Origin of the sequence: Exiguobacterium sp. s80, from assembly GCF_018618725.1 — a bacterium.
In the GTDB taxonomy this organism is placed as follows: domain Bacteria; phylum Bacillota; class Bacilli; order Exiguobacteriales; family Exiguobacteriaceae; genus Exiguobacterium_A; species Exiguobacterium_A oxidotolerans.
The window spans coordinates 115,343-230,685 of record NZ_JACSMP010000003.1; the positions used below are offsets into that span (position 1 = coordinate 115,343).

The window sequence follows — 115,343 nt, forward strand, 5'->3', positions numbered from 1 at the left end:
GTTCTATTATATCTATTTTTTGGGCCTCTGTTAAAACAATTACTCCATCAATATTATCAGCATTTTCAATAATATAGTTCTCTTGTTTCTTCACCGAACCATTCTCATCAAAATTTTTAAAATGGTTAACGTGTATAACAGCAAATTTTTTTACCTTATCAAATGAAGTATTTAACATTTTAGGGAAACTTCCAGGACCATCACATATTAAAACATTTTTTTCTGAATCTTTTACAATACTTTCTATAAAAAAACTTGAAAGTTCAATATTGTTTTTGAACTGTTTATTTTCGTTTAATAAATATATAGATCCAATCGCTCCACTTACAGGACTTAAATTTCTAGACAGATATGGAAAACTATTTTTATCAAAAAAAACTTCGCAGATTACTTTGTTTTCATTATTAAAAACATCTTTCTTAACAACTTTATCATCAAAAAAGTAAAAGCGTTCTTTTCTAGAATTATTATTAAAAGTATCAATTATATACGAATTCTTATTTTTACTCTCTTTTTTAAATGCTATATACTGACCAGTAAAACTATTGAAATATCTTGAAATATTCTTAGTCTCCTGTACTTCAATAGTATCTTTAAAAAGCAATTTAAATACTTTGTAAATTTTTTTATTCGTTTTATTTCTTATAGAAGAAGATTTTTCTTCGAAAAAATTAAACATATTAATCATTTTTGTTCTACTATCCATCTTACCCTGTTTTATTAATTGATCAATAATTACATTATAATTTGTTTTAAAATCAAATGTAATAACATCTGCATTAATGCCGCTATTGTAAAACTCTTTACTTCTTTCTAACATTGCAGTCGTCATTCCACCCTTATTTACATCTAATTCATGAACAATCATAAACACATTTTTCAAAAGTAAATCCCCAATCTAAAAATAGTTATAAAAAACGTAATTAAAACAACAAAAAATTAAATCTACAATACAAAAATTAGACGGTATTTAACAACAACACCGTCTAATTCTTATGTTAATTAGAAATTTAAAACTAAACGTACAGATTATCCGATTGAACCTTCCATCTCGAACTTGATGAGACGGTTCATTTCGACCGCATATTCCATCGGCAATTCTTTTGTGAATGGCTCGATGAAGCCCATGACGATCATTTCTGTTGCTTCTTCTTGTGAAATCCCACGGCTCATGAGGTAGAACAATTGTTCTTCCGAGACTTTCGATACTTTCGCTTCGTGTTCAAGCGAGATGTTATCGTTGAGGATTTCGTTGTACGGAATCGTATCCGACGTCGATTGGTTATCCATGATGAGTGTGTCACATTCGATGTTCGAACGCGCTCCGGTCGCTTTACGGCCGAAGTGGACGATTCCGCGATACGTAACTTTCCCACCGTGTTTCGAAATCGATTTCGAGACGATCGTTGACGACGTGTTTGGCGCAAGGTGGATCATTTTCGCACCCGCGTCCTGGTGTTGCCCTTTACCCGCGATGGCAATTGATAATGTCATCCCACGTGATCCTTCACCTTTTAAGATGACGGCTGGGTATTTCATCGTCAATTTCGAACCGATGTTACCATCGACCCATTCCATCGTCGCGCCGGCTTCACAGATCGCACGTTTCGTCACGAGGTTGTAGACGTTGTTTGCCCAGTTTTGGATCGTCGTGTAACGGCAATACGCGTTTTTGTTGATGAAGATCTCAACGACCGCCGAGTGAAGCGAGTTCGTTGTGTAGACCGGTGCCGTACATCCTTCGACGTAGTGCACAGATGCTTCTTCGTCAACGATGATGAGCGTCCGCTCGAATTGACCCATGTTTTCCGAGTTGATGCGGAAGTAGGCTTGAAGCGGCGTATCCATCTTGACGCCTTTTGGTACGTAGATGAACGATCCACCCGACCAAACCGCTGTGTTAAGGGCAGCGAATTTGTTATCTGTCGGCGGAATCAATTTACCGAAGTACTCACGGAACAAGTCTTCGTTCTCTTTGAGTGCTGTATCGGTATCTTTGAAGACGATCCCTTGATCTTCAAGTTCACTCTTCATGTTGTGGTAAACGACTTCTGATTCGTACTGTGCCGAAACACCTGCCAAGTACTTTTGTTCTGCTTCCGGGATACCGAGTTTGTCAAACGTACGTTTGATTTCTTCCGGTACTTCATCCCATGATTTTTCAGCACGTTCCGACGGTTTCACGTAATACGTGATGTCGTCAAAACGAAGATCTGATAAATCGCCACCCCAGGCTGGCATCGCTTGTTCGTTGAAAATCTTAAGCGATTTCAAACGGAAGTCGAGCATCCATTGTGGTTCTTCTTTCATTTTCGAGATCGTTTCGACGACTTCTGTCGTCAAGCCACGTCCAGAACGGAAGATCGAGATATCGCGATCGTGGAAACCATATTTATAATCGCCAATTTCAGGCATGTTCTTAGCCATGTTCATTTCCTCCTCTTACTTACTGACCGAAGTTACTTGCCTTCTTCCACGCCACGTTCGAGCGCTTTCCAAGCAAGTGTCGCACACTTGATACGTGCTGGGAATTTTGTCACACCGGAAAGTGCTTCTGCGTCCCCAAGATCAAACTTCTCATCATCATAGTCTTTCCCTTGAACCATCTCCGAAAAGATTTCTGCGAGTTGTAATGCTTCTTCGACCGTTTTTCCTTTGACGATCTGTGTCATCATCGACGCGGACGCCATACTGATAGAACACCCTTCGCCGTCAAACTTCGCATCTTGGACGATATCGTCTTCGATCGCGAGCTGTAAACGAATCGTGTCTCCACACGTCGGGTTGTTCATATCGATCGTCACGCCTCCCTCGATCGCACCGCGATTACGAGGAGTTTTATAATGATCCATGATCACTTGACGGTACAAGTGATCGAGATTGTTAAAATCCATGACTGAAATACTCCTTCGTTTGACGAAGTCCTGTCACTAAGGCATCGACTTCTTCTTGCGTGTTATACAAGTAGAAGCTTGCTCGTGCCGTTGAACTGGCACCGAGCCAACGCATCAGTGGTTGTGCACAGTGATGACCGGCGCGGACTGCGACGCCTTGCATGTCGAGTACCGTCGCGACATCATGTGCATGGACATCGCCGAGATTGAATGTGACGAGACCGACACGTTCTTCTGGACCATAAATCGTTAATCCATCGATTTCACGCATCTGTGCCATCGCATACCGGGCGAGTTCGCGTTCATGGGCTTCGATGTTCTCTAGACCGATTTCTTCTAGAAAATCAATCGCTGCCGACAGACCGACTGCCCCCGTAATGATGGGTGTACCGGCTTCAAAACGGTACGGTGATGGTTTGAACGTCGATTCTTCAAGTCCGACGTAATCAATCATCTCGCCTCCGAATTCGACCGGTTCCATCGCATTCAGTAATGCTTTTTTACCATATAAGACGCCGATTCCTGTTGGTCCACACATTTTATGGGCAGAGAACGCCAGGAAATCACAGTCGAGATCGACGACGTCAATTTTTTGATGCGGTGCACTTTGCGCTGCATCGACGACCATGACGGCACCGACGGCATGCGCGAGTTGCGCCACTTCTTTGATTGGATTGATCGTACCGAGGACGTTCGAGACATGTGCCATCGCAACGACTTTCGTCCGATCGGAAATTTGTGCTTTGACGGCTTCAATCGTCACCCGACCATCAGCTGTCAAATCAACATATTTCAATTTCGCTTTTTTCTTTTTCGCGACTTGTTGCCACGGAATAAGATTCGCATGGTGCTCAAGATAGGTGACGACGATCTCGTCGCCTTCTTGCACATGCTCCATTCCGTAACTGGACGCGACGATATTAATCGCCGTCGTCGTCCCACGGGTAAAGATAATTTCTTCATGGTGTTGCGCCTTGATGAAACGACGTACGTTCTCACGCGCACCTTCGTACGCATCCGTCGCTCGTGTTCCGAGCGTATGGACGCCACGGTGCACATTCGAATGAACCGTCTTGTAGTAGTTGTCGATCGCTTCGATGACGACGAGCGGCTTTTGTGACGAAGCCGCACTATCTAAATAGACGAGTTTCCGGTCATTAACCTGTTGGTCAAGAATCGGAAACTGATTGCGGATGGATGCATCGATTCCCATATTAGTTTACTTTCCCTTCAATCACTTGAACGAGACGTTCCTTGACGGAGTCAATCGCAAGCTCAGAGACGACAGGTTGTAAGAAACCGTGAACGACAAGGCGTTCTGCTTCTTTACGTGACAACCCACGGCTCATCAAGTAGTAGAGTTGGAGTTCGTCGACACGGCCGACAGATGCCGCGTGTCCTGCCATGACATCATCTTCATCGATCAAGAGGATCGGGTTTGCATCACCACGTGCCTTTTCAGACAACATGAGCACACGTTCCGTTTGGACTCCGTTTGATTTCGACGCACCATGGTGAATCATTGACGTTCCGTTGAAGATCGACGTCGCCGAATCTTTTTGAACACCGTGAATCAAGATGAATCCTTCCGATCCTTTACCGAAATGATCTGTCCGGACGTTGAAGTTTTGTTTTTGATCGCCACGACCGACAGTAACGGCTTTCGTATCTGAGAACGAATCGTTCCCGACGAGATGCGTTTTCGTTTCTGTGATCGTATGTCCGTCATTCATGTGACCGAGTGCCCATTCGAGCTTCGCGCCTTGTTTGACGACACCACGGCGGTTCATATACGTGACAGCACCTTTCGCAAGCGTATCAACGCCTCCGAAAAGAACTTTTGCGTTCGCTTCGACGAACACTTCCGTCACGACGTTGACGTTATGTGCTTCTTCACTGTAAGAGACGAAGCTTTCGATATACGTCAATTCGCTGTCTTGATCGGCAACGATGATTGCGTGGTGGTAAAGTGCGCCGCCTGCTTGTTCGAGCGTATAAATCGCTTGCATCGGTACCGTCAGCTTAACGCCTTTAGGTACGTACAAGAATGTTCCGCCGTTCATGAGCGCTGCGTTGAGTGCTGCGAGACGGTCTTCATTGACGTTGACGCCTTCTGTCATGAAATACTTCTCAACGAGTTCCGGATGATGCTTCATCGCATCCTCAAGCGTTGTGAAGATGACACCGTTCGTTGCTTCACTGTTTTGCGCATGGACAAGTTGTCCGTTACGCGTGATCAACATATGGTCACGGTTTTCACCGATTAATGTTTCGATATCCGGCGTGAGACCTGTTGCTGTCTCAAGATCTGCTGTGCCTTCTGTGAAGTTCCAGCCACCGATTTTAATTTTTTCTACTTTTGGCAATGCGAGCGTTGGGGCAAGATCAAGTGCATCTTGGCGCTTAGAAATCATCCAAGCGGGCTCCCCTAAGCGAGTCGCACGTTCTGCCACTGCCTCGCGATTTACGGCAAGATTCAGTTCTACAGTCATCATGCTTCCTCCCTCGTCTTACGCTTTTGTTTCGATTTCGACTTCTTCGATGCCGAGTTCTTTTTTAACCCAGTCATATCCTTCTGCTTCAAGACGGTGTGCAAGTTCTTTTCCGCCAGACATGACGATTTTTCCACCCATCATGATGTGGATGAAATCAGGCTCGATGTAGTTCAAGAGACGCTGATAGTGCGTGATGATGAGGCAACCGAACTCAGGTGAACGCATTTCGTTAACACCTTTTGCAACGACTTTAAGTGCATCGATATCAAGACCTGAATCGATTTCGTCGAGGATTGCGATTGCTGGTTTCAGCATCGTCATTTGAAGAATTTCGTTCCGTTTTTTCTCTCCGCCTGAGAAACCTTCGTTGAGGTAACGGTGTGCCATTTCGCCTGGCATTTCAAGAAGTCCCATTTGCGCGTCAAGTTGACGGATGAACTTCATGAGTGAAATTTCATCGCCTTCTTCGCGACGTGAGTTGATTGCTGAACGAAGGAAGTCAGAGTTTGTAACACCGCTGATTTCGCTTGGGTATTGCATGGCGAGGAACATTCCTGCTTGCGCACGTTCGTTAACTTCCATCTCAAGAACATCTTCTCCGTCGAGTGTGACTGATCCAGATGTTACTTCATACGTTGGGTGACCCATCAATGCAGATGCGAGTGTTGATTTACCTGTCCCGTTTGGTCCCATGACCGCGTGGATTTCGCCGCCTTTGATTTCTAAGTTAACGCCTTTCAAGATTTCTTTGCCGTCGATTGCGACGTGTAGATCTTCAATCTTCAAGTGTGAAGCCTTCATGTAGAATCCCTCCATCTATTCATTTCGTGTCTGACGATTCAGTTCACGAGAGTTACTAATTTAGTATCATTCTAATCTTAATGAATCATACCACATTATTCAAGCGTCATCGCTCATGGTTTTTTCTCAAAATGAAGCCTTTTAGTGAGAATGACTTTAAAGTGATACGACTTCTTTCTCTTCTTCCACCTTCGTTCGTCTGTGAACCCGCTGTGACAGTAAGAGCAGTGGTATTCCGAGTAATGTCAAGAGGGCTAAGCAACCAAAAATCGGCAACGGACGATCGGCGCCAAAATAAAAAAGTAATTGTCCGCCGATGACCGGTCCGATTGACTGACCAATCGATGTTAAGCCCATCGCTCCGAAATAACTGCCCCGTAATTCCGGTTTCGCAAAACTATCGGTCAAGATATCCGTCATCGTGAACATCATCACTTCCCCGCACGTGAAGATGAACATCGCACCGATCATCAACCAGACCGTTCCGGCATTCCCCATGACGAATAAACCGAACGCGACGGTCGCAATCCCGACCGTAATCGAGACGAGCGGCGACGTCTTCATCCCGAACTTCATGATCGGGTACTGGACGATTAATACGGTCACGGCATTAATCGTGATCAATAAAGCAAACAAACTAGTCCCACCGGACAGTAACGTCGTCGTCGTCAAAAATTGCGGCAACGTCGAGTTGAACTGACTGTAGCCGAGAATCCCGAAAATGATACCGGCGAGGGCAAACGTGAAAGCGACGTCCGTTTTCAACAGTTGAACCGTTGCGCCGAACGAAACTTTTTTCCCGCCGTGACTCTCTGTGATCGGATACCGCTGAAACAGGATAAAAATCGCAATCCCGTACGCGAGATAAACAAAGGCTGTTATATAGAAGGTAATCGCTGTATTGCCGGCACTGAGCAATAACGCAATCCCCGGCCCGATCGCAGCCGCGACATTGATCATCGCATAACGGATGTTGAAGACGAACAGTCGATTTTTTTCATCCGTCGTGTCACTGATCAGGGCACGGGCGGATGGTTCAAAGATGGAACGAAACACGCCGTTCAAGGCACTCAAGGTAAAGAACGCCCAAAACGTCTCGACCTGCGCCAAGGCGATGAAGACGAAAACGAAGCCGAGTGTTCCGGTCAGCATCATCGTCCGACGGCCGTAACGGTCAGACAAGGTCCCGCCGATGAAACTCATGACAAGACTCGAGACGGCTGAAATACTGAGGACCCAGCCGACATCGACCGGGCTGAACTCCAGCACCGTCGATAAATAAATCGCAAAGAATGGCATCGTGATGAACGTCCCGAGCCGTGAGAAAAATGTTCCGAGCAGGACGCCGATCGTCAGCGGATGTAACTGTCGTAAACGGTGCACCTAGAATCCCCCTTCAACTAAAAAAATAATGCATCCTTCCATTATATAGGAAGAATGCATCATTCGAGTGAATTATTTGCTGACCGGGACGACGGCCCCTTTATATTCTTTCGTAATCCAATCCTGTGTCTTTTTCTCGTGTAAGATATCGAGCAATGCCGTCACACGCTCGTCTTTTTCATCACCTTCACGCGTGACGATGATGTTGACGTATGGTGAAGACTCATCTTCAAGGGCAATTGTGTCTTCTAACGGGTTCAAACCGTTATCAATCGCGTAGTTCGTGTTGATGAGGACAGCATCGCCTTCATTGTTTTTGTACGCTTGCGGCAAGAGTGACGCTTCGATATTCGTTTTGAACTCAATGTTCTTCGGGTTTTCCGCGATATCGCTAAGCTGAGCATCTGTCGTCTTACCGTCTTTCAACTTAATTAAGCCTTCGTTTTGGAGGAACGTCAAGACACGTCCACGCTCCGCGACGTTTGAGCTCGTCAAGATCGTTGCACCTTTCGGTAACTCGTCGAGCGACTTATATTTTTTTGAGTAAACGCCGAGCGGTTCAACGTGGACGCCGCCTGCATTTTCAAATTTATAAGATTTGTTCTCTTTTTCCTGTTGCTCAAGGTACGGAACGTGTTGGAAATAGTTCGCATCGATTTCTTTTTCAGCGAGTGCCTTGTTCGGCAACACATAATCTTGGAACTTTTTGATTTCGAGTTTGTAGCCTTTTGCTTCATACTCTTTTTGAACGTGCTCTAGGATTTCAGCATGGGGAACGTTTGAAGCACCGATGACAAGTGTCTTCGCGTCGTCTCCTGACGACTCTTCCCCACATGCTGCAAGACTGACTGCTAAGACGGATACTGCTGCTGTACCGACGAATTTTTTCCAAAGTTTCATGAATAATTCCTCCCAAGTTAACTAAAAATAGTATTATCGTTTATCGATTGCTTTTACGAGCAGGTCACCAATAATTTGAATGATGAAGACGATGACGAGAATCAACAATGTCGCGATGGCGATGACATCGTTTTGAGAACGCTGGAAACCTTCGATATATGCCATGTCCCCGAGTCCTCCTCCTCCGACTACTCCGGCCATTGCCGTGTAACCGACGAGCGCGACGAGCGTGACGGTGATACCGGAGACGATTGCTGGTAGTGCTTCCGGAATCAACACTTTATAAATGATTTGGAACTTCGTTGCCCCCATCGATTCCGCTGCTTCGATGACACCTTTGTCGACTTCACGCAGTGCCAGTTCGACCATCCGCCCGTAAAACGGTGCCGCCCCAAGAATCAGTGCCGGAAGTGCCGCTGTTGGTCCTAAGAACGATCCGACGATGATGAGCGTCACTGGAATCAATAAAATCAACAATATAATAAACGGAATCGAACGGAAGATGTTGACTAAAAAGCTGAGCACGGAATACAGTGCCCGGTTCTTAAACAATAAGTCTTCATTCGTCGCGTATAACAACAGACCGATGACCAGTCCGAGAACAAATGTCGCGATTCCGGCAACAACTGTCATATAGACGGTACTGCCGGTCGCCGTCCAGACCATTTCCCAATCGAGGTCGTTAAAGAATGTCGTCATCGGTGATCCACCTCCACTTCCACGTCACTCGCTTGAAGTTTCGCGATGACCGCTTGTGTTTCATGTGCCGCACCAATCAGTTGGATGAACAACGTTCCGAGTGCACCGTCTTGCGTCTGTCCGACGTTCCCGCCGATGATATTAAATAATAAGGTCGAATCTTTCATGACTTCTGCCAGGATCGGACTTTCTGCTGTCGAACCGACGAATGTCAGCTGGACGATTTTCCCTGTCGGATAGCGCTCACGGAGTTTCGCGAACGTCAACTCGTTTTCTGTAGACGACGTCAGTTGTTTGACGAATTCTTTTGTCATCGCTTGTTTCGGATGCCGGAAGACTTCTGAAACAGGACCCTGTTCGACGATTTTCCCGGCCTCCATGACGGCGACCCGGTTACAGATTTTTTGAATGACGTGCATCTCGTGTGTGATCAAGACGATCGTCAGTTTTAGTTTTTTATTGATGTCGACGAGTAACTCTAAGATCGAGTCCGTCGTTTTCGGATCAAGGGCGCTTGTCGCCTCGTCACATAATAAGACGTCCGGGTTTGATGCCAGTGCGCGGGCAATCCCGACGCGTTGTTTTTGTCCACCGGATAGTTGTGACGGATAAGCGCCTTCGCGACCGTCGAGTCCAACGAGTTGAATCAGCTCGGCGACCCGTTCTTTCCGGCGTGCTTTCGGATATCCGCCGAGTTCGAGCGGGAACATAATGTTTTCTTCGACCGTTCGTGACCAAAGCAAGTTGAAGTGCTGAAAGACCATCGAGACATTTTTCCGGACGCCGCGTAATTCTTTCGGTCGTAACGTCGTCATCTCGACACCGTCAATTTGAATCGAACCGCTTGTCGGTGCTTCTAACATGTTCAGCAGGCGAATCAAGGTTGACTTCCCTGCACCGGAATAACCAATTATTCCGAAAATTTCGCCGCGCTCAATCGTGAGATCGACGTTTGCGACAGCTTCGACTTCGCCGCGCTTCGAGCGATAAATCTTTCCTACATCCTGTAAACGAATCACTACTGTCCCTCCTAAACATAAAAAAAGTGCGCACGTTTTAGAGCAAACGCGCGCACTTTCAGTACACAAAACCATTTGCTCTCATCTTGCAGACGTTCGTCTGCTGGAATTAGCACCACTTCGGAAATAAATTCCGCGGTTGCCGGGTTTCATCGGGCCAGTCCCTCCACCACTCTTGATAAGAGTTATCGGTATTTAGTTGTTTTTAATATATTTTGAATATTAGCAGGGGTTATTTTGCTTGTCAAACAGTTTTTTCAGAAACTTTTTCGAGCAAACTGAAAGCATGCGTTAAATCTTCTTTCAAATCCTCTGCATCTTCAAGTCCGACCGAGATTCGGACGAGACCATCCGTGATGCCGAGTTCTGCCCGACGTTCTGCCGGAATCGACGCATGTGTCATCCGTGCCGGAACGGAAATCAAACTTTCGACCGCCCCTAAGCTTTCAGCAAGCGTGAAGAAGTGTGACGCTTCCACAAGTTTCTCTGCATTTGCAGCTGAACCGACATCAAAGCTGATCATCCCGCCGAAACCAGTCGCTTGTTTTTGTTGAATCGCATGACCGGGATGCGATGCGAGCCCCGGGTAGAAGATGTTCGAGACGACGTCTTGTGCTTGCAGGAAGCTGACAAGTTCATGTGCTGTCTCTTCGATCGCTTCCATCCGGATACCGAGCGTCCGCAGACCACGGACAAGCAGGAAGCTGTCTTGCGGTCCGAGAATTCCACCCGTCGAATTTTGGATAAAGTGAAGTTCTTCGCCGAGCGTATCATCGTTGACGACGACAAGCCCTGCGACGACGTCCGAATGGCCGCCGATGTATTTCGTTGCACTATGCAGCACGATATCTGCCCCAAGCGCGATTGGTTGTTGCAAGTATGGTGTCGCGAACGTGTTGTCGACGACGAGCTTCAAGTCGTGACGACGCGTGATGGCTGCGATCGCTTCGATGTCCGTCACTTTTAATAACGGGTTCGTCGGTGTCTCGACGTAGAGCATCTTCGTGTTGTCCTGAATCGCCGCTTCCGTCGCGCTGAGATCCGTCGTATCGACGAATGTCACTTCGATGTTGAACTTCGGTAGGACACGTTGCATCAAGCGGAACGTTCCGCCGTAGACGTCGTCCGTCATGACGATGTGGTCGCCAGACTGAAGCAGATTGAAGACAGCATGGATCGCCGCCATTCCTGATCCGAACGCGAATCCACGGACGCCTCCTTCAAGATCAGCAATCAATCGTTCGATGCTCGTCCGCGTCGGGTTTGCTGTGCGCGAGTACTCATACCCGTCTTTTAATTGACCGATTTTTTCTTGCTTATATGTGCTCGTTTGATAGATTGGCGGTGTAACGGCACCCGTTGCCTTGTCTACACCCGTTCCTCCGTGAATCAACGCTGTTTTTTTACGCATGTGTCTCGTCCACCTTTTCAAAGATTTGTTGGCTCAAATACCGTTCTGCACTGTCTGCGAAGACGGTGACAATCGTACTTCCCGGATGGCGCTGGGCGATATCGAGCGCCGCGGCGAGTGCCGCTCCTGCCGAACTGCCGACGAGTAACCCTTCACGTGCCGCCAGTTCATGGACCTTCGTAAAAGCATCCGAATCAGAAATCGTATGAATTTCATCAACTAAATCACGAGAAACGAGACTTGGCCATTTGGCTGTCCCGATTCCTTCTGTTTTATGCGGTCCGGCTGACCCTCCGTTGAGGACGGAGCCTTCCGGTTCGACGATTGCCCCTTTTGTCCCGAAGCGTTCTTTTAAGAAAGCCGTCGTTCCGGCAAACGTTCCACCTGATCCGCATCCGGCGACGAACCAGTCGATGTGACCGAGTTCCGCCACAAGCTCCGGACCAAGTGTCCGCTGATAAGTGACCGAGTTTTCTTCGTTTTCGAATTGGAGTGGCACATAACTGTTCGGAATCGTTTGTCCGAGTTCTTTTGCCTTATCGATTGCGCCTTGCATATCGAGTTCAGTCGGCGTGTTGACGACAGTCGCGCCGAGTGCCCGCATCAAAGTCTGTTTCTCTTGACTGAACTTTTCTGGGACGACACAAATGACTTGTAAGTCATATTTTTTAGCGGCGAGCGCCAAACCGATGCCGGTGTTGCCGGCAGTCGGTTCGATGATCGTTCCGCCTGGTGTCACGTACCCCTGTTCGATTGCGGCATCAACGAGTTGGATACCGAGGCGGTCTTTGACGCTGCCACCAGGGTTCATCCATTCGAGCTTCGCCAAAATCCGCGTACCAGCAGGCAAATCGAACGAAGTAATCTCGTACAGTGGCGTATTTCCGACGAGGTCTCGGACTGACTTCGCGATCATCCGAAGACGATGTCCCATTCGTCGCGACCGGCAAGCATTTTCTCGGCATAGTGCTTCGCTCCTTTAAGGTCGTGTGCGCTCGCAAACCCACATTGCGTTTCGTTTTGTGCCGGAATCACTTCAGCCGCTAAGACGTCGTTCAATGTCTTCTCGACGAGTTCACTCATTTTTTCGACTGAGTCAAAGTTCATCATCGCCATGTAGAAACCAGTCTGGCAGCCCATTGGCGAAACATCGATGACGTCGTCCGAATAGTTGCGGATGTTTTCAGCAAGTAAATGTTCGAGTGTGTGCATCGCACGCATCGGCATTTGCTCGACGTTCGGTTGTGTGAAACGAATATCATATTTGACGACTTGGTCGACTTTACCTTCTTTATAGCCTGCTACACGAATATATGGTGCTTTGACTTTCGTATGGTCCAAGTTAAAGCTTTCTACGTTCATTTTTTTGATTGTCATGATTTATTCCCCCATTTTCTCGGCTTCTATGAGCCAGACGAAGTGATTGTATTGTGTGAATGTCACGTTAAATCCGCGTGACGTAAAAATCTGTTCCATCACTGGAATCAGTGGATAAAATTCGCGTTCTAAATCTTCTGCAAGGTTGTCAAACCCTTGAGTTTTTGCTTCTGCAATCGTTTCTAGACGTGCTGCCTCAGAAACGAACATCGTATCGGCATAGACGATCTTTCCGTCTGCCGGTAAAATCGCTGCCATCAAATCGACGGCCTGTCCTTTTTCTTCATCCGTCAAATGATGAAACGCATAAGTCGAGACAAAACTTTTTGCCTCTGCTGCTTCAAACGATAAGAAATGACCATCTTGAACAGCCAGTGCCGGAATTTTATTGATTAAGATGTCGCGCATTTCCGGACTTGGTTCAATCGCCAGTACCTGCTCATGACGCGCAAGCAAACGTTGCGTCAAGTTGCCTGTTCCTGCGCCAAATTCGGCAACGGGTGACATCGCTTTTTCAGCGACCGCCTCTAATATTTCGTCATAACGGCGAAAGACTTCTTTGTACTCCGGATCTTGCCCCGTTACTGTGTCGTCGTAAGATGACGCCCACTCTGTAAATACATCCATGAAACGTACTGTCATGCCTTTTCGTCCTCCGCATCCCGCTTTTAATTCCGACTAATCGGATATGAATTAAAGTATTTTTCCTTAATCGCATTGTAGCAGGGACAATTCTGATTAGCAAGGCGACAGCTTCAAAATCTTTCGGAAACAAAAAAAAGGCGTTGCCGGAGAACCGACAACACGAATAATGTGGTTAGAAATGCAACGAAGGAAAACCCAGCTCTGATGCGAACTTCTTCGTTCGTCACATCAGAGGACGGCGCCCTTTCGAACTATAAAAGCAAGATGTCACAGTAGTCAGATCGACCATTCGAATCCACCACCTCTTTTTTGAACCGCTTCGTCTTTGGGGGACGACTTAAGGGGAAACAGAAAAAAAGATTTAGGATGTCATTGAATGGTTCTAAATACGAGAAACATCAAGTTCTATACCTCTGCCAGACTTCCTATAAAAGCATTTCTAGAAGTTGATATGAATATACCATTCATAAATTGTCATTGTCAATGAATTATTGTAAATATTCCGACAATTTAACATAAAGAAAAATCATCCAATGATTTTTCTTGTTATTCTGCACAAAACGCAAAGACATTTTGGACGTTTTGGAACGCATATAACCGCTCTACGACTTGATGATCCTTTACTTTGAGTAATGCCGGCACACTCATGACTTGCGCCTGCTCTAAAAATTCAGGAATGAAATTGCCATTCGCTTTTTGGATCCATTCCTCGTCTTTCGTCGCTTCGACGATGTCGAGCATCCGACTGGCGATGGCACATGTGCCGCACATCGGTGCATAGACATACAACAACCCGTTTGCTGGTACTTCTGTTACTTCCTTCATCTTGACCCCTCCTGTTATCCCGTGCTTCTGAAGCCAGTATACAAAAAAAAGGACAGCGATGAAACGAAATCGTTTCACCCCTGTCCGTCTTACTTTAAGTATTACTCGTTAATCATTGATTTGTATGCCGCAGCATCCATCAATGCTTCAACTTGCGACTCATCTTCTAGCTCGATATCAACCATCCATGCACCTTCAAATGGTGATTCGTTAACGAGTTCTGGGGAATCGGAGAGTGATTCATTGATTGCAACGACTTTCCCTGAAATCGGTGCGTACAACTCTGAAACCGTCTTGACCGATTCAACCGAACCGAATGGCTCGTTGATTGAGATCGTATCTCCGACTTCTGGAAGCTCAACGAACACGATATCACCGAGTTCGTGCTGTGCGAAATCCGTGATTCCGATTCGTGCTTTGTTGCCTGTTACTTCGACCCATTCATGCTCTTCCGAATACCGTAGATTGTCTTTGACTTGACTCATTTGCGATTCCCCCTGTGTTCTATAGTGGACTAACGGTTTTAGTATACCAAATTCAATCGGCTTCTTAATACCATTTTCCTTGATACATCTCTTCTTTAAATCCAAGTGTGACATCTGTCCCGTCCGTGACGATTGGACGTTTCAACAGCATCCCGTCACTTGCGAGCAAAGCATACTGCTCTTCTTCCGACAAGTCGGGTAAGCGATCTTTCAGCCCGGCGGCACGATAGGATTGACCACTCGTGTTAAAGAATTTTTTCAGCGGTTCGCCACTTTTTTGATGGAGTTCACGAATCGTCGCGGCACTTGGTGTCTCATCGACGATGTGTTTGTAATCGACTTCGACACCGTTGTTTTCAAGCGCCTTCTTCGCTTTGACACATGTACTGCACTTTGGATACCCATACATCGTTACCATATTTCATCACCTCACCTTTAAGACTAGCAGATAAATCAGTGTTCCTTCAAGCGCGCGAGTGCCGCATCAATTTGATCTTGATGATGGTGATCGTGAGCGATGAACGACGCGACGAACTCACGGGGACAAAAGCGCCCTTCATACGTCTGTTCATACTGCGCGTCCGTCAACCGTCCGAGTTGCGTCACGAGATCGCTTCGAACCGCGATTGCTTTTTTCAGTAACGTCAATGCGTCGACATGATGCGCATACTCGACCGCTAACCGGTTGAACTCATCAAAGTCCGTCTCGACTAACGTCAGTCGATCGTCAGGGAGCTTCGCGACGGCATGATCGAGGTAATACCGGTCCCATAAGAACAAATGGCCGACACACTCCTGTACCGTCCATTTATCGATCGCGAGCGGCGACTGCCACTCTTCATCCGATAAACGCTCGAGCGATTTGTAGTAGTCGACTGCAAACTGAAGTTCTTTTACATCTTCACGCATCGCTATTCCCTCCTCGAAAAAAATTCGCCTTTACAGAGATTTTCCCTGCAAAGGCGAACTCGTAAACCTGACTTAGACGAGATATTTGTTAGCTTCAATCAAACGTTTCGCAATCGCACGTTTCGTGCCGATCGAGTTGATTGGTTGGTAACGGCTGAATTTCTTCAGTGCCGACAGTAACATCCGTAACTCGTCTCCACTTGCTGCTGCGTAGAGTGTTTCTTTCGCGTCACGTTCAACACCTTCGAATGCCTGTTGTGCGAAGACTTCCGTATAACGGATTTTGAGTTCGCTCTTCTCGGCGCCTTTTGAAGCGATCGCTTTTTCTGTCCGGACGATGGCTGACTCGAGCGCATAGATTGCACTCATGATATCGGCCGTGTTCGCGAGAATTTCCTGTTCGCCTTGTAACTTATCTTGATATTTCTGAACAGCCGTTCCAGCCGTCAATAAGAAGATCTTTTTCATCATCGCGAGCAGGTGACGTTCCCGGTCGAGCGGTTCTGTTCCGACTTCTGTCGGCATGAAGCTCATGACTTCTTGTTGGAGGCGCTGCGCTTCCGCTAAGAGTGGTAACTCGCCTTTCATCGCTTTCTTCAAGAGCGTACCTGGTACAAGCAGACGGTTGATTTCGTTTGTTCCTTCGAAGATCCGGTTGATCCGCGAGTCACGGTACATGTTCTCGACTTCATATTCCGCCATGAAACCGTATCCGCCGTGGATTTGAACCGCCTCATCGATGACATAATCAAATGTCTCTGACGCAAAGACTTTGTTCATCGAACATTCAATCGCGTACTCGGCAATCGAATCAGCGACGCGTTTGCCATCTTTACTTTCTTCTTCCGACAGCTGATCGAGACTATCTTGGAAGAGACCGCCTGTCCGGTAAACTGAGCTTTCCATCGCATACGTTTGGGCTGACATCGTCGCCAGTTTCTCTTGAATCAATGGGAATGAGCTGATCGGTGTTTTGAATTGTTTCCGTTCGTTCGCATACTGAACGGCGAGATCAATCGCGCGTTTAGATGAACCGACGGCACCGACAGCGAGTTTGTAACGCCCGACGTTCAAGATGTTAAAGGCGATGACGTGCCCGCGACCGATTTCACCGAGGACGTTTTCGACCGGTACTTCCGCATCTTCTAAAATCAATGTCCGTGTCGATGACCCTTTGATGCCCATTTTTTGCTCTTCCAGACCTGTCGAGACGCCCGGGTACTCACCCTCGACGAGGAATGCCGTGAATTTATCGCCATCGATTTTCGCATAGACGACGAACAGACTGGCGAAACCGGCGTTCGTGATCCATTGTTTTTCACCGTTCAAGATATAGTGTGTCCCGGCTTCGTTCAAGACAGCTGTCGTCTTCGCACCGAGTGCATCTGACCCCGAGCCCGGTTCTGTCAATGCGTATGACGCAATCCATTCACCTGACGAGAGTTTCGGCAAGTACTTTTGTTTTTGCTCTTCGTTTCCGAAGAAGACGATTGGGAGTGAACCGATTCCGACGTGTGCGCCGTAGCTGAGGGCGAATGAACGACCACGTGCGAATTTTTCTGTGATGATCGACGACGAGATTTTGTCCATTTGGTAACCGCCGTATTCTTCCGGAACGTCTGCCCCGAGAAGACCGAGCTCGCCTGCTTCACGCAAGAGACCGACTGAAAGTTCGAACTCATGTTTTTCGATTCGGTCAAGCACCGGAACGACACGATCTTCGACGAATTTCGCCGTCATGTCACCGACCATTTTATGTTCTTCTGAAAAATCCTCCGGTGTAAAGAGACGCTCCGCTTTTAATTCATCCAGTACAAAACTTCCACCTTTAATCAATTCGTTCGTCGTTTGGCTCATTGTCCTGTTCCTCCTTCAACTAATTCGAATACACCAGCAGCACCCATGCCGCCACCAATACACATCGAGACGACACCATACTTCGCGTTCCGGCGTTTCATTTCATGTAAGAGTGATAATGTCAGTTTTGTTCCCGTACAGCCGAGTGGATGACCGAGTGCGATTGCTCCCCCGTTGACGTTGACGATGTCTTCGTTGAGACCGAGCTCACGGATGACACCAAGGGATTGTGAGGCGAACGCTTCATTCAATTCAATCAAGCCGACCTCTTCGAGTGTGATTCCTGCGAGTTCAAGGGCTTTCGGAATCGCGACGACCGGTCCGATTCCCATGACTTCCGGACGGACACCGCCGACGGCAAACGACTTGAACTTCCCGAGAATCGGCAGTCCTTGACGCTCTGCTTCCTCACGCTCCATCACGAGTACGGCTGCTGCCCCGTCTGATGTTTGTGACGAGTTCCCGGCTGTGACACTGCCACCAAGCCGGAAGACCGGGCGGAGTTTTGCCAAGCCTTCTTTTGAAGAGTCTGCCCGGACGCCTTCGTCATGCTGAACGACCCAGGATTTTTCTTCGACCTTCATGTCATCGTTGACGACGTATTCCGTCACCGTGACGGGGACGATTTCATCCGTGAACTTACCGGCTGCGATCGCGGCTGCTGCTTTTTGATGACTGCGTAAGGCAAAGGCATCTTGATCTTCACGTGAGACGTTATACGTCGCTGCGACTTGCTCTGCCGTATGCCCCATGCTCATATAATATTCAGGTTCCGATTCGACGATTGACGGGTTCGGACGAACGACGTGTCCCGGCATCGGGATTTGACTCATCGACTCGAGACCGCCGGCGATGACGGCCGTCGCTTGACCGGTCATGATTTTCATCGACGCATCAGCAATCGATTGCAGACCGGACGAGCAATACCGGTTGATCGTGATGGCCGGTACTTCGTGTGACAAGCCGCCAAGAACGGACGCGTAGCGGGCGATGTTCATCCCTTGCTCTGCTTCCGGAAGAGCACAACCGAGAATGACATCATCGATTGTTCCCTCGTATTTCGAACGCTTCAACGTTTCCTTAATCGCGATTCCTGCGAGTTCATCAGAACGCATCGCTTTAAATGACCCTTTTTTTGCTTTACCGACTGGTGTCCGCGCACCAGCGACGATTACTGCTTCTTTCATTCGAATCCCCCCAGTCAGTTACGAAGCGGCTTGCCTTTGACAAGCATATGCTGCATCCGTTGTTGTGTTTTCATCTCACCGATCAAGCTCAAGAACGCTTCCCGTTCAAGGTCGAGCATGTATTGCTCATCGACGTGTGTACCGAAGGCAACGTTCCCACCCGCGATGACATGCGCTAACTTGTTCGCGATCTTCAAGTCATGCTCCGAGACATAACCGCCATAGAACATTTCCCGTGTTGCCAGCTCAAGCGTCGCTTTCCCTGTCCGTCCGACGACTGGAATCAAGGATTTAGCAGGTGGCGTATAGCCTGTCCGGTCGAGTTCGAGGACAAGTTGTTTCGCATCATACGTCAAGTGATCCCGGTTCATCGAAATCTGGTCGACAGAGCGGACATAGCCGAGTTCGCGTGCTTCGAACGCTGATTTCGAGACTTTTGCCATCGCGACGTTTTCAAATGTCTTTTGCGCTGCTTTTTCGATATTCACTAAACCATCCGGCGTATTTTCAAGTAAACGACGATACGTGTTGACGTTTCCGCCACCACCTGGAATCAGGCCGACACCGACTTCGACGAGCCCCATGTAAGTTTCGAGTCCTGCTTGCAGGCGGGCTGCCGGAAGTGAAATTTCCGTTCCGCCACCGAGCGTCATCCCTTGTGGTGCTGCGACGACCGGGCGTGACGAATAACGAATTTTTTGAATCGATTGCTGGAATTTATTGATGATCCAGTCCAGCTCGAACCAGTTTTCATCTTCTGCTTCCATCAGCATCATTGCGAGGTTCGCACCGACACAGAAGTTTTTGCCGTCGTTTGCGATGACGAGTCCGCGGTGATTTTTTTCGACGAGGTCAATCGATTGTTCAATCATCTGCATGATGTCGACGCCGATTGCATTACTTTTCGACGTAAACTCAAGCACCGCCACGTCATCTCCGACATCGAGTAAACGGGCTCCGTTGTTCTCAAGCAAGACGCCGCTTGACTTGCGGACGTCACGTAAACGGATTTCTTTCGGGTTCTGTTCGCTGCCGACATACGTTTTGCTCGTCGCATCATAATGCTGACCATTTTCGTTGTAGAAACTTGTGTTGCCTGACGCAAGCATCTCGTCGACCCATGCCGGGACGTCGTAACCATCCTGCTTCATTTTTGCGACGGTCTTTTCAACACCGAGTGCGTCCCATGTCTCGAACGGTCCCATCTTCCAACCGAAGCCCCATTTCATCGCTTCATCGATTGCTTTGATGTCATCCGCGATTTCATGTGTCAGTTGTGCCGAGTAGAGCAGTGTCTTCGCATGGATCGGCCAGAGGAGTGCACCGACACGGTCGTTCGCAAAAACAACGGCTTTCAATTTATTTTTGGCACCGGGAAGAGCTTTCGCCTGACCGATTGACGGTTCGGTAAGCGCTTTCTTTTCGACGTATTCAAAAGAGTTTACATCGAGTTCAAGGATTTGTTTCCCGACTTTCTTATAGAAACCTTGTCCTGATTTAGCACCGAGCGAACCTTCTGCGACGAGTCGCTTCATTTCTGCAGGAACTTCAAACGTATCTTTTTCAGGACCTTCCGGTAACAGGTCATAGACGTTGTTCGCTACATGGACGAACGTATCGATTCCGACGACGTCAAGCGTCCGGAATGTCGCTGAGCTCGGACGACCGAGTAACGGTCCCGTCACGGAGTCGACTTCTCCGATCGTATAGCCGCCTTTTTTCATCTCTTCCATCGTCACGAGCAGACCATATGTCCCGATCCGGTTGCCGATGAAGTTCGGTGTGTCCTTCGCGATGACGACACCTTTTCCAAGACGCTCTTCCGCGAACTGTTTCATGAAGCGGACGACTTCCGGATGCGTGTCCGTCGTCGGAATCAATTCGAGTAGCTTGAGGTAACGTGGTGGGTTAAAGAAGTGTGTGCCAAGGAACCGTGAATTAAATGATGCCGAGCGTCCTTCACGCATCGCTTCGATCGAAATCCCTGACGTATTCGAGCTGACGATCGCATCTTCACGGAGGAATGGTTCAATCGTCGCAAACAGTTGTTGTTTGACATCCAAACGTTCAACGATGACTTCGACGATCCAGTCCGCTTCCTTCAAGCGTTCGAGGTCGTCTTCGAGATTACCGACTTCGATTAAGTCAATCAACTTTTTTGATGCGAGCGGTGCCGGATTTTGTTTCAGCAACTTTTGACGGTTTTCCCGTGCGATCCGGTTTCGGACGGCTCTGTCCGCTAGCGTAAGTCCTTGTTTTTCTTCCTGTGCCGTAAGTTCTTTTGGTACGATATCAAGCATCAATGTCCGAATTCCCGCATTCGCGAGGTGTGCCGCGATTCCTGCACCCATGACCCCTGAACCGATGATGACGGCGAATTGAATATGTTTCGTCAATTTAAGTGTGGTCGGCTGACCGATCTGACTCGCCATGATATACCCCCTGATTCGTAATTGAATGAACAACCATTCATTATTCTGACAAAAAAAGAAGCCCATCAATCTTTCCCCTGCTTCTTCTACATCTCCATCATAAATGAATAATGATTCAGTAGCAATAAAAAATCACGTTTTGGTCAAATTTTCCTGTTAGACTAAAAGAAACAAGGGGGAGATGTCATGAAACAGACAGAACAACTGTGGGACCAGAAGGCAACGGACTGGGCGGAACGCTCGGAAATGATGTGGACACAAGGAAGTCGTAAAACAATCATTCCTTTCCTAAAGTCGGTCATCACCGCTGGCAAGATGCTTGATTTAGGATGTGGTGACGGGGAGGCCTGCCGCTTGCTGGCAGATTCTTTTCAGATGACAGGACTTGATTTATCGGAAGAAATGATTCGGATTGCCCGCGACAAATCACCGACCCTCGACTTCGTCGTCGGCACCGGTGAAGCGTTACCGTTTGCAGATGATGCGTTTGATGCTGTCCTCGCCGTCAATTCGCTCGAGTGGTCGACACGTCCGCTCACAGTTCTTAAGGAAATCGAACGGGTTGCACCAATTGTCGTCATCAGTCTGCTCGGACCGACGGCGGCACCACGGGCTTTAGCCTATCGTCGGCTGTACGGGGAAGATGCACCGATGGGCAATACGATGATGCCGTGGGAACTGACGCAACTGGCAGAAGAACGTGGTTGGACATTGCTCGACGAAGCGGTCATTCAAAAAGAAGGGGCTGTGTTGACCGGTCACCGGCTACTTGATCAAGCACATGCTTTCTCGTGTTTGTTTGCGTTTCGGACACGGGATTAAAAAATTACCTATTTGCAACAGACGTAGGTCCACCCGCTTTTCTCGGGCGGGACGCAAGCCGCGCCCATCTATCCGATGATCGGGTCTTGCCTGTCCCTGACGGAAGCAAGCTTCCTTTCCCCGTAGAAGTCGAGTGGACACGTCTGTTTATTTTTACTGATACCGTTGATGGATTTGAAACAGCAAGTGTTCGATCTGTTCAGGGAGCGTAGATGTCTTGTCTTGCCATTTCACCCGAAAGTACAGTGTCCGTAGTAATTGTTTTGTATTCCGGAGAACATTGAATTGAGCATCACCCCACGTCACCGGCAAATCAAGCCATCCTTCGATTGGTCTCTCAAGCATTGTCAGCAACACGTCATCTTCAACACCTCGTTCTCTTGCTGCCAACCAAGCCGTGATGACACGTTCCTGTTCTTCATCAACGAAGACATAATCCGGCGTCATCAAAATCTCGATGAATCGGGCTATTGCTGCTTGCTCCTGATGGATTTGACAACGCGGATGCTTAAACCAAGCATCATAGACGTCGGCAATATGTGCCACACTATGTGCCCATCCATAAGTCGGGACAAATCCTCGGAAATCATCCTCCATGTTGAGATATCTGAGCAACTGACTCGAGATGTCATCGTAAACACTTTCAGCTAATACATGGACTGTTGCATCCTTCTCTAAAAGCACGGCAAGAATAAGCGCTGAAAAAGAACGTCTGAAAACCGCCGTTTCATCTGTCTGCGCTAGATGATAAAACAATCCATCCTGACTAAAAACAAACGACGCGATCCGTTCAGCCGACGATCCGGTGAACTTTTCCGACATGATCCATTCGGCTAATCGCGAATAGATCAGTTCATCCCGAAGGACCGGATCGAGACTTCCGATGTGATGGAGCATCTGTTCGAGTAGTACTTCCGAGATTTCAAGGTCTACTTGTTGCAAGTGGTCTTTCAGTTGGTCTTCTGTTAGATACATGAAGGATTCCCCCTATTTTTTAGGATTATACACAACAAAAGGGATGAAGCCATGACAGCTCCATCCCTATTTTTCGATTACCCTTTGACCATTCCTTTAAGGACGAACGCGACGTTTGCCGGACGTTCTGCTAAACGGCGCATGAAGTAACCGTACCAGTCACGGCCATACGGGACGTAGACACGGACTTTATAACCGAGCTTCACGAGCTCAAGCTGACGTTCGACGCGGATGCCGTACAGCATCTGGAATTCGAACTTATCATTTCCGATTCCATTTTCCTTCGCGTAGCGAATGATTTGTTCAATCATCGCGTCGTCATGCGTCGCGACCGCAGCATAATTTCCGAGTGACAATTGAAGTTTTACGAGTTTGATGTAGTTGTGGTCGACATCTTCTTTTTCCGGGAAGGCGACCGTCGCCGGCTCCTTGTATGCCCCTTTGACGATGCGGAGGTTCGTTTCAAACCGTCCGACCCGTTTGATGTCGTCTTCTGAACGATACAGGTAAGACTGAATGACGGTACCAATGTTATCAAACGATTGACGCAACTCTTCAAACAATTGAATCGTTTTTTCACAACGTGGTTCATCTTCCATGTCGATGGTCACGAATACGCCGAGCTCTTTCGCCCGTGTCAAAATCCGTTCCATGTTCGATCGAATTAATTGATCTGAAATATCAAGGCCAAGTGACGTTAACTTTAGTGAAAGTTGCGAGTCTAATTTCTCTTCCGCAATCATTTCGACGGCGCGGATACACTCTTGCGTCATCATCTCCGCTTCGGCTCCAGTCGAGATGAACTCACCGAGGTGATCCATCGTCACACATAATCCTTTTGCATTCAAATCTTGAATCGCCCGTTTCGATGCTTCGAGTGAATCCCCCGCCACGAAGCGACCAGCCCCAAACTTCAGACCATATCGTTTCGCTAATCCATTCAATGTCTTATTCTGCGATAAGAAGATAAAACCATCCCGTAGTACTCGTTCCATCACTCATTATTCCCCCTAAATAAATGCTAGGCTGTTTTACCGTATCGGTTCACATCACTGCACTCATATTATGACATAAAGCGCTTACATATGCTCTCTCTTTTGTTTTTTTCGTAAAGATCGTTGTGCAAAAAAACCAACTGCAAAAAACAATACGTATAAAAAGACAGCTAAGAAAAATTGCCACGAAAACGGATCGCGCAGACTCGCCCCGATGTTGTTGTAAACGAACGCCCCAGGAATGATACCGAGATAACTTGCAAGTGCAAACTGCTTAAATTTAATTTTTGATAGACCGGACGCATAACTGATTGCATCAAATGGAAACAATGGAATCAAGCGGACGAGCAACACGACTGTAAAACCGTTCGAAGCAATCCGGTCGTCGAATACCGTCAGCTTACCGGTCCCAATGATTTTCTCGACAGCGCGCCGTCCGAGCAGGCGGGCAATCCAAAAACTGAGTAAACTGCCTGTTCCCGCGCCGATGACGTCAAGCAACGTGCCGAGCCACGGACCATAGGTATAACCGCCGAACATCGTCAGTAAGCTCGCCGGGAAAAAGACGAGTGGACGGATTGTATAAGCGAGGACATAGAGCAGCATACCGGGAAAGCCTTGCGCGAGAATCCAGTTCGACAACGCCTCTAAATCAAATTGCTCCATCATCCCCGACAAGCGGAAATAAAGGAGCAATCCGAGTCCGAACAATAAATAAAGTGAAAAGGGAAGCCAGTCCCGCAAGCGAAGTTTCTTCATGACATCGGTGCCGGTGCCACGTAATAGAAAATCGAGAGGAAAATCAAGACACTTCCTGCGAGAACAAACAGATGCCAAATCGCATGATTGTACGGCAAACGAGCCCAAACGTAAAAGATGACGCCGAGTGAGTACGCGAGTCCACCGCCGAGCAGTAACAAGAACCCTTGTAAACCAAGTGCTTCATAAATCGGTTTAATGGCGAAGAGACAACACCAGCCGAGCACCAAATAAGAAACGTTCGAAATCCAGACGTGTTTCCCCGTCGAATAGAGTTTCCAAATCATCCCGAGCGTCCCGACGCCCCAGACGATGCCGAGCAACGTCCAACCGAGTGGTCCGCGTAACGTAATCAACGCGAACGGTGTGTAACTCCCTGCAATCAAGAGATAGATGCCTGCATGATCGAGAATTTGCAGGACTTTGTTCGCCTTCGTATGCATCAGCGAATGCATCAATGTCGAGAACAGATAAAGTAAAATCATCGTCGCGCCAAAGATACTGACCGCCGTGATGTTCCATGCACTACCGGATTTTGTCGCCTGTAACACAAGCAACACGAGTGCCACGATACTGAAGATGACACCAAGCCCGTGCGTAACCGCACTGGCGATTTCTTCTTTCAAGGAATCCCCTTTTGCGAGTAACTCTTCGAGCGTTTCTTTGGACTGTTCCTTAATCGTTTTCGTAATTTCTTTTTTTGTGATCAAACAAACACCTACTTTCTAAACAAGACAGATTATGCCCTTGATTATACGCCCGAACAGCAAGACTGCCTATAAAAACATTCTGTCAATTTGATGACGATTCGGGCACTGTAACCTATTCCCGATTTTTCATCAAAAAAATCCACTTCCCGCAAAGGAATGTGGATTTTCTATTTACCACCGTTCGATATCGGGACGATCTTTGAACGTCGATTTCGTACCGTGCCGTTCGTTCAGCACGGCTTCGACTTCTTTAAACGAGACACCGCGGTCAGCAAGCAAGACCGTCAAATGGTACAACAGGTCTGCCGTTTCTTCTGCTAATGTGTCGTCGCCTGCGAGGACGACCTCAAATGCTTCTTCCCCGAACTTCTTCGCGATTTTCTCGCGTCCCGCTTGGACGAGATAGTTCGTGTACGAAGAGTCCTCATTCGCCGCGATCTTTTCTTTTACTGTCTGTTCCAATTCATGTAGCATGGGGCACCTCCACTTCAGTATAGAAACATGTCCGGTTGCCGGTGTGGCACGTCGGACCATTCGCTTTGACCGTAATCAACAGACTGTCCTGGTCACAGTCAATCCACATGCGACGGAGCTCAAGCGTATGTCCGCTCGTCTCCCCCTTCGTCCAGAGCCGGTTCTTCGTCCGCGAGAAAAACGTGACGAGTCCGGTCGCAAGGGTCTTATCATAGGCGGCTTGATCCATGAAACCGACCATCAAGACATCGTTCGTCGTTTCGTCTAAAATCACGGCCGCAACGAGTCCTTTTGAAAAATTCAGTTCGATCATCGGACGTCGACTCCTCTCGCCTTCAAGTAGTCCTTCGTCTCGGGCATCGAATACGTCGCTTCGTGGAAAATCGAAGCGGCAAGTGCAGCGTCGGCACCTGCTTCGAGACCCTCGGCTAAATGTTCAAGTGTCCCGACACCACCAGACGCAATGATCGGCACGTTGACGACGTCGCGTAACCGTTGAATCAGTTCCAAGTCATACCCGTCCTTCGTCCCATCCGCGTCCATCGACGTGACGAGTAACTCGCCGGCGCCGAGCGCAACGACTTCCTGCGCCCACTCGATGACATCTCGCCCGACAGCCTGTGTCCCGCCGTGTGAGAAAACACCCCACGAATCGCCCGTCCGTTTGGCGTCGATCGCGACGACCGTCGCCTGGACACCAAACAACTGACTGACGTCATGGACAAGCTGCGGATTCTGCAGGGCTGACGAATTAAGAGAGACTTTATCGGCACCGGCACGGATCAGGCGTTTCGCGTCCTCGAGCGTCTTGATCCCGCCCCCGACCGTAAACGGCATGTAGATGACTTCAGCGACCCGCTCGACGATATCGAGCATCGTCTCCCGTCCTTCTTGTGTCGCCGAGATATCAAGCAAAACGAGTTCATCGGCCCCTTGTTCATAGTAGTACTTCGCGACGGCGACGGGATCGCCGAGGTCACGTAAGTTTTGGAACTTGACGCCTTTGACGACACGGCCTTCCTTGACGTCAAGGCAAGGAATGATTCGCTTCATCAACATACAGTCAGCACCTCTTTCAACGAGAGCGATCCGTCGAGTAAGGCACGACCGATGACGGCACCGTCCATCCCGATCTCTTTTAAGCGGGCAACATCTTCGACCGTCGTCACGCCACCGGAGGCAATCAGCTCAACACCGTCCCGCTTCAAGCGGTCGAGTCCGTCGACATCCGGTCCCTGCATCATCCCGTCGCGCGAGATGTCGGTATATAAAAACGTCTTGATGCCTTTTTGAATCAAGTGTTCAATCGCCCGTTCGAGCGTCCAATCACTCGCTTCGAGCCAGCCGCGTGTCTGGACGATGCCGTTTTTCGCGTCCAAGGCAACCGCCAACTTGTCACCAGCCCGTTCAATCATCTGTTCAAGCAACGCTTCGTCCTCGAGGGCGACCGTCCCGATTAAAATCCGGTCAATCCCAGCACCGACGTACGCTTCGACCGTCTCGATGTTGCGGACGCCGCCGCCTGCTTCAACGAACAGTCCGGTCTCTTTTTTGATGTCGGCGATCAAGCTCAAGTGCAGGGGTTCGCCCGCTTTCGCGCCATCTAAGTCAATCAGGTGAATCGCTGTCGCACCGTCGTCCTTAAACCGTTTTGCGATGGTCAGCGCATCCCCGAAAAACGTTTGTTGTTGAAAATCACCTTGCTTGAGGCGGACGGCTTGTCCGCTCATTAAATCGATTGCTGGGTAGAGTTGCATGTCGTCTCTCTCCATTCTTTAAGTAATTTCAGTCCGACTTCGCCACTCTTCTCCGGATGGAATTGCATCCCCGTCACTAAGTCCTTTTGGACGATTGCCGGGACGAGTCGACCGTATTCGACGGAATCGATAATCCAGTCCGGTTCGCAGACGGCACCGTACGAGTGGACGAAATAGACGGCTTCGCCATGATTCGTCAGTTCGTGCCAGCCCATATGTGGTAAGCGGACCGTTTCCGGTAACTTCTCGATCGTTCCCGGTAAGATGCCCAGTCCCTGCGTCTGACCGTTTTCGTCACTCGATTCAAACAATAACTGCATCCCGAGACAAATCCCGAGGAATGGTTTTTTGGTCGCTTGGTCCTGCAAGAAGTCAATCAAGCCGGTCTCTTTTAACCGGGCCATCGCCGGGGCATAGGCACCGACGCCGGGCAAGACGAGTGCTTCCGCCTGTCCGAGCAGTTCGATGTCACTCGTGACGATGACCGCTTCCCCAAGTTCCTTTAACGCCCGTTCGATGTTCGCGATATTCCCGACGCCATAATCTACGATTGCGATCATTGATCAATCAGTCCTTTCGTCGAGGGCACGCCTTCACTCGTCACGGCGATCGCTTGGCGAACTGCCCGTCCGAGCGCTTTGAATAAGCCTTCAATCATGTGATGCGTGTTCGAGCCGTAGAGGACCTCGGCATGAATCGTCATCCGCGCACTCCGCGACAGCCCTTGGAAAAATTCTTCCGCGAGCTCCGTGTCAAAATCACCGAGCTTCGGATTTTTGAATTCAGCGCGGAAGACCGTATAGGGACGTCCACTGAAGTCGAGGACGACGGACGCGAGTGTCTCATCCATCGGTACACGGGATTCGCCGTAGCGTTCGATCCCGGCCTTATCGCCGAGTGCTTCCGTCAAGGCAGCCCCGAGGACGATTGCTGTATCTTCGACCGTATGGTGGGCATCGATCCAAAGATCGCCCTTCGCTTCGATGACGAGTCCGATCCGCGCTTGAAAAGCGAATAACGTCAACATGTGATCAAAGAAGCCGACCCCTGTCTTAATCTCGACCGCTCCCCCACTGAGATCGACCGCGACCTTGATTTCTGATTCTGAACTTACTCGTTCGCTTGTCCCACGACGCATTGCATTTCCTCCTCTACACATCTTTCTAGTACGTTCATTGATTCAACCGAACCACAACTGATCCGGAACGCTCCGTCAAACAAGCGGATCCGCAGTCCGGCGCTCGCACACCGTTCGGTAAAACGTTCCGCTTCATCGTATTCGACATAAACGAAATTCGCGGCACTCGGATAGGTTGTTCCGAGCGGCTCGACGAGACGGGCAATCGTGTCCCGGCTCGCATACGTTTCCTCTAAGACAAGATCAAGTTCCGGTTCGGCCATGATGGCGATTCCGACCGCTGCCGAAAGACCCGATACATTGTACGGCGACTTGATTTGTTCGACTTCCGCAACAATCGCTTCACTGGCGATCAGGAAGCCAAGGCGCAGGGACGCAAGTCCGAACGCTTTTGATAATGTCCGGAGAATGATGGCGTTCGGATACTCCTCGAGTAAGCCGACCATCGACTGCTCGAGGGCGAAGTCGATATACGCTTCATCGATGACAACGTATTTGCCGCTGTCGAGTAACCGGCGCACGTCGGCTTCTTTTCGTAAGATCCCCGACGGATTGTGCGGGTGACTGATGAAGATGATATTCCCCGGTGCCGCAATCAATCCGTCGACGTCGAGTTCCATCCCGTCGAGGAGCGGTACTTTACTGAAGTCGGCCCGTGCCCGGTCGGCATAAAACTGATACATGACGAAGTCCGGTTGCGAGGCGATGACCGGTGCGTCCGGTCCACCGTAACGGGCACAGAGGTAACCGATCAGTTCATCGGAGCCATTCCCGGCCACGAGTTGTGTCGGGCGGACACCGGCATAGGTGCTGTAAGACGTTTTGACTTGGTCGATGATTTCGACCGGATATTCATTTAACGGAAACGTCTCGACGAGTTGTTTAATCGTCTCGATTCCGATTGTACTATGGGCAGTAAAGCGTTCATTTTGGTGGAGTCGCATCAGTTTTCCCTCACTTCTATCGCTTGTGCGTGTGCTTCGAGTCCTTCGACCCGGGCAACGGTCTTCGCGGCATTGGCAAGACGCTGGACACCTTCGCGTGTCGCTTCGAGCATCGTCTGGTGACGCAGGAACGTTCGGGCGGATAAACCGGACGCGAAGCGCGCCGTCCCGGACGTCGGTAAGACGTGGTTCGTTCCGGCGACATAATCACCGAGCGTCTCCGGCGTTTCGTGACCGAGGAAAATCATCCCGGCATGACGAATCGATTTGACGACGTCCTGCGGATTGGCGACGGCGAGTTCCAAGTGTTCTGCTGCTAGGCGGTTCGCTTCCTCGATCGCTTGCTCGAGCGAGGCGACGAAGACTCCGCCGTTTTCCATCGCCCGGCGTGCAATCTCCTGACGCGGTAGTTGCTGCAGGCGTGTTTCGATGTTGGCATCGACGTCTGCTTTCATCGCTTCCGTCGGGACGAAGGCGACCGCGACCGCGTCCCGGTCGTGTTCTGCCTGGGCAAGTAAATCAGCGGCAATCCGGTCCGGGTGCGCCGTCTCATCCGCGATGACGACGACTTCCGACGGTCCGGCAACGGAATCAATCCCGACGATCCCGTAGACTTGCCGTTTTGCTTCGGCGACAAACCGGTTCCCCGGTCCAACGATCAGGTCTACGGCACCAATCGTTTCCGTACCGAACGTCAATGCGGCGACGGCTTGCGCACCACCGATCGTATAGATTTCCGTCACACCGGCGATTTGAGCCGCGACCAAGACTTCATCCGTCAGTCCTGTCACGGGCGTCACCATGACGATCCGTTCGACACCGGCAACTTTTGCCGGAATCGCATTCATCAGGACGGTCGACGGATAACTTGCCGCACCACCCGGGACGTAAATCCCGACCGAATCGACGGGAAGAAACCGTTGGCGCCGTGTGATGTCTGCTTCGACGAGTTCGATGTCGGACGGTAACTCTTGTTCGTGCCACTCGACGAGGCGTGTTGCCATCAATTTGAGCGAGTCGATTAAATTCGTGTCCGCTTGCTCGAATGCTTGTTGAATCCGTGTTTCGTCCAATCGCAAATCCGTCAGCTCGATGTTGTCGAACTGTGCCGTATAGCGACGGACTGCTGCGTCGCCGTCAGTCGCGACGGCTTCAAGGATCGCCCGGACGGCTTGTTCCGTCTCACGGTCGACGCTGAAGTTTTTTGTCGTTGCCATTACCGTGTCACTCCTTCTGTCAGCTGTTCCAGTAATTGAATCACTTCGACCCGCTTGCGTTTCAGTGTCCATTCACTCGTAAAGAACCGGGCACTGATGTCGATGATTTTTTCGTATTCGTTCAGTCCGTTCGCCCGTAACGTCTCGCCCGTCTCGACGATATCGACGATTGCATCGGCGAGTCCGAGGAGCGGTGCCAATTCGACCGATCCGTTCAGTGGGACGATATCGACGTCGACGCCGAGTTCACTGAAGTAGCGTTTTGCGATGACCGGATACTTCGTTGCAATCCGGACCCGGCGTCCGCCTTCGAACTGGAGCGGCTCTTTCGCACAGACCGACATCCGACAGACGCCGAACGGTAACTCCGTCAGTTCCGATAACTCTTGATCCGACTCAAGTAAGATGTCACTGCCTGTAATCGCGACGTCAAGGACGCCCTGGGCAACGTACGGTATTAAGTCCGACCCTTTCATGAAGACGAATTCATGCTCGCCCCGTTTGACGATCAATTCACGTTCAATCGCGCCCCATGTCTCGACGCCCGCTTCTTTTAAGTAACGCTCGGTCGCTTTCGACAGGCGTCCCTTCGTGATTCCGATTCGCATTTACAGCACCTCCGCAAGCCGTTCGACCGAAAATCCGATGCCGAACGCCTGTTGTTGTTGACCAAACTGTTCATATAACCGGTCGTAACGACCGCCGACTAAGACCGGCTCCGTCACACCATCGATGAAGCCGTGAATCGTCACGCCGTCATAATAGGTCTGTAAGCCCATCTGTCCGAAGTCGAGATCGGCATTGACGGCGTCCGCTAAATCAAGGACGGCGTTCAACCGTGTTTCATCGACGAACGGTAAGATTTTTTCTGCGCCTTCACGTCCGAATAACAATGGCAGTTTTGCCAGCAATTCATCATCGAGTTCGCGGGCGATTTGTTTCAGTTCAATCACGTTCCGCAACCGCAACATCTGCGTCACTTGGTCACGCAAGTGGTGATCACCGACCCGTGTCTCAATCAAATGTTCAATCAGTCCGGCGTCGCCAATCGATAACGTGACTGCTTTGCCCGTCAATTCTTCAATCAAGCGGACGGCCAGCTGAATCGCTTCGACGGCTGCGATTTCGCCCCGTTCCTCGAACCCGACTTGGAACTTCTCTTCCGGCTGAAAGACCGAACCGCTGTAAAAGACACGCTTATATTGTTCACGGCCACGCTCACTGAGGGCGCGGGCGACACTTGTCGTAAAGTCCATCCGAATTTGTTCCCGTCCACCAATTTCTTCAATTAAAGGTGTGATTAATCGGGTATAGTTAGATTGTTCGAGTCCATCCTCAAGCTGACGGATGACCCGTTGCAGACGTTCTGCTGACGGTCCGACATAGTCTGTCGCCCCGTCCTTGAGTCGAATCGTAGAAAATGATTGCATGTCGCCACTCCTTTATCTTATTATCACTGTACCACGCTAAATTATTTAACGATAAGATACCTTTTTTGTAGTCCGATTGTCAATCCTTTTGCTTGTTTTACTACGTTAAAAAAACATATCGGAGGTTTTGTCATGCATTTAATGAAATGGGACGGTCACGTCCACAGCCCGTATTGTCCGCACGGAACGAAGGATTCGCTCGAAGCCTATATCGAACGCGCCTTACAACAAGGACTCGAACGAATCAGCTTCACGGAGCACGCCCCGTTGCCGGAAGGACTCACCGACCCGGCACCCGATAACGACTCCGGGATGTCGTTCGCGACGGCAGAACGCTACATCGAAGAACTGAAGACGTTACGCGAGACATATAAAAACGATATCGAGATCCGGATCGGGATGGAGTTTGATTACTGGGAGAACGACGTCGACGGGACACGTGACATCATCGCCCGCTACGGTCCCGAGCTGACGGACGGCATCCTGTCGCTGCATTACCTCTGGATCGAGGACCGTTATTACATGGTCGACTTCAGTAAAGAAAGTTTTGGTGAGATCGTCACGAAACTCGGCAGCGTCACAGCCGCCCACGAGCGCTACTACGAAGGCATCCAGGCACTCGTCATGACGGACTTAGGGAAACACCAACCGAAGCGCCTCGGTCACTTGACGTTGCCGACGAAGTTCATCCAAGCCTATCCGCTTGAGTCAAACCCGGTGAACCTTGACGATACGTTACGGAAAATCCGTCAGGCGGACTTCACGCTCGACGTCAACACAGCAGGACTCCGTAAGCCGTTATGTGGTCTTTCCTATCCTTACCCGGAACTCCTGCAAGTCACGCAGTCTTTATCGATTCCGCTCGTTTACGGATCGGATGCCCACCTCGCGAAAGACGTCGGGGCTGATTTTGATTTTAAATGGTAACAAAAAAACCGGATGCCGCCTGGCGTCCGGGTTTTAACATTACATCGGGTAAGGGAAACTGTCTGAGCTGACAGGCGCAATCGTCGCCGCCAACTGCTTCAGTTGTGAAATCGGCAGATTGCCGGATAAGAGGACGAGTTGGTCGCCGTCCGCATAATACAGGTTAGCCCCTTGGTTGTTCTCCTGCATATAAGCCGTTCGGCCACCTGCAAGTGTGCTTGTTCTCCAGTCAGACGCAGCAACGTCCTGCTTCGGGAGGACCGTGATCACTACAGCATCCGTTTTCGTATGAAATAGCCACATCATCTTGGAATCTTGATTAGAGATTGTACTACTCTCAATCGCTTGAAATGTCGAGAACGGCAGTTTCAGACCGTTCGCCGCACTGGTAGCTTTTATCGGTTTGATGTCTTCAAACAGGATGTCTATTAAAATCCAAGTCTCTGCTTGTCGTTGATACGTCAGGAGGGCAAGGCGATTTGCCCCTTTCGGATAATGGAGTGTCGCCGTGGCATGGTCTCCGACGACGGCACTGCTCCATAAGTCGGTTGCTGTCGGATGTGCCGACGTCCCGTCCTTGAACTGAAATTTCAGGTGGCGACGGACCCCTTCTTCAAAGGAAGCCGCATCTTGCGGAAATGCATCCACTTTGATCCTCTTCACGATGGCATCTGATGCCGTTCCCCCGTCCGCCGTGGTATCATCGATCCATTTCATTTCTTGATGACTCGAGGGCAAAAGTTGTTCCGGTTCCGCACAACCGGTCAAGATAGTCGCAAGAAGCAATGTGCTGATCAAATCGAATCGTTTAAATCGCATGTGTCTCTCCTTCGTAAGATTCGTCATGCGTTTAGTATCGCACAGTTCACAACAACGTTTGGCATTTAATTTACAAAAATAAGGGAATCCAGGTTTTCTTACACCAAAAAATTGCTCAGAAATTCTGACCAATCAGTCATGTATATAATGAATGGATCAGCCCTACTACAAAAAAAGATTAGCCGTTTCTTCACTTCAAGAAGAGGACTAATCTTTTTACGTATCCATTTCACTCTAAGTTAGCATGTTTGCCGTACATCGTTTTTGAATCGAGTTGTTTCGCCGCCATGATGTGGAGAATCAACGCATCATAGAACAGCAACATCGTTTGTTCAAACAATGAGCCCATCGGCTGGACCGTTTCGTCTGCCGTGGCTGTCCGTTCTTTCGGCACGCCCGGCAGCTTGACGGTTAAGTCTGCTAACTTCGCCAGTGTCGACGTCGGCTCAATCGTGACGACCGCGACGGTTCCACCGATTTGTTTCGCTTTCTCGACGATCGGGACGAGTGTTTTTGTCTCACCAGATCCTGATCCGATGATCAACAAATCTCCTTCACGCAAGTTCGCTGTGACCGTCTCACCGACAACGTACGCATCGAAGTTCATGTGCATCAAGCGCATGACAAATGCTTTGCCCATCAAGCCGGAGCGACCGGCTCCAGCGAGAAAGATCCGGTCTGCCTTTAGAACGGCTTCCGCGAGTTGCGTCGTCTCGGCTTGATCGATCGCTTCGACCGTTGACGTCAGCTCTTGTAAAATCGTTTGAATATGTGTCATTTACGCCTCTTGCAGCATCCGTCGCATCGTTGACGCTGTTCCTTGTTTGTCATCTTGTCCGGTAATCCCGCCACCGACGATGATCAGGTCAGGACGCGCTGCGATGACTTCCGGTAATGTCTCCATCTTGATGCCGCCAGCAACTGCTGTTTTGGCGTTTTTAACAACGGACTTGATTGTTGCGAGATCCTCGAACGAGTTTTGACCGACGGCTTGAAGATCGTAACCGGTGTGGACACAGATGTAGTCAACACCGAGTTCATCAAGTTCTTTCGCACGTGTCGCGATATCTTTAACAGCGATCATATCAACCAAAATCTTCTTGCCTGATTTTTTCGCTTCTTCAACGGCACCTTGGATCGACATATCTTCGGCTGCTCCAAGAATCGTCACGATATCGGCACCGTGTGCGACAGCTTGGCTGACTTCATAGCCGGCAGCATCCATGATTTTTAAGTCGGCGAGAACCGTTAAGTTCGGGAATGCCGCTTTCATTTCTTTAACGGCACGAAGCCCTTCGTTGATGACGACCGGTGTCCCGATCTCAACGATATCTAAGTTTTCTTCACCAATTTCTTTGACTAAAGCGATGGCACCTGCTGTATCTACTAAATCGATTGCTAATTGTAATTTCATCATTAATCTCTCCCATTCTTCTCTCTATTTATGGATCCTGGCACTTCCTTCTGACGTTCGTGAAGGAACATGACTAAATATAATCCTCATAGACGAACTTGGGAAGTACGCACTTTTAATTTACATAGTGCGGTTTTTCATACATAGTGCGGAAAAGTATACTGTCGATGACAAGAGGGCTATACTGAAAAAGGAGGTGGATTGATGCCACATTTTGAAGACCGCCAGTTTAATTGTGAAAAGGAATTGACCCTATCGATCATCGGAGGGAAATGGAAGATGCTGATTCTTTGGCACCTCGGGAAAGAAGGCACCAAACGGTTCGGAGAGCTAAAAAGTCTGATGCCCGGCATTACGCAACGGATGCTCGTCAATCAATTACGGGAACTGGAAGATCACCATATCATTCACCGGGAAGTGTATCCGGTCGTTCCGCCGAAGGTCGAATATTCATTGACGCCACACGGCTTCAGCCTGATGCCGATTCTGGATGCAATGTACGACTGGGGCAAGGATTATGCCAAAAATGTCCTCGAAGTCGAGTTTGAACAACAAAAATTGTCACAATAAAAAAGATGCTCGTCTGTCCCGTCTCAATCTGAGAGGAGGCAACCGAGCATCTTTTTTAGATTTCTTCTGCTGTAAATATTTTCGACATCGCCAGTTCATCGACGTACTCCCCGTCAATGAACAGCGAGGCAATCCGTGTTCCTTCGATGTTGAAGCCAAACTTATGATAAAGCTCGATTGCCCGCAGGTTATCTTTCCGGACCGTCAGTTCCAGCCGGACGAGTCCCGCTTCAACGGCAAAGGCATCGACTGCTTCGAGTAATCCGGCACCAAGCCCGCGACCGGTATAGGCATCGAGCAAGCCAATCACGAGGTTTGCTCGATGACGAATTCGACTTGGTTTGCCACCGACGACTAACACATAGCCGACAAGTTGCTCATCGACATCGACGACGAAGATGTCCGAGTTCGCCGCCTGACCAAATCGTTCGATGAACGCTTCCGCCTGTTCCGTCGACATGCTGCGTTCTTCCGGTTCGTACAACATATATTTCGTTTCCCGATCAATCCGTCGCATCAAATCCGATAAGGCCTTTCCGTCCATCAAGGTGGCACGTCGTATCATAGATGTCAGCTCCGTTTCCATAAAACATAATATGAAAAAATTAGTTCTTTTAGTGTACTTGATTAAAACGTAACACGTAACCCTTTTTGAAATCTTGGATTGCTCTGCACTGCATTTCTTATCAACAAAGATGTCGTTTAAGTAGTATACGCGTAATCCGGCACATTCCCCTTTTTATGAACAGGGCGATTCTTTGATTTGATGAAGAATTAAGTCCACGATGTGTTGTTGACTCATATCGGTGGTGAGCATCATTTCTCCGTTTATTCCTAACTGATCATGCGGGATCCACCAGGTATTTAAACGTGCTTCCCCAAACTCTTTTGCAGAAGAACGTAATTTATGTCGCTCGACCGTTTCTGTAAAAGGTAAATCAAAGTAATAGACATAGACGTGATGATCAAAGTAGTCAACGAGATCAAGTAGTAATTCTTTATAAACTTGTTTTTTCAATATCCCCTCTAAAATAACCACTTTGCATGTACCTTTACCAAACTCCGTAATTCTTTTGATTAGCTCGATTGACATATTCCCTTGCAAGTCTGGTACCATCAACATCTCGCGGCGCACAATATCCTGTGAAACCAGCAGTGTTTCTTCTCCTAAACTTTTTTGAAGCATTTTTGCAATTGTTGTTTTCCCGCTTCCAGAATTACCACGTAAAATAATCAATTTCGTTTTGATTTTTATCAGACCTTTCAAAATTAAATTCCGAAATGAATCATATGCTTTTCTTCTTCTATCGCTCTTATGATAATCAAAACCAGTTCTTGAAGATCAGCAGATTTTTTTAAACAACTTGAAGAAATTACAATATCACAAAATAACGATAGCGACTCAGGTGGAATAATTGTAGTACCATGGTACGCCAAGCCACTAGCTGGTCGATTAAATGTCTGGAAATATGTTTTCATGATTAACAGTTGCTCCATTAAATCGCTAACAACATTGTCACCAACACTAATGCAATTAAATTTCTTTGGTTCATAATCAATGTACCTCGGTAGATTTTTATGATTATCAATAATTCCAAATTCGTGATTAAGCGCTATATTTTTCACCTTCTTATAATTAATTGATTATGCTAAGACCATTAATCTAAGTACACTTTTTAGCAATACTATAACTTTCTCTTCTTAAATTCAGTAAAAATCCTATAAAAAAAACCCTTGATTTACAAGGGTTTTGACAATCTTTGAAATCTTAACGATTTCAGGGTATGGAGACGGTGGGAGTCGAACCCACGTCCGAAGGCATCGTATACTTAAGCTTCTACGTGTGTAGTCAATTTATTGGGATCTCGTCGTCAGGCTGCCAATTGACAGGCGTCCATCCGACCAGTCTGATTCCATCTCTTCTCTTTCCCTCCAGACGGAAGGGTCCAAGCGTAGCCTGTTTAAAGTGAGACCCTAGAAATCAGCCGACCAGGCGACGGCTGCTAGGATCCGTAGTAGCTATTAAGCTGCTGCGAGTTGTGTGTTAGTTTTGCCAGTTATGGCTGATGCGTTTTAACGAGGCCGACCCCTCGACACGCCACAGAAGACCGAACTACCCCCGTCGAATCCGTAACGTCCCCAAGATATAAAATTGGGGCTTTCCGAATACTATTATAATAGCAGAAAAGTGTTACGGGTTCAATACTTTTGCTTGTCGCGTAATGCGCGGTCGATATCGCGCTTCGCATCCTTCTTCTTCAGGTCGTCGCGTTTGTCGAATTTCTTCTTCCCGCGGCCGAGTCCGATCAGACATTTTGCGTAGCCGTTCTTGATGTAGACCTTCAGCGGGACGATCGTGTAGCCGTCGCGCGAGACCGATCCCATCAAGTTGGCGATCTGTTTTTTGTGCAGCAACAGTTTCCGCGGACGGAGCTGTTCGTGGTTGTACCGGTTCCCCTGTTCGAAGTGGGCGATGTTCGAGTTCCAGAGAATCGCTTCCCCGCCGTCGAACCGGACGAACGCGTCACCGATACTGATTTTTCCTTTACGGACTGATTTGATTTCCGTTCCCGTCAAGACGAGACCCGCTTCGATCGTATCTTCAATCGCATAATCAAACGACGCCCGTTTGTTGTTGGCTAATACTTTTGAACTTGTCCCTTTTGGCATCTCTCTTCCACCACATTTCTAAACAGAAGCGCTTATTTGCGCTTCCGTTTTTTATTCGAGACCGCTTTATGGAACGGCGGTTTATCCTTCTTGTCTTTCCCGGCGAAGCCTTTCCCTTTTGACTGTTCGTTCGGTTTCCCCGGACGCTTCGACTTGCCGCGACGGTCGTCTTTCTTGTCGTCGCGTTTTTGTCCCGGACGGCCGCCGCTTGAGCGGATCGTCTTCGACTCAAACCGTTTTTTCGGTTGGCGTTCCGGCATCCCGACGACAGCGAAGTCAATCGTCTTCTCATCGATGTTGACACCAGTGACTTTGATCTCGACGACGTCGCCGATCCGGAATTGTTGTTTCGTCCGTTCGCCGATCAACTGGTAGTTCGCTTCATCATACCGGTAGAAGTCATCCGTCATCGCCTGGATGTGGACGAGTCCTTCAATCGTGTTCGGTAACTCGACGAACATGCCGAAGTTCGTCACGCCACTGACGACACCTTCAAACGTCTCGCCGATGTGTTGCTCCATGTACTCGGCTTTCTTCAGTGCATTCGTTTCGCGTTCGGCGTCAACGGCCCGACGTTCACGTTTTGAGGCGTGATCGGCGATTTCCGGCAGCATTTCGGCATAACGGTCCTGTGTCTTTTGCGATTTATCATTAAAGATGATGTACTCGCGCAGGAGACGGTGGACCATCAAGTCGGGGTACCGGCGGATCGGTGACGTGAAGTGCGTGTAGAAATCGGTCGACAGACCAAAGTGACCAATCGGCTCGACGTCATATTTCGCTTGTTGGAGCGACCGTAACATGACCGTACTGACGACGGCTTCTTCCGGCTCGCCTTCGACGGCGTTCAGAATCGTCTGCAACGTCTTCGGTGTGACTGACTCGCCTTTGCGTTCAACATTGATGCCGAAGTTCGCGATGAATTTGAAGAACGTATCGAGACGTTCAGCTTTCGGCTCATCGTGGATCCGGTACATGAACGGCAGTTTTTGATGTTGGACGTGCTCGGCGACTGTTTCGTTCGCTGCGAGCATGAACTCTTCAATCAGTTTTTCGGCAACGGACCGTTCGCGGAGGATGATTTCGCTCGTCTTGCCTTCTTCATTGACGAGGACTTTCGCTTCCGGGAAGTCGAAGTTGATCGCCCCACGGCGCGAGCGGCGTTCACGGAGGATCGCAGCCAGTTCCGCCATCTGATCGAAGTTGTCGACGAGATCGTGATATTTCGCGATCACTTCTTCATCTTCGCGTTCGATGATTTTCCGGACATCGGTATACGTCATCCGTTCCGTCGTCTTGATGACACTCTGTAAAATCTCTTGGTTGACGACAGCACCGTTCTTGTCGATTTCCATGATACAGCTCAGCGTCAACCGATCGACGTGCGGGTTGAGTGAACAAATCCCGTTCGACAGGCGGTGCGGAATCATCGGAATGACCCGGTCGACGAGATAGACACTCGTCCCGCGTTCGCGTGCTTCTTCGTCGAGCGGTGAATCTTCCTTGACGTAGTGTGAGACGTCAGCGATATGGACACCGAGCTCATAGTTGCCGTTCGCAAGTCTTTTGACGTGGACGGCATCATCCAAGTCCTTCGCGTCAGCACCGTCAATCGTCACTGTGACTTCGTTACGTAAGTCAACCCGACCGACGAGGTCCTTCTCATCGATTTGATCGGGAATGTTGTTCGCTTCCGCAATCGCTGCGTCCGAGAAGTCGACGTTGATGCCGTGCTTATGGACGATCGATAAGATATCGACACCTGGGTCATTTTTATGCCCGATGATTTGTAAGACTTTTGCGGTCCCGGCGTAACGACCGTCCGGGTACTTTGTGATCCGGGCGAGGACTTTATGTCCATCGACGGCACCGAGCGTATCTTCGTCCGCGACGACCGGTAAGAACGTCAGCTTCGAGTCATCCGGTTCGATGTAGGCGATCGATTCAATCCGTCCTTTAGGACTGACGAACGTCCCGACGAAATCAGCCGGTCCGCGTGAAAGAATCTTGAGCAACTTCCCTTCGCGGCGGTCGCCGCCGTTTGATTCGGCGAAGACTTTGACGAGGACACGGTCGCCGTTATAGACGTTACCGAGTTCCGGGGCCGGCAGGAAGATATCGCCTGCTGAACCGTCTTCCGGTGAAACGAATCCGAATCCGCGTTGATGGACGGAGATTTTCCCGGCGACTTGCCCGATTTGCGCGAGCGTGCCGTATTTGTTCGAGCGGGTCCGGGCGACGAGTGCCTCTTCTTCGAGTGCGTTCAACGTCCGGATCAATTCTTTGAATTCTGTTGTATCCGATAGTTCTAGTTTTTTCGTTAATTGATCGATCGACAGCGGACGTTCTTCCGCCATGATGACCTCGAGTATTCGTTCACGTAATTCCAACGTGACACCTCCAGTTAATTGCTCCAGTTCAACGATTCTAAAAAGTCATGAATGTCCGCGTGGAGCTTATCTTTTTCTTTGTCGAGCGTAATGACATGACCTGAGTTCTCATACCAGATCAGCTCTTTTTGGAAGGCACTGACACCATCATGAATGATGTTGGCCGAGTCCGTATTGATCATATGATCATTGCGGGCCTGGACGACGAGTGTCGGTGCGTAGACATCTTCGAGTGAATCGCGTGTGTCTTTTAGCAACGCTTGTAAATCTTTTAAGGTCGGCATCGGTTCGAACGTTGCCATTTCCTGTTCGATTTGTTCCGGTGACTTTCCTTCTCGTTTCTTAAATTCGATAGCGTACTCAGTAACGCCTGCATACATGACGTCTTCACTTTTAATATAGGCGGGTGCGCACATCGGAATGACCGCTTTGACGGGACGGTTCATCGATAGTTTCAGTGACATGACGCCACCAAGCGATAACCCGCAGACGGCGATTTCGTCGTACCCTTTCGCGACGAGCTCTTCGTACCCGTCGAGGACGTCCTGCCACCAGTCGGCTGGCCCAGTCTTCGTCAGCTCTTCGGGTGGGGCAGCGTGCCCTTTATATTGTGGGGCGAGTGATGTATAGCCCTGTTTTTGCAGGTAACGACCGAGGATCCGGACATCGGCACTCGAACCCGTGAAGCCATGTAACAGTAAGACGGCCCGTTTGCCGGCTTCAAAAAAGAATGGTTTTGGTAATGTAATTTTCATAAAATGATTCCCCCTCTAACTCTATACCCCAAAATGAAAATTTAGAAATCGAGAAAACAAGAAAAAACGACAGCGCAAACGTACGGCTGTCGTTTCAATACTCACTTATAAAAAGCGACGAGTAACGCCAAAATAAAGAATAAAGCTCCTAGAACAGATGCCACACGATTCAGGACCGCATCCAAGCCACGAGCTTTTTGGCGACCAAATAATTGTTCTGCCCCACCAGTTAATGCTCCGAGTCCAGCCGTACGGCCTGACATCAAGAGAACGACGATGATGAGAAGAACGGAAACGACGATGAGGCCGACAAGAGCCACGTTATGAATGATCATCGATGATCCTCCTTCAATAATATACGCTTCTTTCATTATAGAGAAAAACAGGTACGGGAACAAGGAATAGATTTATCGGATTCCAGTTCCTGCAAAAAAACATCAGTCGCTAAAGGATTGCTCCAGTGCGACTGATGATAGAAGACTTATTGCTTGATGAGATCGAGTTCGACTGGAATGTTCTTGTCGACTGTCTCGCCTTTCAAGTGTTTGATCGCTGTATCGATGCCCATCTTCCCGATTTCTGTCGGTTTTTGCGCAACTGTTCCTGCCATCTTGCCATCTTTAACAGCTTTGACGGCATCGTCTGTCGCGTCAAATCCGATGACTTTGACATCTTCCATGCCGGCTGCTTTCAATGCTTCGACCGCACCGAGTGCCATTTCGTCATTGTGGGCGAAGACTGCTTTGATGTCTTTGTTGTTTTGAAGAATGTTTTCCATGACAGACAGACCTTTTGCCCGGTCGAAGTTGGCGGATTGTTTTGCAACGACGTCCAGTTTCCCGTCGACGGCCGCGTGGAAGCCTTCGCCGCGGTCACGCGTTGCTGATGCACCTGGAATTCCTTCGAGTTCAACGACTTTTGCTTTGTCACCGACGAGTTCGATCATGTATTCACCGGCTTGTTTTCCACCTGCGACGTTATCCGACGCGATGTGGGCGATGACGTCACCGGCTTCAGCGTTCCGGTCGACTGTGATGACTGGAATATCGGCATCGTTTGCTGTTTGGACGGCCGCACCGACTGCTGCTGAGTCCGTTGGATTGATCAAGATGAGATCGACTTTCTTTTGAATCATGTCTTCGATGTCGCTTGCTTGTTTTGCCGCATCATCTTGTGCATCTGCGACTTGCAGTGTTGCGCCTTGTGCTTTTGCTTCTTCTTCGGCTCCTTCTTTGAGTGAAACGAAGAACGGGTTGTTCAGTGTCGAGATCGAGAGACCAATCTTAAAGTCCTTTGTCTTCGTCTCTTTTTCTGTGTCACTGCCTGGCTGCTCTGTCGAACACGCGGCTGCGAATACCATCAAGGCCATCATGACGAGTGCAAGTAATTTTTTCATCTGTAATTTCCTCCTTTAAAATGTGTGTGATTACGTCGTTTGTTTCCGGTCTGCGAGGACGGCGAACAGGATGACGAGTCCTTTGACGACAAGTTGGAAGAACGATGACACACCGAGTAAGTTCAAGCCATTGTTGAGTGTCCCGATGATCAAGGCTCCAATCAATGTTCCGACGATCCAACCGCGACCACCGGATAGACTTGTCCCGCCGAGGACGACGGCTGCGATTGCGTCGAGCTCATACGATGTTCCTGCTGTCGGTTGTGCCGAGTTGAGGCGTGACGTCAGGATGATGCCGGCGAGTGCTGCCATCAAGCCGGATAGCGAGTAAATCATGATTTTGACTTTGTTGACTTGAATCCCCATCAATTTTGCCGCTTCTTCATTTCCACCAATGGCATATGTGTAACGCCCGAACGTCGTTTTCTTCAAGATGAAGTAAAGGACCGCGAAGGCGATTAACATCGTCACGACCGGTACAGGGAATATCCAAAAGTAACCCCGACCGAATAATTCAAACCATCCACCTTGCCCGAGTCCCGTGATGGGTCGTCCGTCCGTATAGACGAGCGTCAGGCCACGGAAGATTGTCATCGTCGCCAGTGTCGCGATGAACGGTGCGACTTTCCCGAGTGAGATGACCATGCCGTTTAACGCACCCATGATAGCGCCGACGATCAGTCCGGCGAGAACAGCGATAATGGCTGATGTTCCGTCCGTCATCAGTCCGGCGACGAACGCCGACGATAAGGCGAGAATCGAACCGACCGATAAATCAATCCCACCCGTCAAGATGACGAACGTCATGCCGAAGGCGATCAAGGCGTTGATCGACACTTGGCGTAAAATGTTGAATAAGTTATTGAGTGTTAAAAAGTCCGGTTCCATAATCGATACGACGAGCACGATCGCGAACAGTCCGGCGAGCGGACCGAGCTTCTGCCCGATTCCGAGCCGACGTGGTTTCTTTTCCGTCAGTTTCCCTTGCATCAATTCCATCTCATTGTCCTCCTGTCGCAAGTGTCATGATACTTTCTTGCGTCGCCTCTTGTTGTTCGAGCATCCCGCTCACTTGCCCTTCCCGCATCACGTAGACGCGGTCACTCATCCCGAGAATCTCCGGGAGGTCGGAACTGATCATGATGATCGCGACACCAGACGCGGCGAGCTCATTCATGATCAGGTAAATTTCTTTTTTCGCCCCGACGTCGACACCACGTGTCGGTTCGTCGAGGATCAAGACATCCGGTTTCGTCCCGAGCCACTTCGCGAGGACGACCTTTTGCTGATTCCCTCCGGAAAGTGACTTCGCCGGTTGATCCATCGAACTGTGACGGACCGACAACGACTTGAGATAGCCTTCCGCGAACTGGCGCTCCGACTGATCGGAGATGACACCCGACTTCGCTAACGACCGAATCGTCGGCAAGGAGATGTTCTCTCGGAGTGAAAAGTCGAGGAACAAACCCTCGCCTTTTCGGTCTTCCGTCAAGAAACCAAGTCCTTGTTTGATTGCATCGTGCGGTGATTTGATGTTGATGACGTTGCCATTCAGCTTGATTGTTCCTGCCTTCAAGCGATCAACACCGAACAGACCACGCATGACTTCCGTCCGTCCCGCTCCCATCAAACCGGAAAAGCCGACGATTTCACCGGCACGGACGGAAAACGAGACGTCTTCAAACCGTTTCCCCGTCGCTCCCGTCACTTCTAAGACCGTGTCACCGTGTGTAACCTTGCGTTCCGGGTAGCGTTCACCCATCTCGCGTCCGACCATTTCGCGGACGATTTGTTCAAATGATGTCTCAGCGATCCGGTGGGTCGAGACGGAGACCCCGTCCCGCAAGACGGTAATCCGGTCACACAGTTCGAAGATTTCTTCCATCCGGTGCGAGATGTAGACGATTGAGACGCCTTGCTCGCGTAACGCCGTCGCGACACTGAACAGGGCGCGAATCTCACGTTCCGTCAAGGCAGCTGTCGGTTCATCCATGATGATGACCTTTGCGTGCGTCATCAGTGCTTTTGCGATCTCAATCATCTGTTGTTGCCCGACCGATAACGTCCGCGCCAGTTGATTGACATCCATGAAGACGTTCAGTTCCGCCAGTTCCCGTTCCGCGAGCCGTTTCATTTCCGCCTGTTTCAACACACCGAAGCGCGATTTCAACTCACGACCGAGGAACAGATTTTCCGTCACCGTCAAATCAGGCAGAATGTTTAACTCCTGGTGAATGAAGGCAATCCCCGCTTCTTCCGCCAGTTTCGGATTTTTATAGTGTTGTTCGACACCATCGACTTGAATCGTTCCCTCGTCCGCTTTATGGACACCGGTCAAGATTTTCATCAGCGTTGACTTACCGGCTCCGTTCTCGCCCATCAAGGCATGAATTTCACCTGTCGCGAGTTCGAAGTCGACACCCTTTAAGACGGGCACGGGACCAAACGCTTTTGTGATTCCTGTCATCTTAATGTGCATCGTGCTTCCCCCTTAAAAAATGACGCCGGCGTGTAAAATTACATTGGCGTAAGGTGTCGCTTCACCTGTCCGGATGATGACTTTCGCCTGCTTCGTTAGCTCTTTAAACGCTTCGTGCGAGACATATTCCGTCGTCACGTTTAATTGACTGACCGTAGTGAGCGCCGCTTCGTTCGCTTCCTTGATTTCCGACGCCAGTGTCACCTGTTCAACCGCCATGTCGTCCGCGACGACGCGCAAGACGTCGGCAAACGCCGGTGTCCCGAGTTCGAGCGCTAAATCAATCCGCTCAACGCCGGTCGGAATCGGTAAGCCGCAATCAGCGATGACGATCATATCGGTATGACCGAGATCTGCTAAGACTTTACTGATTTGACTGTTCAAAATGCCGTGTCGTTTCATACTTCGACCTCCATCTGTTCCCGCGATGGCATGCCGCCTTGAGCACCGAGCGCCCGGACGGACATACCGGCTGCCTTGTTCGCAAAGCGAATCGCTTCCGTCAGTGACTTTCCTTCCGTCAACGCGACAGCGAGTGCCCCGTTGAACGTATCGCCGGCACCTGTCGTATCGACGACGTCCGTCTTAATCGCCGGCACCGTCACGATGGCGTCGCCGTCATAGAAGCGGGCACCACGACTGCCTTCCGTTACAATCAATTTATTCGGATACTGGCTTAACCAATGTTCAAGAGATTGCTGTTGTCCGAAAATCAAGCCGCATTCATGTTCGTTTGGTGTTAAGTACGTCACGTCTTCGAGCAACTCGTCGTCAAGGATGATGGCTGGCGCCGGATTCAAGATAACAGGAATACCGTGCTCTTTTCCGTAACGCGCCACCTGTTTGACCGTTTCCAGTGGAATTTCGAGCTGTAATAAAATCATGTCCGTCTGACAGAGCAAGCTGTCGAGCTGGCTCTCGTCATAGACGACGGCTAAGTTCGCCGACTGGACGACGACGATCGAGTTGTCCCCTTCCGCAAGCGTGATGTGCGCCGTTCCCGTCCGTTCGTTCGCGATCGTTCGGAGGTGTGTCGTCCCGACGTGTTCCGCTTCGAAGTTTTGGCGGATCGCTGTCCCGCTCGCATCGTCACCGATGCACCCGATCATCTCGACGCTTCCGCCGAGCCGGGCGACGGCAACTGCTTGATTTGCCCCTTTGCCTCCCGGGACGGTATGAAACGCTGAGCCGATGACTGTTTCACCCGCTGACGGACGACGGTCGCTTTCGACGACCAGGTCCATCGAGATACTCCCTACTACACTGATTTGTTTCATATTTGTTCATCCTTCCGCTTCGTCGTTTCCCGTTCGATGACTTCGACCGTCAACTCATGATGGACGGCCGCGATTTCTTTTCCTTCAATTCGTTGAATCAGCAACTTCGCCGCCAGTTCCCCCATCTGATAAATCGGCTGGGCGATCGTCGTCAGTGGCGGTGAAATCATTTGTCCGAGCTCGATTCCGTCATACCCGATGACTTGCAGTTGCTCAGGAATCGCAATCCCGCGTTCTGCCGCGACTTGAATCGTTGCCGCTGCGATGACATCGTTCGCTGCAAAAATTCCGTTACAGGTATAGTGGTCGAACAAATAGTTCGCCGCGTCGAGTGCGCCTTGAAAATGAAACGGTGACTCGATGCTTGCGACGAGATGTTTTCCTGCGACTTCTTCAAAACCATCCCGGCGTTTTTTGATCGTCGGTAACTTTGACGGCCCACTGATGACGACGAGTTCATCCGCTCCGTGATCGAGTAAAAATTGAGCTGCCTTCTTCCCGCCGTCGTACCCGTTTGATGTGACGGTCGGGATTGCTCCTTGTAACACCCGGTCGAGTGCGACGATCGGCACTTCGATGGTTTCATAGTTCGGGTTGTTCGAGTAGTTCGTCGTAATGATCAATCCATCGACATGCATTGCTTCGAGAGACTGGATATATTCATGTTCTTTCTGAAACTGTTCATCCGTGTTACACAAAATCACTTGATATCCATGCTTATGTGCCATATCCTCGACGGCACGTGCCAGTTGGGGAAAATAAGGGTTTGTGATGTCCGGTACGATCAATCCAATCAATCCTGATCGTTTTTGAAACAAGGAACGGGCGACACGATTCGGTCGATAATCAAGCTGTTTAACCGCTTGAAGCACCGCCACACGCGCTTTTTCGCTGACATATCCTTTTTCATTCATGACGCGTGATACCGTTGCGACTGATACATTTGCCACTTTCGCTACTTCCCGGATGGTCGACATGATTTCGCCACCTCTTTCTTTTGATAACGCTTACAATATGTATCATATTGTGTAACCGGTTACACATCAACCGTTTTCCGTAAAATATATTTTATTTATTTTATTCCGCTTACTTTCTAAAACTCCATACATAGCAAAAAAGTACGAAAAAACGTTTCATACGAACGTTTTCCGTACTTTTCAAGAGTGTTGGTGTCGTTTTTTGAAAGCTCTTCGAAGGATCGCAATGACGAACGCGAGGATCGCGAGCGGTTCGAATAAGTAGATCAGCAAAAATGTAACATCGATGATGGCATCTTGCGGATTGTACCGTAAGATATAAATCGCACCCGGTAGTAAGGCAATTAATCCCCCGACACCCAGGATGGTTCCGATGATTAAACTTTGTCGTGAGAAACGACTCGTGATTTGATAAAGTCCGATGAATAGAATCAATTCCGTGAAATAGATGATACGTAACGGAATATCGTCAATCGATGTCTCCATTCCTAGAAATAAATAACGAAACAACATGATTCTTCCCTCCCCGTTCTTTCTTCTGTACCCGGTTATTGATTCGATTAATGCATCAACTGCGACTTGACTGCATATCCTAGCTTAATTTAGGGAACTAAACTAGAGGATAGAGGTTAAATCAAGGATATAAGAGAAAGTTGGGGGTTTCGGTGAAAGAAGAATATTCAATGAAAGTCGTCAGCTGTTTAAATGATTTTTTTAAAAACAACAAAGAACCACTCGAAGTCGATTTACTGCGTGGACTTCCACCCGTCGTCTTGTTGCTAAAAGATGGAGCAAAACGATCATTTCCTGTTGAAACCAATCTTCATGATGAATTGCTGAGTGATATCAAGCGACTTGTGCAAGAATGTCTGGATCCGGAGACCTTGCGCAATCTTGACATCGACACAGATTTACCCGAATTTTTTGTCACGAAAGCACCACTGTATTCACCGTATCATTACCTCGTTACGTTTATCGAGGATTGATTTCAAAGTGTAAAATTTCATTTTAATATTACGGGATTCGACATTGAGTCGGATCTCGTTTTTTCTGCGTAAAAAAGTTAGGGAAGCACTTACGTCTCACTCACTTGCCATTCATGTGCTTTTTCCTGTAGGAGTCACATGAAGCAAGTAATTGTCGTAGTTCCCATCTTATCTGACAGGATCTATACCAACAAAATAGACCCGTGCCCGGCTTTTTAGGATAGAGGACACTTAGACCTCTGCTACCTGCTAGAAGTTTAGCAAATTGTGTCCTACGTGAGCCAGAGTACAACTCTGTTAATCAATGCCTACAAAAGCGAAAAGCATACCCCGCTCGACTTCTAAAGGGAAAAGGAAGCTTAGCTTCCGTCAGGGACAGGTGAGACCCGGACATCTGATTAAGATGTCCGCGGCTTGCGTCCCGCCCTAGAAAAGCGAGCGGAGTAATGCTTGAGCTTGATTCTTCCTTCTCATCATCAACAAAAAAAACAGCCCCTCGCTAAGCGAGAGACTGTCGACTCAATCCGTAAATTACTTCTTGAGGTTGTAGAATGATTTGATTCCGTCGTAGACAGCAACATCTGAAAGCATGTCTTCGATGCGGAGAAGTTGGTTGTATTTCGCAATACGGTCTGTACGTGAAAGTGAACCCGTTTTGATTTGACCAGCGTTTGTCGCAACAGCGATGTCAGCGATTGTTGAATCTTCTGTTTCACCAGAACGGTGAGAAACGACAGCTGTGTAACCAGCTTTTTTAGCCATTTCGATTGCGTCGAATGTTTCAGTCAACGTACCGATTTGGTTAACTTTGATGAGGATCGAGTTAGCGATGCCTTTTTCGATACCTTCAGCAAGTTTTTCTGTGTTTGTTACGAACAAGTCATCCCCAACGAGTTGAACTTTGTGTCCGATACGGTCTGTGAGAAGTTTGTGGCCGTCCCAGTCGTTTTCGTCACAGCCATCTTCGATTGAGATGATTGGGTATTTGTCGACGAGTTGTGCGTAGAATTCAACAAGCTCTTCTGTAGAAAGGACTTTGCCTTCGCCAGCGAGGTTGTATGTTCCAGCTGCTTTGTCGTAGAACTCAGAAGAAGCGACGTCCATTGCAAGGTAAACATCTTCGCCTGCTTTGTAGCCAGCTTTTTCGATTGCTTCAAGGATAACTGTGATTGCTTCTTCGTTTGATTTCAAGTTTGGAGCGAATCCACCCTCGTCACCAACTGCTGTGTTAAGACCCATTCCGCTAAGAACTGATTTCAACGCGTGGAAGATTTCAGCACCCATACGAAGTGCTTCTTTGAATGTTGGAGCTCCAACAGGCATGATCATGAACTCTTGGAAGTCAACGTTGTTGTCAGCGTGTGATCCACCGTTGATGATGTTCATCATTGGAGTTGGAAGTGTTTTCGCATTGAATCCACCGAGGTACGTGTAAAGTGGAAGTCCAAGCTCATCTGCAGCAGCACGAGCAGCAGCCATCGAAACACCGAGGATTGCGTTAGCGCCGAAGTTACCTTTGTTTTTTGTTCCGTCGAGATCGATCATTTTTTTGTCGATTCCAGCTTGGTCGAAAACATCGTAACCGATGATTTCAGGTGCGATTTTTTCGTTGACGTTGTCAACTGCTTTCAAGACACCTTTACCGAGGTAACGTGCTTTGTCGCCGTCACGAAGTTCTACTGCTTCGTGCTCACCAGTTGATGCGCCTGATGGGACGAGTGCGCGACCAAAGCCGCCGTCTTCTGTATATACTTCTACTTCTACTGTTGGGTTACCGCGTGAGTCAAGAATCTCGCGTGCATAAATCTCTGTAATCATTGACATTTAAATTCGCTCCTTTTAGTTGAAAAAATAGTGTGTGTTGCTTTGTTAGACGTTTATTCCATCGACGGGATTATTTCTTTAATACGATGGATTTACCCGTCATTTCTGACGGCTGATCTGCGCCAAGTAGATCAAGTAATGTTGGTGCTAAATCCGCTAATGCGCCTGTAAGTGGCTCGAGAAGCTCGACGTCTTCGACTGTCACGATACATGGTACCGGTTCTGTCGTATGGGCCGTCATCTTGCTGCCATCTTTATTGAGCACTTTATCGGCATTTCCGTGGTCAGCAGTCACGATTGCTGCGCCACCTTTGCTGATGATCAAGTCAACGACTTTACCGAGACATTCATCAACTGCTTCGATTGCCTTGATTGTCGGTTCGAGCATGCCCGAGTGACCGACCATGTCCGGGTTCGCGAAGTTCAGGATGATGGCATCATGTTTGTCGGAATCGATTGCTTCAACAAGCGCATCCGTTACTTCATAAATGCTCATCTCTGGTTGTAAGTCGTATGTTGCGACTTTTGGCGACGGGATTAAGATACGATCTTCGCCTTCATACGGTTCTTCACGCTGTCCGTTGAAGAAGAACGTGACGTGTGGATACTTTTCAGTTTCCGCAATCCGTAATTGTTTTAAGCCTTGCTTCGAGAGCGTTTCTCCAAGCGTGTTTTTGATGTCTTCTGGCGGGAAGACGATATCCGTATCAATCGCATCCGAGTACTTCGTCATGGAGACGAGCAGCAGGTTCTTCGGTGCATTGTCCGGAAGTTCGAATCCTGTGAAGCCAGCTTTTTCTTTGTAGACCTTCGCCAGTTGAATCGCACGGTCAGGGCGGTAGTTAAAGAACATGATTGCATCGTTGTCGTGGATCGGTGCGACTGGCGTACCGTCTTCCTGCACGACGACGGTTGGTTCGATGAACTCGTCCGTAACGTCCTTCGTATATGATTCTTCTACCATGCCGATTGGGTCTTTTGTTGTCGGGCCTTCACCGTATGTGATGACGTCATAGACTTTCTTGACGCGCTCCCAACGGTTGTCGCGGTCCATTGCATAATAGCGTCCAGAGACACTTGCGAATTGACCGACTTGTAACTCATCCATCTTCGCTTGCGCGTCACGAAGGAAACCAGCACCCGATTGTGGATCACAATCGCGGCCGTCCGTGAAGGCATGCAGGTAGACTTTTTCGATTTCGTGAAGTTTCGCGAATTCAAGAACAGCATACAAGTGATTGATGTGACTGTGGATTCCACCGTCAGATACTAAACCAAAGATATGGAGTGCTGAATCATGTTTCTTCACGTGACCTGCCGCATCGTTCATCGCTTGACGCGAGAAGAACGAGCGATCTTTGACGGCGTTGTTGATTCGGGATAGCGATTGGTAGACGACGCGACCTGCCCCGATGTTAAGGTGACCCACTTCTGAGTTCCCCATCTGACCTTCAGGCAAACCGACGTATTCCCCTTTCGCATTCAACAACGTATGCGGATATTTGTTCCAAAAGCGATCGAAGTTCGGTTTGTTTGCTGCTGTCACAGCATTCCCGAATTCTTCATCACGCATACCGAAACCATCAAGGATGATAAGTGCGACTGGACGTTTTTTCATTTAAATCGCCTCCAACAGTTTGAGGAACGATCCTGTCTCAAGACTTGCTCCACCAACGAGTGCTCCGTCGATGTCAGGTTGAGCCATATATTCTTTGACGTTCTCCGGCTTGACGCTGCCACCGTACTGGATACGAACTGCTTCTGCAGCTTCTGTACCGAATTCAGCAGCGACGACGTCGCGAACGAATTTACAAGAATCTTGTGCATCTTGTTCTGTCGCTGATTTACCTGTTCCGATTGCCCAGACAGGCTCATATGCGACGACAAGATTTTTCACTTGGTCGACAGTCAAGCCCTTAAGGCTGTTTGCCGTTTGTTCACGAATGACGTCTTCGAACTTGCCGCCTTCGCGCTCTTCAAGTGTTTCACCTACACAAACGATTGGAACGAGACCGTGCTCGAACGCTTTTTTCGCTTTGCTGTTGATGAATGCATCTGTTTCACCAAAGTACTCACGACGTTCAGAGTGACCGAGGATGACGTATGTCACGTCAAGCTCTTTCAGCATGACAGGGCTGATTTCGCCTGTGAATGCGCCACTTTCTTGATCGTACATGTTTTGAGCACCGATTTTAAGATCAGTTCCAGCTGCCGCTTCCGTTAAATGAGCAAGGAATACAGCTGGTGCACAGACAGCAGCATCGACAGTCGATGCAGCTGGTACTTTGCCTTTTACTTCTTCTGCGAATGCGACTGCATCCTTCAGAGTTAGATTCATCTTCCAGTTACCTGCGATGATTGGTTTACGCATTGAGAAACACTCCCTTGTGAACTATTGGATTACTTGTCGTTAAGCGCTTCGACACCAGGAAGGGCTTTACCTTCCATGAACTCGAGGCTCGCTCCGCCACCAGTCGAGATATGGCTCATCTTGTCTGCAAGACCGAATTTCTCAGCTGCTGCAGCAGAATCCCCACCACCGATGATTGAGTATGCGTCGCTATCAGCAAGTGCTTGAGCGACACCTTTCGTTCCGTTTGCGTATTTATCAAGTTCGAATACGCCCATCGGTCCATTCCAGACGACGAGTTTCGAGTTCTTGATTGCTTCCGCATACAGTTCGACTGTTTTTGGTCCGATATCAAGTGACATGTGATCCGCTGGGATACTGTCGATATCGCGTGGTCCTACATATGTTTCTTCGCCGAATTCCTTCGTGATGACACAGTCGACCGGCATTAAGAACTTGACGCCTTTGTCTTCTGCTTTTTTCATGAATTCTTTCGCTTGGTCGATTTTGTCTACTTCGAGAAGTGACGTTCCGACTTCATAACCTTGAGCTTTGAGGAATGTATAAGATAATCCCCCACCAATGATCAACGTATCGACGATATCAAGCAAGTGATCGATGACACCGATTTTGTCGGCTACTTTCGATCCCCCGATGATTGCAGTGAACGGACGATCCGGGTTCGAGATCGCTTTCCCGAGAACTTGAAGTTCTTTTTCAATCAACAATCCTGCTACAGCAGTATCGACATGGTGCGCGATTCCTTCTGTAGAAGCATGTGCACGGTGAGCTGCACCGAATGCATCGTTGACGAAGATATCTGCGAGTTTCGCAAATCCTTCAGCGAGTTCAGCATCATTTTTTGTTTCTCCAGGGTAGAAACGAACGTTTTCAAGAACGAGAACGTCTCCTGCTTCAAGCTTGCTGACCGCTTCTTCAGCGACCGGGCCATACGCTTCTTCAACGAGCTTGATGTCTTTACCAAGCAATTCGCTGAGGCGTGCTACGACTGGTGCAAGTGAGAACTCAGGATTTTTTTCGCCTTTAGGACGTCCCATGTGGCTTGCGAGAATGACTTTCGCTCCGCCATCCATCAAATGTTTGATTGTTGGAAGTGCCGCACGAATCCGTGTGTCGTCCGTAATTTTACTGTCTTCTAGTGGTACGTTGAAGTCGACACGTGTAAACACGCGTTGACCTTGTACATCGATGTCGCGAATTGATTTCTTATTCATACATTCGTCCTCCGTCTCATACGTATAGTGAGGGGCTGTGACGCCCCTCCAGACTTTTTTTCGCAATAAGAGCGGAGACTGGTAGTTTCCGCTCTTATTCAATTGCTATTTAATTGCTCGAATTACTTAGCGATTTCTGCGAAGTGTTTGAGTGTACGAACGAGTTGGCTAGTGTAAGACATTTCGTTGTCATACCAAGCAACTGTTTTAACGAGTTGCTTGTCGCCGACAGTAACAACTTTAGTTTGTGTTGCATCGAAGAGTGATCCGTAAGAGATACCAACGATGTCAGAAGAAACGATTTCGTCTTCAGTGTAACCGTAAGACTCGTTCGCTGCTGCTTTCATAGCTGCGTTAACTTCTTCAACTGTAACTTTTTTCTCAAGAACTGTTGTGAGCTCAGTGAGTGAACCTGTAGCGACTGGTACACGTTGTGCAGATCCGTCAAGTTTACCTTGAAGTTCTGGAAGAACGAGGCCGATTGCTTTAGCAGCACCAGTTGAGTTAGGAACGATGTTAGCAGCTGCTGCACGTGCACGACGGAAGTCACCTTTAGGGTGTGGAGCGTCGAGTGTATTTTGGTCGCCAGTGTAAGCGTGGATAGTTGTCATAAGACCTTCAACGATTCCGTACTGATCTTGAAGAACTTTCGCCATTGGAGCGAGACAGTTCGTAGTACATGAAGCACCAGAGATAACTGTTTCAGTTCCGTCAAGAATTTCGTGGTTCGTGTTGTAAACGACAGTTTTCATGTCGCCAGTAGCAGGTGCTGAGATAACAACTTTTTTAGCTCCAGCTTTCAAGTGAAGTTCAGCTTTTTCTTTGTCTGTGAAGAAACCAGTACATTCGAGAACGATGTCAACACCGAGCTCGCCCCATGGAAGTTCTTCTGGATTGCGGTTAGCAAGTGTTTTGATTTCTTTACCGTTTACGAGGAAGTATCCGTCGTGTACTTCAACTTCTCCGTCGAAACGACCTTGAGTCGTATCATATTTTAAAAGGTGTGCAAGCATTTTAGTGTCTGTGAGGTCGTTGATTGCGACTACTTCGATTCCTTCAAATTGAAGAATTTGACGAAGTGCCAAACGCCCGATACGTCCAAATCCGTTAATACCAACTTTTACTACTGCCATGATAATTTTCCTCCTTTTAGTGTAAAGCGAGTTATCTATTATTCAAAAGGGGGCTACCCTTTCAAAATCGTTGTTGCGGCTCCTTCATCCGTAATGAGGATGATGTTTGGAGACTGTTTGACGTAGGCATTGATCGCTTCTGCTTTCGAATGACCACCGGCGACAACCACGACGTGTTCGACTTTTTTCAAGTCGTCGAGTTGTAGTCCGACCGTTTTGACACGGTGGACGATGTTTCCGTCCCGATCAAAATAATATCCGAATGCTTCTGCGACGGCTTGCTCGTCTTCGAGCTGTTCCAAAAGAGCTGTCGAAGCACGACGACGTTTTGCCATCGTTTTTGCCTCACCAATTCCATGTACCACGATTGAAGCATCTTTAATCATCTGTAAGACATTTTTAATGCTCGGCTCCTCGACCATCTTGACGAATGTCTCGGTGCTGACCATGTCTGGAATGTGAAGCAGATGATAGTCGCTTTGGGCACGTGAAGCCATGCGTGAGCAGACCGTATTCGCTTGAAGTTCAAGCGTTTCGCCAAGACCGCCTCGTGCGGGTACAAACGTCATCGGACGATTTTCCTTATCGGGCGACATCATCGCCGCGACCGAAGCCATCGTCGTCCCACCTGTAACTGCGATCGTATTGTGGTCTTTTGAAAGTTCACGTTTTAAGCGGGCAACTGTTGCCCGTCCCATATCGCGTTGCACCCAGAAGGTTTGATCCGAATCACCCGGTACGATGACGACGTCTTTTACACCAAGCTTCTCTTTTAAGGCTTTCGCCATATCGGAGATCCCGGCGAGTTCCGCCATCACACTGTGCATGCTTCGTAATACCGTCCGCCCTTCATCCGTCAAGGACATGCCTTGCGTCGCAACTTCCAGTAAGTCTTGTTCTTTTAAGAAGTCGACCTCCCGGCGTAGAACGCGTTCCGTCAAGCCAAGGCTCGTCGCAAGTGTTCGTCGTCCGATCGGTTGCATCAGGCGTACATAATGAAGAATGTCGTAACGTGTCTGCATTTCTTCAATCAGATCAGGCACGATTCGCTTTTGGATCTGTACTAACTGCCGAATCATGTAACTCCCGCTCCTCTCAAATTGCTGGACACTTTACGTCCCGCGTGTCATATCTTGTCCCACTTGGTACATTGCTATCATAACAGTACCCTGGTTTTGTTTCAAGTCTCGACCGTCATCTTTTTTCAAGTAAACGATTTCTTACCGCCTCCGTCTCAAATTTTCCATAACTTAAGATTTCGTTTTGATGTGCGAGAACCGGTATTTCGTAGAGGTACTTCAGACTGAGCGCCGCATCGTTGTCAATGTTGATTTCTTCGAATGTCCATTCGGGAAATTCATCTAATACAAAATCGAGCAAGATGGCGGCTTCCTCACATAGTGTACAACCCGGACGTGAATAGAGTGTTAAGTGCATGTTTTCTTTTGTTCGCATCATGAATTCGCCTCTCGTCTCTCGAAGTCCGCTTGGGTCAAACCAAGGGCTGCCCGATATTTTGCGACCGTTCGTCTCGCGACCGTAATCTCCTCCGCTGTGAGACGGTCCGTCAATTGTTGATCACTCATCGGAACAGGCGACGCTTCGAGCAGTTGAGCGATCCGGACCTTAACTAAGAAACTCGACGTCCCGGTCGTCGTCCGTGAGACGAAAAAATCTTCGAGTAACATCGTGCCCTGAATCGTCTTGACCGTTTTGTTCGCAATCGCCCGTCCAACCGTCGACGGATGATGCCCCGTCACTTCCGCCACTTCTTTTTTCGTCAGCGGCGCGAGCTCGAGCTTTCCTTTAAACCAATTGAGCTGTCGCTCGATGATGACGTCCAGAATCGCCCGAAGCGTCGTCCGTCTCCGTTCATATGCACTCAAGAACGGTTTTGCTTCATCGAGGTCCGCCCAGCTCCGGTCGATTTCGAGATCAGACCAGTTGATCGTCAACTCGCCGTCACGGAATTCGATGTCTGCTTCCGGAATCGTCAGAACGGTCGTCTCCGGAAGGACCGGTGCTTTTGGTAACCGATCGAGCGCCGCTTTGATCCGTATCCGGTCTGTTGCATCATCAATGTCTTGAAGTACTTGTTTGACAGCAATCCCTTCATTCAAATCCGTCGCGACATCAATCAATAACGCGTCATCTAGTTCGAGCGCGTGCAACAACCGGCATTCGTGCGCGGAACGTGCCGCAATTCCCGTCGGTTCACACCGTTGTAAAACGTGTCGTGCTTGTTTTACGAGACTGACGTCCGCCTCTAACAATGTTGCCAGTTGCGCATCCGTCGTCCGCAATAATCCATCCGTATCTAAGTACGTCATGAGTTGTTCCGCCATATATCCTATTTCCTGTCTCACCGATTCTAAACGTATTTGCTGAAGAAGCGTCGCTTCAAATGAAGCGACACGGTCTGCGACGCGGCCAAAATCAACGTCGATTGTTTTACTGAGATTATTCCGATAAGCGCTTGTCCGGCGTATGATTCGGTATACATGTTCTTCGAGTTCAGCAAATGATTCTTCAAGAATCGTCAACTGAAACAATTGGGACGTCGATAACGTCATCCGTTGCGTCTGTTCCTGGCGCTGTTCCATCGTCGGATCTCCCTTCATTCCATTGCATCTTTAACTCTTCTATATAGTATAGAGGAAAAAATCTTCCGACCGTCTAGAAAGTCCTCCTTAAGCATCTTTCGCCCGAAAAAAAATGTTGAATTTATCAATCGAGTATTGCTTTCCTGAAAAAATGTCGGTATACTATTAATTGTTCAGTAAAAAACATGCACCCGTAGCTCAGGGGATAGAGCACTGGTTTCCGGTACCAGGTGTCGGGAGTTCAAATCTCTCCGGGTGTACCATCTTTGAATCTACAGGCAATGCCGTTCGCGGTATTGCCTTTTTTTCTATATTGATATGTTTAATTCAATGCCATTCAGGAAAAATACATAAAAGTCGCATCGTATCTTTTGACCAATATTGACCAAAGGATTATGATAGGAATAAGTCGAATATGAGCTACATACCATCATAAGGAGGCAAAGACTATGTTAATTCCAACAGTCATCGAACAAACCAACCGCGGGGAACGTGCTTACGATATCTATTCACGTTTGCTCAAGGATCGTATCATTCTTCTCGGGAGCGCGATTGACGATAACGTCGCCAACTCAGTCGTTGCCCAGTTGCTCTTCTTAGCAGCAGAGGATCCAGATAAAGAAATTTCGCTCTACATCAACAGCCCGGGCGGTTCAATCACGGCGGGTATGGCGATTTACGATACGATGAACTTCATCAAACCACAAGTTTCAACAATTTGTATCGGAATGGCCGCTTCAATGGGTGCGTTCCTCTTACAAGCAGGCGCAAAAGGAAAACGTTTTGCCCTTCCAAACGCTGAGATCATGATTCACCAACCGCTCGGCGGCACACAAGGACAAGCGTCAGACATTAAAATTCATGCAGAACGTATCATCAAAATGCGTGAACACTTAAACAAAATCATGGCAGAAAACACAGGACAACCACTTGAAGTCATCGAACGCGATACAGAGCGTGATAACTTCATGTCTGCTCAAGCAGCAGCTGACTACGGTCTCATCGACCGCGTCATGGAGCGCGCTTAATCTGTTAACCCGACCGACCGTTGATGTTTTTACATCAGCGGTCGTTTTTTTGTTGTCTTCAAAAAAAATCCTCTCCACGCCAGGCATGAACTTCATTGAATCATGAAAGTTCGTCCCGAACCTGAAAAGGATCGTTTGTGTTAGTCGATGAGATCTGTAATATCAGACACGATGTCGTGGTTTTCACGAATCAATGTGTAAATCCCGTTCGCATGTGGTGAAAGCTCTTCTTCTGCTTGCAATTGCTTAAGGAAGAGTGATGTTGCGAATGTCACGAGTGTACTTTTCGGTACACCGATTGATTTTGCTTTTTTCGTCAAGACTTCATCAAATTTCGCATCGACTGTCAGCGAAATACGTTTTTTTTCGTTAGCCATTTCAAAAACTCCTTAATTCGAACATTTAGTTGCATCGACTATATATTATAGTAGACTATGGTTCATCTCGCAAGTTTCCCCTTTAGAGCGCACCTGTCAACGACTCACCATTCCGGAGTTTATCCGCGATTTGATCAATTTTCCGCAATCGATGATTGATCCCTGATTTTGAGATGGAGCCGCTCTCGACCATCTCGCCGAGCTCTTGCAGCGTCACGTCTTGATGCGTCACGCGTAAAATCGCGATTTCCCGTAACTTGTCCGGTAAGACATCGAGTCCGACCGTCCGTTCGAGAAATTTGATGTTCTCCACTTGGCGAAGCGCTGCCCCGACCGTTTTGTTGAGGTTCGCTGTCTCACAGTTGACGAGACGATTGACCGAATTCCGCATATCTTTTAAAATCCGGACATCTTCAAAACGAAGCATCGAATGGGTCGCCCCGACTACCTTGAGGAAATCAGAGATTTTTTCACTCTCCTTGATGTAGAGGATGTGCCCTTTCTTACGCTCGATTGCTTTTGCATTCAAATCGAATTGGTTCGTCAAACTCCGAAGCGCCGCATTGTGATCCTCATAGAGACTGAAGATTTCTAAATGGTACGACGACGTCGCCGGATTGTTCAGTGACCCTCCGGCTAAGAACGCCCCCCGTAAATAGGCACGTGCCCGCCGTTCATCTTTTAAAATCGTATCGCTGATTGAACGAATCATCGTGAATCCTTCGCCGAGGATGCCTAAATCCTGCAGAATCTTATCGGCTTGTTGCTTCACGCGAACGATGTAGACGTTATTTTTTTTGAGGCGCATTTTCTTTCGGACGAGTAGATCCAGATGGACCCCGTATGCCCGTTTTAATAATGAATAAATCCGTCGCGCGATCGACGCATTTTCAGTCGAAATATCAAGTGTCAATCCGCGGCCGAGTCCGAACGAAATCGCACCGTTCATCCGTGCGAGCGCCGCTAATTCCGCCTTCATCTCGTGATCCGTGATGGCAATCTGTGTTAATTCTTTTTTAACTTCTGAAGCAAAACTCACGTCAATTCCTCCTTCCCTTCGAGTTGACGCACCCGTCGAATCGATAATACTTTCCGCATGACGAGGCTCGCGACCGCGTCCGCGTCATGACGGATGAAATGATGGTTATAGTCGACGATATCGTCCGCGAGCACTTCAATTCCCGCCTCGACGAAACGTTCATCATCGTAAGTGACGATATCGGCATGATCTTTTTGGTATTTTCGCAAATAGCTTGCATCGATTGATTCGTTATTGACGATGATTGTATCGACGACACCTTGACCAAGAAAACGTTCGAGCGCAGTCAAGTGATCATTTGCCGTGAAGGCCGTCGTCTCACCCGGTTGCGTCATGACGTTACAAATATAGACGACAGGTGCAAGCGATTGTTTAATCGCTTCCCGGATTTCATCAATCAAGACGTTCGGGATGATACTCGTATAGAGACTCCCTGGTCCGAGGACGATGACATCGGCCTCAAGGATTGCTTGAATCGCTTCCGGTACCGGACGGACATCTTCTTCTTCCAAATAAATCCGCTCGATGACCTTTCCGACTTTCGGAATCAACGACTCGCCTTTGACAATCGTCCCGTCTTCGAACTCGGCACATAACGTAATCGTCCGCTCCGTCGCCGGATAGACTTTCCCTTCCGCATTCAACAGTTGTCCCATGACGCCAATCGCCTCGACGAACGAGCCGTTACAGAGCTGCGTCGCAGCCGTCAGCATCAAGTTTCCGAGCGAGTGACCGTGAAGTCCTTCTCCCGTTTCAAAACGGTACTGCATGATCCGGTCCATCAATGTCTCGGACTTCGATAGCGAGACGATGACGTTTCGAATGTCACCCGGCGGCAACATGTTGAACTCTGTCCGTAAGCGCCCCGAGCTCCCCCCGTCATCCGCGACTGTGACGATGGCCGTGATGTCGAGCGGATAATGCTTCAGTCCACGCAAAAGAGTCGACAAGCCCGTTCCACCGCCAATCGCGACGACTTTCCGTTCCCATTTCATTACTTTTCCTCCTTCGCGTGAACATAATCCCGGTGATTCGTGACGACGTGATACTGGTTTTCAAATTCTTTACTGATTGCTTCCGCAAACGTAATCGAGCGGTGTTTACCGCCTGTACAGCCGAGGGCGACGACGAGTTGTGATTTTCCTTCCCGTTCGTACTGGGGAATCAGGAACTCGAGCAAGTCGACAAGCTTTTTATAGAACAATTTTGCTTCCGGCCACTTCATGACGTATGACGATACTTCGAGATCGAGTCCCGTTTTCGGACGTAACTCCGGGATGTAAAACGGGTTCGGCAGAAAACGAAGGTCAAAGACGAGATCGGCATCAAGCGGCAGTCCGTGCTTGAAACCAAATGACATCACATTGACGGTAAAGGGAATCCGTTCCCCTTCCGTAAATTCTTTGAGCAAGCGTTCTTTCAGTGCAAGCGGTTTGATGTCACTCGTATCAATCAGCATCTGTGCCTTGTCACGGAATCCTTCGAGCAACGTCCGCTCTCGCTCGATACCGATCAGTGGTGACGCAGTCGGCGCCAGTGGATGCGAACGCCGCGACTCTTTATAGCGGCGCACGAGGACGTCATTGCGTGCGTCTAAGTACAACATCCGAATCTGCAGGTTCGTTTTTTTCAAATCTTCGTAAACGACAAAGAAACTATCAATAAAATCACGAGCACGTGTATCGATGGCGACGGCAATTTTCGGACGGACTTGCCCAATCACTTCAATCAATTGCGGCAGTAACGTCGGTGGGAGATTGTCGACACAGAAGTAGCCTAAGTCCTCAAAGCTATTCATGGCGACACTCTTTCCAGCTCCACTCATTCCCGTGATGATGACCAATTGCGGTTGATTCTCTTCCATCTTTTCGCCCTCCAGACAACAGTTCCGCGTGTATTTTTTATTCCAAATTCAGTATAGCATAAAAAAAGAGCCAGCCTCATTGAAGTCCCCTCCAACAAAGCTGGTTCCTGTCTTACACCTGTGATGATTCCTGTAATTCCTCGAGTAACGCTTCGATATAATGCTGTGCATTTTGAGCAGCAATCGAACCATCATTCGTTGCCGTAACGACTTGACGGAGCGTTTTCTCACGGACGTCTCCAGCTGCGAAGATTCCTTTGATGTTTGACTCCATGCCTTCGTTCGTCACAACATATCCTTGATCGTTCAAGATACCAAGATCTTGGACGTAACCTGTGATCGGGTTCATTCCGATGTAGATGAAGACACCATCGATTGGATGTGTCGTCACATCTGCCGTTTTCGTATTGATTAAATCAATCGAACCGACTTTACCGTCTTGTTCGTTGATTTGTTTGACGGTATGGTTCCAGATGAAATCGATTTTCGGGTTATCGAACGCACGTTTTTGAAGAATTTTTTGTGCACGTAATTCTTCACGACGGTGGACGATTGTGACTTTTTTCGCGAAACGTGTCAAGTAGACACCTTCCTCGACCGCTGAATCCCCACCACCGATGACGAACAATTCTTTTTCTTTAAAGAAAGCTCCGTCACAAACGGCACAATACGAGACACCACGGCCGCCGAGCTCTTCTTCGCCCGGTACACCGATTTTCTTATATTGTGCGCCCGATGCGATGATGATCGCCCGCGCATGATAATCTTTGTTGTGTGCATGGACCGTTTTAAAAGCACGTCCATCCTCGATGCTACGGACGTCACCGTACGCATATTCTGCGCCGAATGCTTTCGAGTGATCGAACATTTTTTGTGAAAGGTCCGGTCCGAGGATGCTGTCGTATCCCGGATAGTTTTCGATATCTTCCGTGTTGGCCATTTGACCGCCTGGAATACCGCGTTCGATCATCAGTGTTGAAAGGTTTGCGCGTGATGCGTAAAGTGCTGCCGTCATTCCGGCAGGACCTGCACCGATGATGATGACATCATAAATTTTTTCAGCAGTTTCTGTCATGTTTCCACCCCATCTTAAGTTTCGTTGTAATTTGAGTATAGGTGAGAATATGGCAAACGTCTAACATTTTGCCCGAGCAGGTGTCAGGTGTTGTTTGTAGGCACGAATCGTCATCGCCACCTCGTCAAAGGAGACATCAACCAGTTCGGCACACTCTTCAATCAACATCCCTTCCCGTAACTCGTGAAACAGATGGATTAATGCAGCGGCTGAACCTTCGACCGAGTCGAACGTTTCGCCACTGAGGACGAGTCGGGCAAACCGTTCATAAAAATCGCCTTCAAGGCTCATCCGCTCTTCGTCAGATACGTAATGTTCTGCGAGACGAATCGTCTGTAAGGCACGATGAATCCGTTCATCGACGATATCGCTCCGTCCATTCATCTCATGCAAAATTTGTTCTGTCAGCTGCAGGACATCTTCGTGATCCGTCACTTCCGGCATCATCGAAAGGGCTAACCGTGCTTCCTCGTCATTTAGTTTCCCGAGTAACAAAGCCGTGAAAATGCGTGAGACATCATCTTCCGTTTTCAACGCTTGAATCAAGGCTGAACGAAACTGAAGGTTATGACGAATGTCGTATGCCTCTTGTTCTTCCCGTAAGCTCGCGGCCTCTTTTGATTGTAAGAAGGCTGCAGCTTCTTCGATATGTCCCGTTTTGAATGCAGAAATCGATAACCAGTGACCGAATAATGGATCGCCTCGGTAGCCACGGCGTTCGAGCAATTTCAATTCTTCGTACGCTAAGTCATGACGACCGATAATCGCAAGAGTCGATGCGACTTTATAACGTGTTTCAAGATTGACGGAACGAACGTGTTCGAGCTTCCGTGACAGACGGTGCGCTTCTTCATCCTGCCCCATCTCATGTAAGAGAACGAGCGTATTACAAAGCGCGTGGAGATTTCCCGGATTTCCTTCTAAGACGCGTTCAAGCGAATGGAAAGCCCGGTCGTTTTCACCGAGATAAAATTCGACGATTGCCAAGTTATTGTAGGCTGGCCAAAATGTCGGGTACGTCGCAATCAAGGACTCGAGTGTGTCCTGTGCTGCAAACAACATCCCTTTATCGATTTGGCGCTGGGCTTGTGCATGGAGACGAATCAACTCATCTTCATCGTCATCCTCAAGCTCTTGCTCAAGATCAATCAATTCCACGAGTGCGGCCGATGCCTCTGCGTGTTTGCCTGCCGGCGCATGTTTTAAATATTCGAGCGCATATTCTTTTGCTTCTTCATATAAAGAAACGTGCGCATAGTTGTTCGCTAAATAAAAGAGTGATTCGGTATTTGACTCATCGAGTGCACGGACACGTTTCAATACGTCGTTCGCATGATTGATTTCTCCCGTTTCGAACAGGACACGTGCGTAACGTAGTAGGTAACGGACATCTTCTGGTTGAAGCGTCGTCGCTTCGTCAAGATGATAGACCGCCTCTTCGAGTCTCCCTTCCCGATGCGCCTTCCGTCCGCGAAAATAAAAAAGTTCCGCTTGGCGCGTTGTAATCGCAAAGGGGTCTGCTTTGTATTCCGTTAATTCCATAGTGATTCAAGCCCCCATAATATAAATCTAGTTTCGTAGTTGCAGAGACAAGAATAACCTATCTCGGATAGCGTTGCAACAGAAAAAAACGCCGGGGTTTACGCCCAGCGTTTCGCATAAATGGTTTCGAGTTCCTTGTAGTTCTCTAAGCATTTTCGTACAAAAGCATCTTCTTGCGGATTCTTGTTTTGCAGACGCTCAACATCTTTTTCGAATGCTTGGCGTAAGCTGTCGGAATACGCTGGAATCTCTCCGTCATATGCATAGACGACGCTTGGAGAAACCGTGATTTTTTCGTGTTGATGTAAGGCGGTACGGATATGGAAGAGCGGTACGTCAACTTGGTTCGGTTGATGCAGATCACCTTGCGTCGGATGTTTCTCGACCGCGAGGACTTCAACGACGAGACCTTGTGGACGTTCTGCGAATAATCTTCCGAAATACTTTCCGGTCTTATAGGTGAAGCGAATATAATTCATTGCGAATCGACCTCCTTCTCACAGTTTCGTCACATTTCATGCCGGCGAAGCGGCTGACTCGAGACACGTTCGTTCGGTAAGATGTCCCGGTGAACGACGGAACCGGCACCGATGACAGCACCGTCCCCGATCGTCACCCCTGGTAAAATCGTCACGTTCGCGCCGATTAAGACGTCACTACCGATCGTCACGTTGCCGATCCGGTACTCGGTCGTCAAATACTCATGACAGAGAATCGTCGTGTTGAAGCCGATGATCGTATTCGAGCCGATCGAGATCCGTTCCGGGAACATCGTGTCCGGCATCACCATCAAGGCAAGCGCCGTCCGGTCGCCGATCTTCATCCGGAGACACGTCCGGTACAAGCCATTCTTAAAGCGGAGCGACGGTGAAAACCGTCCGATTGTAATGATGAGGAAACACCACATGACCTTGAAGAACGAAACCGTCCGGTACATGTGCCATAACGGATTCGTCGCCCCGACGTGATAGCGATCAGTCCGCCGTGCCATTTTGCGCCTCGATCCAGTCACTCAGGTGTTCCATCGAGTCGATGATGACGCTTGGCTCTAATGCTTCGAGATACGGACGTCCTTTGATGGCCCAGCCGACAGCAACGGTTTTCAACCCGGCATTTTTCCCGCCGTTGATATCCGTGTCGTTATCCCCGACCATGATTGTCTCGTCTGTTGTCGAACCGAGAAGTGCCATCGCTTTTTCAAATGGTTCGACGGCTGGTTTTTCTTCCGTCACGTCGTCTGCTGCGATGATCGTCTCAAACAGTGACGTCAGTCCGAACAGTTCAATCCCTTTTAAGGCGACGCGACGACTTTTTGACGTCACGACCGCCATCTTGTAGCCCTGTTCCTTCAAGCGGCGTAAACCGTCGAGGACACCCGGATATTCAAGGACGAGTGCGTCATGCATCGCGATGTTATAGCTGCGGTAAAAGGCGACCATCTCTTTCCACTGCTTGGCGTTGAGCTCCGAAAATGATTTTTCCAGTGTCGGACCGATGAACGGAAGCAATTCTGCCTCCGTAAACGTCCGTTCCGGATAGTAGTAACTGAGCGTATGTTCAAAACTTTTTAGAATCAACGGGTTCGTATCAATCAACGTACCGTCTAAATCAAATAGAATCGTATTAATCATCGTTTCACTTCGCCTCCCGTGTCGTTCCATCCAAGTAGCGGACAGCATTTTTCCGGATGACCATCATGACGAGTCCGAAGACGATTAAACAAATCGAGACGATTTGTGCTGTCCGCAGTCCGTCCCCCATCAACAGACTATCCGTCCGGAGTCCTTCAATATAGTAACGTCCAATCGAGTACCAGACGAGATAACCGAGGAAGACGTAGCCGCGACGCGGATTGAACTTCATCCGCCAGACAATCAACAAGATGACGCCGATGATGTTCCAAATGCTCTCATAGAGGAACGTCGGCACGTAATAGACGCCGTCGATATACATCTGATTGACGATCCAGTTCGGCAAGTGCAACGTATCTTGCAGGAACGACCATGTCGTCTCTCCCCCGTGCGCTTCTTGGTTGAAGAAGTTGCCCCAACGTCCGACCGCTTGACCGAACAGGAGTGACGGCGCCAGGATATCCGCGATTTGCCAAAACGAAATGTTTTTCTTTCGCGTATACAGGATGACTGTCAAAATCGCCCCGATGATGGCACCGTGAATCGCGATTCCGCCTTGGCGGATGTTGATGATTTGATCGAGATGTTGACCGTAATACTGCCACTCGAAAGCCACATAGTAAATCCGGGCACAGATGATGCTGATCGGAATCGACCAGATGACGACATCGACCGCGTATTCTTCGTTGAAGCCGATCCGCTTCGATTCGAAGATCGCAATCATCAAGCCGACGATTGCGCCCAAGGCGATGACGACACCATACCAATAAATTGGAATCGGACCGAGCTCAATCGCGACGCGGTCGAATGTCGGTTGTACCGTTGCGAGTGTCCCCATCATAGACCACCATTCCCGTCTTCGATCGCTTGCGCGAGACGTCCGGCGAATTCTTCTGCTGTGTTGATGCCCATATTTTTCAGACGATAGTTCATCGCCGCGACTTCGATGATGACGGCAAGGTTACGCCCGGGACGAACCGGAATCGTCAAAAACGGAATTTCCGTATCGATGATTTGTAACGTCTCTTGATCAAGACCGACGCGGTCATAGACTTTCGTTTGATCCCAAATTTCCAGATTACAGACGAGGCTGATTTTTTTATGCGACCGTACAGCACCTGCACCGAACAACGTCATGACGTCGATGATGCCGATTCCGCGAATCTCAAGGAGGTGCTGAATCAATTTCGGCGCTGTCCCAACTAAGATGCCGTCACCCGTCTGACGAATTTCAACGGAGTCGTCCGCCACAAGGCGGTGTCCCCGTTTGACGAGTTCGAGTGCCGTCTCGGATTTACCGACCCCACTTGCCCCTTTGATGAAGACGCCGACCCCGTAAATATCGACGAGGACGCCGTGCATCGCTGTCGTCGGGGCGAGTTCCGCTTCGAGGAAGTTCGTGATTTGAGATTCGACCGATGTCGTATGTCCCTTCGTCGTCAAGAGCGGTACGTTCGTTTCGTCAGCTGCTTTGATGATCGCTTCCGGTACCTCAAACCCGCGCGTCACTAAAATCCCTGGTGTTTCATCTGTACAGAGGACGTTTGCTCGTTCGAGCTGTTCCTCATACGTCAGGTTGTTGAAAAACGTCAATTCTGTTTTCCCGAGGACTTGCAGACGTTCTGCCGGATAATACGCATAATAACCAGCGAGGACAAGACCGGGTCGACAGAGATCAGCCGTCAAAATCGGACGATGTAGTCCTTCTTCTCCGGTGACAATTTTTAAATTGAATTGCTTTACGATTTCAGCTGTTCGCACTTTTGCTTGCACGCTCAATCAGCCCCTTTCACTTGAAGTATTGTACCATATTTTTGCTAAAATCAATGAATTCGATTAGAAGCTGATAATCTTGGGAAAGGAATAACGTTAGAGAAAACAAGAAAGGAGGTTTTGATAATGATGAATATGTCAGGTAGTGGTATCGGAATGATCATCATCATGATTTTATGCGGGATCCTTGCAATCCTCGGACTCGTCTACATCATCATCTCGTTAATCGATATGTGGAAGTCCTATTCGCGTGATCAAAATCAGACATCGCTCTTATTTTTCATCATCTCATTGATCGGTGTCTTCTTAAGCGGATCGTTCATTTCATTCATTCTTGCCATCATCTTTTATTGGAATCGTGTCCGTCGTAAAAGCTGGATGGGAATCGGCTTAATTATTGCCGCAATCGTCCTAGCGATTATCGGTGTCATCACGTTCATTTCATTCGGGTACGACATGAACAACTTCGACAATATGAACTGGGACGAACCAATGATGGATGAAGACTATAACTACTAATCGAAAAGAAGGGGATGCCATCTACATGATGCGCATCCCCTTCTTTTTGATTGTAGACAAACGCACATCATTTTTTGATTGCGATGCTTGATCATACATTTTCATCAGGAAGCGTTGAACTACCTTCACCTACGCTTCGCTTAGAGGTGGAGGATTCCTGAGTAATCCGACCTAACGGTCGAAAATTGATCAGGCTAACCCCGTCGTCCCGACGGTTGAAGAAGCTAGGATGCGTTCAGCTTCTTGTTTGATGTTCAGTCCTGCGTTCACATCACGGTCGTGATGGATCCCGCAACTCGGGCATGTCCATTCACGCAAGCCAAGATGCTTCACGTCTTTGTGTTGATGTCCGCAACGGGAGCACAGTTGACTAGAGGCGAAGGTCTTTCCGACTTTCACGACGGTCTTCCCATACCATGCCGCCTTGTATCCGAGCATGCGGAAGAACTCCGACCAACTGACATCCGAGATGGACTTGCTCAACTTGCGATTCTTCTGCATGTTCTTCACCTGCAAGGTCTCGATCCCGATGACGTCGTGGTTTTTGACGATTTCGGTCGATCCCTTGTGCAGGAAATCGGTTCGCTTGTTCGCGATCTTCTCGTGGATGCGGGCGACCTTCCGCTTCTGCTTCTGATAGTTCTTCGCCTCGGAAAGTGTTACTTTCTTGTCCAAGGCCAACCGTTGACGACGAGAAAGCTTGCGTTGCTCGCGCGCCAGCTTCTTCTCAAGCGAACGGAAGTAACGGTCGTTCTTGTATACCGTGCCGTCCGACAGGATGGCGAAGTGCTTCAATCCGACATCTACACCGACGGATGAGCCCGTCTTCGGCATTTCGTTGCTCTCCTGCTCGACGAGCAGGGAGACGAAGTATTTTCCTGAAACGTTCCGCCGGATGGTCGCGTTCAAGATGCGTCCGACGACCTGCCTCGAGTTGGCGAAACGAACCCACTTCAGCTTTGGAATTTTGATTTTGGTGCCGACGATCGAGACTTCAGGAAGTTGAGACTTGCCTTGAATGTTCGTCTTATACGATTGAACAGGGTTGCACTTCGACTTGAAGCGGGGTCGTTCGTTCTGCTTCTTGAAGAAGCGGTCAAAGGCATCAGCAAGATGTTTGACGCTCGTCTGCACAGAAGTGCTATCGACTTCCTTCAGCCAGTCGAACGCCTGCTTCAACGACGGGAGTTCTTTCGAGCAAGACCCGTAGGATAGTCCTTTCCCTGTCGCTTTATACGTCTCATCCCACTTCGCTAAAAAGTGGTTGAAGACGAAGCGCGAACAACCGATCGTCTTCGCGATCAGGATTTCCTGTTCTTTTGTCGGGTAGATTCTGAATTTGTAGGCCTTGTGAGTCAACATGATGTTCACCTCCTTACAAAGGATATACCCGAAAGAGAGGGTAGCGATTCATCTCCCACTTTCACTCGGGCTTCACCCGAATCGTTTATAAGTGGGCGTATTCTCGCCTATTTTTGATTAGAACGCTTGCGGACTTAAGTGAACACCGTGCGTCACGGAAATCGTTCCCGTTTTCGTATCGGCTTCGACTTCAATCTTCGGCGTCCGATCACGACCGGAGACGAAATGCAGTTTACGGTTCACGACATCTTTTTGGTCGCGAATCACTTCCATCTCATCGAGGTTACAATTCAACCCACCAAAGTTTGTTTCCAGCTCACCATATACTTCAGCACCATGCGGTAACATCAAAGCGATGCTTCCCGCGAGTGACAACGCTTGAATCTTCGCGTCATGGGCTGTTTTGAGTTCACAACGGACATTGCCGTTCGCGGTTTTCAGCTCAGAACGTTCAAAAACCCCGTTCGCGATGATTTGACCATTCGCCGTCTTCGCTTTTAACATTTTGACTTCTGACTCTTCGACTTCAATCGAACCGTTCGCCGTCGAAGCTTTTAAATCCTCACTGTAAAGATCGCGGACATGGATCCGTCCGTTCGCTGTCATCAGTTGAACGCTCGTTGCGTCAAGCGACGACAACGTAATCTCACCATTCAACGTCTGTAACACGAACGCCTCGTAGTGACGACGCGGAACCTTTAAGTGGATCGTCGCCCGGACGCGTTTATCTTTCAAGCGAATCGATAGCGTGTTAGCGGAGACGGAATGTTGAAGCGACGCTTGAAGTTGTTCGAGCGCTTGCTCCTCATTGACTTGGCGAAGCGGACGCCCCGTCACCGTCAACTCACACTCCTCTAAATCACTTGGTTCGACGACGGCATTGGCATTAAATAAATCCAAATGAATCGTCTCTCCACTGAATGGGAATTGTTTGACGTAGGTGACGTTCGGACCGGACGTCTGATTTAATGAGAGATCACTCTCTTTAATCCGGTTGACGAGACCATCAAAAGCAGACATCACTTTCGACGTCAGTGAATCAACCGTGTAATGATCGACGCGGTCGTACTGTTCCGGTTCATCGACATACTTATGATTACTTGCTGTCGTCGATTGTTGCTGATCGAGTGCTTCAAGGCGTTCGAGCTTATCGAGTGCCTCATCGATCGTCAACTTTCCTTCTTTTACCTGTTCAAGTATCAACTGACGCATATCTTGTTTCATGAACATTCCCCTCCTATTTTCTGAACACGCTATGACGCAGGAAAACTTATTCACTCTTTCGTTCTACTTCCCTTACTTCCCTTTTACGAATCCTCCGTCAAAAAAGTTTCATGATTCGATTCGGGCTGCGTCCCGTTCCAAAACAGGTGCCAAGTAATGTCCTGTATACGATTCCTTGACTTGCACGATGTCTTCCGGTGTTCCTGTTGCAACAATCATACCTCCACCATCGCCACCTTCCGGACCAAGATCAATCAAGTAATCCGCCGTCTTAATGACGTCGAGGTTATGCTCGATGACGAGGACCGTATCGCCGTTGTCGACGAGGCGTTGCAAGACTTTCAACAGGCGGGCGATATCATGGACATGCAGTCCCGTCGTCGGTTCATCGAGAATGTAAATCGTTTTCCCAGTCGACCGCTTATGCAGTTCCGAAGCAAGCTTCACGCGTTGTGCTTCACCGCCCGACAGTTCCGTCGCCGGCTGTCCGAGACGCATGTACGTCAATCCGACGTCAGCAATCGTTTGCAGCTTCCGACTGATTTTCGGAATTTTTTCGAAGAACTCGAGTCCCTCTTCGACTGTCATCGCAAGAACGTCCGAAATCGTTTTACCTTTATATTTTACTTCGAGCGTCTCGCGGTTATACCGTTTCCCGTGACAGACTTCACACGGAACGTAAACGTCCGGCAAGAAATGCATCTCGATTTTAATGATCCCGTCTCCGCGACACGCTTCACACCGGCCACCTTTGATGTTGAAACTGAAGCGTCCTTTTTTATAGCCGCGTAACTTCGCTTCGTTCGTCGAAGCGAAAACATCACGAATGTCGTCAAAGACACCGGTATATGTCGCCGGGTTCGAACGTGGCGTCCGACCGATCGGGGATTGGTCGATGTCGATGACTTTATCGATTTGGTCGAGTCCTGTGATGCCTTTATGCGCTCCCGGCTTTTCTTTTGCCCGGTTCATCTCATGTGCAATCGTCTTATAGAGAATTTCATTAATCAATGTCGACTTCCCGGAACCTGATACTCCGGTCACGGCAACAAACAAGCCGAGCGGGATATCGACGTCGACATTTTTTAAGTTATTTTCTGACGCTTTTTTAATTCGTAACGCCCGTCCGTCTGGTTGTTTCCGTTCAGTCGGCACAGGAATGAACTTCTTCCCCGACAAATATTGTCCGGTCAGTGAATTCGCGTCGTTCATTAATTCTTCCGGTCGACCGGCCGCTGTGACGAAGCCGCCGTGATCACCGGCACCGGGTCCGATATCAATCAGATAATCCGCTGCCATCATCGTGTCTTCATCATGTTCGACGACGATCAACGTATTTCCGAGATCGCGCATCGTTTTCAGCGTACTGATCAATCGGTCGTTATCACGTTGGTGTAAGCCGATTGACGGTTCGTCAAGGACATAGAGGACACCTGTCAGACGGGAGCCGATTTGTGTCGCGAGACGAATCCGTTGCGCTTCCCCACCGGACAATGTGCCGGCAGCACGGGAAATCGTCAAATAATCGAGACCGACGTTTTCTAAGAACGACGACCGTTCATGAATCTCGCGGACGATCATCCGCGAAATCGTTTGATCTTTTTCCGATAGTTTCGCCGGTAACTCTTCGAACCAGATGACGGCTTGCTTGACTGACATCTTCGTCACTTCTCCGATGTGGATACCGGATACTTTGACAGCAAGCGATTCGCGTTTCAGACGATGCCCTTTACAAGTCGGACATGCTTTTTTCGCCATATATCCTTCCATCTGTTCGCGGATGTAATCCGATGACGTCTCCTTGTAGCGACGTTGCAAGTTATTCAAGACACCTTCAAAGAACAGATCCGTGTTGCGGACCATGCCAAAGTCATTTTCATAACGGAAGTGAATTTCTTCTTTCGAGCTGCCGTTTAAGATGATGTCGCGTTGTTCGTCTGACAACTGTTCGAACGGCGTATCCATGTCGATTTTAAAGTGCTCACAAACTGCTTTGAGCAGTTGCGGATAATATTGTGAGCTCGTTGGTTCCCACGCGACGATTGCCCCTTCATTGAGTGACTTGTCTGCATGCGGTACGACAAGATCGACATCGACTTCAAGTTTCGTCCCGAGTCCGTCACATGAGGCACAGGCTCCGAATGGCGAATTGAACGAGAACATCCGTGGTTCGAGTTCTCCGATTGAGAAACCACAAATGGGACACGCATGATGCTCACTGAAAAGGAGCTCATTGCCATCCATCGTATCGACGATGACACGTCCCTCCGCGAGGCGAAGTGCTGTTTCGAGTGAGTCGGCGAGCCGTGATTCGACGTCCGGTCGGACGACGACACGGTCGACGACGACTTCAATCGAGTGTTTCTTGTTTTTTTCGAGTGCGATGTCATCCGTTAAATCAATCGTATCGCCATTGACACGGACACGAACGAAGCCCTCTTTTTTCAAATCTTCAAAGACTTTGACATGCGCCCCTTTTCGTCCGGAAACGATCGGTGCCAAAATCTGCAACCGCGACCGCTCAGGTAACTCCATCACTTGGTCGACCATCTGACTGATCGTTTGACTCGAGATCTCAATCCCGTGGTTCGGACAGATCGGTTTGCCGATTCGCGCATACAGCAGACGGAGGTAATCATAAATCTCCGTCACCGTCCCGACAGTCGAGCGGGGGTTTTTACTCGTCGTTTTTTGATCGATTGAAATTGCCGGACTAAGTCCCTCAATCGCATCGACGTCCGGTTTATCCATCTGCCCTAAAAACTGGCGTGCATAAGCGGAGAGGCTTTCGACATAACGTCGTTGCCCTTCCGCATAAATCGTATCGAACGCGAGTGATGACTTCCCGGATCCCGATAAGCCCGTCAAGACGACGAGCTGATCGCGCGGGATTTCAACATCGATGTTTTGAAGGTTATTGACGCGAGCGCCTTTGATGATAATCTTGTTTTTCTTGTCTCCCAACTTAGGCACCTGCTTTCAATTCTAATATAAGATCTCGAAGCTCTGCTGCGCGCTCGAATTGCATGTCTTTCGCTGCTTGTCGCATCTCTTGATCCAACTGTTCGAGTAGCGTTTCGCGCTCCGGTTTTTTCAGTTTATTGAATTTCTCCAGTTTTTCGACCGTATCATCACTTTCAATCGTCGTACTGATGACACCGCGAACGTCTTTTTGAATCGTTTTCGGCGTAATGCCGTGTTCTTTATTGAACGCGAGCTGAATGTTGCGCCGACGTTCCGTCTCATCCATTGCCCGTTGCATCGAATCCGTAATCTTGTCTGCAAACAGGACGACGTGCCCTTCCGAGTTCCGGGCCGCCCGTCCGATCGTCTGAATCAATGATCGCTCGGACCGTAAGAAACCTTCTTTATCCGCATCGAGAATCGTCACGAGCGACACTTCCGGAATATCGAGTCCTTCACGAAGCAGATTGATCCCGACGAGGACGTCATACTTACCAAGCCGCAGATCGCGAATGATTTCAATCCGTTCGAGTGTCTTGATTTCCGAGTGCATGTAGTTGACCTTGACACCGTGCTCTTTTAAATAATCGGTCAAGTCTTCCGACATTTTTTTCGTCAATGTCGTCACGAGAACCCGTTCATTTTTCGCGACGCGGTCCCGGATGTTGTCCATCAAGTAATCGATTTGCCCCGTGATCGGATGAATCTCGATCGTCGGATCGACGAGTCCTGTCGGACGAATGATTTGTTCGACCATCTCTTTTGAGTGCTCGAGCTCATAAGGTCCCGGCGTCGCTGAAATATAAATTGCTTGACTGACCTTCTCTTCAAACTCTTCAAAACGAAGCGGCCGGTTATCTTTCGCTGACGGCAAACGGAAACCATGCTCGACGAGGACTTGTTTCCGCGCCTGGTCGCCGTTATACATCCCGCGGATTTGCGGTAACGTGACGTGCGACTCATCGGCGACGAGCAAGAAGTCTTTCGGGAAGTAATCGATGAGCGTATACGGCGTTGATCCTTCCGGCATCAGGTTTAAATGACGGGAATAGTTTTCGATTCCTGAGCAGTAACCCATTTCACGCATCATCTCGAGATCGTAGTTCGTCCGCTGCTCAAGACGTTGTGCCTCGAGTAACATCCCGTCTTCACGCATCTTCGCGAGTTGCGTCTCAAGTTCGACTTCGATGTTCGCGATTGCTTTTTGAAGACGTGTGTCCCCCGTCACGAAGTGGGACGCCGGGAAGATTGAGATATGTTCACGGTCGGCGATGATTTCACCTGTCAACGGATCCATGTCGCGAATCCGTTCGATTTCGTCACCAAAAAATTCGACACGGACACATTGTTCGTCTCGTGACGCCGGGAAAATCTCGACGACATCACCACGGACACGAAACCGCCCGCGCTGGAAGTCGATGTCATTTCGTTCATATTGAATGTCAATCAAACGACGGAGCATCTCGTTACGCCCCATCTCGTTGCCGACACGAAGCGACAACACGTGATTATTGTACTCTTCCGGGTTACCGAGACCGTAGATACACGAGACGGACGCAACGATCAAGACGTCATCACGCTCAAACAAAGCAGACGTCGCCGAGTGACGGAGTTTATCAATCTCATCGTTGATGGACGAGTCTTTTTCGATGAACGTGTCCGTCGACGGGACATACGCTTCCGGTTGATAGTAATCATAAAAGCTGACGAAGTACTCGACCGCGTTGTTCGGGAAAAATTCTTTGAACTCCGAGTACAGTTGCCCGGCCAGTGTTTTATTATGCGCCAGGACTAACGTCGGCTTTTTAATCTCTTTGATGACGTTCGAGACGGTGAACGTCTTACCGGTTCCGGTCGCTCCGAGCAACGTTTGATGCCGCTCGCCGTTCTTGACGCCGGTGACCAATTGTTTAATGGCAGCCGGCTGATCGCCGCCTGGTTCAAATGGTGACACTAACTCAAAATCCATCGCTAACTTCCCCCTCATTCCGTAAAAAATCTATCTTTATTGTATCACTTTACGAACAAACATTCGATTATGAAGTGCTCCTTCTAGGAAGTTACCCGTTTTTCCAAAAAAGAAAAAGTCCCAGTACGGATTATCTCTGAAAAAGATAAAGTTCACTCAAGAAACAACAACATCCCCTACCACTCACGTGATAGAGGATGTTCATTATTGAAGCGTTCGAATTTTCGTCCGGCGATTCCCCGGCTCACTGACGAACATGATGCCGAGTTCATGATGATCTTGTTCATAAAAAGCCCGTTGTGCAAACCGAACATCTCCATTATGATTCATCACTTCGAGACGTAAGTACGGTTTATGCTTTTGAATCGCTTCATAGAAGCTCGTCTCGGAATCAACAAAATCACCGTTGACCTTATAGATGGCTTCTCCGGGTACGAGCCCCATTTCTGATGCCGGTAATCCAGGGAACGTCCCCAGGATGACGACACCCCGTTTTCCATTGAGGAAAATCGGTGTCGCTGAACGATTCAAACGTTTGACCCGTTGGTGCAAGATGATGTGCAAGACGAGCAGGAGCGGTAGACCGAATAACCATTCTTCCCGGTTCGTCACGTACGCACCAAGTGTCAACAAGACCGCGAGTAACAATGTGATGACGCGACCCCGAATCAATGGACGCATCAACTCAGCCGGCAATTTTCCTGTGAACAGAAAACTGAAGCCGAGCGGGAAAAAGAGCACGAGCGGGACGTACTCCGGAAAAGCGAACCGCGGAAACCATTCCTCGAGACTACTGCCTGGAACAATGACGAGCAACGGAATCAACCACAGTTTGTTCGCGGACAACCCACCGATGAAACGCCCCCGCTTCGATAAGACGAGTGATGGGGACAACTGCTTTTGACCGCGCCACGCGACGAGCGCCAATTCTGCCAGCAGCGTCAAGCTCGCAAGCAACAGCAACGTCGTCGCGTCGACCTCTTTAATCCCGTCCATCCGTTCATCCGTCACGAACCACCCGATAAGTGCCAAAACGCTGAGCGGCCAAAGCGGCAAGTTAAACCGGACGACGCCAATCACCAATGTCACGGCGGCGAGCGCCGTAAAGGCGACAATGAAGACCGGGCTGACGGTCACCTGTAAACTCAAACTGATTGCAGATAAGACAATCCCGACGAGCAGACCGGGCAGTAATGTCTCAAAAATGTCGGTCCGTTGATCGCGTGATTTCGAGCGGAACAAGTTCCGTTCTCGCCTGACGCGACGAATACCGATTACAACACTGACTAGAATGGCTAACCACAGGATTGGACTAGCGATAAGACTAATCACTGTCCAACCGATTCCATCGAATAATTCCACGCCCATTCAGACCTCTTTCCGTGATTTATTCAGCAGCAACTTCAAGTGCCTTGATGCGTTGTACATCATTTTTCGAGTCTTCTAACTTTTTCAAGAGACGTGTCTCCATCTCGGAAGCCGTCACCGGGTCAATCTTACCCGTGACTTCGAGCTTGGCATCTTTTTGAAGTTGTTCGACTGCTTGTTTCATCGTGTCGCCATAATACCCATCCTGCCCTTTCGGATCGTAACCGATCGCTTCGAGCACGAGATGTGCATTCTCGACAGATTTTCCATAGTCCCCGACATTGAGCGCTTTGTCATCCGTCAATATTTTCGTGACATTGAAATACGCGGGTTGTTTGACTTCAACGGTCGGTTTAACCCCTTTTTTGTGAATCCAGTTCCCGTCTGGCGTCAGCCATTTGTTCGTTGTCAGCTTCAGGTCACTACCATCTTTTAAGTCATACGCACTTTGGACGATCCCTTTACCGAATGACTTTGTACCGACGACTTCTGCACCGGCGCCTTCTTTCAGACCGGCGGCTAAAATTTCTGACGCTGACGCGGAACCGCTATCTTCCAACACAACGATGTTATAAGGTTTCTTCGCGTCCGCCTTCCCGAATTCCTGCGTCCGGTCGCCTTTATTGTCTTCGACCTGGAAAATCGGTGTATCTTTCGGAATGAATGGCGCAATCATTTTCGAAACTGCCGTCAACAGTCCACCTGGATTTCCCCGGACGTCAATGACGAGTCCATCGATATTCTTCGCTTCGAGAGCAGCGAGTTGCTTTTCGAACTCTTCTGCAGTCGGGTCAGAGAACTGAGTTACTTGGAGTACACCAATCGTTTTTCCGTTCACTTGTTCTGTTTCGGAATAGACAGTCTCAATCGGAATCGTATCGCGTTCAATCGTGATTTTCATCGGGTCTTGTCCCCCGCGTTGAATCGTCAAGACGACTTCCGTCCCTTTTTCACCACGAATCTTTTTGACAGCTTGATCCGTCTTTTGACCTTTCGTCGACTTGCCATCGATTTCTATAATGACGTCACCCGGCTTGATTCCTGCTTTTTCAGCGGGTGCCCCTTTAATCGGAGCGACGATGACAATTGCCTCACCCTTTTGCTCCAGTGTCGCGCCAATTCCTTCAAACGATGAAGACAGATTCGTGTTGAACGACGCCGTTTCCGATTCATCCATGTAGACCGAGTAGGGATCGTCAAGCACTTCCGTCATCCCACTGAGTGCTCCTTCAAGCAATTCTTGATCCGTGACATCTTCTAGGTAATACTGTGAAATCATCTGGCGGACTTGATCAACCTTTTTCCAGTCCCCCGATTCGCCCGATGAACTGGTCGTCACCGTGTCGGTACCACCTGTTGCTAACATACCGACTGCGCCTGCCCCTAGGCCAAGTCCGAATGTACTGACTGCTATGACTGCCGTTGTAGATTTTTTCACGCTTGATTCCTCGTTTCCGGTGTAAACCTGCTATTTTTTTCAGTATAGCAAAAAAAGATAGGTTACCCTATCTTTTCAACGTGTAGACAAATTCTTATAGAGAGTGAACAGGAGATATCGAGAGACAATCCGTTCGGGCTTTCCGTCACGATATTACCTAAAAAGCGTCACGTTTCGTTGACTCCTACGGGAGAAGTGCGTTGTTAACGCACTATCAGAGACAGGCAAGACCCTGCTCGTTGTCCGCTAGGATCCAAGGAGCAACGGCTTGCGCCTCGCCCGAGGAAAGCAACGAAAAAGACGCCTGATCTCCCGATAGCACGTTGTCTACAGTCTGAAAAAATAGGTTACCCTATCTTTTCGCTAAAGAGCTATAGGTCAATCAAAAGATGTACGGGGCTGGATCGACCGCGTTCGGTTGTCCGACCGCCCACTCCCCTTGGTGAATCTCAAAGTGAAGATGAGGACCAGTCGACCAGCCTGTCGAACCTAACTTTCCGATGACCGTCCCCGGCATGACCGTTTGCCCTGCCTCCACGGCGACGGAATCAAGATGTCCGTAAACCGTCGTCCAGACTTTCCCGTCGATCAGATGGGTGATCATCACGACATTCCCGTATCCTGTCGCACTTCCGGCGCGCAGGACGATACCACCTGCCGCTGCCTGAATCGGTGTTCCTTTAGCATTAACGAGATCGATGCCCGTATGAATCTCCGACTTGCCGGTCAACGGATTGTTCCGTGGACCGAACGGGCTGGACACGTAACCGGAGACAGGTAATTGAAATGGCTTTGCATGATCCGTCGCAGATGGTACCGGCTGCATTTTCGTCGTTGGCGATGCCGTCCGGTCCGCCGCCTGCGCGTCGTCCGCTTCCGCTTGCTCACGTTTCGCTGCCTCGATACGGGCGAGACGTTCTGCTTCCGCCTTTATCTTTGCTTGTTCAGCGGCACGTGCGGCTTCTTCGAGTTCCGTCAGTTGCGTGCTAATCAATTGTTGCTGATCCGCTAAGATTTGGGCTTCTTCCGCTTTCGTGAACTGCTCCTGCTTCAATTGTTTGACCTGATCGTTCAATTGGACGACCAGTTTTCGTTTCAACTCAGATTCCGCGATGATCCGCGTCTGCAGAATCAACAGTTTCCGTTGGTCTTTTTTAAGCTGACTGAGGATGAGTTCTTGACTTGCGCGTTGCTCCGTCAATTCCGTGACATTTGCTTTATAGGCATTCAAAACACCATCATCTTGTTTAATGATTTCACTGACAGTACTAAAACGCGAGATTAAATCGCCGAAATCTTTTGAGTCGAGCAACACTTCGATGTATTTGATGTCGCCATCCCGCTGAACGGCACGAAGCCGGTTCCCAAGTAAATCTTCCTGCGCCCGTAACTCGGACAATGTTTGTTTAATCGCTTCTTCGATCGCTTGCAACTCTTCTTTTGATGCAGAAACAGCCGCTTGTTGATCTGCAATTTCACTCGCTAAATCATCCAAACGGCCGTTGACTTCATCCAAACGCTCCTCTGCGAGGCGGCGTTCTTTTTTCGTCAAGATTAACTTCTCAGATGTCTGATTCTGTGATCGTTCCGTCTCTTGCAGACGGGACTCGACCTCCTGTTGTTCCTTCAACAATTCTTCTTTAGACACGGCGTGAACGGATACACTTGAACCAACCAGGGCCAAGCTGAGCACAGCTGAACAGAATCGAACCTTCATGAGAAGCATCTCTCCTCTATATTTTGTTTTTGCGTAACTTATACTTTTAAGAAACGTCCGAGTGACGTCGTTGATCCCCATACTCCGATGAAGGCACCGAGCGCAAGTAAAATCAATGCGACTTGAACGGATAGTTCACCTGGTGGAATCAAGTTAAAGATTGATGCATTTAAAGATACGAGTTGTGGTTGAAGGGCATTGTATGTCACTTCATAACCAAAATAGACGACAGCGATTGGAATCAATGCTCCGAGTACACCCATCAAGAGTCCCTCGACGAAGAACGGTGCACGGATGAAGCCGTTTTTCGCTCCAACGAGACGCATGATTTCGATTTCCCGACGACGCGAGAAAATCGTTACTTTGATCGTATTCGAGATGAGGAACATCGCCATGAAGGTCAGACCGACAATTAAGATGATTCCACCGACGCGTACCCCTTCAAGGAAGTTGAACATCTTCTCGACGTAATCTTCGCCATACTCGACACTATCTATATTTTCCATTTTTTTGACTGTATTTGCAATAGTTTCTGTCTCATTTGGTGAAGTTGCTTTGACGATGTAGCGATCGTGAAGCGGGTTATCCTTCTCGACCGACTGGTACGCCTGCGATCCTTCTCCTAACTGTTCTTTAAAACGATTCAGTTCATCTTCTTTTGAACTGTACCGGACAGACGCGACACCCGGCATCTGTTCTAATTTTGAACCAACGGCGTCGATTTTTGCTTGATCGGCCTCGCGTTCGACGAACACTTGAATTTCGACGTCTTTTTCGACGTTGTCTGAAATTTTGTTGACGTTGAACATGACCATCGCAAAAATTCCGACGAGTAATAATGTCACGGTTACGGCACTGACAGAGGCGAATGTCATCCAGCCGTTTCGGACAAGACCTTTCGACCCTTCCCGTAAATGACGGAATCCATTAAACTTCATAGCCGTACATTCCTTTCTCTTCGTCACGGACGATTTTTCCACCGTCAATCGCCAGTACGCGATGACGCATTTTGTTAACGATGTCTCGATTGTGTGTCGCCATTACGACCGTTGTCCCACGGCGATAAATCTCTTCGAAGACCTCCATGATATCCAATGCCGTATCGGGGTCCAAGTTTCCCGTCGGCTCATCAGCGATGACGAGTGACGGACGATTGACGATTGCTCGGGCAATCGAAATCCGTTGTTGTTCCCCACCCGATAACTCATCCGGATAGTTCCGTGCTTTATGTTTGAGTTTGACGAGATCGAGGACCTCGTTTACTTTTTTACGGATTTGCGCTTTATCGTCTCCGACAACTTCGAGTGCGAATGCGACATTTTCATACACCGTCAGTGACGGGAGGAGTTTAAAGTCTTGGAAGATGACGCCGATTTGGCGACGGAGTTCTGGAATTTGACGGTTTTTTAATTTACCGACTTCGATTCCTTTAAACAAAAATGAACCGCTCGTCGGTTTCTCTTCGCGGTACATCATCTTCATGAATGTTGATTTGCCGGCTCCAGAAGGTCCAACGATATAGACGAACTCACCTTGATTGATCGTCAAATTGACCTCACGAAGTGCAGTGACTCCGTTCGGGTATATTTTACTAACTTGTTGCATCTTGATCACTTACTTCACATCCTTATTTGATTACTGGGGGTGATCAGCTAGGTCTTAAAACCTACCGATTTCCATTATAACAGGCATGAAAAAAAACCACATTACAATCAAATGTCAATTCCGGCTGATTTTCATAAAAAAAGGGATAAGAAATGACGAACACATGTCGTGTCTGTCATCTCTTATCCCATACTTTCACATAGTTATGATTATTTCTTTTCTGCTAACCAATCAGCAACAGCAACGATTTCTTCGTCCTCTTTCAGGATTCCGGCAGGCATTTGCCCTTTACCGTTCTTGATGATGTCCTGGATCTCTTCAGACGAATACTTTGAACCGACTTTTGTTAAGTTTGGTCCAACATTTCCTTCTAAATTGTTCCCGTGACATGAGGCACAGTTATTCGCGAAGATTTTTTCCGCGTCGACCGCTGATTCTGTTTTCGAAGAATCATCGTTCATTGACGAATCGTCATTCATCGACGTGTCTTCTTTCGTTGTATCCGATGAACTGGAATCATCACTGCCGCAAGCGCCGAGTACGAGTGTCGCGCCAAGTCCTGCCGCGAGTAAAAGATTTTTTAACTTCATCCGTATACCCCCCTTAAAAAATACCAATCAACGTTCTTACCTATTAGAGTATAACCGTTCTTGATGTTTTCTAAGCGTGATTTCACAAAAACTTCACGTTTTCGATGTGTTTACGGAACATTGTGATACCGTTTGTCATCCGTGAAGCCAAGCCCGAGTACTTCATGGGCCTCACTGACGACAAGGAACGCTTCCGGATCAATGTGTTTGACGATTTCTTTCAACGTCGTGATTTCACCTTGACGGACGACGACCATCAGCATCGGTTTCCGCTTCCGTGTATAGGCACCCGCTGCCTCGATTTCCGTTGCCCCGCGATCGAGTGTCTGGAAGATCTCTTTAACCAGGGCTTCCCGTTGATCAGAAATGATGTAGGCCAGCTTATCGTTCGTGATTCCGAGCTGGACGACATCAATCATCTTAATCGTGATGAACAAGGCGACGAGCGCATACAGACCAATTTCGAGCGAGAAGATAATCGCGGCACTGATGACGATTGTCCCGTCAAGCAAGGCGATGCACAAATGAATCGGTAACTTCGTAAACCGGTGTAAAATCTGGGCGATTAAATCCATCCCGCCGGTCGACGCCCGACCTTTAAAAATCAGACCGAGTCCGATTCCGACGCCGGCCCCGCCAAAAATCGCAGCGAGCATCGGATTCATCGTCGCTGCCGGGACCTCGAACCGTTCATAAATCAAGATGACGACGGGCAAAAAAATCGATCCGACGAGTGACTTGACGCCGAACCCCATCCCGAGAATCATCCAGCCGATCGCGAGCAATAGGACGTTCGCAGCGAGCTGGAACAGTCCGGGTGAAATCCCGAATAAATCATTCAAGACAATCGATAGCCCACTGACGCCTCCTGAGGCGAGTTGATTCGGTGCGAGAAACAGACTGAACGCACTGGCGACGAATAATGAACCTAATAATAAATAAACATAGTCGCGAACGACTTCCTGACGCGTTGATGTCATGGCGTTGCATTTCCCCTTACCTTAAAATCTAGAACCCGTTTTTTATTTTAGCGCAAAAAGGGAAGTGACGACTAGCCCGTCCGACCAACTCGCAGTGGTTCTCTTATACCGCACTAAAGGGTTTCGGATAACGGACCGTCCCTTTGACGCCCGTTAAGCCATTTCGGACGAGCGGCATGACGAGAAACACTTCAGCCGGGACCGGGAATGGTGCTTCAATCCTGTAATCGATCGCCCGTTCGAATCCGAACTGCGGATAATAACTGTCGTGACCGAGCACGACGATGTGCTGTTCCCCCGCTTCCCGGGCGTCCTCGATGACTTGGCGGATCAACTCTGATCCAATGCCTTTACGTTGCCAAACCGGCATGACCCCGACCGGCGCCAGGGCGAGCGACGGGACGTCCTCGATGTAAATCCGGCTCAGCAAGACGTGCCCGACGATTTCGCCCCGGTCAGCGACGGCGACCCGGCTGAAACGTGGTGCCGCCTCGTCATCTTCCCGTAAGGCGTCGACTAAATCCGCTTCAGCCGCCTGTTCGAACGCTGCTTCATGCACGCGGCGAATCGCGGCTGCATCCTTAAATTTTTCCTGACGAATGATCATCTCATGTCCTCCTTTTTGAAAAAAAACCGTCGACTTGACCGTCGACGGCAGGTGCTTCTTACATATTGAGTAAACGAAGGTAGGCATCGATGAAGCCCATGATGTCTCCATCCATTGCCCCTTGCGTATTCCCGACTTCATAGTTCGTCCGGTGATCCTTGACCATGCTGTATGGATGGAAGACGTATGAACGAATTTGGCTACCCCACGCGATATCTGATTTTTCGCCACGGATTTCATCGAGTTTCTTTTGTTTCTCCTCGATTTCACGTTGGTAGAGTTTCGCTTTCAACATCTTCATCGCCGCTTCACGGTTCTTGATCTGCGAACGCTCTTGTTGACACGAGACGACGACGCCCGTCGGCACGTGCGTGATCCGGACGGCTGAGTCGGTCGTATTGATGTGCTGTCCACCGGCACCTGACGCCCGGTACGTATCGACACGGAGGTCTTCCGTCCGAATGTCGATATCGATGTCATCGTTGAACTCCGGCATGACGTCACATGAAACGAACGACGTATGACGGCGGCCTGACGAATCAAACGGTGAAATCCGGACGAGACGGTGAATTCCTTTTTCCGCCTTCAAGTATCCATAGGCATTGTGCCCTTGAATACGGAGCGTGACCGATTTAACACCGGCTTCGTCACCTGGTTGATAATCCATCGTCTCGACTTTCCAGCCCTGTTTGTCGCAAAAACGTTGATACATCCGGAGTAACATCGAAGCCCAGTCTTGCGACTCGGTCCCACCCGCACCCGGGTGCAGCTCAAGGATTGCGTTGTTTGCGTCATATTCGCCGTTCAACAAGATTTGTAATTCAAACTCGTCGAACTTCTGTTTGATGTCTCCGAGTTCCGACTCGAGTTCTTCTTGTAACTCGACGTCCGGCTCTTCTTTAATCAATTCATACGTCAAGACGATGTTTTCGTGTCCATCGGCGAGGTGTTGGTACTTATCGACCATCGCCTTCAAACCGTTCGACTCATCGATGACTTTTTGCGCTTCTTCTTGATTGTTCCAGAAGTCCGGGAACGTCATCTCGTTTTCGAGCTCTTCGATCCGGGAAATCTTCGTTTCTAAATCAAGCGATGCCTTATATTCTCCGAGTTTCTTCTCCATCCACTCGGCGGTGTTGCGTATTTCTGCTAATTCCATTGTGTTCCACCTTCTCTTTCCGTCAAAAGAGGCAGGAATCTCCCGCCTCTTTCAGTCGATTCATCACTTATGCCTGACGGCCGTGACAGTTCTTATATTTTTTACCGGATCCGCACCAACATGGGTCGTTACGTCCGATTTGGTCGTTCGGATTTTTGCGGACAGGTGCTTTTTTGACGACCTTGTCCTCTTTGCCTGAGACGGCGACTTCATCCTTGACGACTTTTTCGCGTTTCAAGTTCGGGTCAAGATCAGCACGAAGGACGAATTGCGTCACTTCTTCCGCGATCGCCGCGTTCATCGTATCGAACATCATTGAACCTTCCGACTGGTATTCCCGCAGCGGATCGTTTTGACCGTAAGCACGAAGGTGAATCCCTTCACGCAACTGATCCATCTGATCGATGTGGTTCATCCAGTGTTGGTCGACGGCACGTAAGACGATGACTTTTTCAAATTCGTCAAACGCTTCAGCCGGTACTTCCGACCGTTTGTGTTCGTAGTGTGCGAACGTCCGCTCTTTGAGCAGTTCGATGATTTCTTCGCGTTCTTTGCCGAACAACTCTTGTTCCGTCACTTTTTCTTCGACGGCAAGTGTCTGGTTTGACCAATCCGCGAGTGCACCGATGCTCCACTCTTCCGGTACGAACTCGATTGGCGTGTACTGATGGACACCTGATTCAATCGTTTGTTCCATCATCGGACGAACGATGTCTGAGACAGACTGGGCGTCAAGAATCGCTGCCCGGTCCGCGTACATGACTTTCCGTTGATCAGCCATGACGTTATCGTAACCGAGGACTTGTTTCCGTGCGTCAAAGTTATTTCCTTCGACCCGTTTTTGAGCAGACTCGACGGCACGTGAGACCATCCGGCTTTCAATCGGTTGCGAATCGTCCATTCCGAGACGATCCATCATCGATTGCAGGGAATCGGAACCGAAACGGCGCATCAATTCATCTTCGAGTGAAAGATAGAACTGGGATGCCCCCGGGTCACCTTGACGACCGGCCCGGCCACGTAACTGGTTATCGATCCGGCGTGATTCGTGACGCTCTGTCCCGAGAATGTAGAGACCGCCTTTTTCGATGACACCTGCACCGAGCTTGATGTCGGTACCGCGTCCGGCCATGTTCGTCGCGATCGTGACCGAGTTCGCTTGTCCCGCGTTCTCGATGATTTCTGCTTCCCGTGCATGGTTTTTCGCGTTCAAGACTTCGTGGCGGATGCCGCGTTTCTTGAGAATCCCGCTGAGGAGCTCAGACGTTTCGACGGCGACCGTACCGACGAGGACCGGTTGTCCTTCGCGGTTGGCACGTTCGATTTCGTCTGCAACAGCAGCGAATTTCCCGTTCATCGTCTTGAAAATCAAATCAGGCTGATCGTTACGGATGACGGGCTTATTCGTCGGAACGGGAACGACATGCATGTTGTAGATGTTCCGGAACTCTTCTTCCTCCGTCTTCGCCGTACCGGTCATACCGGCAAGCTTCGTATACATCCGGAAGAAGTTTTGGTACGTGATCGTTGCAAGTGTCATCGATTCACGTTGAATCTCGACGCCTTCCTTCGCTTCAATTGCTTGGTGCAATCCCTCTGAGTAACGACGTCCTTCCATGACACGACCCGTGAATTGGTCGATGATCATGACCTCATCTTCCCGAATCATGTAGTCGACGTCGCGGTGCATGACGGAGTTCGCACGGAGCGCGAGACTCAAGTGATGGTTGAGGGCGACGTGCTCGAGACCAAACAGGTTGTCGATGCCAAAGTATTTTTCAGCGCGGTCGATGCCTTGCTCCGTCAAGAGCACACTTTTCGTTTTGATGTCGACCGTATAGTCTTCATCTGCCTTCATCATCTTCGCGAACGTATCTGCTTGTGAGTAGAGGGCCGTCGATTTCTCAGCAGAACCTGAAATGATCAACGGTGTCCGTGCTTCATCGACGAGGATCGAGTCGACTTCATCGACGACAGCATAAGAAAGCGGACGTTGAACACGGTCTTCTTTATACAGGACCATGTTGTCACGCAAGTAGTCGAAACCGAACTCATTGTTCGTTCCGTACGTGATATCACAGCTATAGGCTGCTTGTTTTTCTTGACGCGACATGCTTGACAGGTTCAAACCGACCGATAGACCGAGCGCCGCATAGAGCGGCTCCATGATGTCACGGTCACGTTTCGCCAAGTATTCGTTGACGGTGATGACGTGGACGCCATTGCCGGCGAGTGCGTTCAAATAGACAGGAAGCGTCGCGACAAGCGTTTTCCCTTCCCCTGTCTTCATTTCAGCAATATCACCGTTGTGAAGGACATATCCCCCAATTAATTGGACACGATAATGGCGCATGCCTAAGACACGCGTCGATACTTCACGACATACGGCGAATGCTTCCGGTAAGATATCATCTAAATCTTCTCCGCCCGCAAGACGCGTCCGGAACTCCACCACTTTACCTTCTAATTCTTGATCTGATAAAGCACCCATTTGTTCCTCGAATGCTTCGACGGCGTCTGCCACTTTTTCTGCTTTTTTCAGGACACGTTTCGTCGGTGCGAATAACTCTTTTAGAAAATTAGCCATGCCATACAGTCCCCTTACTTCGAACGATTCTTTATATGAACAGAATTCCGAGATTTTTCCTTTATTCAGTGTACCGAATACAGCGTCAAATTTCAACAAGCGGACGACGTGACGTCTCGTCCTGTTCGATCTATGTAGCATACGCATCGACTTAAGATATAGTTTTCTAACATATCAAAAAGGGACCCACTCCTAAGAGCGAGTCCCTTGTACATTCATTATTCTGGTTCAATCAAGCCGTAACGACCATCTTTTCGACGGTAAACGACGTTCGTGTTACCCGTTTCAGCGTCTGAGAAGACGAAGAACGTGTGACCGAGCATGTCCATTTGAAGAATCGCTTCTTCCGTATCCATCGGCTTGAGTGTGAAACGTTTTGTTCGAACGAGTTCGAGTTCCGCTTCATCCTCTTCGTAGACAGGTGCTTCTGCCTCCGGTCCTTCGAGCGTTTTGAAGTATTCGCCAATGCCGCCTTCTTTGGCGCGTCCTCTCCGGTTGATTTTCGTTTTATGTTTCCGGATTTGACGTTCGAGCTTATCGACGACGAGGTCGATTGCTGCGTACATGTCGCCATTTACATCCTCTGCACGAAGCAAGAGGTTTGGCATTGGAATCGTCACTTCGACTTTTTGTTTCTCATTATTGACTTTGAGATTGACATAAGCCGTCTGCGCTTCCGTAGGAGTTGTAAAATAACGAGTTAACTTTTCAAGCTTTTTCTCGACGTAATCCTTGAGAGCATCTGTGACGTCCAAGTTTTCACCGCGAATGTTGTAGATCATGTAAACTCCTCCTTAAGTAACCGGTTGAACCTATGAATTCGATAAACTTCAGTCGTTTCCTTCTGAAGATTCAAAATTCTTTTGGTTCGTATTTATTATACCACGATAAATGATGCAAGGAAATGAAAACGATGACATTCTGTTGAACATCCTCCTCAATCTTTAGCGTACTATAATTTTTTTACGTGTTGATATTAGCGTATATACCCTTACGAAACTAAATCGAAACAAAAAAACCGCCTTTAGACAATGCCTAAAGACGGTGGCGGCTGCTATTCGGATTAAAGTTTTGTAACGTTCGCAGCTTGTGGGCCACGATCGCCGTCAACGACTTCAAACTCAACTTCTTCGCCTTCTTCAAGTGACTTATAGCCGTCTGCTTGAATTGCTGAGAAGTGGACGAAAATGTCTTTTGCGTCCGATGTCTCGATGAAGCCGTAACCCTTTTCAGCATTAAACCATTTTACTTTACCTTGTTCCATTCGAATTCACGTTCCCTTCGCAAACCAGAGTTCGAGAGCAAGCTCTCTACCGCTTAGTCTATCAAAAGAAGGAATTATTGACAATTGAAAATTCTGATTATTCCATTAGTAATTTCCAAAAAAACTTAACGTCTATTTCATTGTTATACATTTCAAAAAAAACTTAATGTCTATTTCATTGTTATACATTTCAAAAAATTACATTGTCATTACATTTGTAATATTGTATTATATATTTAGTATTTACCTGTTTTATCCATTGTCCTATTGAGGAGGATGTAGTCGAATGCGACCATTCCAAAATGACGAAAAGTACAAAATCACCAGAAGAACTATTGCTATTTTGCCCTGCTACGACATGATGAAACAATCTATCATCGTTTTAGAAGACGGCTCAACGATCAAGACCCCGCTTCGTCCGTATCAACTCCTGCAGTTGTCTTGCAGGCAGTACAACAGTTCCATCGAAGAACGGATCGTCGTTGCAAAGCGAGTCGCTTCCGTCAAAGGAAAAGTTCCAGTCGTCATCGAACCGACGCTCGGTCTTGTCTTTTTCCCTACCAAATCACCAAAACGTGATGATTGCGAGTGGTACGCCTGGAGCCACATGTCCGACGTCATCGAGGAAGACGGACAAACGAAACTCCAAACTCGTAATGGCATGATCCTTCCTGTAAACGCCTCTCCTTACATCGTCCGTAACCAAATGAAAGCAACTGGCGAGCTGATGGCTCGTTACCAACAATTGAACGCGATGACACTAGAGGAACGCTTTAATTCAATTAAACATTAAAAAAAACGGGTTGGGCGATAATTTCGCTCAATCCTTTTTTGTTTATGCCGATATATAATAAGATGAAGAAATTATGAAACAGGAGGTGCCTCGATGAACATCCAGTTGCAACCAAATAGTCCGGCCGTTCCGTCGCCACCGACGACGTTGTCCGACAAAAAGACGTATAGCGGGACCGTCCTTGAAAAAACGGGTCCGCATACAGCGCTCGTCCAAGTCGGACGCGACCAAATCGAGATGACGTTCACAGGTGACGTCCCAACAGGAGACTTCCAGTTTAAGGTAAAGGGAGCGACAGCAGAAGGCTATTTGATTGAACAATTGACGGATACCCCGGACACAGCGCCGACAGGCTCCGTCAAAACCGATGCAACTGGCATCGATCCGACCTTACTCGACGAATTGCCACAAGAGTTAAAACAAGCTGTCGCCCGACTGCTTGCGACAGGACAATTGCCGCAAACGAAGGAAACCGTCGCCCGGCTCGTCGCCGCTCTTCAGGGAACGTACAAAGATCTCGTCGTCGCTCTCGTCTCACGCCCTTCCGACAGTGCCTTGCCGACGGACGTCGATGCGTTGATCAGCAGCCTGCTGACTGAAACGGATTCACTCGTCGACCTGTTACCGGAACGTCAGGCCGTCGTCGATAAACCGACACTCGGCACTGCCATCGCGCTCGACGTTGCTCGAACGACCTTGCCGACACAAGCAGACATCGAGCAAGCGAATGCACCAAGGCTTCGGCAAATCGCGAACCACCTGCCCCTAAACGAGCAAGCCGCGATTGTCGAAACGATCGAACGTGGTGCTTTGACGCAGGCACGGGAGCAACTGCGTCCGCACTTCCCCGTCACGCTCAAAGCGCCGGAACCGACGAAGCTCGAGCAGTTAACGGCATTGACCGCTGCGCGCCAGACGACGGAACCCGTCCGGTCGGCGTTAACGGTCGTCCGCGAAGTCACGCCACGGCTGGCCGAGATGACGAACGACTTCCGGAGTAATCAGCGAACGATCGTCTCGCAACTCAAACAGATTGAACCGCTCGTTGAAGGGCGTCCGGCACAGATGGCACAAGTCATCGAGAGTACGGCGAACCGGCTTCGCCAAACGTTCCAACAGACGGATGCGATGCTCCATACATCGATGCGGGACGAAAAACAATTGATTCAGTGGCTCTCAAAACTGGAGCGCGGTGCCGATCTTGCCGCGACTGGTCGCGGAACGGAAGCAAAAGCACTTCTCCAGGAAGTAAGGCTCGGATTCGAAGCGTTCCGCTTCACACCGGCGAACGTCCGGACGACGTACTTACCGGAGCTCAATCAACCGGCTCGTCCTGTCAGCGGACAAACACAGACCTCACAAGCACCGAGCCGCCCGCTGCCATATGAACCAAGCCAAAACAGCCCGCGCGTCTTACAGGAGACGGTCCAAAAAACACTCCAACTGCAGACGGCCGAGTTGAAGCTCGCGACACCAGCCGCGAACCCGGAAGCAGCGAAACTGCAAACGTTTTTGACGACACAACAACAAGTCAATAAACCGGATGCCAGTCAACAACTCCAACAATTGTTGCTCGCCCTGCCCGTCCAACTCGTCGAAGGGACAGCCGGGTTGCACGTCCATCTGCAAAATAAACGCCCGGACGAAGTGATTGACTGGGAAAACAACACACTCTATGTCCAGCTTGAGACACCGCGGCTCGGCGATATCGGCGTCCGCGTCGAAACGGTCAACCGGAAGATGCAGATTACGATTGAAAATGATGTGCCGATTCTCGAGCGACTGGCCACCCCGTTCCTCGAGCGGACGACCGAGGCGTTAGCAGCGACCGGCTTCCAAGATGTCCGGATTCGCTTCAGTCCATTTACAAAAGAACAGGCGACGCCAGAACCTGTCAAACCGGCAGAGACACCAGCTGGCTACGATTACCGGATTTAAGGAGGAGCCATGTATCAAAAAATTGATTTAAAACATCGAAAATCAGCTGCCGTTCTACGGTATGATGAACATTCAGGCAACGCTCCCGTCGTCGTCGCCCGGGCGACCGGACAAGCCGCCGACCGGATTCTACAGGAAGCGCGCGCCAGTGGTGTCGCGATCGAACAGGATACATCGTTGCTTGGTCACTTACTCGACCTCGATCTTGGAACGGCGATTCCGCCACAACTCTACGACGTGATGGCCGAATTATTGTTATTGATTGAAGAACTCGATCACGCGAAAGGACGAGACTGATGACAGAACAGGAACTGTTTCAAATGACACCGCAACAATTGACGGAAACGATGCTCCAGGGACTCGTCCTCCAATATGACCGGTCGTTGCTCGCCCGCGACGACAACCGGTTCGATGAAATCAACGAACGGTTGCAAAAAGCCTATCAACTCTTAACGAAACTACAAGCAGGGCTCCATGACGACGGTGGCATCATCACCGGTCAACTCGACGCCCTTTACCAGTACTTAGCAGACCAGACGTTACAGGCCTACCGGACGCCACTCGTGTTAGACGAACTGCTCCAACTCGCAGAAGAATTACTCGTCACGTGGCAAGCCGCAAGTCTGAAAAAAGAACGACCGCTCGTCCGGGCGGCACACCATGAACGGTATGAAGGGATGGATTATTAATGCGGATCACCAATAACGTACAGGCACTGAAAGCGTACCGGAATTTAAGTGCTAACCAACTGAACGTCAAGACGACGATGGATAAACTGTCGAGCGGACAAAAAATCAACCGCGGCGCCGATGACGCGGCCGGTCTCGCCATCTCGGAGAAAATGCGGAACCGTCTCAAAGCGCTTGATAAAGCGGAACAAAACGTCCTCGACGGAATCTCGATGGTTCAGACGCTTGAAGGCGGCATGAGCGAAACCCATAACTTATTACAACGGATGCGCGAGCTCGCCGTCCAGGCCGGCAACGGAACACTGGCGACAGAGGACCGGTCGGCTATCCAGGAAGAAATCAACCAATTGACAAATGAAGTCTCACGAATCGCGCAAACGACGCAGTTCAACGGGAAAGACTTATTGACGGGTAACTTCAGCACGGAAGACAACGCGATCTTCATCCAGACGAATGCCGGGGCGAACGAAGGGATTTCCTTAACGATTGACGATATGCGGGCGCAAAGCATCGGCATCAGCACGACTACCCAGCTGAACACCGATGTCCGCAAACTCGATGTCCCAAGCGTCGACGGCACACCCGAATACGCCCTCAGCGTGATGACGGAACAGGACGCGAATGATGCCATCAGCCGTTATACGCAAGCAATCGACACGGTTTCAGCGCAACGGTCGAAACTCGGTGCCATCCAAAACCGCTTCGAAGCGATGACATCCGTCCTCAGCGTCAGTAAAGAAAACTTGACGGCATCGGAGTCGCGGATTCGTGATGCTGATATGGCGCGTGAAATGATGGAATATGCAAAATACAATATTTTGAATCAATCCGGAATGGCAATGATTGCCCAAGCGAACGCTTTACCGCAAGGCGTCTTACAACTACTCAACTAATCAAGGAGGACGACAGCTATGGATATCCGGCGCATCCAAGAAACGAGCCGCCTGCAGACACCGAAGACCGGACCACGCGAGGTCGAGGCGTCGACGACGTTTTCTGCGTTGATGCAAGATAAACGCGAGCATAAAGGCTACGAACGGCTTCAACAAAAGTTGACACTCGTCGAAGAACACGGACAATTGCTCGCCGAGAGCCAGACGATCGAGAACCTCGAGAGCTACAAAGAGAAAATCAAGGACTTCCTAAAAGATGCCCTTGATCAATCGCAGCAACTCGAGGAAAAACGCGGCTTCAACCGGCGCGGACGGACGAAAATCTACAAAGTCGTCGAACAGGTCGACACGAAGCTGCTCGAGCTGACAAACACCGTCATCTCCGGTGAGTCACGCCGTCTCGACATTCTCGACCAAGTCGGAGAAATCAAAGGGATGCTCGTCAACGTCTTTGTCTAAATCGATCCCGAGGAGTTTTATCTAATGCCTGCTATCTACTCAAAAAAATGTAAATGCCCGTATTGCTTGAAGGAAACAGAAACGAAGCGCGTCTTAAGTCGGCATATCCGTGTCGCGCAGACCGACTTCGACGGTTTCATTCACTATGACGGACCAAATGTCTATTATTACGAACCGGTTCAATGCACGCATTGCCGCTTCATCTTCCATGAAGCGTTCGAGAAGCTCCGTCCGGACGTCCGGGAACGACTGACGACGGACATTCTTCCCGCTTTACCGGTGTTAGCGTTCGCTACGACTGAGCGGACAGCGGAGCAGGCAATCCAGCTTTATAAGCTCTGTCTTTATAGTGCTCAAGTGACACTCCAAAAAGAGAGTATCCTTGCGATGCTCGGCGTCCGAATCGCCTGGTTAAATCGTTTGCTTGCAAACAAAGAGCAGGAAGTGCTCTGGATGGAGCGGTCGGTCGAGAAGTACGAAGCGCTTTATCTCGATTATACCGACGCTGTCCGGACCGGGATCCCGCATGACGTTTTATTGTTACGAATCGCCGACCTCTATGCGAGTCTCGAGCGGACAGATGACGCGAAACAATGGTACAGCCTGATTTTTCAAAGTAAAAAAGTCTCGGACCGAATCAAAAAAGAGGCACGAGAACACTGGGAACTGTATCGGGAACGGCACCAAATCTAAACGGTATAACAAAAAGGGCATCCGTCACGGATGCCCTTTTTGTTACGACTCACGTCGATATTTTTCTTCTTCGTAGACGTCAGGTCCGTCCGAGATCGGGCGTTCCGCCTCTTCCCAAGATTCGGACTCGACGTCCGGTTCGATGAATTGATCATACGAACCATCCGATCGGTAAAACGGTTTTGGCACGGTACGTTTTTTCTCTTCACGTTTAGTCACGCAAGATCCCTCCCTGGAATAAGAAAGTTACTGACGAGAATCAAAATATGGTGAAAAACTACCTTCCACTTCTTCGTACGGGTCGATATACGATTTCCGGCTGACTTTCGTCTGTCGGAGTTGATTGATTTGTACCCCTAATTTAGCGGTTTCTTCAGATAATTTCAAGTCCAGTTTCCGACTTTCGGCGACGAGTTCTTGAATGACCGCCTGATTGGCCCCGGCAAGCAAGTTCGAATGAGCGGCAATAAACGCTTCCCGTTCGTTCAGCAAGTTTTGAATCTTGCTGAGCCACTCGTCATAGACTTCCTCTTCCGGTGTCTGCTCAAGCAAGTCCATTAAGTGTTTCGTCTTCAGACGCAGCGGATCAAGCGGACTCATCGTTGACGCGCGAGCTTCATCGCTTCTTTCCACGTCTCACGAAATTCTTCCGCGAAACCAATCACTTCGTCGATTGCTGCCACATCATTTTTAATGTTCGCGTCAATCAACCGCCCCTGCATGTAATCATATAAGTTATTTAAATCAGTTGATAGAGAAATCGATTTATTAAGTGTCAATTGGAGCTCCATGATGATCGCCTGCGCTTTTTGAATGTACGTATTTTTATCCTGAATGTTTCCCTGTTCGATATTGCGTTTCGCCATCATTGCGAACTTAATCAGCCCTTCATAGAGCATCAACGTCAAGTCTTGCGGTAATGCTGTTGTCACAGAGTTCGATTGGTATGTCGCATATGGGTTCATATTCTGAAGTCCTCCTTATTGTCCTAAGTATGAAGCGAGTGTCGCTGATTGACTGTTCGCTTGGTTCATCGCCTGTTCCATTGCTGCGAAGCGGCGGTAATAGGCATTTTCTTTTTTTGTTAGCTTATCTTCCCATGACAAAATAGTCTTATCGACATCAGCAAGTGATTTCCCGAGCCGGTATGTCGTTGCAACAGCACCGTCGAGTCCGGCAACCTTCGAGATTTTATCACGCATCGTCGTCGCAAATCCTTGGATTTGCCGGACAAATCCATCAAGTCCACCAGGATTTGGAGTAACAGAGCCATCAGGATTTTTTACTGGGTCTGGGGCATCCGCCGTAAACAGCTTATAGACACCTTCCGGTTGTTCCTCAAGCATTTTCTTGAGTTTTGTTTCGTCAATTTTGAGCTTTCCCCCGTCACGGAAATCACTCGTCGTCGTAATTCCGATTTGCGACATATAGTTCAAAGAAATTGTATCCGTCCCTGACTGGTACGTATATCCCGTATCAATTTTCGATGAGATGGCACTGCGGAATGAATTCATCCCGTCACGCAAGAAACTATCATTCTTTAAGACGCCACTCATCGCTTTTTCTTCCCACTTCTTGACTTCGTCTTCACTCAGTTCTTTCCGCTGAGCATCTGTTAATGGTTGGAAGTCACGATACTTCTCTTCGTTGACTTTTTTGTTCATCTTATCAATCATATCGTTATATTTATCGACAAATTTTTTGATTGAGTCGAAGTTCGCTTGCGTATCAATTTTTGTATTCAGTGTCGTTGCTGTCGTCGATGTCCCATTTAACGTAATCGTTAAACCATTTTGGGTGAAGGTATTGGTTGTCTGTTCGAGCGCAGTTCCCCCAATACTATAAATCGCATTTTCCCCTTTCACCGCTGTTTTGTTTGGTGCAACTGCAGTGGCTAAAGGATTTTTATCGATCCAAGAGATTTCATCATTCGAAGAAAGTTTTCCTGTACTTTGACGGGTCAAAACTAATTTACCCGTGATGTCATTGAAAACAGCACTTAAACCAAGCGATTTGTCATTATTAATTTTCGAGACAAGATCGCCAATCGTTGCCGTTCCATCAAACTTCATCGTAACCGGCGTGCCTAATGTCCCATCAACTTGATAGGTGTTCAGTTCAAGTTCCATATTTCCAGAACCATCTATTCCGACCAGACCGCTCGCATCGAGTTTAGTTTGACTCGTCGTTTTTCGCGTCGTTGCATCATAACTGGAAAGAACAAGCGATGAAGCAGAAGCTAATTGCGTGACACTATCAATCGTCACACTACCTGCAGTCGCAGCTGGACTTGCCGTTACCGATACCTTCGACGCATCAGAACTCGTGACGGTCTTTGACATATAGTTTTTTGATAACAACATGTCACTCGCTGCTGTCCGTAAATCAAGTAATCCCCGGTTCATCTCACGGTAGGCATCGCGTTGCCACGTTAAGGTTTGTTTCTTTTGCGCTAAGCGATCAACAGGTGCACGTTCCGCTTGCATCAATTGTTTAATCATCGTTTCCGTATCAATCCCGCTTGCGAGACCACTTATCCGAAGTCCTGCCATCCAATCAGTCCTTTCCCATTAAATCCGTTTATCGATCAGTTGATTAAATTCCATGAATGCCGCAAAAAAATCCAGTTCTTTTTTACTTGGGATTTCTTGCACGACATTGTTATTCGTATCAACGACTTGAATGTAAAATTCATTCAGTTTTTCATGTTTGACGAACTTTAGACCAGTACGTTGCGTTTCTAATTGTAAATTTGCTTTATCAATCGCGCTCTCAAGTTTCGTTACATGTTGCGGCGTCGGTAAGATGACGATTCCGTCTTGTGCCAGTTCTTCTTGATTCGCTTCAACGAAGACGTTCCGCGTTGCTTCGTAAGGTAAGACGTTTGCAGGCAGGTGAAGCCGAATTTCCGTATTGATGGAATCCATAGACAAACACTCCTTTTTCTTCTCTATGTAGTATATCGGCATCTTCTGTTGAGTTGTAATACCTGTTTTTAAAATTCAATAGAAAAAGGCCATGGAACGAGTCCATGACCTTGAAGTAAAAGTATGACCAATTACGATTAACGGAGTAATTGGAGAACGCCTTGCGGCTGTTGGTTCGCTTGCTACGCGCATTAGCTTTCGCTAATGATAAGACTATATCTTCATCCTAGTTGTTGCTAGGAGCTGGGCGCTTCCCCCGCCGTTTACGGAGTACGGATTTCATAACCATCGGACATGTCCATTAGGTCGTCTATCCTAGTCGTTGAACCTTCACCAAGGTTTCCCTACAGGTGCTTGGCTGCTGATTGTCCAATCCTTGACGTTTTTCAGAACGGTCACGCTCTCCGTTTCCAGCCACGTTGTCGTACATCAAGGCTCTCAGGAGTTCCAGCAATTCACCCAGTCATGCTCTGATCAGTTACCCAATCAGACGCCCGGTGGAATCAAATTACCGAAGGAGTTGAAGTACGCCTTGGGGTGCTTGATTCGCTTGAGCCAACATTGCTTGTGCAGCTTGCGCAAGAATCGAGTTCTTCGTTTGGTTCATCATTTCTTTCGCCATATCAACGTCACGAACGCGTGATTCAGCCGCTGTAATGTTTTCAGAAGATGTTTTTAAGTTGTTGATTGTGTGCTCAAGACGGTTTTGAACAGCACCGAGTTTAGAACGTTCTGAAGATACATTTTTGATAGCAGAATCAATAGAAGTTAATGCTGAAGCTGCACCTGCTTGACTAGATACATCGACACCAGAAATTCCGAGAGCCGCAGAACGCATGTCATTAACACCAAATGTAATTGTTTGGCCTTTGTTAGCACCAATTTGGAATGTCATTCCACCGTTGCTTGATGCATCAGTCTGAGCTGCAGATAATCCTAAATCCGAAACAGCAGTTTGTCCTGCTTTATCAGAAAAATTAACTGGACCGCTCTCACTCAAGACTTCAAATTTACCTTCTTTTGTAACGTTTACTTTCACATCAGCAATGTAACCTGGATCAGCTGAAGAAGCTGCTCCTGAAGAAGTGTTAGCAGTAGCGATGGCTGCATTGATGTCAGTTTGCATTTGTGTAGCAATAGTTGACATAGCAGTATCATTTGCATATGCAGCACCTGGAGTTACCTCCATAGTTACTCCGCCGATTTCAACGTTATATTTATCTGTAGTAGCAACAGATGTACCACTGTATTTTGTAGTTCCAGCAGTTTCGACTCCAGCAGCATCTGCTGTCATTGATTTTAAGACACCCGTTCCAGCGGTTACTTTAGAATCTACGCCTTTAGAACCACTTTCGACTACTAAGTTTGTACCGTCACTGTATGATTTAACGTGAGCGATATTTTTTCCAGAAGCGTCGATTGCTTCATTGATTTTATTTCCAATCAATTCAGCTGCTTTTTGTTTGCTGCTTGCATCTGTGTCAGCAGCTTTTAAAACGTTCTTTTCATCAGCAGTAAGGTTCTGCCAGTTAACATCGATATCCGCACCGTCAATGTTAATCGTTTCTTTTACGAAATCACCAGCAACAGCGTTTGTGACTGCTCCTGAAATATTACCAGCACTCAATTTTGCAACAGTTCCACCAACTGTTGAATTTTGTCCAACAGCTGCACCACTAGATTTAAGGTTACCGTTCAATAATTTTTGAGTGTTGAACTCAGTTGTGTTACCGATACGATCGACTTCTTCTTTTAATTGTTTAACTTCGTCTTGAATTGCTTTACGATCATCAGCAGTGTTTGTTCCGTTTGCTGATTGATCCGCGAGTTCACGAACACGTTGAAGAATATCGTGTGTTTCGTTCAATGCACCCTCAGCTGTTTGAATCAATGAAATCCCATCTTGTGCGTTACGTGATGCTTGGTCAAGTCCACGAACCTGAGCACGCATTTTTTCAGAAATCGCAAGACCAGCAGCATCGTCGCCTGCACGGTTGATGCGGAGACCTGAAGCCAGTTTCTCCATTGATTTACTTTGAGCTGCAGAAGCGCTCGAAAGTTTGCTGTGTGTGTTAAGTGCTGTAATGTTGTGATTGATAATCATTTTAAGTTTCCCTCCATAGGAATGAATTTTTTGTCTCTTTGAAGATCCTTCTTCTCCGAGATGCGCCCCCTGGCCGGCCCAAGAGTAGCGCGGTGGTTGTAGTCGATGACTGCTTCCACTCTATATATCGTCGCCGTGCCCAAATGTTTAACAGTTTCTCTCAAAAAAAATAAAAAAATTCAAAAGAAAAATCGCAGACGGGACTTCCGCCTGCGATTCCTAAATTAGAGACGCGTCGCGCCCGTTTCTTCTTGCAGTTGTTCTGCGACTGAGACGAGCTCTTCCATCGCACCGTTGACTTCACTGAGTGAAGCTGCCTGATGACTAGAAGCCTGTAAGACTTGCTCCGCATGTTTTGACGCTTCTTCGACCATCGCCAAAATGTTCGCCGTCGTCAAACCGACCTGATCAATCTCTTTGTCCGATTTTACGACAAGTTGATCAACCGATTTAACACGTGAATACACATGTTCTGTTGAATGGTGAATCTCTTCGAATGACGACCCTGCTTGTTCGACGAGTCCGACACCGGTCGCGACTTCTTTTTGGACGTCCGTCATTGCATTCGCCGTATCATTGACGAGACGTTTAACACCGGAAATCAAGTCGGTGATTTCTTTTGCTGACGTCGCTGTTTGTTCAGCCAGTTTCTTGACTTCCGCCGCAACGACGGCGAAACCACGACCGGCTTCTCCGGCACGTGCTGCTTCGATCGAGGCATTCAAACTGAGTAAGTTCGTCTGTGCTGAAATGTCACTGATGACGTCCGTGATTCGTGAAATTTCACCTGTCATGTCCGTCAAACGACCATTGAGTGTCGCGGATTGTTCCATCTTACTCGAAATCATATGCATCGCTTCAACGGAATCCGTCGCGAGTGTCTTACCGTTTTCAGCTTCTGTCTGCATGACGGTCGCTGATTTCAAAGCTTGATTCATTTCTTGTGCGACTTCATCCATCGTCCGTTTGACGGCACCGAGTGCATCCATCGAGAGGTACGCTTGATCGACGTTCTCGTTCATCTTCGTCGAGAGCTCCGCCATCGCAGTCCGGATGCTTTCACCTGACGCGTTGCCTTCCTGAACGGCTGCCGCGATTTCTTGGGCAGATGCCGTCAGCTTATCGCTTGAGCTGCCCATCTGTGTCGCTTGCTTGCGGATATGTACTACCATCACTTCAAGTTCATGCATCAATTGATCGACTTCGTCACCACGCTTCGCTTCTTCGAAATCCACATCAAAGTTACCGTTCGCGACTTCACGTGCCGTTTGTGTCGCTTTTTCGATTGCTTTGATCGGCTGACGGAGAATCAATTGAATCAATAGTGATCCGAGAATCGACAAGACTAATCCGATACCCGCTCCAAATAAAATCGCTTGGTTTTCTGCAACGTCGACTCCACGCGAGAGGAATAATGTCAGCTGGGCAGAAATTCCGCCTGTAATGATTGAAATCACGAGAACCCATACAAATAACCGAATCTTTAAATTGCTACGTAACTTACTCATATCCGTAACTTCCTTTCCTGATTCTTTTCTCAACATTCTCCTTATCGGCAAGATATGAGAACGCTTTAATAGAATTGACCTGATTTCAAAGTCGGTTATAGGATTTACTTGTCACAAAATAACAATTTGATTTGTGACAATGACAGATCCACACAAAAAAACCGTCCGCTTCATCATCTAATCATGACAAGGCGGACGGCTGATCTTTTTACTTCCGGTCAATTTCGACGTACTTATACGAGATGTCCGTCCCGACGTTGTGTCGGGCGAGGTGCGTGATTTCCGTGTTTTGCAAGAAGGCGTTTTTGCGTTGGTAGACCGGCGAAATCGCTTGATCGTCGAGTAACAGCGATTCGGCTTGGCTCAAGAGTTCCAACCGTTTATCTTGATCAAGTTCTTTTTCTGCCTGTTGCAAGAGACGGTCATACTGTTTGTTCGAGTAATCCATCATGTTGAACGGGTTACCGGTCATGAACAAGTTCAAGTACGTCGTCGCGTCTTGATAGTCCGGTGCCCAGCTCGCGAGTGACAAGTCGTAGTCCCCTCGTCCTTCACGGGCAAGACGTTCCTTCTTCGGCAGCGGCAAGAGTTTGACGTCGAGGTTTTGACGTTTAAGCGTTCCTTGAATGTACTCACCAATTTTTTTCGAGACGTCATCGTCCTCGATGATCATCGTCAATTCTAGATTTTGCGGTTCGAGGACTTTCTTCGCCTGTGCTTCGTCGAATGATGACGTGATTTGACGTGTTTTATCGTACTGCGGGTCAAGCTCTTGCGGGACGATATAATCGGCCGGTAACGAACCGTTTCCGAGTAACGTTTCCGTCAACGCTTCTTTATTATAAGCAGCGTCAATTGCTTGGCGGGTCTGCTTATCTTTTAAGGCGTCCGTTTTTTGATTCATCCGGATGAAAAACATCCGTGAATCACTGAACGTGTTGTACTCTTTTTTATCTTTATAGTTGATGACGTTTTCCGAGTTGAGCGGTGCGACATCGAGTTCACCTGTTTCAAACAAGTTGATCGCAAGCATCGGGTCCTTGATGATTTTGACGTCGACTTCGTCAATCTTGACTTGTTTTTGGTCGGCGTAGTCAGCATTTTTCGCGAGCGTGTAGCCTTGCTCCGCTTGATACTTCTTGAAGGTGAACGGTCCATTGTAGACATTCGTCTCAGGATCCGTCCCGAACTTGTCGCCTTGTGCTTCAACGATATCTTCACGGACCGGCATGTATGTCCCGAACGTCGTCATGCTGAGGAAGTACGGTGTCGGCCGTTTCAGTTCGATTCGCAACGTTTCGTCATCGATGACTTTCGTTTCTTTGACGGGCTCAAGCAAGTACGCAAACGGGGAGTTCGTCTCGATGACGCGCTCATAGGCATAACGGAAGTTTTCTGCCGTGACGGGTTTTCCGTCAGACCATTTCGCCGTCGGGTCAAGCTTGAACGTATAGACTTTACCGTCTTCCGATACGCTGTGTGACGCGGCAGCTGCCGGGACGAGTTCATTGTTTTCATCGAAACGGTATAGTCCTTCATAAATCTGGTTGAAGATGTTCGACGTAATGGCATCTGCCGGGTCAACCGATAGGAGATCATAACTTTCCATCGTGTGCAGGACTTTCTTTTCATTTTCATTTGGTGCTGCTTGTTCTGTGTCTGTCGTCGAGCATCCTGCGAGTAGGAACGCCGTGCTTGCCGCCGCGATCAATGTCTTCTTCATAAAAAATTCCTCCTAAAGATAATGTGCGTTGGATGATTCGGCGTTCCTTGACGTAAAACAAAAGACGCCCTCTATGCATAGCAAAAGCTGCTGCATAGAGGACGCCTGTATCCGCGCGGTGCCACCTCTAGTTGAGATTAAAAATCTCCTCTTGTCGCTGGTCCAACAACCAGCTAGCCTTGTAACGGGGGCAACCGTCCTGTCTACTGCAATCGTTCAACAGGCTCTCAGCGGTCCATTCCCTAATCAGCTTACCGCGTCAGGCTCTCACCTTTCCTGACTCGCTTTGTCGGCAGTGTTGACGGTACTTACTCCGCGTCGTTGATTTGTTTGATATGGCTTAACTTGGTCTTTACTTTACACGGCTCGGATTTCACTGTCAATCAAAAGTGCTCAAAACGGATGATCTTCCTGTTTCTCCTGTTCTTTCCGGACCGGACGGGGACGAATCGGTTCGACCCGCTCGACGTGGGTCCGTGTAATAATCCGGTTACCAAATGCCGCGTCAAGTAAAATCGTGATGGCTGCTGCCATGTGTAATAACATCCCGACGACCGGAATGACACCGACTGTCGATGCGACGATTCCGACGATGTTTCCTTTTGAGACATTGCCGGCCCGCGCCGTCAACACCACAACCACGATGTGAAACGCAAGCATCAACCACAACGCGTTATACCCTGACCCGAGAACAATCAATCCACCGAGAATCGGAATCCCGAGGATGGCCTCTAAACCACCTGACACCCACTTCAACGTCCGTAATGATTCCTGTCGATCATTCATGTCGTCGCCTCCTCTATTTTTCCATATATTTAGTATACGACAAAACACGGGAGAGGTTTCAGACTTCCTTTAGATTATGAACTTATTTTTTTACGTGGTTTCCTTCGCTACATGTCCCTTAATTGCTAACAAAAAAGTTTCCGTCGTCCGGGCGCGACTCCTGTGGGAAAAGGAAGGGCTTGTCCCTTCCGTCAGGAACAGGCAAGACCCGGTCGGCTGCAAGTCGATCGCGGCTTGCGTTCCGCCCGAGGAAAGCGCGCCCGAGGACGATAGGAAACGATACTCTATTTTTTAAAATCAGTAAGACCCAAACGCCTATGCCTTTTATAACGATTACATAAACAAGCCCACTCCCATGAACTTTCCATCAAACTGCTTATGCTCCTATCGTCCGGGCGCGACTCCTGCGGGAAAAGGAAGGGCTCGTCCTTTCCGTCAGGAACAAGCGAGACCCGGTCGGCTAAAAGCCGATCGCGGCTTGCGTTCCGCCCGAGGAAAGCGCGCCAGCGGACGATCGGAAACGATATTCTATTTTCTTAGAGAGTAGTAAGACCTAAGGTCTATGCTTGCTATACGATTTCACAAAAAAAGCCCACTCCCGTGGACTTTCGTTCAGACTTCTTATAATTCAAGCACGTGGAACTGATAACCGCGACCGACGACGAATCCGGCATCTTTATAGAGATCCAGTGCCCGTGCGTTATCCGTCTCGACATCGAGTTCAAGCTGCGTTCGACCTGTCCGGAACATCGCTTGGACCATCAGTTTCAACATCTTCTTCCCGTAGCCATTGCCCTGCGCTTCCGGACGAACGGCGAACGCATGGATGCTCGCTTGTGTCTCGGATGCTAAATATGCACGGACGACACCGACCGGCTGACCGTTCGCGACACCGACATACGTGACGCGATCCTCTGTCTCAATCGCTTGATAAATCGCTTCCGCCTCGTCCGCTGTATTTCCGAACGACTGTCCGAGCGTCTCGACGATGAACGGACGGTCCGATGCCGTCGCTTCGCGTAATTCGAAATCAGGATCTGCTTTTAAGAACAATTGCGCTTTTTTCAGCACCATATTGTATTCCGTCATCCGGTACTCTGCCCCAAGCTTGCCCAAGACTGCTTTACCGGATTGACTTGCATCATCAATCACGAACGTAAAGGCTTCCGCGCCCGTTTCGCGCGCTACGCCAGCCGCCGTTTCGACGAGCGATTTAAAAATCCCTTGCTGCCGGTAATCGGGATCAACGAAGACGTTGACTTCCCATTCTGTCGGTAGATACGCGAAGGCTTGCAGGTAGCCAATCAATTTTGAGCCGTCGTAGACAGCAAAATCATTCTCGCCGACATAATCTGCCGCCACCTTCAATTCAATTCCATCATGATCGTTGACACATTTCTCAAGTTGCAAGACATCTGTCGTTTGTAAGACTTTCGTTACTGTAAATTCCATCTCTCTTCACCTCAACCTTTACTATAGCGAACCACTAAAAGAAGCACTAGCAAAAGCTAATGCTTACTGCAGTTTAAATGTTTTCATCATCCGCGGAACGTGATATGTGATCAAGCGTTCGATTGTTTTGTTCCCGACTGCACCTTTAACGGCTTCCGTCGGTTGGACATAATAGTACGTTTTATTGTCCTTCGTCCCAAGATACGTGCCGTACCCGACTTGACGATCGAACTGTTTTTTCGACAGTTTCTTCGGTTCATAGTTCAAGTTGACGAGCAACTGATCTTTTCCCTTCACTTTATAATAGAGCGAAAACGTTCCGCTTCGTGTCACGGTACCGTACTTCGTCTTGACCGTCTTGTTTTTGATCAGCTCGACTTTGTCTTGCGCGATCGCTTTCTTCAGCGTCTCTGTCGCCTTGACCGAATAACCAAGCTGTTTGTTTTGAACCATCCCTTTTTGATAAGAGACGTTCGTCGCACCAAAGGCCGTCACCGGAATCAGACATGCCCCGATTAATAGTCCTGTCATTGCGATTCGTTTCATGCTGATTCCTCCTTTATGTATGCGATAATAGTAAAATTCCCTTTCGTACAATAGGTAAACCTTATTCTCGAAAAAGATTTGACGGAATTGTCTAAATTTCTTACGATAAGAGTAACGAAACGAAATGGGGTTAAAAGGATGGCTGAACAAGAACAATTAACACAAGAACAGCTCGATAATCTGCTCAAGAACTCATTCGCGATGCAGGTACCAATCCTCGAGAAGTTCATGAAAGATACACATGACCGCTATGCACTCGCAACGACTTCTTTCAAACGGGATATGGACGCGATGAAAGAATCGGAATGGCATCAATTCTTCGCCGGCAAATTGTTACCGCACTTCTTCCTCGAGCATCTTGGATTCGGCGCTTCGTTCCGCTTCAACGGACACGATAAAGAAGTCGACCTCCCGGAAAACGTCGTCCCTGTCCGTAATGATGCAGATGACCAAATCGCGAAAGTCGTCCTCGGCGTCGAAAAAGCGATGAAAGACATGCACATCAAAAACCACAGCCTCGTCGCGAAATTTTACCAAGAGACACTCGAACTCGCTTGCCAAATGGGCAGCCGTGTCGGCATGAGTGATGAATTCTATACACTCGTCAAACCGAGTCTCGTCCACGAAAACGAATCAAAATAAGCACTGACAGCCCCGCTCCTCTCGACGAGGAACGGGGCTTTTTTACATTATAGACGAATAAAGAAACACGCTCCGCCTTGCGGACTCGTTCGGACGCCATAGACCAGTTCATGGCTGTCGAGAATCAAACGGCTAATCGCAAGCCCGAGCCCGTGCCCGGAACTGCCGTCTTGTTTGACGTACAAATCCCAAATCGTCGTCCGGTCGGACTCCGGGACGCCACGCCCCGCGTCCTCGACCGTCAATTCAGTCTCCGTCAGCCGAATGATGACCCGGCTATCAGGCGGAGCAGCCGCGTGGGCATTCATCAGGAAGTTGACGAGGACCCGTTCGAACATGTGCCTGTCAACACGACGCGTGACGGACACAGCTTCAGCGACAAGTGCCACTCCATCCTTCGCAAACGTCGCCTCCAACCGTCCGACCGTATCGAACACCAGGTCATCTAGTCGCGTCTCAATCCGTTCGAGCGGCATCATCCCTCCGGCAAGTTTCGAGTAGACGAGCGTCTCATCAATCAATAGGCCGAGGCGATCCGTCTCCTCGATGATGCTGTCCGTGACATCCGGTAGTTCGTCTAGCGGAATCACTCCTGCTGCGAGCGCCTCCGTTTCGTTGCGGATGATTGCGAGCGGCGTCCGCAAATCATGGGTGATACCGGCGATGAATGACTTTTGCAACGTTTCTTTTTGGAGGAGTTGTTCCTGCATTTCATCGACGGCAGCAATCAACTCACCGACTTCATCATTCGGTCGTTCAGGTAGCGGGACGCTTTTTTTTCCCGCTCCGATTTGCTGGGCGACGGACCGTAAGTTGACGATCGGTCGCGTGAACTGTCGTCCCATATAATAAGCAAGCCCTGTCGCAAGCAACAAGGTCACGAGGAGCGCGACACCAATCGCCAAGTAGACACCGTTCAACGCACTACTCGCGAGCGGTGCATTCCGAATCGTCGTGATGACCGTGTCCCCCTCTTTCAGCTGATAGGTCAACAAACGTTGATTCTGAACATCAATCACGTCTTGTTGCTGCAACTTCTCGAGCGCCGGTAAGTTGACCGGTTGCGGTCCTCGTCCACCGAGGCGTTGCGTTTGTCCGTCGATCGTGATGAAACCTTGAATGTCACGGGGAAGCGGTTGATTGCCGTCGATCGCTTCTTGAATGATATTTGCTTCACGTGCGAGTTGACTGTAGCGTTCGTCTTCCGCAAACCGATTGACGAGCACCGCCGTCAAGATAAAACTCAAGCTACCCATGACGAGGAGCGGTGCGACGACCGCCAGTAAAAACTTCCGCATCAATTTACTCATTCCATCGCCTCCAGTCGATATCCGACCCGGTGGACCGTCTTTAACTGTTGTTTGATCGTCGGTAACTTATCACGCAATTGTTTGACGTGCGTATCGACGGTCCGGGTATCGCCACCGAATGTATATCCCCAGACATCATCCAGGATTTGATCGCGACTGAGTGCTTCACCGATATGTTCGACGAAGTATGTCAACAGCTCAAACTCCATCTTCGCTAGACTGAGCGACTGCTCGCCGTTTTTGACGAGACGCGCTTTCGGATCCAACGTTAAGTCACCCAACCGGAAGGCGGTGTCTTTCGGACGCTGGTTCAGCGCCCGCTCGAGCCGGATCGTCAGTTCTTTCAAGACGACGGGTTTGACGAGGTAATCGTCTGCTCCGAGCTCAAGTCCGAATACACGGTCATCCGCTTCACCACGCGACGTCATCATGAAGACGACGGGCGGCATAGCGACCGCTTTAATCGACGGGACGAGCGACCAGCCGTCCCCATCCGGGAGTCGAACATCGACGAGGACCGCGTCAAACGTCGTTTTGCTTAAGGCGTCCTTCGCTTGTCCAATCGACATCGCGAGTGTCACTTCATATCCGTGGTGCCGTAAAAAACGTTCTGTCACGTGTGCTAACTTTACTTCATCTTCAATCAATAAAATATTCATCGTTATCCCTCCACATGCTTAGTGTACCGCCTTTTCCAGCCGATTTGCTTTTCTTGGCAATTTCTTTGCAACTTCCTCACAACTTCGTTTTCGATTCACGCTAACATACAAGGTGAAAGGAGTGATCAACCATGAAATTCAAAAAACAATGGATCACCGCACTTACAATCAGCGCATTAACAGTAGGAGGAGCTTCTGCTCTCGCTGCAACAAATGATAGCGATGCATCGAAAACGAAATCCGAGCGTCATCACTTCGAAGGTATGAAAAAAATGGACGTTACAATCCTCTTAGATAAACTCGGCATCACAGAAGACGAGGCACAAACAGCACGGGAAGCGAAGACATCGATTGCTGAGCTCGCAGAAGAAAAAGGTATCTCGTTCGCCGACTACAAAGCCGCTGAACTTGCAGCAACAAAAGAACAACTTGCTAGTCTTGTCGCGTCAGGTGATCTTACGAAAACACAATCCGCTGATATGTTAGAACGTCAAACGGAGCGCTTCAGCAAAGTCTCGAGCTATGACGAATTGAAAGAACAGCAGCCTAAAGGGCAACGTCACGGTAACAAGGGCGGTTTCTTTAATAAAGAACTCGTCGCAGATGTCCTTGCCGCACTTAACTTAAATCAAGAGGACTTCGATGCTGCGAACCAATCACTCGCCGCGTTCGCCGACTATAAAAAAGCGGTCATCGCCTCACAATCAGAACAACTTGACCAATTCGTCAAAGACGGTAAGATGACGGAAAAACAGGCGACGACGATTAAAGAACGGATGACGGAAGAGTTCTCAGACATGACGAGTTATGACGAGTTGCCGGATCGGGAAAAACAAGGACAAGGCAAACGTGACGGCGGACCACGCGACGTCTTCGGTGACACGACTGCAACGGTCTTAGCGAGTCTCAAACTCGATGAAGCGAAATTCGAAGCTGCCGATCAAGCACTTCCTGAATTTGCGAAAGCGAACGATATCGCCTTCGACGACTTCGAGCAAGCGGTCCTCACCGCTCAAACGGCTGCAATTGATGCGAAACTAGCAGACGGTTCCATCACAGAAAAACAAGCGACGTCGATGAAGGAACGGATGCAAGAACGTGCGGATCAGGTCTCAAGTTATGACGACCTTAAGCAAGGACCACGCGATGGTGGACAAGGTGGACGTCACCACGGAATGAACGAAAAGAATACGGATCAATCAACGGACCCGAATGCAAGCGAGACATCTGTCGATCTTGCCATTTAATCCATTCAAAAAGAACAGGTGCTTCTGTACCTGTTCTTTTATTTGTTTTTTGATATTCCGATTCTCTTTTTTTGAAAAAACAGTCTATTTTTCGAACTTTAATTGCAATTGTCGCCACTTAGAACCGATACTAGAAATAGGATTACAGATTCTTGAATTACATTCTAGTGAGGAGATATAGCTATGACTTTTTTCGACGCTATGCAACGACTAAGTCGTTCATCGACATCCCCTCTATTCATTGGTGGATTAGAACTCTCACATCCCGATAGCGCAGAATTCTTTTTCCATCAAAACGCGGATGCGATTTTCTTTTTTAACCATCTTGGTGAAATCATATATTTCAATGAAAAATTGCCTGCAATGCTTGGGTATTCCACGGAAACACTGTATGAACACTTTGGAGTATTTAATCCCCCTGAACAAATTGATGCAGTCACAGCATTTTTTGAACGTGCTCTTACAGGAGAGACCGTTCACTACACCGCCCAAGGCCTCCATAACGATCATTATCGGCTGACCTTAAAGATTACGAACATGCCCATTCTTCAAGATAATCGAGTCATTGGTGTATACGGGATCGCACGTGATATCACTCGAGAAAAACAACTTGAAGAAGATGTAGTTCAAATTCGATCACAGCTCGAACTAACGGAACACATTCCAGAACTTGTTGTCTTCCATTACGATCCTTCTACGAGGAGCATCGAACATTCCGCCTCTTTGATGAATTACTTAGGCGTTTCATCTGACGAGTTGGGGACATTATCACGCGAACAGTTACATAACCTCATTCACCCGCGCGATTTTGACCCGCTTCTGTTTAATATGGAGCGACTCATTGATTGTGAAGTGGAGATGTTTGAACAAGAGGTTTCTGTCTTAAATGCCTCAAACGGATATCAATTATTACGCTTAAAAGCATTTCGCCGCCCGGAAAACAATGAACTAATTTCCGTTATCCTGTATGACTTATCGGAAGTCAACGAAGCGCGACGCCAATTAACGCTTGAACGGGAACAGACACGTGAAATTTACGAAGCGCTTGATGCAGCCATTTCGCAAATCGACCCTTCTACTGGCCGAGTCCTCTTCCACTCCCAGGGGTTTCTTCAAATTTTTGAAGAATTGCCAGAGGATTTGTGCTTAAGTCAAAAATGGCTATTCGAGCGAATAGACGAACGGGATCACCTGGCGATGAAACATTTTATCCAACAACTGCTTTCTGGAAAATCCGGAACGATTCAATATCGTCTCCGCTTTCCAGATGGACGACGGAAATGGATTGAAGATCAACAGTTACCTGTTTTCCACCTGGATGGGAACATTGCCTATTCAAACAGTATCATGCATGACATCACGCTTCAAAAAGAGTATGAGGAACGGCTGCAGCAACTCGCATTGATTGATGCAATCACCGAATTGCCGAACCGTCAATTATTAACGGACACCATTGAGGAATGGATGAAGAACGATCAATCTTTCTCCGTTCTTTCGGTTTCCTTCAACCGGATTTCTGAAATCAATAACGCGTTCGGCCATGCATCCGGTGATCAATGGTTACAAGCGACGAGTCGCATTCTGTCGATCACTAAACCGGAAGAAGTATTCCTTGGCCATCTTGGGGGAGATGAGTATGCCATGCTCGTACCCTCCAGTTACAGTGATGACATTACTTCCTGTGCGGAAAAACTGCTCGCACTCTCGGCAAATCCGATTTTGATTGAACCGTATGAATTGTTCGCCCGTATTTCTGCTGGGGTTAGTCGTTTCCCAGGAGACAGTCAGGATGCGATTGAACTGCTAAAACATTCCTACACTGCTTTACGCCGTTCACGACGGGAAGATCACAGTACGTTTCATCATTACGCTTCGAATCTTGACATCGATTACTACAGACGTTACCGACTCGAACAAGACTTACACTATGCCATTGAACGCAACGAGCTATTCCTTGAATACCAACCGAAAGTCGATAGCTGGACCGGAAAAATCATTGGACTTGAAGCTTTAATCCGTTGGCAACATCCAGAATGGGGACGGATTCCGCCAAATGACTTCATCCCCCTTGCTGAGGAAAGCTCACTTCATCTTGCAATTGGCGACTGGGTCATTGAGACCGCATGCCAAGCAATGAACTCTTGGGCACGGGCCGGTTCAAATCTTATTCCAATTTCAGTGAACGTCTCACCAAAACGTTTCTTGATTCCCGGTTTTGAACATCAGATTGAGCAGGCATTGCTAAAATACAATTTATCCCCTCATTTATTTGAACTCGAAATCACGGAAGCAGCACTTATTATGGAAGACCCGAACACGAACCGTATGCTCGAACACTTAAGTCACCTCGGTGTTCGAATTGCATTGGATGACTTTGGTAAAGGTTACTCATCGATGGTTTATTTACAGCGATATCCGATTGATGTCGTCAAGATTGACCGTCAGTTTGCAACGCACATTGCTGATGACGCAAAAGCACAGGCCATTGTTAAAAGCATTCTTTATATGGCGTCCGTCTTCAATCTTTCCGTCGTTGCAGAAGGTATTGAAACGATACGACAGCTGGAAACGTTCCGTGCCCTCAATTGTCCGAACATTCAAGGATATTTGTTCAGTCGTCCTGTTTCAACAGAAATCATGCAAAGTTATTTGTTACGGGAAATTTTGTATCCGATTGAAGCCTGCGCCCTGACAAGTGAAGGTACTCCCAGTTTTTCGATTGAAGGGAAAATTAAGATGTTGACGCACCATGAAATGGCGCTGGATTTCGATTATTCGGACATTCATGCGCATCAGACGGATACACGCCACCTCTATTTCACAACAGAAGTCCCGCTGCCTTTAAACACAGCGACCTTCGAAGTCCGTTTATCCGAAGGGTTACAACTTGTCAGCTGCACACTGACCGTCATCGGTTTCGAACATGGACAATATATCGGTGCCTATACGAACACTTCGGAAGCAGAACTCGTTTTACGGTTTTTCCAATCAATTCGACCGTTTATCTAATTATTCGCACTAAGGTTGCTCTCGCATGCCTTAGTGCTTTTTTGTTATAGTAAACACAGAAACACTTTTCAAAAAGGGGGAATTCGATGAGTGGTGCGATCCAAACGAAAGCTCACCGACGAACGACGAAATGGCAACTTATACGCCGCCTTTTGTTATTGACGATTGGTGCCATCGTCTTCGCAATCGGTTTGAAAGGATTCCTTGTTCCGAATAATATCATCGATGGTGGGATTGTCGGAATTTCCATCATTGGGTCAAAACTGACGGATACGACACTTGCATTATGGCTCTTCTTTTTAAATATCCCGTTCATCTTTTTTGGTTATAAACAGATTGGTAAGACCTTTGCCCTGTCTACGCTTTATGCAATTTTCATCATGGCGGTCGCGACGAAATTACTCGAAGGCATCGGACCGATGACGAACGTCGATCTCCTTGCGACCGTCTTCGGTGGTTTAATTCTCGGAATTGGCGTCGGTATCGTCATCCGGGCCAGTGGATCGCTCGACGGAACGGAGATTCTTGCTGTTTCCTTCAGTCGCTCGACCCCCTTTTCCGTCGGTGAAATTGTAATGTTCTTTAACGTCTTCATCCTCGGAGCAGCCGGATTCGTCTTCGGTTGGGACCGGGCGATGTACTCGCTGATTACGTATTTCATTGCCTTCAAGACAATTGATGTCGTCATTGACGGACTCGATCAATCAAAGAGTGTATGGATCATTTCTGAGAACTACGAAGAAATCGGCCTTGCCATCATGGACCGGCTCGGTCGGAGCATGACGTACTTACACGGAGAAGGATCCTTTTCCGGAGATGATAAGAAAGTCATTTTTTGTGTCATCAGCCGGCTCGAAGAAACGAAATTAAAAGAAATCGTCCGCGACTTCGACGAACAGGCCTTCATCGCCATCGGCAACATTCATGACGTCCACGGTGGCCGCTTCAAGAAAAAAGATATTCATTAATTCACAGTTGTTCGAGAAAGGGAGTCGCGCCGTTGTTGAAGAAACATCGCAAGAAAATCATCGGGGGATTGATCCTCGTCATCGTTCTTTTGTTGATTGCTCTCGTCGGAATTTCTGCTTATGTCGGTTCGTCCTTAACGAAACCGGAACGGGAAGCATTGACGACGAATCCTAAAAAAGCAGAAAAACTGGCTTATGAAGACGTCTCCTTCCGCTCGCTAAAAGATCGCACGCGGCTATCCGGCTGGTGGATTCCGAGTGAGGATGCGAAACTGACAATCGTCTTTGCTCACGGCTATGGGAAAAACCGGGAACAGACGGATGTCCCCATCTTCCCGCTCTTCAAAAAATTTCATGATGCCGGCTATAACGTCTTAACATTTGATTTCCGCGGGTCTGGGATCTCGGAAGGAAAACGTGTCACGGTCGGGGCAAAAGAACAAGATGACTTGCTGACAGCTGTCAGCTATGCCAAATCACGTGCTTCAGAGCCGGTTGTTCTTTATGGTATCTCAATGGGCGCTTCGACTGCCCTTGTCACGGCTCCAAAAGCAGATGTCGCCGGTGTCATCGCGGATAGTCCGTTCAGTGATTTAGAAAATTATTTAGAAACGAACCTCCCCGTCTGGAGCGGGTTGCCGAACTTCCCGTTCACACCCGTCATCCTGCAAGTGACGCCTCCACTGACAGGGCTGAACCCGGAACGTGTCAAACCGATTGAAGCGATTCGACGGATTGATCTTCCCATCCTGATGATTCATGGCAAGGACGATGATGCGATTCCGGTCACGGAAAGCATGCGCCTTCAAAAAGCGGCGCCACATTCTGAGCTTTATGTGACGGAAAACGGCGGACATGTCCAGTCTTATGCCCATGACCGCAAAGCCTATGAAGACAAGGTCCTATCTTATTTAGAAGACATCAAATGATTTCACATCAATAATCGCAGCAACTCTTTAATTAAGGAACA

At 48.6% G+C, this 115,343-nt stretch carries 114 protein-coding genes, 1 tRNA gene, 1 other RNA gene, 2 pseudogenes, 1 riboswitch and 1 other annotated feature (1 of these 120 cut by a window edge); of the genes and pseudogenes, 19 read left to right on the forward strand and 99 right to left on the reverse strand.

Features of this window, described 5'->3' with window-relative positions:
- From KNP94_RS08470 to KNP94_RS08570, 21 genes are all read right to left on the reverse strand, one after another.
- A protein-coding gene (locus tag KNP94_RS08470) for a glycosyltransferase (RefSeq protein ID WP_215115548.1) crosses the window boundary here: on the reverse strand, positions 1–883 show its 5' portion. It extends 602 nt beyond the left edge of the window; only the first 883 of its 1,485 coding nucleotides appear in the window; the start codon lies at positions 881–883; its stop codon lies off the left edge, out of view.
- A 146-nt stretch (positions 884–1,029) separates the two neighbouring features.
- Positions 1,030–2,427: a Fe-S cluster assembly protein SufB gene (gene sufB / locus KNP94_RS08475; RefSeq protein ID WP_028105809.1), complete on the reverse strand. Its 1,398-nt coding sequence runs from the start codon at positions 2,425–2,427 to the stop codon at positions 1,030–1,032.
- 32 nt (positions 2,428–2,459) lie between these two features.
- Positions 2,460–2,894, reverse strand: a complete 435-nt coding sequence (sufU, locus tag KNP94_RS08480) for a Fe-S cluster assembly sulfur transfer protein SufU (protein ID WP_029331275.1) — start codon at positions 2,892–2,894, stop codon at positions 2,460–2,462.
- Positions 2,884–4,107, reverse strand: a complete 1,224-nt coding sequence (locus KNP94_RS08485; protein WP_215115549.1) for a cysteine desulfurase — start codon at positions 4,105–4,107, stop codon at positions 2,884–2,886. Before KNP94_RS08485 ends, sufU begins: the two co-directional genes overlap by 11 nt.
- 1 nt (position 4,108) lies before the next feature.
- Positions 4,109–5,386 carry a Fe-S cluster assembly protein SufD gene (gene sufD, locus KNP94_RS08490; protein WP_215115550.1) on the reverse strand — a complete coding sequence of 426 codons (1,278 nt, stop codon included), beginning with the start codon at positions 5,384–5,386 and terminating at the stop codon, positions 4,109–4,111.
- Positions 5,387–5,404: 18 nt separating this feature from the next.
- A complete protein-coding gene (sufC, locus tag KNP94_RS08495) occupies positions 5,405–6,190 on the reverse strand; it encodes a Fe-S cluster assembly ATPase SufC (RefSeq protein ID WP_012371204.1) in 786 nt (261 codons plus the stop codon).
- Between the two features lie 156 nt (positions 6,191–6,346).
- Positions 6,347–7,573 carry an MDR family MFS transporter gene (locus KNP94_RS08500; protein WP_214766898.1) on the reverse strand — a complete coding sequence of 409 codons (1,227 nt, stop codon included), beginning with the start codon at positions 7,571–7,573 and terminating at the stop codon, positions 6,347–6,349.
- Between the two features lie 72 nt (positions 7,574–7,645).
- Entirely contained in the window at positions 7,646–8,473 is an 828-nt protein-coding gene (locus KNP94_RS08505; RefSeq protein WP_088837700.1) for a MetQ/NlpA family ABC transporter substrate-binding protein, read from the reverse strand.
- Between the two features lie 33 nt (positions 8,474–8,506).
- Positions 8,507–9,172: a methionine ABC transporter permease gene (locus KNP94_RS08510; RefSeq protein ID WP_215115551.1), complete on the reverse strand. Its 666-nt coding sequence runs from the start codon at positions 9,170–9,172 to the stop codon at positions 8,507–8,509.
- The gene (locus KNP94_RS08515) at positions 9,169–10,191 is read right to left on the reverse strand and encodes a methionine ABC transporter ATP-binding protein (RefSeq protein ID WP_215115552.1); all 1,023 of its coding nucleotides are present in this window, start codon (positions 10,189–10,191) and stop codon (positions 9,169–9,171) included. The genes KNP94_RS08510 and KNP94_RS08515 overlap by 4 nt, the downstream gene beginning before the upstream one ends.
- A gap of 78 nt (positions 10,192–10,269) precedes the next feature.
- A riboswitch (SAM riboswitch) is annotated at positions 10,270–10,376 on the reverse strand.
- 59 nt (positions 10,377–10,435) lie between these two features.
- The gene (locus tag KNP94_RS08520) at positions 10,436–11,602 is read right to left on the reverse strand and encodes a bifunctional cystathionine gamma-lyase/homocysteine desulfhydrase (RefSeq protein WP_088837703.1); all 1,167 of its coding nucleotides are present in this window, start codon (positions 11,600–11,602) and stop codon (positions 10,436–10,438) included.
- The gene (locus KNP94_RS08525) at positions 11,595–12,518 is read right to left on the reverse strand and encodes a PLP-dependent cysteine synthase family protein (RefSeq protein ID WP_214769062.1); all 924 of its coding nucleotides are present in this window, start codon (positions 12,516–12,518) and stop codon (positions 11,595–11,597) included. The genes KNP94_RS08520 and KNP94_RS08525 overlap by 8 nt, the downstream gene beginning before the upstream one ends.
- Positions 12,515–12,979 (reverse strand): S-ribosylhomocysteine lyase, encoded by a 465-nt coding sequence (locus tag KNP94_RS08530; protein WP_088837705.1) that lies wholly within the window; start codon positions 12,977–12,979, stop codon positions 12,515–12,517. The genes KNP94_RS08525 and KNP94_RS08530 overlap by 4 nt, the downstream gene beginning before the upstream one ends.
- Before the next feature lie 3 nt (positions 12,980–12,982).
- On the reverse strand, positions 12,983–13,621 hold the full coding sequence (locus KNP94_RS08535; RefSeq protein ID WP_215115553.1) for a class I SAM-dependent methyltransferase: 639 nt from the start codon (positions 13,619–13,621) through the stop codon (positions 12,983–12,985).
- Positions 13,622–14,170: 549 nt separating this feature from the next.
- Entirely contained in the window at positions 14,171–14,449 is a 279-nt protein-coding gene (locus tag KNP94_RS08540; RefSeq protein WP_029331290.1) for a thioredoxin family protein, read from the reverse strand.
- 101 nt (positions 14,450–14,550) lie between these two features.
- Positions 14,551–14,934 (reverse strand): glycine cleavage system protein GcvH, encoded by a 384-nt coding sequence (gene gcvH / locus KNP94_RS08545; protein ID WP_029331292.1) that lies wholly within the window; start codon positions 14,932–14,934, stop codon positions 14,551–14,553.
- Positions 14,935–14,998: 64 nt separating this feature from the next.
- Positions 14,999–15,352 carry an arsenate reductase family protein gene (locus KNP94_RS08550; RefSeq protein ID WP_088837707.1) on the reverse strand — a complete coding sequence of 118 codons (354 nt, stop codon included), beginning with the start codon at positions 15,350–15,352 and terminating at the stop codon, positions 14,999–15,001.
- A gap of 35 nt (positions 15,353–15,387) precedes the next feature.
- A complete protein-coding gene (locus tag KNP94_RS08555; RefSeq protein ID WP_088837708.1) occupies positions 15,388–15,843 on the reverse strand; it encodes a DinB family protein in 456 nt (151 codons plus the stop codon).
- Positions 15,844–15,915: 72 nt separating this feature from the next.
- On the reverse strand, positions 15,916–17,700 hold the full coding sequence (locus KNP94_RS08560) for an acyl-CoA dehydrogenase family protein (protein ID WP_088837709.1): 1,785 nt from the start codon (positions 17,698–17,700) through the stop codon (positions 15,916–15,918).
- The gene (locus KNP94_RS08565; RefSeq protein WP_215115554.1) at positions 17,697–18,887 is read right to left on the reverse strand and encodes an acetyl-CoA C-acetyltransferase; all 1,191 of its coding nucleotides are present in this window, start codon (positions 18,885–18,887) and stop codon (positions 17,697–17,699) included. The genes KNP94_RS08560 and KNP94_RS08565 overlap by 4 nt, the downstream gene beginning before the upstream one ends.
- A 14-nt stretch (positions 18,888–18,901) precedes the next feature.
- The gene (locus KNP94_RS08570) at positions 18,902–21,319 is read right to left on the reverse strand and encodes a 3-hydroxyacyl-CoA dehydrogenase/enoyl-CoA hydratase family protein (protein WP_215115555.1); all 2,418 of its coding nucleotides are present in this window, start codon (positions 21,317–21,319) and stop codon (positions 18,902–18,904) included.
- Between the two features lie 186 nt (positions 21,320–21,505).
- Here KNP94_RS08570 and KNP94_RS08575 point away from each other — a divergent pair, with 186 nt between their 5' ends.
- A complete protein-coding gene (locus KNP94_RS08575; RefSeq protein ID WP_215115556.1) occupies positions 21,506–22,141 on the forward strand; it encodes a class I SAM-dependent methyltransferase in 636 nt (211 codons plus the stop codon).
- Between the two features lie 153 nt (positions 22,142–22,294).
- Here KNP94_RS08575 and KNP94_RS08580 read toward each other — a convergent pair whose 3' ends face one another.
- From KNP94_RS08580 to KNP94_RS08640, 13 genes and pseudogenes are all read right to left on the reverse strand, one after another.
- A complete protein-coding gene (locus KNP94_RS08580) occupies positions 22,295–23,116 on the reverse strand; it encodes a DUF2785 domain-containing protein (RefSeq protein WP_215115557.1) in 822 nt (273 codons plus the stop codon).
- Positions 23,117–23,193: 77 nt separating this feature from the next.
- Positions 23,194–24,111 carry a proline dehydrogenase family protein gene (locus KNP94_RS08585; RefSeq protein ID WP_029331301.1) on the reverse strand — a complete coding sequence of 306 codons (918 nt, stop codon included), beginning with the start codon at positions 24,109–24,111 and terminating at the stop codon, positions 23,194–23,196.
- Positions 24,112–24,195: 84 nt separating this feature from the next.
- Positions 24,196–24,870, reverse strand: a complete 675-nt coding sequence (locus KNP94_RS08590) for a TVP38/TMEM64 family protein (protein WP_088837713.1) — start codon at positions 24,868–24,870, stop codon at positions 24,196–24,198.
- Entirely contained in the window at positions 24,867–25,550 is a 684-nt protein-coding gene (gene trhA, locus KNP94_RS08595) for a PAQR family membrane homeostasis protein TrhA (RefSeq protein WP_201302359.1), read from the reverse strand. The genes KNP94_RS08590 and trhA overlap by 4 nt, the downstream gene beginning before the upstream one ends.
- Positions 25,551–25,751: 201 nt before the next feature.
- Positions 25,752–26,367 (reverse strand): annotated as a pseudogene (hisIE, locus tag KNP94_RS08600) (bifunctional phosphoribosyl-AMP cyclohydrolase/phosphoribosyl-ATP diphosphatase HisIE).
- The gene (gene hisF / locus KNP94_RS08605; RefSeq protein WP_029331307.1) at positions 26,364–27,113 is read right to left on the reverse strand and encodes an imidazole glycerol phosphate synthase subunit HisF; all 750 of its coding nucleotides are present in this window, start codon (positions 27,111–27,113) and stop codon (positions 26,364–26,366) included. The pseudogene hisIE and the gene hisF overlap by 4 nt, the downstream one beginning before the upstream one ends.
- The gene (gene hisA / locus KNP94_RS08610; protein ID WP_215115558.1) at positions 27,107–27,811 is read right to left on the reverse strand and encodes a 1-(5-phosphoribosyl)-5-[(5-phosphoribosylamino)methylideneamino]imidazole-4-carboxamide isomerase; all 705 of its coding nucleotides are present in this window, start codon (positions 27,809–27,811) and stop codon (positions 27,107–27,109) included. The genes hisF and hisA overlap by 7 nt, the downstream gene beginning before the upstream one ends.
- Complete coding sequence (gene hisH / locus KNP94_RS08615; protein WP_029331309.1) at positions 27,784–28,371, reverse strand: imidazole glycerol phosphate synthase subunit HisH; 588 nt, start codon at positions 28,369–28,371, stop codon at positions 27,784–27,786. The genes hisA and hisH overlap by 28 nt, the downstream gene beginning before the upstream one ends.
- Positions 28,368–28,949, reverse strand: a complete 582-nt coding sequence (gene hisB, locus KNP94_RS08620) for an imidazoleglycerol-phosphate dehydratase HisB (protein WP_215115559.1) — start codon at positions 28,947–28,949, stop codon at positions 28,368–28,370. Before hisB ends, hisH begins: the two co-directional genes overlap by 4 nt.
- Entirely contained in the window at positions 28,922–29,893 is a 972-nt protein-coding gene (locus KNP94_RS08625) for a pyridoxal phosphate-dependent aminotransferase (protein ID WP_215115560.1), read from the reverse strand. Before KNP94_RS08625 ends, hisB begins: the two co-directional genes overlap by 28 nt.
- Complete coding sequence (gene hisD, locus KNP94_RS08630; RefSeq protein ID WP_215115561.1) at positions 29,893–31,110, reverse strand: histidinol dehydrogenase; 1,218 nt, start codon at positions 31,108–31,110, stop codon at positions 29,893–29,895. Before hisD ends, KNP94_RS08625 begins: the two co-directional genes overlap by 1 nt.
- Positions 31,110–31,718, reverse strand: a complete 609-nt coding sequence (hisG, locus tag KNP94_RS08635) for an ATP phosphoribosyltransferase (RefSeq protein WP_029331313.1) — start codon at positions 31,716–31,718, stop codon at positions 31,110–31,112. The genes hisD and hisG overlap by 1 nt, the downstream gene beginning before the upstream one ends.
- Complete coding sequence (locus tag KNP94_RS08640) at positions 31,719–32,540, reverse strand: ATP phosphoribosyltransferase regulatory subunit (protein WP_214768821.1); 822 nt, start codon at positions 32,538–32,540, stop codon at positions 31,719–31,721. It abuts the gene before it with no gap.
- A gap of 132 nt (positions 32,541–32,672) precedes the next feature.
- Here KNP94_RS08640 and hisJ point away from each other — a divergent pair, with 132 nt between their 5' ends.
- Positions 32,673–33,467, forward strand: a complete 795-nt coding sequence (hisJ, locus tag KNP94_RS08645) for a histidinol-phosphatase HisJ (RefSeq protein ID WP_215115562.1) — start codon at positions 32,673–32,675, stop codon at positions 33,465–33,467.
- Positions 33,468–33,506: 39 nt separating this feature from the next.
- Here hisJ and KNP94_RS08650 read toward each other — a convergent pair whose 3' ends face one another.
- The 3 genes from KNP94_RS08650 to hxlA form a co-directional block, all read right to left on the reverse strand.
- Entirely contained in the window at positions 33,507–34,286 is a 780-nt protein-coding gene (locus KNP94_RS08650; protein WP_215115563.1) for a hypothetical protein, read from the reverse strand.
- A gap of 229 nt (positions 34,287–34,515) precedes the next feature.
- Positions 34,516–35,064 carry a 6-phospho-3-hexuloisomerase gene (gene hxlB / locus KNP94_RS08655; protein WP_028105789.1) on the reverse strand — a complete coding sequence of 183 codons (549 nt, stop codon included), beginning with the start codon at positions 35,062–35,064 and terminating at the stop codon, positions 34,516–34,518.
- Positions 35,065–35,700, reverse strand: coding sequence for a 3-hexulose-6-phosphate synthase (hxlA, locus tag KNP94_RS08660; protein ID WP_026827605.1), 636 nt, complete (start codon positions 35,698–35,700; stop codon positions 35,065–35,067).
- Between the two features lie 204 nt (positions 35,701–35,904).
- Here hxlA and KNP94_RS08665 point away from each other — a divergent pair, with 204 nt between their 5' ends.
- Positions 35,905–36,270 carry a winged helix-turn-helix transcriptional regulator gene (locus KNP94_RS08665; protein ID WP_215115564.1) on the forward strand — a complete coding sequence of 122 codons (366 nt, stop codon included), beginning with the start codon at positions 35,905–35,907 and terminating at the stop codon, positions 36,268–36,270.
- A gap of 55 nt (positions 36,271–36,325) precedes the next feature.
- On the opposite strand, the gene KNP94_RS08670 is transcribed toward KNP94_RS08665, so the two are convergent.
- The 14 genes from KNP94_RS08670 to KNP94_RS08735 all read right to left on the reverse strand — a co-directional run bounded on the left by KNP94_RS08670 (position 36,326) and on the right by KNP94_RS08735 (position 48,727).
- On the reverse strand, positions 36,326–36,835 hold the full coding sequence (locus KNP94_RS08670) for a GNAT family N-acetyltransferase (RefSeq protein ID WP_188004653.1): 510 nt from the start codon (positions 36,833–36,835) through the stop codon (positions 36,326–36,328).
- A 174-nt stretch (positions 36,836–37,009) separates the two neighbouring features.
- A complete protein-coding gene (locus tag KNP94_RS08675; RefSeq protein WP_371816022.1) occupies positions 37,010–37,528 on the reverse strand; it encodes an AAA family ATPase in 519 nt (172 codons plus the stop codon).
- Positions 37,529–38,052: 524 nt separating this feature from the next.
- Positions 38,053–38,411: a transfer-messenger RNA gene (ssrA, locus tag KNP94_RS08680) on the reverse strand.
- Between the two features lie 58 nt (positions 38,412–38,469).
- Entirely contained in the window at positions 38,470–38,940 is a 471-nt protein-coding gene (gene smpB, locus KNP94_RS08685) for an SsrA-binding protein SmpB (protein ID WP_029331331.1), read from the reverse strand.
- A 32-nt stretch (positions 38,941–38,972) separates the two neighbouring features.
- Entirely contained in the window at positions 38,973–41,330 is a 2,358-nt protein-coding gene (gene rnr, locus KNP94_RS08690; protein ID WP_215115565.1) for a ribonuclease R, read from the reverse strand.
- 14 nt (positions 41,331–41,344) lie between these two features.
- Positions 41,345–42,085, reverse strand: coding sequence for an alpha/beta hydrolase (locus KNP94_RS08695; RefSeq protein WP_215115566.1), 741 nt, complete (start codon positions 42,083–42,085; stop codon positions 41,345–41,347).
- A 101-nt stretch (positions 42,086–42,186) separates the two neighbouring features.
- Positions 42,187–42,420 carry a preprotein translocase subunit SecG gene (gene secG / locus KNP94_RS08700; protein ID WP_029331335.1) on the reverse strand — a complete coding sequence of 78 codons (234 nt, stop codon included), beginning with the start codon at positions 42,418–42,420 and terminating at the stop codon, positions 42,187–42,189.
- A gap of 146 nt (positions 42,421–42,566) precedes the next feature.
- Entirely contained in the window at positions 42,567–43,481 is a 915-nt protein-coding gene (gene rbsB / locus KNP94_RS08705; protein WP_214766857.1) for a ribose ABC transporter substrate-binding protein RbsB, read from the reverse strand.
- 30 nt (positions 43,482–43,511) lie between these two features.
- Positions 43,512–44,471 carry a ribose ABC transporter permease gene (rbsC, locus tag KNP94_RS08710; RefSeq protein WP_029331338.1) on the reverse strand — a complete coding sequence of 320 codons (960 nt, stop codon included), beginning with the start codon at positions 44,469–44,471 and terminating at the stop codon, positions 43,512–43,514.
- A gap of 10 nt (positions 44,472–44,481) precedes the next feature.
- Positions 44,482–45,960 carry a sugar ABC transporter ATP-binding protein gene (locus KNP94_RS08715; RefSeq protein ID WP_214766855.1) on the reverse strand — a complete coding sequence of 493 codons (1,479 nt, stop codon included), beginning with the start codon at positions 45,958–45,960 and terminating at the stop codon, positions 44,482–44,484.
- Positions 45,961–45,972: 12 nt separating this feature from the next.
- Entirely contained in the window at positions 45,973–46,362 is a 390-nt protein-coding gene (gene rbsD / locus KNP94_RS08720; RefSeq protein ID WP_088837737.1) for a D-ribose pyranase, read from the reverse strand.
- On the reverse strand, positions 46,359–47,237 hold the full coding sequence (rbsK, locus tag KNP94_RS08725) for a ribokinase (RefSeq protein ID WP_215115567.1): 879 nt from the start codon (positions 47,235–47,237) through the stop codon (positions 46,359–46,361). Before rbsK ends, rbsD begins: the two co-directional genes overlap by 4 nt.
- On the reverse strand, positions 47,234–48,214 hold the full coding sequence (locus KNP94_RS08730) for a LacI family DNA-binding transcriptional regulator (RefSeq protein ID WP_088837739.1): 981 nt from the start codon (positions 48,212–48,214) through the stop codon (positions 47,234–47,236). The genes rbsK and KNP94_RS08730 overlap by 4 nt, the downstream gene beginning before the upstream one ends.
- A 180-nt stretch (positions 48,215–48,394) precedes the next feature.
- Positions 48,395–48,727 (reverse strand): hypothetical protein, encoded by a 333-nt coding sequence (locus KNP94_RS08735; RefSeq protein WP_029331344.1) that lies wholly within the window; start codon positions 48,725–48,727, stop codon positions 48,395–48,397.
- Positions 48,728–48,879: 152 nt separating this feature from the next.
- Here KNP94_RS08735 and KNP94_RS08740 point away from each other — a divergent pair, with 152 nt between their 5' ends.
- Positions 48,880–49,200, forward strand: coding sequence for a hypothetical protein (locus tag KNP94_RS08740; protein ID WP_088837740.1), 321 nt, complete (start codon positions 48,880–48,882; stop codon positions 49,198–49,200).
- 531 nt (positions 49,201–49,731) lie between these two features.
- Here the strand turns inward: KNP94_RS08740 and eno are convergent.
- From eno to KNP94_RS08780, 8 genes are all read right to left on the reverse strand, one after another.
- Positions 49,732–51,024, reverse strand: coding sequence for a phosphopyruvate hydratase (eno, locus tag KNP94_RS08745; RefSeq protein WP_023469213.1), 1,293 nt, complete (start codon positions 51,022–51,024; stop codon positions 49,732–49,734).
- 70 nt (positions 51,025–51,094) lie between these two features.
- The gene (gene gpmI / locus KNP94_RS08750) at positions 51,095–52,642 is read right to left on the reverse strand and encodes a 2,3-bisphosphoglycerate-independent phosphoglycerate mutase (protein ID WP_214766849.1); all 1,548 of its coding nucleotides are present in this window, start codon (positions 52,640–52,642) and stop codon (positions 51,095–51,097) included.
- Positions 52,643–53,395: a triose-phosphate isomerase gene (gene tpiA / locus KNP94_RS08755; RefSeq protein ID WP_159173411.1), complete on the reverse strand. Its 753-nt coding sequence runs from the start codon at positions 53,393–53,395 to the stop codon at positions 52,643–52,645.
- Between the two features lie 29 nt (positions 53,396–53,424).
- Positions 53,425–54,609 (reverse strand): phosphoglycerate kinase, encoded by a 1,185-nt coding sequence (locus KNP94_RS08760; protein ID WP_215115568.1) that lies wholly within the window; start codon positions 54,607–54,609, stop codon positions 53,425–53,427.
- A gap of 122 nt (positions 54,610–54,731) precedes the next feature.
- Complete coding sequence (gap, locus tag KNP94_RS08765) at positions 54,732–55,742, reverse strand: type I glyceraldehyde-3-phosphate dehydrogenase (RefSeq protein ID WP_088837744.1); 1,011 nt, start codon at positions 55,740–55,742, stop codon at positions 54,732–54,734.
- Positions 55,743–55,795: 53 nt separating this feature from the next.
- Complete coding sequence (locus KNP94_RS08770; protein WP_029331355.1) at positions 55,796–56,818, reverse strand: sugar-binding transcriptional regulator; 1,023 nt, start codon at positions 56,816–56,818, stop codon at positions 55,796–55,798.
- A 118-nt stretch (positions 56,819–56,936) separates the two neighbouring features.
- Entirely contained in the window at positions 56,937–57,200 is a 264-nt protein-coding gene (locus KNP94_RS08775; protein WP_088837745.1) for a glutaredoxin family protein, read from the reverse strand.
- The gene (locus tag KNP94_RS08780) at positions 57,197–58,345 is read right to left on the reverse strand and encodes an RNA polymerase factor sigma-54 (protein ID WP_088837746.1); all 1,149 of its coding nucleotides are present in this window, start codon (positions 58,343–58,345) and stop codon (positions 57,197–57,199) included. The genes KNP94_RS08775 and KNP94_RS08780 overlap by 4 nt, the downstream gene beginning before the upstream one ends.
- A gap of 187 nt (positions 58,346–58,532) precedes the next feature.
- On the opposite strand from KNP94_RS08780, the gene KNP94_RS08785 reads away from it, so the two are divergent.
- Both KNP94_RS08785 and clpP read left to right on the forward strand, forming a co-directional pair.
- Positions 58,533–58,608, forward strand: a tRNA-Arg gene (locus tag KNP94_RS08785).
- 180 nt (positions 58,609–58,788) lie between these two features.
- Positions 58,789–59,373, forward strand: a pseudogene (gene clpP, locus KNP94_RS08790) (ATP-dependent Clp endopeptidase proteolytic subunit ClpP); the annotation flags it as partial.
- Between the two features lie 140 nt (positions 59,374–59,513).
- Here the strand turns inward: clpP and KNP94_RS08795 are convergent.
- From KNP94_RS08795 to hprK, 11 genes are all read right to left on the reverse strand, one after another.
- Positions 59,514–59,750 (reverse strand): hypothetical protein, encoded by a 237-nt coding sequence (locus KNP94_RS08795; protein ID WP_029331360.1) that lies wholly within the window; start codon positions 59,748–59,750, stop codon positions 59,514–59,516.
- Positions 59,751–59,832: 82 nt separating this feature from the next.
- Positions 59,833–60,789, reverse strand: coding sequence for a DNA-binding protein WhiA (whiA, locus tag KNP94_RS08800; RefSeq protein WP_088837747.1), 957 nt, complete (start codon positions 60,787–60,789; stop codon positions 59,833–59,835).
- Positions 60,786–61,784 carry a gluconeogenesis factor YvcK family protein gene (locus tag KNP94_RS08805; protein WP_029331362.1) on the reverse strand — a complete coding sequence of 333 codons (999 nt, stop codon included), beginning with the start codon at positions 61,782–61,784 and terminating at the stop codon, positions 60,786–60,788. The genes whiA and KNP94_RS08805 overlap by 4 nt, the downstream gene beginning before the upstream one ends.
- Positions 61,784–62,653 carry an RNase adapter RapZ gene (gene rapZ / locus KNP94_RS08810; protein ID WP_029331363.1) on the reverse strand — a complete coding sequence of 290 codons (870 nt, stop codon included), beginning with the start codon at positions 62,651–62,653 and terminating at the stop codon, positions 61,784–61,786. The genes KNP94_RS08805 and rapZ overlap by 1 nt, the downstream gene beginning before the upstream one ends.
- A gap of 112 nt (positions 62,654–62,765) precedes the next feature.
- The gene (gene trxB, locus KNP94_RS08815; RefSeq protein WP_029331364.1) at positions 62,766–63,728 is read right to left on the reverse strand and encodes a thioredoxin-disulfide reductase; all 963 of its coding nucleotides are present in this window, start codon (positions 63,726–63,728) and stop codon (positions 62,766–62,768) included.
- A 60-nt stretch (positions 63,729–63,788) separates the two neighbouring features.
- The gene (locus KNP94_RS08820; protein WP_159173409.1) at positions 63,789–65,270 is read right to left on the reverse strand and encodes a tetratricopeptide repeat protein; all 1,482 of its coding nucleotides are present in this window, start codon (positions 65,268–65,270) and stop codon (positions 63,789–63,791) included.
- A 98-nt stretch (positions 65,271–65,368) separates the two neighbouring features.
- A complete protein-coding gene (gene kapB / locus KNP94_RS08825) occupies positions 65,369–65,749 on the reverse strand; it encodes a sporulation phosphorelay system protein KapB (RefSeq protein ID WP_088837750.1) in 381 nt (126 codons plus the stop codon).
- A 29-nt stretch (positions 65,750–65,778) separates the two neighbouring features.
- Positions 65,779–66,261 carry an acyltransferase gene (locus KNP94_RS08830; protein ID WP_214766843.1) on the reverse strand — a complete coding sequence of 161 codons (483 nt, stop codon included), beginning with the start codon at positions 66,259–66,261 and terminating at the stop codon, positions 65,779–65,781.
- Positions 66,245–66,901, reverse strand: coding sequence for a pyrophosphatase PpaX (ppaX, locus tag KNP94_RS08835; RefSeq protein ID WP_214766841.1), 657 nt, complete (start codon positions 66,899–66,901; stop codon positions 66,245–66,247). The genes KNP94_RS08830 and ppaX overlap by 17 nt, the downstream gene beginning before the upstream one ends.
- Positions 66,902–66,905: 4 nt before the next feature.
- A complete protein-coding gene (gene lgt, locus KNP94_RS08840; protein ID WP_088837753.1) occupies positions 66,906–67,739 on the reverse strand; it encodes a prolipoprotein diacylglyceryl transferase in 834 nt (277 codons plus the stop codon).
- A complete protein-coding gene (hprK, locus tag KNP94_RS08845) occupies positions 67,739–68,674 on the reverse strand; it encodes an HPr(Ser) kinase/phosphatase (RefSeq protein ID WP_029331373.1) in 936 nt (311 codons plus the stop codon). The genes lgt and hprK overlap by 1 nt, the downstream gene beginning before the upstream one ends.
- A gap of 126 nt (positions 68,675–68,800) precedes the next feature.
- On the opposite strand from hprK, the gene KNP94_RS08850 reads away from it, so the two are divergent.
- Positions 68,801–69,193 (forward strand): hypothetical protein, encoded by a 393-nt coding sequence (locus KNP94_RS08850; RefSeq protein ID WP_214804300.1) that lies wholly within the window; start codon positions 68,801–68,803, stop codon positions 69,191–69,193.
- 189 nt (positions 69,194–69,382) lie between these two features.
- On the opposite strand, the gene tnpB is transcribed toward KNP94_RS08850, so the two are convergent.
- From tnpB to KNP94_RS08930, 16 genes are all read right to left on the reverse strand, one after another.
- Positions 69,383–70,555 (reverse strand): IS200/IS605 family element RNA-guided endonuclease TnpB, encoded by a 1,173-nt coding sequence (tnpB, locus tag KNP94_RS08855; protein WP_215115569.1) that lies wholly within the window; start codon positions 70,553–70,555, stop codon positions 69,383–69,385.
- A gap of 117 nt (positions 70,556–70,672) precedes the next feature.
- Positions 70,673–71,779, reverse strand: a complete 1,107-nt coding sequence (locus KNP94_RS08860; RefSeq protein WP_215115570.1) for a DUF4097 family beta strand repeat-containing protein — start codon at positions 71,777–71,779, stop codon at positions 70,673–70,675.
- Between the two features lie 108 nt (positions 71,780–71,887).
- Positions 71,888–74,743 carry an excinuclease ABC subunit UvrA gene (gene uvrA / locus KNP94_RS08865; RefSeq protein ID WP_214766837.1) on the reverse strand — a complete coding sequence of 952 codons (2,856 nt, stop codon included), beginning with the start codon at positions 74,741–74,743 and terminating at the stop codon, positions 71,888–71,890.
- Position 74,744: 1 nt separating this feature from the next.
- Positions 74,745–76,712 (reverse strand): excinuclease ABC subunit UvrB, encoded by a 1,968-nt coding sequence (gene uvrB / locus KNP94_RS08870; RefSeq protein WP_371816020.1) that lies wholly within the window; start codon positions 76,710–76,712, stop codon positions 74,745–74,747.
- A gap of 204 nt (positions 76,713–76,916) precedes the next feature.
- On the reverse strand, positions 76,917–78,080 hold the full coding sequence (locus KNP94_RS08875; protein WP_088837757.1) for a PDZ domain-containing protein: 1,164 nt from the start codon (positions 78,078–78,080) through the stop codon (positions 76,917–76,919).
- A 19-nt stretch (positions 78,081–78,099) separates the two neighbouring features.
- Positions 78,100–79,518, reverse strand: a complete 1,419-nt coding sequence (locus KNP94_RS08880; protein WP_214766833.1) for a S41 family peptidase — start codon at positions 79,516–79,518, stop codon at positions 78,100–78,102.
- A 382-nt stretch (positions 79,519–79,900) separates the two neighbouring features.
- Positions 79,901–81,235: a murein hydrolase activator EnvC family protein gene (locus tag KNP94_RS08885; RefSeq protein WP_215115572.1), complete on the reverse strand. Its 1,335-nt coding sequence runs from the start codon at positions 81,233–81,235 to the stop codon at positions 79,901–79,903.
- Positions 81,236–81,273: 38 nt separating this feature from the next.
- Complete coding sequence (ftsX, locus tag KNP94_RS08890; protein WP_029331384.1) at positions 81,274–82,173, reverse strand: permease-like cell division protein FtsX; 900 nt, start codon at positions 82,171–82,173, stop codon at positions 81,274–81,276.
- Positions 82,163–82,849, reverse strand: coding sequence for a cell division ATP-binding protein FtsE (gene ftsE, locus KNP94_RS08895; RefSeq protein WP_029331385.1), 687 nt, complete (start codon positions 82,847–82,849; stop codon positions 82,163–82,165). The genes ftsX and ftsE overlap by 11 nt, the downstream gene beginning before the upstream one ends.
- 200 nt (positions 82,850–83,049) lie before the next feature.
- Entirely contained in the window at positions 83,050–83,430 is a 381-nt protein-coding gene (gene cccB, locus KNP94_RS08900; protein WP_214892528.1) for a cytochrome c551, read from the reverse strand.
- A gap of 110 nt (positions 83,431–83,540) precedes the next feature.
- Positions 83,541–84,410 carry a YitT family protein gene (locus tag KNP94_RS08905; protein ID WP_215115573.1) on the reverse strand — a complete coding sequence of 290 codons (870 nt, stop codon included), beginning with the start codon at positions 84,408–84,410 and terminating at the stop codon, positions 83,541–83,543.
- Positions 84,411–84,513: 103 nt separating this feature from the next.
- A complete protein-coding gene (locus KNP94_RS08910; protein ID WP_215115574.1) occupies positions 84,514–85,017 on the reverse strand; it encodes a GNAT family N-acetyltransferase in 504 nt (167 codons plus the stop codon).
- Positions 85,018–85,075: 58 nt separating this feature from the next.
- Complete coding sequence (prfB, locus tag KNP94_RS08915) at positions 85,076–86,176, reverse strand: peptide chain release factor 2 (protein ID WP_034800913.1); 1,101 nt, start codon at positions 86,174–86,176, stop codon at positions 85,076–85,078.
- A 67-nt stretch (positions 86,177–86,243) separates the two neighbouring features.
- Positions 86,244–88,763 carry a preprotein translocase subunit SecA gene (gene secA / locus KNP94_RS08920; protein WP_088837764.1) on the reverse strand — a complete coding sequence of 840 codons (2,520 nt, stop codon included), beginning with the start codon at positions 88,761–88,763 and terminating at the stop codon, positions 86,244–86,246.
- A gap of 218 nt (positions 88,764–88,981) precedes the next feature.
- The gene (hpf, locus tag KNP94_RS08925; RefSeq protein WP_026827559.1) at positions 88,982–89,545 is read right to left on the reverse strand and encodes a ribosome hibernation-promoting factor, HPF/YfiA family; all 564 of its coding nucleotides are present in this window, start codon (positions 89,543–89,545) and stop codon (positions 88,982–88,984) included.
- Positions 89,546–89,826: 281 nt separating this feature from the next.
- Positions 89,827–90,027: a cold shock domain-containing protein gene (locus KNP94_RS08930; RefSeq protein WP_088837765.1), complete on the reverse strand. Its 201-nt coding sequence runs from the start codon at positions 90,025–90,027 to the stop codon at positions 89,827–89,829.
- 286 nt (positions 90,028–90,313) lie between these two features.
- Between KNP94_RS08930 and KNP94_RS08935 the strand changes: the two genes are divergently transcribed.
- From KNP94_RS08935 to KNP94_RS08965, 7 genes are all read left to right on the forward strand, one after another.
- Positions 90,314–90,820 (forward strand): competence protein ComK, encoded by a 507-nt coding sequence (locus tag KNP94_RS08935; protein WP_215115575.1) that lies wholly within the window; start codon positions 90,314–90,316, stop codon positions 90,818–90,820.
- A 93-nt stretch (positions 90,821–90,913) separates the two neighbouring features.
- Complete coding sequence (locus tag KNP94_RS08940) at positions 90,914–92,758, forward strand: hypothetical protein (protein WP_215115576.1); 1,845 nt, start codon at positions 90,914–90,916, stop codon at positions 92,756–92,758.
- 9 nt (positions 92,759–92,767) lie between these two features.
- Positions 92,768–93,055, forward strand: coding sequence for an EscU/YscU/HrcU family type III secretion system export apparatus switch protein (locus KNP94_RS08945; RefSeq protein WP_088837768.1), 288 nt, complete (start codon positions 92,768–92,770; stop codon positions 93,053–93,055).
- Positions 93,055–93,447 (forward strand): flagellar export chaperone FliS, encoded by a 393-nt coding sequence (locus tag KNP94_RS08950; RefSeq protein ID WP_214766826.1) that lies wholly within the window; start codon positions 93,055–93,057, stop codon positions 93,445–93,447. Before KNP94_RS08945 ends, KNP94_RS08950 begins: the two co-directional genes overlap by 1 nt.
- Positions 93,447–94,340 carry a flagellin N-terminal helical domain-containing protein gene (locus KNP94_RS08955; protein WP_215115577.1) on the forward strand — a complete coding sequence of 298 codons (894 nt, stop codon included), beginning with the start codon at positions 93,447–93,449 and terminating at the stop codon, positions 94,338–94,340. The genes KNP94_RS08950 and KNP94_RS08955 overlap by 1 nt, the downstream gene beginning before the upstream one ends.
- Before the next feature lie 18 nt (positions 94,341–94,358).
- Positions 94,359–94,799 carry a YaaR family protein gene (locus KNP94_RS08960; protein ID WP_214766822.1) on the forward strand — a complete coding sequence of 147 codons (441 nt, stop codon included), beginning with the start codon at positions 94,359–94,361 and terminating at the stop codon, positions 94,797–94,799.
- 24 nt (positions 94,800–94,823) lie between these two features.
- On the forward strand, positions 94,824–95,492 hold the full coding sequence (locus KNP94_RS08965; protein WP_215115578.1) for a DUF2225 domain-containing protein: 669 nt from the start codon (positions 94,824–94,826) through the stop codon (positions 95,490–95,492).
- A gap of 42 nt (positions 95,493–95,534) precedes the next feature.
- On the opposite strand, the gene KNP94_RS08970 is transcribed toward KNP94_RS08965, so the two are convergent.
- The 11 genes from KNP94_RS08970 to KNP94_RS09020 all read right to left on the reverse strand — a co-directional run bounded on the left by KNP94_RS08970 (position 95,535) and on the right by KNP94_RS09020 (position 106,538).
- Positions 95,535–95,711, reverse strand: coding sequence for a hypothetical protein (locus tag KNP94_RS08970; protein ID WP_204251403.1), 177 nt, complete (start codon positions 95,709–95,711; stop codon positions 95,535–95,537).
- Between the two features lie 27 nt (positions 95,712–95,738).
- A complete protein-coding gene (locus tag KNP94_RS08975) occupies positions 95,739–96,092 on the reverse strand; it encodes a hypothetical protein (protein ID WP_214845259.1) in 354 nt (117 codons plus the stop codon).
- On the reverse strand, positions 96,089–96,457 hold the full coding sequence (gene fliS / locus KNP94_RS08980) for a flagellar export chaperone FliS (protein ID WP_214845260.1): 369 nt from the start codon (positions 96,455–96,457) through the stop codon (positions 96,089–96,091). Before fliS ends, KNP94_RS08975 begins: the two co-directional genes overlap by 4 nt.
- 15 nt (positions 96,458–96,472) lie before the next feature.
- Positions 96,473–98,044: a flagellar filament capping protein FliD gene (gene fliD, locus KNP94_RS08985; protein WP_214845261.1), complete on the reverse strand. Its 1,572-nt coding sequence runs from the start codon at positions 98,042–98,044 to the stop codon at positions 96,473–96,475.
- A gap of 18 nt (positions 98,045–98,062) precedes the next feature.
- Positions 98,063–98,419 (reverse strand): flagellar protein FlaG, encoded by a 357-nt coding sequence (locus tag KNP94_RS08990; RefSeq protein WP_214845262.1) that lies wholly within the window; start codon positions 98,417–98,419, stop codon positions 98,063–98,065.
- 508 nt (positions 98,420–98,927) lie between these two features.
- Entirely contained in the window at positions 98,928–100,523 is a 1,596-nt protein-coding gene (locus tag KNP94_RS08995) for a flagellin N-terminal helical domain-containing protein (RefSeq protein ID WP_215115579.1), read from the reverse strand.
- Between the two features lie 224 nt (positions 100,524–100,747).
- The gene (locus KNP94_RS09000) at positions 100,748–102,031 is read right to left on the reverse strand and encodes a methyl-accepting chemotaxis protein (protein ID WP_214810562.1); all 1,284 of its coding nucleotides are present in this window, start codon (positions 102,029–102,031) and stop codon (positions 100,748–100,750) included.
- 208 nt (positions 102,032–102,239) lie between these two features.
- Positions 102,240–103,754, reverse strand: a complete 1,515-nt coding sequence (locus KNP94_RS09005) for a peptide ABC transporter substrate-binding protein (protein WP_214810561.1) — start codon at positions 103,752–103,754, stop codon at positions 102,240–102,242.
- Positions 103,755–103,848: 94 nt separating this feature from the next.
- Positions 103,849–104,085 (reverse strand) — a binding site (T-box leader).
- A 62-nt stretch (positions 104,086–104,147) separates the two neighbouring features.
- The gene (locus KNP94_RS09010) at positions 104,148–104,540 is read right to left on the reverse strand and encodes a hypothetical protein (RefSeq protein ID WP_214801966.1); all 393 of its coding nucleotides are present in this window, start codon (positions 104,538–104,540) and stop codon (positions 104,148–104,150) included.
- 621 nt (positions 104,541–105,161) lie between these two features.
- A complete protein-coding gene (locus KNP94_RS09015) occupies positions 105,162–105,992 on the reverse strand; it encodes a GNAT family N-acetyltransferase (protein ID WP_029331434.1) in 831 nt (276 codons plus the stop codon).
- Between the two features lie 63 nt (positions 105,993–106,055).
- Positions 106,056–106,538, reverse strand: coding sequence for a hypothetical protein (locus tag KNP94_RS09020; protein WP_088837780.1), 483 nt, complete (start codon positions 106,536–106,538; stop codon positions 106,056–106,058).
- A 138-nt stretch (positions 106,539–106,676) separates the two neighbouring features.
- Between KNP94_RS09020 and KNP94_RS09025 the strand changes: the two genes are divergently transcribed.
- Positions 106,677–107,180 (forward strand): hypothetical protein, encoded by a 504-nt coding sequence (locus tag KNP94_RS09025; RefSeq protein ID WP_029331436.1) that lies wholly within the window; start codon positions 106,677–106,679, stop codon positions 107,178–107,180.
- 47 nt (positions 107,181–107,227) lie between these two features.
- Here KNP94_RS09025 and KNP94_RS09030 read toward each other — a convergent pair whose 3' ends face one another.
- Both KNP94_RS09030 and KNP94_RS09035 read right to left on the reverse strand, forming a co-directional pair.
- Positions 107,228–108,490: a HAMP domain-containing sensor histidine kinase gene (locus KNP94_RS09030; protein WP_214768848.1), complete on the reverse strand. Its 1,263-nt coding sequence runs from the start codon at positions 108,488–108,490 to the stop codon at positions 107,228–107,230.
- Positions 108,487–109,149 carry a response regulator transcription factor gene (locus KNP94_RS09035; protein WP_088837783.1) on the reverse strand — a complete coding sequence of 221 codons (663 nt, stop codon included), beginning with the start codon at positions 109,147–109,149 and terminating at the stop codon, positions 108,487–108,489. The genes KNP94_RS09030 and KNP94_RS09035 overlap by 4 nt, the downstream gene beginning before the upstream one ends.
- A 131-nt stretch (positions 109,150–109,280) precedes the next feature.
- On the opposite strand from KNP94_RS09035, the gene KNP94_RS09040 reads away from it, so the two are divergent.
- From KNP94_RS09040 to KNP94_RS09055, 4 genes are all read left to right on the forward strand, one after another.
- Positions 109,281–110,396 carry a hypothetical protein gene (locus KNP94_RS09040; protein ID WP_215115580.1) on the forward strand — a complete coding sequence of 372 codons (1,116 nt, stop codon included), beginning with the start codon at positions 109,281–109,283 and terminating at the stop codon, positions 110,394–110,396.
- Between the two features lie 183 nt (positions 110,397–110,579).
- Positions 110,580–113,405 (forward strand): sensor domain-containing protein, encoded by a 2,826-nt coding sequence (locus KNP94_RS09045; protein ID WP_215115581.1) that lies wholly within the window; start codon positions 110,580–110,582, stop codon positions 113,403–113,405.
- 86 nt (positions 113,406–113,491) lie between these two features.
- Positions 113,492–114,373, forward strand: a complete 882-nt coding sequence (locus tag KNP94_RS09050) for a YitT family protein (protein ID WP_088837786.1) — start codon at positions 113,492–113,494, stop codon at positions 114,371–114,373.
- 32 nt (positions 114,374–114,405) lie between these two features.
- On the forward strand, positions 114,406–115,302 hold the full coding sequence (locus KNP94_RS09055) for an alpha/beta hydrolase (RefSeq protein ID WP_088837787.1): 897 nt from the start codon (positions 114,406–114,408) through the stop codon (positions 115,300–115,302).
- Positions 115,303–115,343 lie beyond the last annotated feature (41 nt).

Bases quoted from the DNA above. Each gene is read 5' to 3' on its own strand.
- trxB (WP_029331364.1), bottom strand. From the start codon at position 63,728: ATGACAGAAACTGCTGAAAAAATTTATGATGTCATCATCATCGGTGCA.
- KNP94_RS08950 (WP_214766826.1), top strand. From the start codon at position 93,055: ATGACAGAACAGGAACTGTTTCAAATGACACCGCAACAATTGACGGAA.
- KNP94_RS08560 (WP_088837709.1), bottom strand. From the start codon at position 17,700: ATGAGCCAAACGACGAACGAATTGATTAAAGGTGGAAGTTTTGTACTG.
- KNP94_RS08665 (WP_215115564.1), top strand. From the start codon at position 35,905: ATGCCACATTTTGAAGACCGCCAGTTTAATTGTGAAAAGGAATTGACC.
- KNP94_RS09040 (WP_215115580.1), top strand. From the start codon at position 109,281: ATGAAATTCAAAAAACAATGGATCACCGCACTTACAATCAGCGCATTA.
- hisA (WP_215115558.1), bottom strand. From the start codon at position 27,811: ATGCAACTCTACCCAGCAATCGATTTAATGAGCGGACAAGCCGTCCGC.
- ftsX (WP_029331384.1), bottom strand. From the start codon at position 82,173: ATGAAGTTTAATGGATTCCGTCATTTACGGGAAGGGTCGAAAGGTCTT.
- KNP94_RS08555 (WP_088837708.1), bottom strand. From the start codon at position 15,843: ATGCGTGAAGATGTAAAAGAACTTCAGTTTGCAGTCGACTACTACAAA.
- fliD (WP_214845261.1), bottom strand. From the start codon at position 98,044: ATGGCAGGACTTCGGATAAGTGGTCTCGCAAGCGGGATTGATACGGAA.
- prfB (WP_034800913.1), bottom strand. From the start codon at position 86,176: ATGGAATTAGCAGAAATACGCAACACCGCCGAGTGGATGGAGAAGAAA.
- KNP94_RS08830 (WP_214766843.1), bottom strand. From the start codon at position 66,261: ATGGCACGGCGGACTGATCGCTATCACGTCGGGGCGACGAATCCGTTA.
- KNP94_RS09035 (WP_088837783.1), bottom strand. From the start codon at position 109,149: ATGAATATTTTATTGATTGAAGATGAAGTAAAGTTAGCACACGTGACA.
- KNP94_RS09050 (WP_088837786.1), top strand. From the start codon at position 113,492: ATGAGTGGTGCGATCCAAACGAAAGCTCACCGACGAACGACGAAATGG.
- hisF (WP_029331307.1), bottom strand. From the start codon at position 27,113: ATGTTGATGAAGCGAATCATTCCTTGCCTTGACGTCAAGGAAGGCCGT.
- KNP94_RS08955 (WP_215115577.1), top strand. From the start codon at position 93,447: ATGCGGATCACCAATAACGTACAGGCACTGAAAGCGTACCGGAATTTA.
- KNP94_RS08520 (WP_088837703.1), bottom strand. From the start codon at position 11,602: ATGCGTAAAAAAACAGCGTTGATTCACGGAGGAACGGGTGTAGACAAG.
- KNP94_RS08670 (WP_188004653.1), bottom strand. From the start codon at position 36,835: ATGATACGACGTGCCACCTTGATGGACGGAAAGGCCTTATCGGATTTG.
- KNP94_RS08525 (WP_214769062.1), bottom strand. From the start codon at position 12,518: ATGATCGCGAAGTCAGTCCGAGACCTCGTCGGAAATACGCCACTGTAC.
- KNP94_RS08820 (WP_159173409.1), bottom strand. From the start codon at position 65,270: ATGGAATTAACGGAATACAAAGCAGACCCCTTTGCGATTACAACGCGC.
- KNP94_RS08650 (WP_215115563.1), bottom strand. From the start codon at position 34,286: ATGCGATTTAAACGATTCGATTTGATCAGCACATTGCTTCTTGCGACT.
- hisJ (WP_215115562.1), top strand. From the start codon at position 32,673: ATGCATTTAATGAAATGGGACGGTCACGTCCACAGCCCGTATTGTCCG.
- KNP94_RS08795 (WP_029331360.1), bottom strand. From the start codon at position 59,750: ATGGCTAACGAAAAAAAACGTATTTCGCTGACAGTCGATGCGAAATTT.
- rbsD (WP_088837737.1), bottom strand. From the start codon at position 46,362: ATGAAACGACACGGCATTTTGAACAGTCAAATCAGTAAAGTCTTAGCA.
- KNP94_RS08805 (WP_029331362.1), bottom strand. From the start codon at position 61,784: ATGAAATGGGAACGGAAAGTCGTCGCGATTGGCGGTGGAACGGGCTTG.
- lgt (WP_088837753.1), bottom strand. From the start codon at position 67,739: ATGGGGACACTCGCAACGGTACAACCGACATTCGACCGCGTCGCGATT.
- KNP94_RS08715 (WP_214766855.1), bottom strand. From the start codon at position 45,960: ATGCACATTAAGATGACAGGAATCACAAAAGCGTTTGGTCCCGTGCCC.
- KNP94_RS08760 (WP_215115568.1), bottom strand. From the start codon at position 54,609: ATGAATAAGAAATCAATTCGCGACATCGATGTACAAGGTCAACGCGTG.
- KNP94_RS09010 (WP_214801966.1), bottom strand. From the start codon at position 104,540: ATGAATGATCGACAGGAATCATTACGGACGTTGAAGTGGGTGTCAGGT.
- KNP94_RS08735 (WP_029331344.1), bottom strand. From the start codon at position 48,727: ATGTTGTTTCGTTATTTATTTCTAGGAATGGAGACATCGATTGACGAT.
- KNP94_RS09005 (WP_214810561.1), bottom strand. From the start codon at position 103,754: ATGAAGAAGACATTGATCGCGGCGGCAAGCACGGCGTTCCTACTCGCA.
- KNP94_RS08730 (WP_088837739.1), bottom strand. From the start codon at position 48,214: ATGTCGACCATCCGGGAAGTAGCGAAAGTGGCAAATGTATCAGTCGCA.
- KNP94_RS08850 (WP_214804300.1), top strand. From the start codon at position 68,801: ATGATGAATATGTCAGGTAGTGGTATCGGAATGATCATCATCATGATT.
- KNP94_RS09030 (WP_214768848.1), bottom strand. From the start codon at position 108,490: ATGAGTAAATTGATGCGGAAGTTTTTACTGGCGGTCGTCGCACCGCTC.
- gcvH (WP_029331292.1), bottom strand. From the start codon at position 14,934: ATGAGTCAAGTCAAAGACAATCTACGGTATTCGGAAGAGCATGAATGG.
- KNP94_RS09015 (WP_029331434.1), bottom strand. From the start codon at position 105,992: ATGGAATTTACAGTAACGAAAGTCTTACAAACGACAGATGTCTTGCAA.
- tnpB (WP_215115569.1), bottom strand. From the start codon at position 70,555: ATGTTGACTCACAAGGCCTACAAATTCAGAATCTACCCGACAAAAGAA.
- KNP94_RS08640 (WP_214768821.1), bottom strand. From the start codon at position 32,540: ATGCAATCATTTTCTACGATTCGACTCAAGGACGGGGCGACAGACTAT.
- ppaX (WP_214766841.1), bottom strand. From the start codon at position 66,901: ATGATTAATACGATTCTATTTGATTTAGACGGTACGTTGATTGATACG.
- KNP94_RS08905 (WP_215115573.1), bottom strand. From the start codon at position 84,410: ATGACATCAACGCGTCAGGAAGTCGTTCGCGACTATGTTTATTTATTA.
- KNP94_RS08625 (WP_215115560.1), bottom strand. From the start codon at position 29,893: ATGCGACTCCACCAAAATGAACGCTTTACTGCCCATAGTACAATCGGA.
- KNP94_RS08580 (WP_215115557.1), bottom strand. From the start codon at position 23,116: ATGTATCTAACAGAAGACCAACTGAAAGACCACTTGCAACAAGTAGAC.
- KNP94_RS09025 (WP_029331436.1), top strand. From the start codon at position 106,677: ATGGCTGAACAAGAACAATTAACACAAGAACAGCTCGATAATCTGCTC.
- rbsB (WP_214766857.1), bottom strand. From the start codon at position 43,481: ATGAAAAAATTACTTGCACTCGTCATGATGGCCTTGATGGTATTCGCA.
- hisD (WP_215115561.1), bottom strand. From the start codon at position 31,110: ATGGCAACGACAAAAAACTTCAGCGTCGACCGTGAGACGGAACAAGCC.
- KNP94_RS08590 (WP_088837713.1), bottom strand. From the start codon at position 24,870: ATGAAGAAACTTCGCTTGCGGGACTGGCTTCCCTTTTCACTTTATTTA.
- hisB (WP_215115559.1), bottom strand. From the start codon at position 28,949: ATGCGTCGTGGGACAAGCGAACGAGTAAGTTCAGAATCAGAAATCAAG.
- KNP94_RS08960 (WP_214766822.1), top strand. From the start codon at position 94,359: ATGGATATCCGGCGCATCCAAGAAACGAGCCGCCTGCAGACACCGAAG.
- KNP94_RS08975 (WP_214845259.1), bottom strand. From the start codon at position 96,092: ATGAGTCCGCTTGATCCGCTGCGTCTGAAGACGAAACACTTAATGGAC.
- KNP94_RS08505 (WP_088837700.1), bottom strand. From the start codon at position 8,473: ATGAAACTTTGGAAAAAATTCGTCGGTACAGCAGCAGTATCCGTCTTA.
- KNP94_RS08885 (WP_215115572.1), bottom strand. From the start codon at position 81,235: ATGAAGGTTCGATTCTGTTCAGCTGTGCTCAGCTTGGCCCTGGTTGGT.
- secG (WP_029331335.1), bottom strand. From the start codon at position 42,420: ATGATCATTCATAACGTGGCTCTTGTCGGCCTCATCGTCGTTTCCGTT.
- gpmI (WP_214766849.1), bottom strand. From the start codon at position 52,642: ATGAAAAAACGTCCAGTCGCACTTATCATCCTTGATGGTTTCGGTATG.
- KNP94_RS08485 (WP_215115549.1), bottom strand. From the start codon at position 4,107: ATGGGAATCGATGCATCCATCCGCAATCAGTTTCCGATTCTTGACCAA.
- KNP94_RS08565 (WP_215115554.1), bottom strand. From the start codon at position 18,887: ATGAAAGAAGCAGTAATCGTCGCTGGTGCGCGGACACCAGTCGGTAAA.
- KNP94_RS08910 (WP_215115574.1), bottom strand. From the start codon at position 85,017: ATGATCATTCGTCAGGAAAAATTTAAGGATGCAGCCGCGATTCGCCGC.
- rbsK (WP_215115567.1), bottom strand. From the start codon at position 47,237: ATGAAACAAATCAGTGTAGTAGGGAGTATCTCGATGGACCTGGTCGTC.
- KNP94_RS08780 (WP_088837746.1), bottom strand. From the start codon at position 58,345: ATGGAACAGCGCCAGGAACAGACGCAACGGATGACGTTATCGACGTCC.
- KNP94_RS08875 (WP_088837757.1), bottom strand. From the start codon at position 78,080: ATGGGCGTGGAATTATTCGATGGAATCGGTTGGACAGTGATTAGTCTT.
- KNP94_RS08990 (WP_214845262.1), bottom strand. From the start codon at position 98,419: ATGGATTCCATCAATACGGAAATTCGGCTTCACCTGCCTGCAAACGTC.
- KNP94_RS08695 (WP_215115566.1), bottom strand. From the start codon at position 42,085: ATGAAAATTACATTACCAAAACCATTCTTTTTTGAAGCCGGCAAACGG.
- uvrB (WP_371816020.1), bottom strand. From the start codon at position 76,712: ATGGATTTTGAGTTAGTGTCACCATTTGAACCAGGCGGCGATCAGCCG.
- fliS (WP_214845260.1), bottom strand. From the start codon at position 96,457: ATGAACCCATATGCGACATACCAATCGAACTCTGTGACAACAGCATTA.
- KNP94_RS08775 (WP_088837745.1), bottom strand. From the start codon at position 57,200: ATGATGCGAACAAAAGAAAACATGCACTTAACACTCTATTCACGTCCG.
- KNP94_RS09020 (WP_088837780.1), bottom strand. From the start codon at position 106,538: ATGAAACGAATCGCAATGACAGGACTATTAATCGGGGCATGTCTGATT.
- KNP94_RS08940 (WP_215115576.1), top strand. From the start codon at position 90,914: ATGAACATCCAGTTGCAACCAAATAGTCCGGCCGTTCCGTCGCCACCG.
- KNP94_RS08930 (WP_088837765.1), bottom strand. From the start codon at position 90,027: ATGGAACAAGGTAAAGTAAAATGGTTTAATGCTGAAAAGGGTTACGGC.
- sufC (WP_012371204.1), bottom strand. From the start codon at position 6,190: ATGAAGGCTTCACACTTGAAGATTGAAGATCTACACGTCGCAATCGAC.
- hisH (WP_029331309.1), bottom strand. From the start codon at position 28,371: ATGATCGCAATCGTAGATTATGGCGTCGGGAATATCGCGAACATCGAA.
- smpB (WP_029331331.1), bottom strand. From the start codon at position 38,940: ATGCCAAAAGGGACAAGTTCAAAAGTATTAGCCAACAACAAACGGGCG.
- sufD (WP_215115550.1), bottom strand. From the start codon at position 5,386: ATGACTGTAGAACTGAATCTTGCCGTAAATCGCGAGGCAGTGGCAGAA.
- KNP94_RS08945 (WP_088837768.1), top strand. From the start codon at position 92,768: ATGTATCAAAAAATTGATTTAAAACATCGAAAATCAGCTGCCGTTCTA.
- KNP94_RS08540 (WP_029331290.1), bottom strand. From the start codon at position 14,449: ATGAAGGAAGTAACAGAAGTACCAGCAAACGGGTTGTTGTATGTCTAT.
- sufU (WP_029331275.1), bottom strand. From the start codon at position 2,894: ATGGATTTTAACAATCTCGATCACTTGTACCGTCAAGTGATCATGGAT.
- rapZ (WP_029331363.1), bottom strand. From the start codon at position 62,653: ATGGAAGAGAATCAACCGCAATTGGTCATCATCACGGGAATGAGTGGA.
- KNP94_RS08965 (WP_215115578.1), top strand. From the start codon at position 94,824: ATGCCTGCTATCTACTCAAAAAAATGTAAATGCCCGTATTGCTTGAAG.
- hpf (WP_026827559.1), bottom strand. From the start codon at position 89,545: ATGATCTACAACATTCGCGGTGAAAACTTGGACGTCACAGATGCTCTC.
- secA (WP_088837764.1), bottom strand. From the start codon at position 88,763: ATGGCTAATTTTCTAAAAGAGTTATTCGCACCGACGAAACGTGTCCTG.
- gap (WP_088837744.1), bottom strand. From the start codon at position 55,742: ATGGCAGTAGTAAAAGTTGGTATTAACGGATTTGGACGTATCGGGCGT.
- KNP94_RS08935 (WP_215115575.1), top strand. From the start codon at position 90,314: ATGCGACCATTCCAAAATGACGAAAAGTACAAAATCACCAGAAGAACT.
- KNP94_RS08585 (WP_029331301.1), bottom strand. From the start codon at position 24,111: ATGGAACGAGTACTACGGGATGGTTTTATCTTCTTATCGCAGAATAAG.
- hxlB (WP_028105789.1), bottom strand. From the start codon at position 35,064: ATGACACATATTCAAACGATTTTACAAGAGCTGACGTCAACGGTCGAA.
- cccB (WP_214892528.1), bottom strand. From the start codon at position 83,430: ATGAAGTTAAAAAATCTTTTACTCGCGGCAGGACTTGGCGCGACACTC.
- KNP94_RS08575 (WP_215115556.1), top strand. From the start codon at position 21,506: ATGAAACAGACAGAACAACTGTGGGACCAGAAGGCAACGGACTGGGCG.
- KNP94_RS08535 (WP_215115553.1), bottom strand. From the start codon at position 13,621: ATGACAGTACGTTTCATGGATGTATTTACAGAGTGGGCGTCATCTTAC.
- KNP94_RS09000 (WP_214810562.1), bottom strand. From the start codon at position 102,031: ATGAGTAAGTTACGTAGCAATTTAAAGATTCGGTTATTTGTATGGGTT.
- KNP94_RS08860 (WP_215115570.1), bottom strand. From the start codon at position 71,779: ATGAAACAAGATATGCGTCAGTTGATACTTGAACAGGTAAAAGAAGGA.
- KNP94_RS09045 (WP_215115581.1), top strand. From the start codon at position 110,580: ATGACTTTTTTCGACGCTATGCAACGACTAAGTCGTTCATCGACATCC.
- eno (WP_023469213.1), bottom strand. From the start codon at position 51,024: ATGTCAATGATTACAGAGATTTATGCACGCGAGATTCTTGACTCACGC.
- tpiA (WP_159173411.1), bottom strand. From the start codon at position 53,395: ATGCGTAAACCAATCATCGCAGGTAACTGGAAGATGAATCTAACTCTG.
- hxlA (WP_026827605.1), bottom strand. From the start codon at position 35,700: ATGAAATTACAATTAGCAATCGATTTAGTAGATACAGCAGGTGCCATC.
- KNP94_RS08570 (WP_215115555.1), bottom strand. From the start codon at position 21,319: ATGGCGAGTCAGATCGGTCAGCCGACCACACTTAAATTGACGAAACAT.
- rbsC (WP_029331338.1), bottom strand. From the start codon at position 44,471: ATGCAAGGGAAACTGACGGAAAAGAAACCACGTCGGCTCGGAATCGGG.
- sufB (WP_028105809.1), bottom strand. From the start codon at position 2,427: ATGGCTAAGAACATGCCTGAAATTGGCGATTATAAATATGGTTTCCAC.
- KNP94_RS08995 (WP_215115579.1), bottom strand. From the start codon at position 100,523: ATGATTATCAATCACAACATTACAGCACTTAACACACACAGCAAACTT.
- kapB (WP_088837750.1), bottom strand. From the start codon at position 65,749: ATGAATTATATTCGCTTCACCTATAAGACCGGAAAGTATTTCGGAAGA.
- KNP94_RS08530 (WP_088837705.1), bottom strand. From the start codon at position 12,979: ATGACAATCAAAAAAATGAACGTAGAAAGCTTTAACTTGGACCATACG.
- KNP94_RS08550 (WP_088837707.1), bottom strand. From the start codon at position 15,352: ATGGTAACGATGTATGGGTATCCAAAGTGCAGTACATGTGTCAAAGCG.
- hisG (WP_029331313.1), bottom strand. From the start codon at position 31,718: ATGCGAATCGGAATCACGAAGGGACGCCTGTCGAAAGCGACCGAGCGT.
- KNP94_RS08510 (WP_215115551.1), bottom strand. From the start codon at position 9,172: ATGACGACATTCTTTAACGACCTCGATTGGGAAATGGTCTGGACGGCG.